The sequence below is a fragment of the Polymorphum gilvum SL003B-26A1 genome (assembly GCF_000192745.1).
GTDB lineage: Bacteria > Pseudomonadota > Alphaproteobacteria > Rhizobiales > Stappiaceae > Polymorphum > Polymorphum gilvum.
Genome location: NC_015259.1, coordinates 3,009,952 through 3,124,216, shown reverse-complemented (window position 1 = coordinate 3,124,216; position 114,265 = coordinate 3,009,952). Strand labels below are relative to the sequence as shown.

The window sequence follows — 114,265 nt, the reverse complement described above, 5'->3', positions numbered from 1 at the left end:
GGGGTCGGGATCGGGGGGCGGGATCAGGGGCCGGAATCGGGCGGTCGGGATCAGGCGGCCGTGCTCGCCGCGCCGTCGTCCTCCGCGTCGGCCGCCAGCGGCAGGGTGAAGGCGACGCGGGTGCCCTGGCCGGGGACCGAGGCGATGGTCAGCGTGCCGCCCTGCAGCTCGACCAGCGAGCGGGCGATGGCAAGGCCGAGGCCGGAGCCCTTGTGGGTCTTGGTGAACTGGTTCTCGACCTGCACGAAGGGTTGGGCGAGGCGGTCGACGTCGGCCTTGCGGATGCCGATGCCGGTGTCGGCGATCTCGAACCGCGCCAGCCCGCCGGCCCTGTGCACGCTGAGCCGCACGGTGCCCTTTTCCGGCGTGAACTTGACGCCGTTGGACAGGAGATTCAGCAGCACCTGCTTGAGCGCGCGGCGGTCGGCCGCCACGGCGAGGCCCGGCTCGACCTCGCAGGTGACCTCGATCGCCTTTTCCTGCGCCGGGGCGCGGATGATGCGGCCGGCTTCCTCGACCACCGCCTCGACGCCGAGCGGCTTCACCGTCATTTCCATCCGCCCTGCCTCGATCTTCGACATGTCGAGGATGTCGTTGATGACGTTGAGCAGGTAGGTGCCGCTCTCGTGGATGTCGCGGCAGTACTCGGCGTAGCGCTCTGAGCCGATGGGGCCGAACATGCCGCGGTCCATGATGTCCGAAAAGCCGATGATGGCGTTCAGCGGCGTGCGCAACTCGTGCGAGATGTTGGCCAGGAACTCGGACTTGGCGCGGTTGGCGTTTTCGGCGTTGGTCTTCTCCTGGGCGTATTTCTCCGCCAGCTCGACCAGCTGTTGCGCCTGCATCTCCAGCGTCTGGCGCGACTTGCGCAGGTCCGAGACGGTCGCCATCAGGCGCCGCTCGCTGTCCAGCAGCCGCTCCTCGTGCCGCTTCAGCGTGGTGATGTCGGTGCCGACCGACACGAAGCCGCCGTCCTTGGTGCGCCGCTCCGAGATCTGCAGCCAGCGGCCGTCGTCGAGCTGGGCCTCGTAGCTGGCGTTGGCGCCGGCGCCGGGCGTGCCGCCGTGCAGCGGGCTGGTGGTGATGTGCGAGTTCCGCGCGGCGGCCATCACCTCGGCATAGGGCGCTCCGGGGCGCACGGCCTGCTCCGGCAGGTTGTGCAGGGACTGGTAGTTTGAATTGCAGATGACCAGCTCGTTGTCGGCGTTCCACAGCACGAAGGCTTCGGAGATGGTCTCGATCGCATCGCGCAGGCGCAGGTCCGCGGTGCGGCTCTGCTCGGCCAGTTCGTGCTGCTCGGTGACGTCGATGCAGATGCCGATCAGGTGCGGCTCGGCCCGGCCCGGATCGGTCTGGACCTCGCCGCGGGCGCGCAGCCACACCCAGGAGCCGTCGGCATGGCGCATGCGGAACATCCGGTCGACCGTGGTCTGGCCGGTTTCCAGCAGCGTTTCGGCAAGCCGGTAGAGGTCGATGTCGTCGGGGTGGGTCAGGTCTGCGATCTCGGCGAAGCCGAGGATGTCGTCCTTCGGCTCGCGGCCGAGCAGGTCGTAGAGCGAGGCCGACCAGAAGATCCGGCCGCGGGCGAGGTCCCAGTCGAACAGGCCGCAGCGGCCGTGGGTGAGGGCGGTGTCGATGCGTGTGCGCGTCGCGGCATAGATCTCGTCGGCCTGTTCGGCGCGCGTGGCTTGGGAGAAGAAAGCGTAGACCAGCACCAGCAGCACGGTCGACGTGCCGACGAACAGCGTGACGTTGGCGGACACGTTGCCGCGCCAGTCCGCGAAGATCTCCTTCTCCGGCTGCATGACCGCGACCATGCCGAGCCGTCCATCGAGGTGGTGGACGGTGGCCAGCGCCTCGCCGGCGCTACCCTTGTCGACCATCATCACGCCGGCGCGCGCGCCGAACACGGTGAGGGGCTGCGACGGGCCGAGCAGCGCGGTGATCGGCTGGCCTTCCAGATGCGGCTGCAGCGGCGCGCTGGCGACGATCATGCCGTCCGGGTCGGTCAGCAGGATGGAGCGGCCGCGGCTGGTCGCGCCGGCTGGAAGGGCGTCGGCAAGCACCCGCTGCAGGGCGGAGCGGTAGCCGAGTTCCGGCAGCGCGGTCTCCTCCTGGCCGAGGCGGGCGGACAGGACCGACGCGATCAGCGAGATCTCGTCGCGTGCCTGGCGTTCGGTGTCCTGGTGGTCGAAGGTCAGTTCGAGCGTGCGGTAGAGGGCGAGGCTGGCGATGAAGACCAGGCACAGGATCGGGATCAGGCGGCGGAACAGAGGCTCCGTGCGCAGCAGGCGCTGGTAGGTCGGCTGCGCCAGCAGCCGGATGTGGCCGGTCAGGGACGCTTCCTGCGTCTTCGATCCGGCGAATTGGACAAAGCGTCTCATGGACGCGCTGCCGGCAAATGCCCGCGCCATCTGGAATGCCCCGATTGTCGTGATTTCCGCAGATCCGGTAAGCAGTTACGGCCGAATCATTTTCATTTGAATCCAGATGGGGTTGCTTGTCCAGAGGGGCATGGCAAAAAAATGGTTAACGCGGGACGCGTCGCGCGGCGATTGTCGTTAACACTCGCCGCCGAGCCGGTTTGGCGACCGGCTCGGCGGTTCGATGCGTGCGGCGGCTTCGTAGCCGCCCGGGCCCGGCCGCCGACTCAGACCGCGACGCGCCAGACGATTCCGCTTGCCGGCTCGCGGACGAGATCCACCCTGGCGCCGTCCCAGTGGTAGTCGAGGTGCCGGCCCTGGCGGGGATTGCGGGCGACGTCGGGCCAGAACAGCCCCGCGCATGTGCCGCCCTCGTGGCGGACGCTCGGATAGACCACCCCGTCCGATCCGCGGGCGCGCAGGGCGCGGCCCAGCGCCTGCGGTGCCCGGTAATCGTCCGGATCCCGCAAGGCCGCAAGGGCGGGATCGCTGCCGGTCAGGTCATGCAGCGCCGCATCGATGTCGAGGACGATCTCGCGGAACTGGGAGGTCCAGCCGGGCGCCTCGGCCGTCGCCGCCAGGAAACGGGCGTGATGATGGATGGTTTCGAAGACGGCGGTCTCGAACGCCCGCGCCGCATGGAGCACGCCGTAGCTGCCATCGGAAAACCGGCTCGGACGGTCGGTCGAGACATGGGTGAAGGGGGCCATGAGCCAGGACGCTCCGGGCCCGGACACCCGCCGTCCGGTCGGCACGAGGTCGAGGCTGCCGATGGTTTCCATCAGGCGCGGATTGGTCTTCATCTCCGCGGAGATCAGTAGCGGCCAGTCGGCCGGATCGGCGATGTCCTCAAACAGGTCGATTGGCGGAAAGCGGCTGCGGATGATCCGCACCGCGCCGGGCCAGTCGACATGGACGGACGGCAGGGATGCGGGATCGAGGCTCACCACAGGCCGCGTTCGGCATCGAGCGCTCGGCGTACGCGCATCAGATCGGTCAGTTCCCCGCCCAGCATGATGTCCAGTGCCGTCTTGCCGCCGAAGCGGGCGTTGGGCTTCCTTACCCATTCATAGCCGCGCTGCGGCTCGCGGAACAGGATGCGCAGCGCCTTGTGAATGCCCAGGAGGTTCGAAAGCCGCGCCTTGCCGTCCCGCCCCAGGCGCCCGGGCCCCTCCGCCTTCCAGCGGGCATAGGTGCGCGCCGGCATGTCGAGCAGCGTTGTCGCTTCCGCGTCCGTAACGCCCCACAGCCGGAACAGGGTCACCACGGCGCGGAACATGGCCGCCGCCTCCTGGTCCGTGATCGGATCGGGCGTGAAGGGGTCTGCGGTTGTCGGGACGAGATGAAGCTGGGTCATGATGATCTCATATATGGCAAAGTATAAGAAAAATTATGCCGTTTGGCAAACATCCTCTCGATCACCGTCGGCGCCGACGGCGGATCGCGCCTGCCAGGCCGCAAGACGGACCGGTGACCGGCCTCGTTGGGCGCTTGCGGTCGGCCTGACGGCTGCTACTGAAGGCAGCGGTCGACGATGTCCCGGGCATCCTTCGACAGGGTCTCGCGGGCGGCGATGCGGTGCAGGGCGGCTTCGGCCCGTCTGGCGCGGACCGGCTCGAGCGCGCGCCAGGAGCGGAAGGCCGACAGCAGCCGGGCGGCGACCTGGGGATTGCGCTCGTCGAGCTGCAGCACGGCCTCGGCGACGAGGTCGAAGCCGGCGCCGTCGGTGCGCGCGAACTGGGTCTGGTTGCCGGTAGCGAAGGCATTGACCAGCGAGCGCACGCGGTTGGGGTTGCCCCAGTCGAAGCCTTCGTCCCCGGTCAGGGCACGCACGGCGGCGGGCGTGGCGTCGGCCGGACGGGTCGCCTGGACGGTGAACCACTTGTCGATCGCCAGCGCGTGGCGCGCATGCCGGTCGCGGAACGCCGCCAGCGCCTCGTCGGCGCCGTCGATCCCCTCGTGGACCAGGATGGTCAGCGCCGCGAGGCGGTCGGTCATGTTGTCGGCCGTGTCGAACTGCCGGATCACCATGTCGGCCGCATCCGGCAGGCCGGATACGGCGACGTAGCCGAGCGCCAGGTTCTTCAGCGCCCGCCGCCCCGCTGAGGCGGCGTCCGGGCTGAACACCGTCGTCGGCGCAAGGTCGAGCACGGTCTCGGCACAGGCGTCGCCATGGGCCCGGGCGATCGCCTTGCGCAGGGCGGTACGGGCGGCAAGGATCGCGTCCGGGTCGACGTTGCGGCCGATCTCGCGGGCGATGTCGGCTTCTCCCGGCAGGTGCAGCGCCTGGGCGCGAAAGGCGGCATCGAGCCGCTCGTCGTCCAGGATCTCGCCGAGGGCCGTGACGAAGGCGGCGTCGGGACGAAGCGGCTCGCCGGCCTGCGCCGCCGCGCTGAGCCGGACGAGGTCGCGGGTCGCCAGTTCCTGGACGGCCTGCCAGCGGTTGAACGGATCGCCGTCGTGGCGGGTGAGGAACAGCAGGTCGTGCGGATCGAGATCGGTCTCGAGCCGGACAGGCGCCGAGAAGCCGCGCAGCAGGGACGGCACGGGGCGCTGGGAGACGCCGGAAAAGACGATCGTCTGGCTGCGCTCGGTCAGATGGATGACGTCGCCCGACACGGCGCCGCCGCTCGTGCGGTCATAGGCCATGTCCTGGCCGTTCGGACCGATCAGGGCGAAGCGGATCGGGATCGCGGCCGGCTTGCCCTCGCCCTGGCCGGCGACGGGCGGCAGTTGCTGGGAGAGGGTCAGCGCGAAGGTCCTGGCGTCGCCGTCGTAGCGGCTGCTGGCGGTGACCTGTGGCGTTCCGGCCTGCTCGTACCAGAGCGCGAATTGCGTCAGGTCCTCGCCGCTCGCTTCGGCGAAGCAGGCCAGGAAGTCCTCGATCGTGGCCGCCGTGGCGTCGTGGCGCCGGAGATAGAGGTCCATGCCGGAGCGGAAGGCGTCGTCGCCGACCAGGATCTTCAGCATGCGGACCACCTCGGCGCCCTTCTCGTAGACCGTGGCGGTGTAGAAGTTGTTGATCTCGCGATAGGTCTTCGGGCGGACCGGATGGGCGAGGGGACCGGCATCCTCGGGGAACTGGTGCGACTTGAGCAGTCGCACGTCGGCGATCCGCTTGACCGGGCGCGAGCGCATGTCGGAGGTGAATTCCTGGTCGCGGAACACGGTCAGCCCTTCCTTGAGGCAGAGCTGGAACCAGTCGCGGCAGGTGATGCGGTTGCCGGTCCAGTTGTGGAAATATTCGTGCGCGATCACAGCCTCGATATGCGCGTAGTCCTGGTCGGTCGCGGTATCCGGATCGGCGAGCACGTACTTGTCGTTGAAGATGTTGAGGCCCTTGTTCTCCATCGCGCCCATGTTGAAGTCGGAGACGGCGACGATGTTGAACACGTCGAGGTCGTATTCGCAGCCGAATGCCGCCTCGTCCCAGGCCATCGAGCGCTTGAGCGACTCCATGGCCCAGCCGCAGTGGTCCTCCTTGCCGTGCTCGACATAGATGGCGAGGTCGACCGGTCGCCCGGAGCGGGTGACGAAGCGGTCGGTGACGCGCGCAAGGTCGCCTGCGACCAGGGCGAACAGGTAGGACGGCTTGGGGTGCGGGTCGTGCCAGACCGCATAGTGCCGGTCGCTGTCGGGGATCTCGCCGGCGTCCACCGGATTGCCGTTGGCCAGCAGTACCGGCGCCTCGTGCTTCGGGGCCTCCAGGCGGGTGGTGTAGACGGCGAGCACGTCCGGCCGGTCGAGGAAATAGGTGATGCGCCGGAACCCTTCCGCCTCGCACTGGGTGCACCAGGTGCCCGACGATCGGTAGAGTCCCATCAGCGCGGTGTTGCTGTCCGGGTCGAGCCGCGTGACGATCTCCAGGTCGAACGGCTCCGCCGGCGGCGAGAAGAGATCCAGCCGGTCGGGCCTAGCGGCATAGGCCGTCCCTGGCAGGGGACGGCCGTCGAGCGCCAGTCCGGTCAGCGTCAGCCCGTCGCCGTCGAGCACGAGCGGTGTGCCGGCCGCTGTACCTTCGTTGCGCGCCAGCCGCAGGCGCGCCGTCACCTGCGTCGCCTGCGGGTCGAGCCGGATATCGAGATCGACCGTGTCGATGCGGTAGGGCGCCGGGCGATAGTCCTCGAGGCGGACGGGTTGGGGCGTTTCCGGGCGCATGGGGCTCTCCAGGGTTGTTGCGGTCTCGGCGGCGCGGTTCGCCGGGGGCTTTGCGTGCAGCGCTGCCGGGCCGTCCAGGCTGGCACAGGCGGCATGAATGGCACGAAAGGAGCCCCGGGCTCAAGGCACGCTCCCGTGCGGCCGAGACGGATCGAGGCGCGCCGCGATCCCGACCTGCCGCGGAACGCCGCGGACTAGGGCTGCAGGAATTTGACGTCTCGCCGGAGGCAGGCTAAGCAGACGGATAGTCGAGGCAGGATGGACGATCGATGAGCCGGCTCGAAAGCTTCATCAACCGCATGACGGCACAGAAGATCCTGCTGGAACACGTGGCGGAGGTGATAGGAGACGTCACGGGTCCCATTCTTGAACTGGGTCTTGGCAACGGCCGCACCTACGATCACCTGCGGCAGATCTTCCCCGGCTGCGAAATCTTCGCCTTCGATCGCGTGCTTGTTGCCCATCCCGCCTGCATCCCCGATGCGCATCACATGATCTTCGGGGAGATCCGCGAGACGCTCGCCTTCTGCGCGCCGCGGATCGGCGGACCGGCCGCCTTCGTCCATTGCGACCTGGGCTCGGGCGATCCGACCATGGATCTTGCCACCGGGGCGTGGCTCGCGCCGATGATCGTGCAGGTCCTGCAGCCGGGCGGCCATGTCTTGTCCGGCCTCGAACTGGGCCACGACAGCCTCGAAACGCTCGCCCTGCCGCCGCAGATCAGGCCGGGTCGCTACTTTCACTACCGCAAGACGGGCTGAGCGGATCACGAGGCCGCCGGTGCGACGCCCGTGCAAGGTGCCCGTGCAAGGTATCCGTGTCGCGCGCCATGCGCCATTGCGTCCGCGGCGAAGCGGGGGTATCGCATACGTCTCGCCGCACTGCCCGCAGGCGGCAACCTGTCCGCAAAGAACCAGCCGGAGGCATCCGTGAGCGCACCGCTCGAAGGCCTGAAAGTTCTCGAAGTCGCACGGATTCTCGCCGGGCCCTGGGCCGGCCAGACACTGGCCGATCTCGGCGCCGACGTGATCAAGGTGGAGAGCCCGGCGGGCGACGACACCCGCACCTGGGGCCCGCCGTTCGTGACATCGGACACCGGCGAGGCGCTCGATGCGGCCTATTACCATGCCTGCAACCGCGGCAAGCGGTCGATCACCATCGACTTCCAGACGCCCGAGGGCCAGGCCCTGGTCCGTCGGCTGGCGGCCGACGCGGACGTGCTGATCGAGAATTTCAAGGTCGGCGGACTGGCCAAGTACGGGCTCGACTACGCCTCTCTGAAGGAGGTCAACCCGCGCCTGATCTACTGCTCGATCACCGGCTTCGGCCAGGACGGGCCCTATGCCCACCGCGCCGGCTACGACTTCATGATCCAGGGCATGGCCGGCATCATGGACCTCACCGGCGCGCCTGACGGCGAACCTCAGAAGGTCGGCGTCGCCATCGCCGACATCTTCACCGGCACCTACGGCGTGGTCGGCATCCTGGCGGCGCTGCGCCGGCGCGACCGCACCGGCGTCGGCGAGCACGTCGACATGGCGCTGCTCGACACCCAGGTCGCCGTTCTGGCCAACCAGGCGCAGAACTACTTCGTCTCCGGCAAGGCGCCGCGCCGGCTCGGCAACGCCCATCCCAACATCGTCCCCTACCAGGTGTTTCCCGCCAGCGATGGTCACCTGATCATCGCCTGCGGCAACGACGGCCAGTTCGTCCGCCTGTGCGGCGTGCTCGGCAATCCGCCCTTCGCAAGCGATCCCGCCTATGCGACCAATGCCGGCCGGGTCGCCGGCCGCGACGCCCTGGTGCCGCAGATCGCTGCCCTCACGCGGACCTTCACGCGCGACGACCTGCTGGCGCAGCTCGAACAGGTCGGCGTGCCGGCGGGCCCGATCAACACCGTCGCCGACGTCTTCGACGATCCCCAGGTGCGCCATCGCGCCATGAAGGTCGACCTGCCGGCGCCGGGAACCGCCGCCGGCACGCTCGCCACCGTGCGCACCCCGATCCGCTTCTCCGACAGCACGCTGACCATCGACCGCGCCGCGCCACGCCTCGGCGAACACACCGGCGAGATCCTGGCCGAGATTGGCTGGACGACGCCCGCAACGCAGACGGCAAACGACGCCTGAGCCTTCGCCGGGCGTGCCGATTGCAATCGGCCGGCGGACAGGCAATGCTTGGTGGCTGTCGACCAGGGCCGCCGGTCCGCGGCCGGGACCAGTGAAAGTGAGGCGCGCGGGAATGGTGTTCAGGCCTGTCTGGGGGCGGCGTCGCAACATGGCGCTGACCCGCATCGTCAGCCTCAGCTTCGGCGCGCTCGTCGCCGTCGCGGTCTCGCTCGTCCTCTACATGACGGTGAAGGCCAATTACGAGAACACCTTCTCCCTGCTCGGCGACAAGGCGATCCTGATCACGCAGAGCATGGAACGCCAGGTGCGCAGCCACCTCGACCAGGTCGAGATGGCTGCGGTCGGCGTGAAGGCGCTGATCGAGGAAAAGCGGATCGCCGTCGCCGACGTCGACCGCCTGCTCGACGACCTGTCCTCTGCCATCGCCGCCAATACGCACATCACCGTGCTCCTCGTGACCGATCCGAAGGGCGATCGCAACGGCGTGTTCCGGGCGCCGAACGGGCGCCTGTGGCCGTTCAAGCGCCAGGTCCCCATCGACGGCCAGCAGATCCATCACCTTCCCGACCTCGAGCCGACCTCACGCCCGACCTGGGGCCCGCTGGTGCAGAATCCGATGGGCTTTTTCGCCAACGTCTCCGTGCCGCTGGTCGTCGACGGCACCCTTGTCGGCTATCTGACCGCATCCAGTTCCATCGCCAGCATTGGCGAGGCGATCGAAAAGCTCGACGACGGACCGGATTCGACCACGTTCATCCTCACCGGCGACGACCTGCTGATCGTCCACTCGGACAAACACCTGCTGACCACCGGAGGGCAGCCGACCGCCGCTCTGCCGGCCCCGATTTCCGCCTTCGGCGATCCGGTGCTCGCCAACCTGGCCAACAAGAAGGTGTTTTCCGGCTTCCGCCATGCCGCGGACCTCGGCATCGAGATCGCCGCCATCGAGGCGGAGGGGGACGAATTCCTGATGATGCGTGTGCCGATCACGGGCTACAGCACGCAGCCCTGGATGGTCGGCCAGTATTTCCGCGCTGCGACGGTCTCGCGCGAGATCCGCCGGCTCGCCGGATCTGCCGTCGTCGGCATCGGCGCCATGGTCATCGCCGTCCTGATCGCCATCTGGCTCGGCAGGCGGGTCGCCCAGCCGCTGAGGGTGATAGCGGAACAATCGGAGCACGTCGGCCGCCTTGCCCTCGACGACGTCCAGCCGCTGCCGCGCAGCCGCGTCAAGGAGATCGACCAGGTCGCGCTCGCTTTCAACGCCATGGTGATCGGGCTTCAGGCGATGAACACCTATGTGCCGCGCTCCCTGTTCAACAAGCTGATGCGACTCGGCGTCGACAGCGCCGCCCGGCCGCGCGAAGCCGAACTCACCATGCTGTTCACCGATATCGTCGGCTTCACGGCCCTGTCGGAAAACCTGTCTGCGGCGGAAACGGCTCAGGTCCTCAACGACCACTTCGCCATCCTGGTCGATGCGATCGAGGCTGAGGGCGGCACGGTCGACAAGTTCATCGGCGACGGCATGCTGGCCTTCTGGGGAGCGCCGGACTCCCGCCCGGACCATGCCGAGGCGGCGGTCCGCACGGCGCAGAAGATCGGCCTCGCGCTGCGCGCCAACAACGTCCGGCAGGCGTCGGAGGGCGGCGTTCCCATGCGCCTTCGCATCGACATACACACCGGTTCCGTCGTGGTCGGCAATGTCGGCGCGCTGGACCGGTGGAACTACACGATCGTCGGCGATGCCGTGAATGTCTGCGAGCGCCTGCAGTCGCTCGGACGCGAGGTTGCCGCGCAGGACGAGGTGGCGATCCTCGCCAGCAGCGAGACCGTGCATCGGCTGCCGTCCGGCTGCCGGCGTGAACTGGTCGGGGTCCATCACCTGCGCGGTCGCAGCGGCGATATCGAGGTCTGGAAGCTCGACCCGTTCGAGCCGTGGACCGTCCCCGTGCGGGAGGCCGGAGGGTGGCCGCAGGTTCCGGCCGCGCAATAGGCCCGGCGGTCGCCCGGCCATTGTGTGATCTTCATCACAGATGCGGGCTTTCGCCATGAACGCCTGCTAAGTGCCTGACTTTTGGAATTGTCTTCACCTGCTGCGACGGGCTATTGCGTTGTCTGCAGGCTGTCTCTTGGGGGAGGGACCGAGCGGTGAATGTCCTGACGATCGACGGCCTGACCGTCGATTTCAAAACGGCCGAAGGCGCGGTCCGCGCCGTCGACGGAGTTTCTTTCTCCGTTCCCCAGAACAAGACGGTGGCCCTGGTCGGCGAATCCGGCTCGGGCAAGACGGTCGTCTCCCAGACCGTCATGGGCCTTTTGCCGCCAACGGCGGAGATCGTCTCCGGACGGGTGCTGCTGGCCGATCCGGACGGCGGTGAGCCGCCGGTCGACATCGCGGCGCTCGACCGCAAGGGCTCCCGCATGCGCCATCTGCGCGGCAACCGCGTCGCCATCATCTTCCAGGAGCCGATGACCTCGCTGTCGCCGCTGCACACCATCGGCGACCAGATCGCCGAGGCGGCGCTCCTGCACAGAAGTGTCGGTGCCGCCGAGGCGCGCGAACTCACCCGCGACATGCTGCGCCTGGTCCAGTTCCCCGATCCCGACCGGGCGCTGGATTCCTATCCGTTCGAGCTGTCCGGCGGCCTGCGCCAGCGCGCGATGATCGCCATGGCGATGATCTGCCATCCCGCACTGCTGATCGCCGACGAGCCGACGACCGCCCTCGACGTCACGATCCAGGCCGAAATCCTCAAGCTGATCAAGGATGTCCAGGCGGAACTGAAGATGTCCGTGCTGATGATCACGCACGATTTCGGCGTCGTCGCCAACATGGCCGACGAGGTCGTGGTGATCTATCACGGGCGCATCATGGAGCGCGGCAGCGCCCGCCAGCTGTTCTCCGACCCGCGCCACGATTATCTCAAGGCGTTGCTCAACGCCGTGCCGCGTTTCAACATGGACAAGGCGGAGCGCCTGGTGCCGATCCGGCCGATCGTCGTCGACGCCCGCACGGCGAAGGATGGCGCGCCCGCAGGCAGCCTGCCTGCGGGCGCGCCGCTGGTCCAGTTGAAGAGCGTCACCAAACGCTTCGCCATCCGCAAGGGCAGCCTGTTCGGCGGCAAGGCGCGCACGATGACGGCGCTCGACGCGGTCGACCTGACGGTGCGCAAGGGCGAATGCCTCGGCCTCGTCGGCGAATCGGGCTCCGGCAAGACGACCCTGGCCAAGGCGATCCTGCGCGCCACCGACATCGACCGCGGCCAGATCCTCTACGACAGCGGCAAGGGTCCCTGCGACGTGGCGCAACTGGCGGGCGCCGACCTGCTCGGCTACCGCCGCCGGGTGCAGCTGATCTTCCAGGACCCGTTCTCCTCGCTCAGCCCGCGCATGACCGTCAACGACATCCTCAGCGAGCCCCTGCAGATCCACAGGGTCGGCACGCCGGCCGAACAGGCCGAACGGGTGCGCGAACTGATGACCCTGGTCGGTCTCGACCCGCGCTTCCTGCGCCGCTATCCGCATTCCTTTTCCGGCGGCCAGCGCCAGCGCATCGGCATCGCCAGGGCCCTGGCGCTCAATCCGGAATTCATCCTGTGCGACGAGCCGACGTCGGCGCTGGACGTCTCGGTGCAGGCGCAGATCCTCAACTTGCTGCAGGACCTCAAGCGAGACCTCGGCCTGACCTACCTGTTCGTCAGCCACAACCTCGCCGTCGTCGACTACATCGCCGACCGCATCGCGGTGATGTGTCGGGGCCGGCTGGTCGAACTCGGCGAGACGCGCGCCGTCGTGTCGAACCCGCGCCATCCCTACACCCAGGCGCTTCTGGCGGCTGTGCCCGAGCCCGACCTGGACGCGCCGCTCGATTTCGCCGCGCTCTGCCAGCGCCGCGCGTCGGACCCTGCCGCCTGGCCCGAGCCCTATCGCCTGGAGGAGGGGACGGCGCCGCGGCTGGTCGAGATCGCGCCCGGACATTTCGTCTGCGCGCCCGGCCTCGCCGAGGGGTGCCGGCGCGAGGAGAGTGCCGCATGAACCGCTTCGTCGTCCTTGCGCTGGTTGCCCTTGCCATGGCCGGCTCGGGCGCTGCTGCGGCCTTGGCCGTCGAGGTGAAGGAAACGCCGACGCTGGCGGAGATCGGCTTCGCCGGCCTGCCGCCGGTGGTCGAGCGCGTGCCGGCCGAGCCGCTGATCGTCGACCTGCCGTCGAAGGGCCGCAGGACAGGCGTGCACGGCGGCACCCTCAACACGCTCATCGGCCGGTCGAGGGACGTGCGGCTGATCAACGTGTGGGGCTACGCCCGTCTCGTCGGCTATACGGCCGACCTGGAACTCGTCCCCGACATCCTGCGCGACGTCACCGTCGAGGACGGGCGGGTGTTCACCCTGCATCTGCGCAAGGGGCACCGCTGGTCCGACGGCCATCCGTTCACCGCCGAGGACTTCCGCTATTATTTCGAGGATGTCGTCAGCAACGCGGAACTGACGCCCGCCGGGCTGCCGCCGTTCCTGATGGCCGGCGGCAAGCCGCCGGTCTTCGAGGTGCTTGACGAGACCACGGTGCGCTATGCGTGGCAGGATCCCAACCCGCTGTTCCTGCCGGAGCTCGCCAAGGCCAGCCCGCCGTTCATCTATCGGCCGGCCCACTATCTCAAGGCGTTCCACGCCCGCTACGGCGATGCGGAGGCGATCGCCCGCGCCGCGGAGGCGGTCAAGGCGCGCGGCTGGGCGTCCCTGCACAACAAGCTGGACGACATGTACAACGCGCAGAACCCGGAGTTGCCGTCGCTGCAGCCCTGGGTCCGCCTGTCCGCCGACAGCGATCGCCGCTTCGTCCTGCTGCGCAACCCCTACTACCACCGCGTCGACAGCGCCGGCCAGCAGCTCCCCTATATCGACAGGGTCGTCATGACGGTGGCCGACGGCAAGCTGATCGCCGCCAAGACGCAGGCCGGCGAGGCCGACCTGCAGGCCCGAAACCTGAGCTTTTCCGACATCACGGTGCTGAAGCGGGGCGAGGCCCAGCACGGCTACAGGACCCTGTTGTGGCCGATCTCCAAGGGGGCGGAAATCTCCATCCTGCCCAACCTGACCGTGAAGGATCCGGTCTGGCGGACACTGTTCCGCGACCGGCGCTTCCGTCATGCACTGTCGCTCGGCGTTGACCGGGAAATGATCAACCGCGTCCTCTATTTCGGCCTCGCCAAGGCCGGCAACGACACCGTGCTCAGCATGAGTCCGCTGTACCGGGATGAGTACCGGACCAAGTGGGCCGAATACGATCCCGACCGGGCCAACGCCCTGCTCGACGACATCGGCCTGGTCGAGCGGCGCGGCGACGGCATCCGCCTGCTGCCGGACGGTCGACCGCTGGAGATCATCGTCGAGACCGCCGGCGAGAGTCAGGCCGAGAGCGACGCCATGGAACTGGTCGCGGAAACCTGGCGCGAGATCGGCGTCAAGCTGTTCGTCAAGCCGAGCCAGCGCGACACCATCCGCGACCGGGCGATCTCCGGAGACCTGGTCATGTCGGTCTGGCCCGGCTTCGAGAACGGCATCCCGACCTCCGAGATGCCGCCGATCGACTTCGCGCCGACCAGCGTCGACTTCCTGTGCTGGCCGGCCTGGGGCGACTATCATCAGACCGGCGGCACCAGCGGCGAGGCGCCGGACTGGCCGCCCGCGCAGCGGCTGATGGAACTCTACCGGGCCTGGCTGGCGTCGGCCTCGCCGCAGGAGCGCGAACGCATCTGGGCCGAGATCCTGCAGATCCATGCCGACGAGACCATCCACATCGGCCTCGTTTCGGAGGTGCGCCAGCCGGTGGTGGTCAAGGGGGTGGAGAACGTGCCGGAGGTCGGCATCTACGGCTGGGATCCGGGCGCGCAGTTCGGCCTGCACCGGATGGACGAATTCTGGATGGCCGGCGCCGGCGGCTGACGCGCGCCGACAACGACAACGGTTCGCCGGCAGAGCGGCGAAAGAGGGGCTTCGCATGCTTTCCTACATCCTGCGCCGGATCCTCACCATGATCCCGACGCTGCTTGTCATCAGCTTCCTCATCTTCCTGATCATCGAACTGCCGGCCGGCGACTACATCTCCAACCAGATCGCCGCCCTGCGCAGTTCCGGCGAGGCGGCCGCCATCGCCAAGCTGGAGTTCCTGCGCGCCGAGTTCGCGCTCGACCGACCGTTTTTCGAGCGCTACCTGATCTGGATCGGCCTGTGGCCGGGACCGCACGGTTTCGACGGCCTGCTGCAGGGCAACTGGGGCTGGTCGTTCGAGTTCGACAAGCCGGTCAGCGAGGTGGTCGGCCCGACCCTGCCGCTGACCATCGTGCTCAACGCCACGACCATCCTGTTCGTCTACATCGTCTCCTTCCCGATCGGCATCTACTCGGCGACGCGGCAGTATTCCTGGGGCGACTACGGCTTCACCTTCCTCGGCTACCTCGGCCTGGCGACGCCCAACTTCCTGCTCGGCCTGATCCTGCTCTACCTGTTCAACAAGTGGTTCGGCCTGTCGGTCGGCGGCCTGATGGCGCCGGAATACATCGACCAGCCGTGGAGCACCGGCAAGGCGTTGTCCGTGCTCGCCCACCTGATCGTGCCGACCATCGTCATCGGCACCGCCGGCACCGCGGCAATGATCCGGCGGCTGCGCGCCAATCTGCTCGACGAACTGCACAAGCAGTATGTCACCACCGCCCGCGCCAAGGGTCTGAGCGAGCGGCGCCTCTTGATAAAGTATCCGCTGCGCATGGCGCTCAACCCGTTCATCGCCGACATCGGCAACCTGATCCCCTCGCTGGTGTCCGGCTCGGTCATCGTCTCGGTGGTGCTCAACCTTCCGACCGTCGGCCCGGTGCTGCTGTCGGCGCTGCAGAGCCAGGACCAGTTCCTGGCCGGCTTCATCCTCCTGTTCGTCGCCGTGCTGACGCTGGTCGGCATGCTGGTCTCGGACCTGCTTCTGGCGGTCCTCGACCCGCGCATCCGTCTCGGCGGGAGGGCCGCGGCATGACCGACCTGCGCTCGAAGGACACCGTGCACTACGTCGATCCGGCGCCGTTCAACCCGCAATCGCGCGAGGCGCTCACCCCTGAGCAGGAACGCTACTACCAGGCCTCGCAGTGGAGGATCATGTGGTGGAAGTTCCGCCGCCACAAGGTCGCCCTGTGGTCCGGCATCGTGCTGCTGCTGTTCTATCTGTGCGTTCCGTTCGCCGAAGTGATTGCCCCCTACGCCGCCAACACGCGCGATTCCCAGCATCTCTACGCCCCGCCGCAGACGCTGCGCCTGTTCCACGACGGCGCCTTCGTCGGCCCCTTCGTCTACGGCCTCACCGCCGAGGTCGACATGGAGCGGCTGCAGTGGGTCTACACCGAGGACCGCGAGCGCGTGCAGCCGCTGCGCTTCTTCTGCCGCGGCGACGACTACCACTTCTGGGGCCTGGTCAGAGCCGACGTGCATCTCGTTTGCCCGGCCGAGGGCGGCACCTTCTACCTGCTGGGCACCGACCGGCTCGGCCGCGACCTGTTCTCCGGCCTGGTCTACGGCGCCCGCCTGTCGCTCACCGTCGGCCTCATCGGCGTCGCCATCTCGATCGTTCTCGGCCTCTTCTTCGGCGGCATCGCCGGCTATTTCGGCGGCGTCGTCGACAGCCTGATCCAGCGCCTGATCGAGATCATGCGTTCGCTGCCCGAACTGCCGCTGTGGATGGCGCTGTCGGCCGCCCTGCCGGTGACCTGGAGCCCGGTGTGGATCTATTTCGGCCTGACCATCATCCTCGGCCTGCTCGACTGGCCGGGCCTAGCGCGCGCGGTGCGTTCCAAGCTCCTGTCCCTGCGCGAAGAGGAATACGCCCAGGCCGCCGTGCTGATGGGCGCTCGCCCCAGCCGCGTCATCCGCCGGCACCTGCTGCCCGGCTTCACCAGCCACATCATCGCTTCGGCGACGCTGTCGATCCCGGGCATGATCCTCGGCGAGACGGCGCTGTCCTTCCTCAACCTCGGCCTGCGCCGGCCGTCCGTGTCCTGGGGCGTGTTGCTCAACGAGGCGCAGAACATCTCCGTCGTCACGGTCTATCCCTGGCTGATGGCGCCGATCGTGCCGATCATCGTCGTCGTCCTGGCCTTCAACTTCCTCGGCGACGGCCTGCGCGACGCCGCCGATCCCTACAAGTAACCGCCGGCCGCGGCCGGAGCCCGGCGCGCCGCAGCGCCGGCTGCAAGTGACCTGGAGCCAACACGATGTCGAGGAATGCAACCACCGCCGAGGGCTGGGACGAGGAATACGAGGCCGGCCGCTGGGCCTTCCTGCGCGCGCTGCCCGAAAGCGGGCGCTACGGCATCCTCGGCATGTGGCTGAAGCTGACCGGCACGCTCTCCGAGGTGCTCGACATCGGCTGCGGCGAGGGCCTGCTCTACGAGCGCCTCGCGCCTTTGGGTCTGAAGCGCTATGTCGGCATGGACATCGCGCCCGCGGCCCTCGAGATCGCGAATGTCGATCCCGCCGTCGCCGCGCTGGTGGCCGGCGACATGCACAGCTTCGAGCCGCGCCCGGGCGAGCGCTTCTCCGCCGTGGTGTTCAACGAGGTGCTGCATTTCTCCGACGATCCGGTCGCTCTGGTCGAGCGCTACGTGCCGTTCCTCAGCAAGGACGGCGTCATCGCCATCTCCATGTATTCGCCCGCGCGTCCGGACTCCGGCGCCAACCGCCTGATCGACCGCCTGTGGGCGGCGACCGGCGACCCGGCCCGCTGGCAGGTCCTCGACGACTGCCGCCTCGTCTCCGACAAGAAGGGTGTCACCTGGCGCCTGCGGCTGCTGAAGCCGGTCGCCTGACGTTTACGGGACTGCTTCTTGCGCCTCGCGGCGCCGCAGGCTCGCCTCCAGATCCGGCGCGGAGGCGACCAGCAGGCGCGTGTAGGGGTGTTCGGGCGCATCGAACATCGCCTGCGTCGCCCCGCGCTCGACGATCCGGCCGGCGTTCATCACCATCACCTTCTCGGTGATCGCCCGCACCACCGCGAGATCGTGCGAGATGAACAGATAGGCAAGGCCGAAGCGGGCCTGCAGGTCGGCGAACAGGTCGAGGATCTGCGCCCGGATCGACATGTCGAGGGCCGACACCGGCTCGTCGGCGACGATCAGCTTCGGCTCGGTGACCAGGGCCCGTGCGATGGCGATGCGCTGACGCTGGCCGCCGGAGAATTCGTGCGGATATTTCTCGCCGTCGCGGGCGCTCAGGCCGACGGAGACGAGCGCCTCCGCCACCCGCTCGCGCCGCTCGGCCGCCGTCAGCGCGGGCAGCAGGTGCAGCGGCTCGCCGATCGTGCGGGCGATCCTGTGGCGCGGGTCGAAGCTGCCGTAGGGATCCTGGAACACCACCTGCACGTCCTTGCGCAGGGCCTTCAGCGCCGCGCCGCGCGACGCATAGGGATCTCGCCCGCCGATGCGGATCGTGCCCTGCGACGGCGCCTGCAGGCCGAGCAGGGCACGGGCGAGGGTCGACTTGCCGCAGCCCGATTCCCCGACCAGGCCGAGGCTCTCGCCCGCGCCGAGCGAGAACGAGACGCCGTCGACGGCGCGCAGATGCCGGCGCGGCGAGAGCAGGCCGTCCCGGGGCAGGGGATAGCGGCACTCCAGCCCCTCGACCGAAAGCAGCGGCGTCTGCGCCGCGCCTGTCGCCGGCGCGGCCGGGACCGGCGCACGGACCGGCACATGGCCGGACGCCTCGAACAGGCGGCGCGAATAGGGGTGGGAGAAGGTGCGGAACAGCGCGGCGGTCGGTCCGGTCTCGACGATCGCGCCATCCTTCATGATCGCCACCCGTTCGGCCATGTCGGCGACGACGGCGAGGTCGTGGCTGATCAGCAGCAGGCCCATCCGCTCCGCGCGCACGATGTCCTTCAGCAGGGTCAGGATCTGGGCCTGGATGGTAACGTCGAGCGCCGTGGTCGGCTCGTCGGCGATCAGCAGCTTCGGCCCGCAGGCGATCGCCATGGCGATGACCACCCGCTGGCGCTGCCCTCCGGACAGCTGGTGCGGAAACCGCTCGGGCGACTGGCGCTCGGCCGGCAGGCCGACCCGCGCCAGCAGATCGGCCGCCCGGCGGCGGGCCTCGGCGCGGTTGGCCTTGCCGTGACAGATCAGGCTCTCGGCGACCTGGTCGCCCACTGTCCGCACCGGGTTGAGGGCGGTCATCGGCTCCTGGAACACCATGCCGATCTCGTTGCCGCGCAAGGCGCACAGCGCGGCCTCGTCCAGCGCGGCGATGTCTCGGCCGTCGAACAGGATCCGGCCCGACAGGCGCGCGCCGTGCGGCAGCAAGCGCAGCACGGACAGCGCCGTCATCGACTTCCCCGAGCCGCTTTCCCCCACCAGGCCGACCACCTCGCCGCGGTCGACCGACAGCGACAGGCCGTCGAGGATCGGCGTGCCGCCGATGTGCAGACAGACGGCGTCAAGGTCAAGCAACGCCATCAGGCCTGCCTCTGGCGCAGCTTGGGATCGGTCAGGTCGCGCAGGCCGTCGCCGAGCAGGTTGAGGCCCATGACGGTCATCACGATGGCGAGGCCCGGATAGAGCGCGAGCTGCGGGGCGAAGGCCATCATGGTCTGCGCCTCGTTCAGCATCCGCCCCCAGGTCGCGAGCGGCGGTTGGGCGCCGAGCCCGACGTAGGACAGGCCGGCTTCCGCGAGGATGCCGAGCGAGAACTGGATCGTCGCCTGCACGATGAGCACGCTGGCGATGTTCGGCAGCACGTGCTCGAGCGTGATCCGCAGGCCGCTCTTGCCGGCGACACGCGCGGCCATCAGGAACTCGCGCGAGGACAGCGCCAGCGCCGCCCCGCGCGCTACCCGGGCGAACACCGGAATGTTGAAGATGCCGATGGCGAGAATGGCGTTGACTGCGCCGGGGCCGAGCAGCGCGGTGATCATGACCGCCGATAGCAGGGCCGGAAAGGCGAACACGAGGTCGTTGACGCGCATCAGCACGTCGTCGGCAAGGCCGCGGCGGCCCGCCGCCCACAGGCCCAGCGGCACGCCGACGGCAAGGCCGATGCCGACCGCGATCAGCGCTACGGCGATCGAGGTGCGCGCGCCCACCATCAGCATCGACAGGAGGTCGCGGCCGTACTGGTCGGTGCCAAGCAGGTGGCGCGCGCTCGGGCCCTTGAGCTTGTCGGCGACCGACAGCACGTCGATCGGATGCGGCGTCCAGGCCAGCGAGACCAGCGCGGCGAGCGCGATGACAAGCGTGATCGCGGCGCCTGCGGCGAAGGAGCGGTTGGCAAGGGCGCCGGCGACGACCGGGCTCATGACGACTGCCTCCGCAGGCGGGGGTCGGCGATCGCATAGGCGACGTCGACCAGGAAGGTGATGCAGATGACCAGCGCCACCAGCAGCACGACGACGCTGCGGACCACGACCAGGTCACGCTGGGTGATCGCCTGGAACACCAGCCGGCCGAGGCCGGGCAGGTAGAACACGTTCTCGATGATGATCGTGCCGGTGACCAGGAACGAGAACTGCAGGCCGAGGATGGTCAGCACCGGGATCAGGGCGTTGCGCAGCGCATGGCGCCACAGCGCGGCGCCGGCGGAGAGCCCCTTGGCCCGCGCCGTGCGGATGTAGTCCTCGTGCAGCGTGTCGATCAGTGCCGAGCGCATCACCCGCGTCAGGATCGCCGCCTGCGGCAGGGCAAGCGCGACAGCCGGCAGGACCAGCGCCTTCAGCGCCGGCAGCAGGCCGGCATCCCAGCCGGGAAAGCCGCCGGACGGCAGCAGCCGCAGGGTGACGGCGAAGACGTAGACCAGCAGCATGGCGAACCAGAAGTTGGGCACCGCGATGCCGACCTGGGTCAGCGCCATCAGTCCGGTGTCCGCCGCCCGGCCCCGGCGGCTCGCCGCGTGCACGCCGGCGGGAATGGCAAGCGCGACCGCCAGCGCCAGCGCCAAGAGCGCCAGCGGCACGGTAACCGCGAGCCGCGCGCCGACGAGATCGGCGACCGGCACCGCATAGGTATGGCTGGTGCCGAGGTCGCCCTGGACGAGGCCGGCGAGCCAGGCCGCATAGCGCAGCGGCGCCGGCTGGTCGAGCCCCATCTGTCGGCGCAGCGCCTCCAGCGTATCGGGCCGCGCGTCGACGCCGAGCATGAGCGCCGCCGGATCGCCGGGCAGCACCTCCAGCACGACGAACACCACTCCCGTCGCCACCAGCAGGGTGACGGCCAGGCTGGCGAACCGGCGCAGCAGGAACGCGGTCATGCGCGGCCGCTCCGCCCGCCTGACATACTCCGCTCCTCTCCCCCTTCGAGGAGGGAGAGGTCCGGATCCGGCAGATGCTGCGCGCCGCGACGCGTCACGGGTCGCCTCACTCGTCCCAGTAGACCCCGGTCAGGTCGTTGGCCTGCACCGGCGCGTTCTCCCACAGGCCCTTCAGCCGGGCATCCCACACGCCGGTCTTGGCCAGCTGGAACAGGTAGCCGTTGACCGCGTCGCGAGAGACGATCTCCTGCGCCTCGCGCATCAAGGCATAGCGGCCCTCGGTGTCGGTCGTGGCGTTCAGCCGCTCCATGACCGCCTTCAGGTCCGGGCTGGCGTAGTTGAAATAGTAGTCGTCGCGGGCGTAGATATCGATGTCGTTGGCTTCCGTGTGCGAGACGATGGTGAGGTCGTAGTCCTTGCCCTTGAACACCTGTTCCAGCCACTGTGCCCATTCCAGCGGGATCAGTTCCAGCTCGATGCCGATCTTTTTCAGGTCGGAGGCGAGGATCTCGCCGCCGCGCCGGGCGTAGGACGGCGGCGGCAGCTTCAGCGTCGCCTTGAAGCCGTCGGGATGGCCTGCCTCGGCGAGCAGCGCCTTCGCCTTGTCGATGTCGTGCGGGTAGGTGCCGGTCAGGTCGACATGGGCCGGGTGATGCGGAGCGAAATGCGAGCCGATCGGCGTGCCGTAGCCGAACATGGCGCCGTCGATGATCGCCTGGCGGTCGATGGCGTGGGCGATCGCCTGGCGGACCTTCAGGTCGTCGAACGGCGGCCGGGCGTTATTGGTGGCGAGGATCGTTTCGCCCTCGGTCGAGCCGACGACCACGGCGAAGCGCGGATCGGTCTCGAACTGCGGCAGGTTTTCCGGTGCCGGATAGATCGGGAAGCCGTCGACGTCGCCGGCCATCAGGGCGGCGAAGGCGGCGGCGTTGTCGCCGATGATCTTGAACGTCGCCTTGTCGAGCCGCGCCGCCGGACCCCAAAAGTCCGGATTGCGGACCAGTTCGATCCGGTCGCCCTGGACCCAGCGGGAGAACCTGAACGGACCGGTCCCGACCGGCTCGGACTTGTTGGTCTCCGCGCTTTCCGGCGCCACGATCACCGCGTCGCCGGTGCCGAGCGTGATCAGGAAGTCGCCGACCGGCCGCTTCAGCGTGACGGTGACCTGGGTCGGGCTGTCGGCGGTCACCGTGTCGATCACCTCGAACTTGCCCTTCTGGGCGTTGACGCTGTCGTCCGCCCGCGCCCGGTCGAACGAGAACACCACGTCCTCGGCGGTGAAGTCGGTGCCGTCGTGGAACGTCACGCCCTCCCGCAGCTGGAAGACATAGGTTCTGCCGTCCTCGGAGATGGTCCAACTCTCCGCCAGAGCCGGCTTGACGCTGCCGTCGCGGTCGACCTGGGTCAGGCCTTCGAACACGTTGATGAACACCACCTCGTCGATCGCGGCGGCCGCGCCCGCGGTCGGGTCGAGATGCGGCGGCTCCAGCCGCACGCCCAGCACCACGTCCGTGCGCGCCGCTTCCGCCGCCGGCGGTGCGCTCCACAGGGCCAGGACGGTGGCGGCGGCCATCAGCGCGCCGCGGGCGGTTCCAGATGCGATTCGATGCATGGTGCTCGTCTCCCCAGTCGGTCCGCCGCCCCCGCGCCGGACGAATTTCGCAGTCCCGTTGTCCGTCTCCGTCCGGCGATCCGTCGTCGGCAGGATGCCGGCGCTTCTCCGGTGCCTTTCCGGCAGGTTTCGGCACCCGCTCACGCCCGCTGCGACAGCAGCGCGTGGGCCGCCTGCGCCATCACCTTGGCGCTGTCGATCATATCCTGAATGACGACGAATTCATCCGGCCGATGGGCGAGATCGAGGATCCCCGGCCCATAGGCGATGCAGTCGTGCAGATGGCCGATCCGGGCGATGTGCTTCTGGTCGTAAGTTCCTGGAGAGATGACGTAATCCGGCGCACGATCAAGCACTTGCTCGATCGCGTCGGCAACCGCCCGCACCACCGGCGCGCCCCGGTCGGTCATGGTCGGGATCACTTCCAGCAGGTCGCGCAGGCCGTAGCGGAAGCCGGGCCGCGCCGCGCTCAGCCGGTCGAGGATCGTGACCACCTCGCCCTTCACTTCGTCGATGTGCTCCTCGATCAGGTAGCGCCGGTCGATGATCATCCGGCAGCTGTCGGGCACGCAGGGCGACGGCAGGCCGGAATAGCCTTCCGGCTGGCCGCCGTGAATCGAATTTATATTGAGCGTGGAAGACTTTGCGCCTTCCGGCACGACCGGCATGTCGGTGTGCTTGGCGGCCAGCTTCGGGAACAGGTCGGTTTCGAACGCCTCCAGCACGGCGCCCATGTGGCGCACCGCGCAGTCGCCCAGGAACGGCATCGAGCCATGGGCGATCGAGCCGTGGGTTTCGATCTCCGCCCACCATACGCCCCGGTGACCGAGGCAGATCCGGTCCTTGTTGAGCGGCTCGGGAATGATGACGTGATCGACCCGCGGCCGGGAGAACAGGCCGAGACGGGCCAGGTGCGCGACCCCGCCGAGGCCGCCGGACTCCTCGTCGACCGTGCCGGAAATCTCAAGCGTTCCAACATGATCGGGCCAGAGTTCGAGCAGTGCCTCGACCGCGATGATCGACGCGGCGAGGCCGCCCTTCATGTCGCAGGTGCCGCGACCGTAGACCTTGCCGTCTCTGACGACGCCGGCAAACGGGTCGACCGTCCAGCCGTGTCCCGCCTCGACCACGTCGATATGCGAATTGAAATGGACGCAGGGTCCGGGCCTGGATCCGGCATGGCGGGCGACGACGTTGGTGCGCGGATGCCGGTCGCTGTCGCCCGGCGCGTTCTCGCCGCGGATATAGGCGATCTCGAAGCCGCGCCGGCGCAGCCGCTCGCCGATCAGCTGGGCGCAGGGGGTATAGGCCTCGCCCGGCGGATTGACGGTCGGGATGCGGACCAGGTTCTGGGTCAGGGCGACCAGGTCGGCGCGCTTGTCGTCAATTCGGGCGTGCAGCGCCTCCAGCATCCGGTCCGTCCCGCTCAGCACCTTGAACCGCAAGGAGTTTATCCGCTCGCGGAGGGAAGGGAAGGGGAAATGGGCCTCGTCCGCGCCTCATTCTTGCCAGCATCGCGGCAATGCTCAATAGTGCCGCCGGCGTCGGTCCCGGCGCAACAGAAGCAGGCGGGCCGTGAGGTCATGAAGGATCACCGCGGTAGGCCGCGTATGTCACGCCCGAATCCGGTCTCTGCGGCTCGCCGGGCGCAGACGCGGCGCAGGATCTGGGGCGACGAGGCGGTCGCGGAACCGGCCTTGCAGGGCATCAATGACAGCGCGGTCAAGCCTGCTCGGCACCGCCGCGACGTCCGTGCGGCGTTGCTGATCGGCCTGCCGTTGGCGTTCCTGATGGTTGTGGCCGGCCTGCTCGCAGGCTCGATGACGGATTGGCGCTTCGGTCTGGCGTCGCCGCCTGCGGACGCTCCGCCGCCTCCGCCGCCCGATCCGCTTGCCGCCTTGCCGGAACAGCTGAAGGCCCGCCTTACGGCTCCGGCGCCGGAAGTTCCAGCGATCCTCAAGCTGTCGTTTTCCGGCTCGCCGCACGATTTGTGCGTGGAATTGGCCATCCTCGGGTTACCGAACAAGGGCTGGCACCCGGACCCCTATCACGTCGGCCACTGGCAATGCAGTTCCGAGCTGGTCGAGATCGGACCGTCGACGGTCGACGGTGGCCCGACGACCATGTTCTTCCTGCTACGCGGTCGAGACGAAGCGACGGCCGATCATCTACGCCTGAAACTGAACGGGGCGAACATCGACACCTTCGGCACCGGGCGGAAGATGATGGTCGACGTGCTGCAGGCCCTGTCGCGGCGCTATGCCTGGGCCATTCCGGGGCGTTTTCTCGACGCCATCGCCACGCCGCAACGGCTGGAAATGACCGACCGCGGCGTGCGTCTGAGCGTTGCGCCGGAAGATCCGAACCTGACCGGTGACCCATCCGCGAACAGGCGCATCAACGTCATTGTCGACTTCGGCGAACCGGACCTGATCCGGCCGGCGCGAGGTTTCGAACACAACGACGGACGCAAGCCCGCGCGTCGCTGACCGGCGCCCCGGCCGCCTTCCGGGTCATCAGCGCTCCGGCAGCGGAATGAAGTCGTTCTCGTCGCCCGGCACGATGTCGAAGCGGCCGCGCCGCCAGTCCTCCTTGGCCTGTTCGATCCGCTCCTTCGACGACGAGACGAAGTTCCACCAGATGTGGCGGGGGCCGTCCATCGGCGCGCCGCCGAGCAGCATGAACCGGGCCGGCCCGGCCGCGCTCGCACGAATGGTGACCGGATCGCCGGGGCGAAAGACCAGCAGTTGTCCCGGTCCGAAGCTCTGGTCCGCGATCTCCACGGTGCCCTCCAGGGTGTAGAGGCCGCGTTCCTCGTGGGCGGCGTCGAGCGGGATCCGTGCCCCGGCAGCGAGCGCCACATCGGCATAGAACAGCTCGGACGCGGTGGTGGCCGGCGATCGCTCCCCGAACAGGTCGCCCGCGATGATGCGCACGGTCGCGCCGTCGGCGGACATCTCCGGCAGGTCGGCGGTACCGTGATGCCAGAACCCGGGATCGCTTTCCTCCTGCCGCTCGGGCAGGGCAACCCAGCTCTGGATGCCGAACAGGTCGCGCGGCGCCGACCGGCGCTCGGATCTTTCGCGCTCGGAGTGGACGATCCCCCGCCCCGCCGACATCCAGTTCAGCGCCCCCGGCGTGATCAGCTGGTCCGAACCGAGGCTGTCGCGGTGGTGGATCTCGCCCTTGAACAGATAGGTCACCGTGGCGAGCCCGATATGCGGGTGCGGACGCACGTCTACACCGCCGCCGACCAGCAGTTCGGCCGGCCCGATCTGGTCGAAGAAGATGAAGGGCCCGACCATCCGGCGTTTCGCCGACGGCAGGGCGCGCCGGACTTCGAAGCCGCCGAGATCGCTGGTGCGCGGCATGACGATCATCTCGATCGCGTCGCAGGAGCGCGCATCGCCGGGTGTCGGATCGGGGGCGCCTGTCCAGGTCATGCTCAGCCTCCTCTTGCCTGAGACGAGATGCTGTCCATCACAGTGGATTGCGGGCCGCGAAATGTCCACTGACAGTGCGTTTCCTGCCGGCCGTCGTTCCTGTCGGCGCACCGCCTGTCCAGCCTGTGCGACGTGCACGATTTCCGGACGGCCTTGATCGCAGGATCCGCCCTCAAGCACGGGCGGGCGGACCTGGCCGTGCGGAGCGATCAGAAGCTGACGGTAACCTTGTCGTCGTCGGCGTCGACGGTCATGACCGCCGTGGGTTGGTCGGGCACCGTGATCGTGCCGGAACCGACTGTCGTGGGAAAGTCGACCGTCCAGTCGCGATCGCCGGCGGCGACCTCCTGGCCCGTGCCGTAGGGCTCGCCGTTCAGCCCCCATCTCTTGCCGCCCAGAAGGACGTATCGGACGTTTTCCTTGTTGTTGCCGGTGAGCGCGATGGAAACCTCGGTCATGGATGGTCCTTTCCGGGTTCGTTGTGTCCCGTCTCAGGAGACGCTCGGGCAAGGCAGACGTGATGCGCCGGCACGATGATCGCGGCGTCAGGCGAACATGGCCCGCTCGCGCGTCAGGCAGTCGCGCAGGTAGTCCTGCACCACCGAGACATGGCGCAACGGGCGCGAGCTTTCGTGTGTCACCATCCAGTAGGCGCGGTGGATGCGGATCTCGGGCAGCACCGGCACCAGCGACGCGTCCATGCGCGCGATGAAGGCGTGCAGGATGCCGATGCCGGCGCCGGCACGCACGGCCTCGGTCTGGCCCAGCGCCGAGGCGATCTCGAACCGGGCCGACCAGTCTCGAACGATTTCGGTGCCATAGTTCAGCGACGGCGAGTAGAGCAGGTCCTCGACATAGCCGACCAGATCGTGGCCGCGCAGTTCGGCCGCGGTCTTCGGCGTGCCGCGCCGGGTCAGATAATCCGCAGAGGCATAGAGCCCGAGCGCATAGTCGACCAGCTTTCGCGCGATCAGCCGGCCGTGCTCGGGACGGTCGACGGTTATGGCGATGTCGGCCTCCCGGCGCGACAGGGAGAAGGACCGCGGCACGGGCACCAGTTGCACGGTCAGGTTCGGATGTCGCGCTGTGAGGTCGCCAAGGCGTGGCGCGAGGAAGGCGACGCCGAAGCCGTCCGGCGCGCCGATGCGCACGGTGCCGGAGACGTCGATGTCCGTATCTGTGAGTTCGGACGCGGCCGACAGCATCTCGGCCTCCATGCGTTCGGCATGGGTCATGAAGCGCTCGCCGGCCGGCGTCAGCACGCAGCCGCTGGTGCTGCGCTCGAGCAGGCTCGTCTTGAGGGTGCGTTCCAGACCGGTCAGCCGCCGGGCCACCGTGGCGTGGTTGAGCCCGAGTCGTCGGCTGGCGGCGAGGATCTGGCCGCTTCGGGCGACCGCGAGAAACATCCTGACGTCGTCCCAATTCATGGCATTGTGGTCCGGTGGATGAGTTTGTTATGTTTATTTTTGCACAACGGATACGGAAAACGAACGGTTGTTTTCCGCAAAAATTAGCGGCAGGAAAGATGCCGAGCCAACGAAGCCGGACAAATGGACTGGAAGGCCGGCGATCAGGGGAGAAACGACATGCGCACCATCGGACATTTCATTGGCGGCAAGCATGTGGAGGGCACGTCGGGCCGCTTCGCCGACGTCTTCAATCCGGCGACCGGCGAGGTCCAGGCCAAGGTGGCGCTGGCCAGCAAGGCGGAACTGCGCGCCGCGGTCGAGAACGCCGCTGCCGCCCAGCCGGCCTGGGCGGCGCAGAACCCGCAAAAACGCGCCCGCGTCATGATGAAGTTCGTCGACCTGCTGCACCGGGACATGGACAAGCTCGCGGAAGCCCTGTCGCGCGAGCACGGCAAGACCATCCCCGACGCCAAGGGCGATGTCATCCGAGGTCTCGAAGTGGCCGAGTTCTGCATCGGCGCCCCGCATCTGATGAAGGGAGAGTTCTCCGAAGGCGCGGGCCCGGGCATCGACATGTATTCCATGCGCCAACCGCTCGGCGTCGTCTCCGGCATCACGCCGTTCAATTTCCCGGCCATGATCCCGATGTGGAAATTCTGCCCAGCCATCGCGGCCGGCAACGCCTTCATCCTGAAGCCCTCCGAACGCGACCCCTCCGTGCCGATCATGCTCGCCGAACTGATGCTGGAGGCCGGCGCGCCGGCCGGTATCCTCAACGTCGTCAACGGCGACAAGGACGCGGTTGACGCCATCCTTGATGACGACATCATCCAGGCGGTCGGCTTCGTCGGCTCAACCGCCATCGCGCACTACGTCTATTCGCGCGGCTGCGCGGCCGGCAAGCGCGTGCAGTGTTTCGGCGGCGCCAAGAACCACATGATCATCATGCCGGATGCCGACATGGATCAGGCCGTCGACGCCCTGGTCGGCGCCGGCTACGGTGCGGCCGGCGAGCGCTGCATGGCGATCTCCGTCGCCGTCCCGGTCGGCGAGGCCACGGCCGACAGGCTGATCGAGAAGCTCGCCCCGCGCGTCGAGGCGCTTAAGATCGGGCCCTATACCGCCGGCAACGACGTCGATTTCGGTCCTCTGGTCACCAGGGAAGCCCTTGCCCGCGTCAAGGGTCTGGTCGACAAGGGCGTCGAGGAAGGCGCCAAGCTCGTCGTCGACGGCCGCGGCTTCAAGATGCAGGGCTACGAAAACGGCTACTTCATGGGGGGGTGCCTGTTCGACCACGTCACCAGGGACATGGAGATCTACAAGACCGAGATCTTCGGGCCCGTGCTGTCGGTTGTGCGCGCCAAGACCTACGAGGAAGCCATCGAACTGCCGATGAGCCACGAATACGGCAACGGCACCGCGATCTTCACGCGCGACGGCGATACGGCCCGCGATTTCGCCAGCCGGATCAACATCGGCATGGTCGGCATCAACGTTCCGATCCCCGTGCCGCTCGCCTACCACACCTTCGGCGGCTGGAAGCGCTCCGGCTTCGGCGACCTGAATCAGCACGGGCCGGATGCGTTCAAGTTCTACACCCGCACCAAGACGGTGACCGCGCGCTGGCCGTCCGGCGTCAAGGACGGCGCCGAATTCGTCATCCCGACGATGAAGTGAGCGTAGTCGCACAGATCGCAAGCGGAGGGGGCCTTGGGCCCCCTTCGTCGTCTTGGGTGTCGAAACAGTCCTGACCTTCGAGAGGCGCCAAAAGGCAGCCGGTCCGGCCTGGCTGTCCGCCGGCCAATCGGCAGGGATCGTGCTGCTGGCGTCCGTAACACCATTCGGACCGATGCCGCCCTCTCCCGTCTCACATCGGCGTGCTGACGGAAGTGCCGGTACGGCGGTTGCCGATCGGCGGACCCTTGGAAATGAGGGGGGAAGCCATTCTCAAAAAAAAGCCGGCTGGGCCGGCTTTTTCAAGTTTGATCGCGGGTGCCGTCTCGGCGGAAATCGCGCCTCCCGGGTCCGCCAAGTCGCGGCGGAGGCAAATTGCACAAAGATTTTAAAAAGAAAACTCTGAAAACGACTGATCGATATATAAATATTAAATCATATCGGTCCGGGCCGCGCATCCGAAATTTTTCCGTGAGGTCAATTTTCGGGGCAAAAACGTCTGATCCCGCCGAGCGACGCGCTCCAGGCGGTGGTCGACAGGGAATGCGGCAAACCGGCTTCCGTTTCCCGGTTGTAATGCCTCTCCGGTCGGGTTAGGGCGAAGAGGAGCGCAGGACGGGCGTTGGAACGGGCAGCAACACGCGGACCATGACACAGGCCGAAGGCACGCACGGCGACGGGATGGGCAACGACGGGGAGGGCGCGTCGAGTGCGAGCGGCAAGGCGTTTCTGGAGCAGGCGCTGGCACCGAAGCGTGCCGTGCTGCGGCGCGCCGGGACCATCGCGGCGCTGGCGGACCTGTTGTGGATCGCCCAGGCGGCGGCGCTGGCGATGGCAGCCGGCGCGCTCGTCGGCTCTGAACCGCAGGAATCCTGGATCTATGTCCTTGCTGGGGCTTCGATTTTCGTTCTGGCCCTGATCCGGATGGGGCTCGCCCGCCATGCCGCGGGGCTTGCCCAGCAGGCGGCGCAGCGGGTCAAGGGCGACCTGCGCGCGCGGTTGGTCGCCGGTCTTGCCGACTTATCCCCCGGCACGCCTTTGCCGCCGGCCGGTGCCGTCGCCGTGGCCGTCTCCGATCATGTCGAGGCCATCGGCCCCTATATCCGCAGATTTCTGCCGCTCCAGCGCCGCCTGATGCTGGTGCCGGCGGCCCTGGTGCTGGCCACCCTAACCGTCAACTGGGTCGCGGCGCTGGTCCTTGTCCTCACCGGACCGATGATTCCGCTGTTCATGGCGCTGGTCGGGATGCGCGCCAAGACGGCGAGCGAGGAGCGCCATGGCGAGCTGGAACGGCTCGGCGGCTTCCTGCTCGACCGGATCAAGGGTCTGGAAACATTGAGACTTTTCGGCGCGCTCGGGCGCACTGAGGACGATGTCGCCGCCGCCGGCACGCGCTTCCGCGTCGCCACCATGAAGGTGCTCAGGATCGCCTTCCTGTCCTCCACCGTGCTCGAGCTGTTCAGCGCGCTGGGCATCGCCTTCGTCGCCATCCATGTCGGATTTTCCCTTATCGGACAGATAGATGCGGGGACCTGGGGCGGTCCGATGACGCTCGCCGGCGGCCTGTTCGTGCTGCTGCTGGCGCCCGATTTCTACGCTCCGCTGAGGGCCTTCGCGACCGCCTACCACGACCGCGCCAGCGCCCACGGCGCGGCCGAAAAGCTCGCCGGCCTGCCGCTTGAAACTGTCCGGAAACTCTCCGACATGACGCCTGAAACCAGCCGACCCGTTGTTACGATCCGCCGCGACCGGCCCGGCCCGGCCGCGATCGGCTTCGAGGCGGTCACGCTCCGCCTCGGTGGAGCCGCGATCCTCGACCGCGTCTCCTTCGCGGTCGCGCCCGGCGAGCGGGTGCTGCTTGAGGGCCGCTCCGGCGCCGGCAAGACGACCCTGCTCGACTGCCTGCTCGGCTTGCACCGCCCGGAGGCCGGGCGCGTCACCGTCGACGGCGAGGACCTCGCCGGCCTCGACCTCGCCCGCTGGCGCGCCGACCTCGCCTGGCTGAGCCAGGAGCCGCGGCTGTTCTACGGCTCGCTGCGGGCGAACCTCTTGCGCGCCCGGCCTGACGCCGGCGCGGCGGAACTGGCCGCCGCCCTCGACCTCGCCGGCGCCCGGGCGCTGGTCGAGCAACTGCCGCGCGGCCTCGACACCCGGATCGGCGAGGACGGCTTCGGCCTGTCGGTCGGCGAGGCGCGCCGCATCGCGCTCGCCCGCGCCGCGCTGAGGACCGAAGCCCGCCTGATGATCGCCGACGAGCCGACCGCCGGCCTCGACGCCGACACCGCCGAGCGCGTCATTGCCGGCCTCGACGCGCTGTCGCGGGACCGCACGGTGATCATCGCCAGCCACGATCCGGTGCTGCTGGCGCGCCCCGGCCGGCTGCTTCGCGTTGGTGGCGGCGCGGTGGAGGAGGGGCGGTCATGAAGCCGATCCGCACCCTCGTCCGCCTGCAGTACCGCGAAAGTCCGGGCGCCTTCCTGCTCGGCCTCGCCATGGCGCTGGTGCCGGCGCTCGCCGGCCTGGCGCTGCTCGGCGTCGCCGGCTGGTTCATCACCGCCGCCGCCGTTGCCGGTCTGGCCGGCGCGACGCTCAACTATTTCGCCCCGAGCGCGCTGATCCGCGCCTTCGCCATCGCCCGCACCGCCGGGCGCTATGGCGAGCGCATGATCACCCACGACGCCACCTTCCGCTTCCTCGCCGGCCTGCGTGCCCTGCTGTTCCGTGGCCTGGCCGCCCGCCCGCGCGCCGAGGGCCCCGGCAGGACGCGCAGCGGCCGGCTGCTCAACCGGCTGACCGCCGACATCGACCAGATGGACCGGGTCTACCTGCGCCTCGTCGTGCCGGCCTTCGTCGCCGCGGTGGCGCTCGCCCTCGTCGCCGGCGCAGCCTTGCTGCTGGCGCCCGCCGCGCTGGTCGCCGTCGCCGTCACCACGGCCCCGATCGCCGGCGCGGCGAGCCTCGGCGTCGGGCGCGCGCTCGCCCGCGACGCGCGCCGCGCCGAGGCCGCCCACGAGGCGTTGCGCCTGAGGACCGTCGATCTGGTTGCCGGCCGGCGCGACCTTGCCGTCTACGGCGGGCTGGAGGCGGCGGCGGCCGGCATCGAGGACGCGGGCACGCGGCTGATCCGCGCCGAGGACCGAGCCGAGCGGCGCGAGGCGCTCGGCATCGAGATCGCCGCCGTCGCCGGCCAGATCGGCCTTGCCGCCGGCCTCGTCCTGCTGCTGCCGGCGGCCGCTGCCGGCATGCTCGATCCCGCGCTCGCCATCGGCCTGCTGCTCGTCGTGCTGGCCCTGCCGGAAGTGCTGGCCGCGATCCTGCCGGGCGTCGCCGGCCTTGTCCGCATGCGCCGGGCGACCGCGCGCGTCGTGCCGGTCGCCGAGGCGGCGGCGCGCCTGCCGCAGCGCCGTCCGGAGCGGATGGCGTCCCAGACCGGGGTCCAGACCGGGGGCCAAGCCCCTGCCATGGCGGCCGACCCCGACGCGCCGGCGCTGGAGCTCGACGCCGTCTGCTTCGCCTATCCGGGCGCCGGCCGGCCGGTGCTCGACGGCGCCTTTCTGACGCTTGCGCCGGGCGCCTCGATCGCGCTGGTCGGGCCGAGCGGCTGCGGCAAGTCGACGGTGATCGCGCTCGCCGCCCGCCTGGAAAAGCCCGACGGGGGGTGCCTGCGCCTGTTCGGCCGCCCGCTCGAGGACTGGCCGGAAGCCGAGCTGCGCCGCACCGTCGCCGTCGTCGGCCAGAAGGCCTACCTGTTCTCCGGCTCCGTGGCCGACAACCTGCGCGTCGCCGATCCGGCCGCCTCCGACGATGCCCTGTGGCAGGCGCTCGACCGGGCGGCGCTCGGCGACCTGGTGCGCGGTCGGCCGGACGGGCTTGCGACCCTCATCGGCGAGGCCGGCGAGGGTCTGTCTGGCGGCGAGGCGCGCCGGCTGGCGCTCGCCCGCGCCTGGCTGACGCGGCCGCGGCTGTGGATCCTTGACGAACTGACCGAGGGCCTCGACGAGGCGACCGCCGCCGAGGTTCTGGCGAGCTTTTCCGCCCTGCGCGGCCCGGCGGCCGTGCTGATGATCTCCCACCGCGCCCGCGAGACGGCGCTCGCCGAGCGCGTGCTGCGGCTCACGGACGGCCGGATCGTGGCGGGCTGAGGGCGGCGGGGCGGACGGCGTCGCAGGCGATACGCTAGACGTCGCCGACCACGTCACTTTGCGGCGTTCGGCAGGTTCGGCCCCCGCCAGAAGATCGCAGGGACGAGGTCCCGGAGCGCTTGCCGGCAAGGTCAGGCGCTGACAGATGGTTCTCGACGATGAGCTCGATCGCCGTCTCCTTCATCGGCGTCTCGAACGCGTCGGGCGTCTCCGCCTCGATGTGAAAGCCCTCGATGTCGCTCTCGGAGTAGAAGACGCCCGCCTCGAATCGATCCGGTCGGACCATGCTCCAGTGACCAAGCTGGAGCGATTTCTTGTCGATCATGCGGTTCCGCTTGATCGGACAGCGGTCTAGCCGGCAGCGAAGGGGGCGTCGGCGAGCGCGGCCGGGAGGCGGCAGCGCGCGGCATGGGCCTCGAACTCGGCGGCAAGCCCGGCCAGCCGCCAGGCCGACAGGCCGGCGAGCGGCGTGGGCAGGCTCGGCGCGGCGAGGCGCAGCGCCATCCAGCCGGTGAGGGCGCACCAGGCTGCGCGCAGATAGCCGTCTGAGGCGAGTTCGCCGGCGCGCGGATCGTTCCTCAGCGCCATCATTTCCGACGACAGCCGCTCGAAGCGGCCGAGCAGGTCGGCCAGCGCGGTCGCCGCCTCGGCCTGTTGCGGCTGGGCGGCGGCGATCTCGGCGTGGGCGCGGGCGAGGAACAGGGCGAGCCCGCGGCCCTCGTCGCGCCACAGCCGGCGGGTCAGGAAGTCGAGCGCCTGCATGCCGGTGGTGCCTTCGTAGATCGACACGATGCGGGTGTCGCGCAGCGCCTGCTCGACCGGCCACTCCCGGGTGTAGCCGGCGCCGCCGAGTACCTGGATGGCGCGGCTGGCGACGTCGAAGCCGGTCTCGCCGCCGAAGTTCTTGGCCAGCGGCAGCATCCAGGCGGCGAAGGCGGCGTGGTCGGCCGCCACGGCCGGATCCGGTTCGCAGCGGGCGAGATCCATCGCCGTCGCAAGCTCCAGGATCGCCAGGCGCAGGACCTCGGTGCGCGCCTCCATGTCGAGGATCTGCCGGCGCACGTCGGCATGGGCGAGAATCGGCACGGCAGGCGCGGCCGGATCGCCGCCCTGGCGGCGCTCCGCGGCATAGGCGCGGGCGGTGTCGCAGGCGCCGGAGGCGACGCCGAGGCCCTGGCAGGCGGTCGACAGGCGCATCATCTCGATCATGGCGAACAGCTGCGGCAGGCCGCGGCCTTCGGCGCCGAGCAGCACCGCCTCGGCGCCCTCGAAGGCGAGGGCACAGGTCGGCGAGCCGTGCAGGCCGAGCTTTTCCTCGATGCGCTGGACCGTGATGGCGTTGGCCGAGCCGTCGACGCGGGTGTTGGGCACCAGGAACAGCGACAGGCCGCGCGTGCCCGGCGCGTCGCCGGTGCGCGCCAGCAGGCAGTGGCCGATGCGCGGCGTCATGTCGTGGTCGCCGAAGGAGATCCAGATCTTCTCGCCGGTGACCGTCCAGCCGTCGCCGGCGCGCGCGGCGCGGGTGCGGATGCGGCCGACGTCGGAGCCGGCGTCGGGCTCGGAAATGCAGATGGTCGCGGCCCATTCGCCCGTGGCGAGGCGTGGGATCCATTCCGCGGCGGTGTCCGCGTCGGCGACCTCGTGCAGCAGCTGGACGGCGGCATGGGCCGAGCCGGCGGCCATCATGAAGGCGATGCAGGCGCGCTCGAACAGCGGCTGGCAGGCGGCCTGCAGGGTGACCGGCAGGCCCTGGCCGCCATGCGCCTCGGGCGCGTCCATGGCGAGCCAGCCGCCTTCGCCGAGCTGGCGGTAGGCGTCGGCATAGCCCTCGGGCGTGCGCACCCGGCCGGCCTCGATGCGGCAGCCGACGCGGTCGGCGCGCGCGTTGAGCGGGGCGACGACGCCCTCGGCGATCCTGGCGGCCTCGCCGAGGATGGCTGCGGCGGTGTCGTCGTCGAGGTCGGGGCGCAGCGCCAGCAGCCGGCGCCAGCCGGGTGTGGCGGCCAGCATCGCCGCCGTGCGGTCGGCCTGGAGGGCGTAGAAGGACATGGGACTACCTCGGCGCCAGGCGGACGGCGCCGTCGAGCCGCAGCACCTCGCCGTTGGCATACTGGTTCTCGACGAAGAAGCGCACCGCATCGGCGAACTCGGCCGGATCGCCGAGCCGGCTCGGATAGGGAATGCTGGCGGCGAGGCTCTGCTGCGCCTCCTGCGGCAGGGTGTGCAGCAGCGGGGTCAGGAAGATGCCGGGTGCGATGGTGTTGACGCGGATGCCGCTGCGGGCGAATTCGCGCGCCGCCGGCAGGGCGAGCGAGACGATGCCTCCCTTCGAGGCGGCATAGGCGGCCTGGCCGATCTGGCCGTCGAAGGCGGCGACCGAGGCGGTGTTGACGATGACGCCGCGCGCGCCGTCGTCCAGCGCCTCGGCGGCGGCCATGCGCGCGGCGGCGAGCCGCATCATGTTGAAGGTGCCGACCAGGTTGACGCGGATGACGCGCTCGAAGGCGGCGAGCGGCATCGGCCCGTCGCGGCCGACGATGCGGCTCGCCGTGCCGATGCCGGCGCAGTTGACCAGGATGCGCAGGGGGCCGAAGGCCGCCTCGGCCGCGGTCATGGCTGCGCCGGCCGCGGTTTCGTCGGTGACGTCGCCCGTGAGCGCCAGGCCGCCGATGTCCGCGGCGACGCGCGCGGCCGCCTCCGCATTGAGGTCGAACACGCCGACCCGGGCGCCAAGGCCGGCGAGCAGGCGGGCAGTCGCCTCGCCGAGGCCGGAGCCGGCTCCGGTGACCAGGGCGCAACTTCCGTCGATCTTCATGGGGCAGCCTTTCGTCAGCGGGCGTGAAGGACGCGCGGGTCGTCGCTGTACAGCGTCTCGACCAGCGCCTTGCGATGGTTGAGCACGGCGCGCTGGTTGATCGAGCCCTTGTCGGTGATCTCGCCCTTGTCGAGCGACGGCTCCTCGTCGAGGAACAATGCGCGCATGACGCGGGTGGCCGAGCCGGTCGCCTGGCGGGCATGCTCGGACAGGCGCTTCTCCAGCTCGGCGCGTACGGCCGGGTGGGCGAGGACGGCGTCGTCGTCGAGATCGGCCTCGCCGGGCACCAGGGCGCGCAGGGCCGGCATCACCGGCAGCAGCAGAGCGCCGAGTTCCTCCTGGTTCTCGCCGGCGATGACGGCATCGCGGGCGAGCCCGCCGAGCTGGTTGACCAGCTTGGCGCGCAGCGTGCCGACGGCGACCCAGGTGCCGGTCTGCAGCTTGAAATTCTCCGCGATGCGGCCGTCGAAGAAGAAGCCCTTCGTCGGGTCGCCGGGCACGGCGAAGCGCAGCGCGTCGCCGATCTTGTAGAAGCCTTCCTCGTCGAAGGCGGCCTCGGTCAGCGCCGGGTTGCGCCAGTAGCCGGGCGTGATGTTGGGACCTTTGAGCCGGGCCTCCAGCTTGTCGCCGACCGGCACCAGCTTCAGGGTGATGCCCTGCGACGGGATGCCGACGTTGCCGGGGTGCTCCTGTTCGTCGGTGCAGAACAGGGAGAACGGCGCGGTCTCGGTCGAGCCGAGGCCGGTGGCGAGCAGGATGCGCTCGCCGAGGGTCTGCTCGGCCAGGCGGTTGAGGTCGTCCCAGGTGTGCTGGGCCATGCCGGCGCCGGCGTAAAGCAGCAGCTTGACCCTGCGGAAGAAGCTCTGCCGCAGGGTCTCGTCGCTCTCCATGGCGTGGACCAGCATCTCGAAGCCGGCCGGCACGTTGAAGTACCAGGTCGGCGACACCTCGCGCAGGTTGCGGATCGTCTCGGCGATGCCCTTGGGCGTCGGCTTGCCCTCGTCGATGTAGAAGGTGCCGCCGTGGTAGATGACCAGATTGAACACCTTGTTGCCGCTGGCGGTGTGGTTCCACGGCGCCCAGTCGACCACGACCGGCGGCTCGTCGCGCAGGAAGGCGTAGCAGTCGGCCACCATCTCCATGTTGGCGCACATCATGCGCTGGGTCTGGATGACCGCCTTGGGCGAGCCGGTGGTGCCGGAGGTGAACAGGAACTTGGCGACGGTGTCCGGGCCGACGGCGTCGAAGGCGGCGTCGACCGAAGGCGTCGGCTCGGTCTTCAGCAGGTCGTCGAGAGCGATCGCCTCGCGGCCGGCGACGGGGTCGCGCAGGGACACGACCGGCACGTCGGCGGGCACGACCGCGTCGATCGCCTTCTGGAACGGCGTGCCCGATTCGGCATAGACGAGGCCGGGGGTGATCTGGCGGCAGATGTCGCCGAGCTTGTTGAAATCGCCGGAGACGAGCGCGTAGGCGGGCGAGATCGCCGCCGAGGCGATGCCGACGTGCTGGGCGCCGAGGGCGACCAGAGCGTGTTCGATGGAATTGCCCGACAGGATCATCACCGGCCGCTCGATCGACAGGCCGCGGTCGAGGAAGGCCTGGCCGAGCCGGCGCACGGCGTCGAGCGCCTGGGCGTAGGTTACCTCGCGCCAGCTGCCGTCGGCCGCGCGCGCCGCCATCCAGGTGCGGTCCGGGGCGACCCGCGCCCAATGCGCCAGGCGCTCGTTGATCTTGTCCGGATAGGCGCCGAGCGGATCCTCGCGCCAGACGACCATGCTGCCGTCCGGCCGTTCCTGCCACTTCAACCGGGGCGACCACAACCTGATCGCGCGCAGCTTCGCTCCTGCCATGCCTTCCTCCCTGACCAGCCTCCTGCCGCGGTGCGGTACAACATTCCCTTGACGCGGCCCGATCAATTTGTTTGCATAAAAACATTATCCGTGGAAACAATTCAAGTGGAACCTGCCCGGGTCCACCGAACGACAAGAACGAGAGACCATCGAATGGCTGAGGCGGCGATTTCGGAGTTTGTGAGCTACGAGCTTTCCGACGGTATTGCGCATGTGGGCCTTAACCGCCCCGAAAAGCGCAACGCCATCAACGACCGCGCCGTCGAGGCGATCGCCGCGGTGGTCGCACGCGCCGAGCGCGAGGCCAAGGCGGCGGTGATTTTCGGTCACGGCAAGCATTTCTGCGCCGGCCTCGACCTCGCCGAGCACGTCCAGAAGACCCCGATCGAGGGCGTGCGCGGCTCGCGCCGCTGGCATGCGGTGTTCTCCATGATCGAGCACGGCACGATTCCCTGGATCTCCGCCCTGCACGGCGCGGTGGTCGGCGGCGGCCTGGAACTGGCCTCGGCGACCCACATCCGCGTCGCCGACCGTACCGCCTTCATGGCGCTGCCGGAAGGCCAGCGCGGCATCTTCGTCGGCGGCGGCGGCTCGGTGCGCGCCGCCCGGCTGATGGGTGTCGCGCGCATGACCGACATGATGCTGACCGGCCGCGTGGTGTCGGCCGAGGAGGCGGAGCGCTGGAACCTCGTGCAATACGTCGTCGACGAGGGTCAGGCGCGGCGGAAGGCCGAGGAACTGGCGCGCGCGGCGGCGAGTAACGCCGAGCTGTCCAACTACGCCGTCATCAACGCGCTGCCGCGTATCCAGGACATGGCCAAGGAGGACGGCCTGTTCGTCGAGTCCTTCATCGCCTCCTTCACCTCGACCAGCCCGGAAGCGGAGGAGCGGCTGCGCGCCTTCCTCGAGAAGCGCGCCGGCAAGGTCCAGGCGCCGGGAACGTGATCATGGACCAGACGATCGCGCCGCCGCTGACGGCCGACAAGGTCGAGATGGGCCAGCTGGAGGTCTCGCTCGGCTTCCTGCTGCGCGTGTCGCAGCTGCGCGTGTTCGAGTATTTCTACAAGGAGATCGGCCATCTCGGCCTCAAGCCGGGCGAGTTCTCGGTGCTCTGGCTGATCTACTGCAATCCGGGCATCCGGCAGGGCATCCTGGCGCAGCGGCTGATGATCAAGAACGCGCACATGACCAAGCTGGTGCGGGCCTTCGAGTCCGACGGCTACATCATGCGCACGATTCCCGACCACGACCGGCGCGCGGTCGAACTCGACCTGACGCCCATGGGGCGCGAGTTCGTCGCCCGCCACCGGAGCGACTTCTTCGGCTACATCGGCTCGCTCGACAGCCATCTGAGCGCCGACGAAAAGAACGAACTGATCCGCCTGCTGAGGAAGTTCTCGGGGCTGGACCGGGAGGAGACGAAATGAATCTCGACGATCTGATCGCGCTCGACATCCATACCCACGCGGAGGAACCCTGCTGCGGCCCGCGCGACGACGGCTACGACGAGTTCCAGGCCGGCATGGCGAAGTATTTCAGGAATCCCGCCGGCGCAAAGGGCATGCTGCCGACCGTGCGCGAGACGGCCGTCTATTACCGCGAGCGCAAGATCGGCTGCGTGATCTTCCCCGTCGACGCCGAGCGCGAGACCGGCTTCCGCCGCTACAGCAACGAGGAAGTCGCCCAGATCGCGGCCGAAAACAGCGACATCATGATCCCCTTCGCGTCGATCGATCCGGCCAAGGGCAAGGCCGGGGCGCGGGAGGCGCGCCGTCTGGTGCGCGAGTTCGGTGTCAGGGGCTTCAAGTTTCACCCGACCATGCAGGGGTTCTACCCCAACGACCGCAGCGCCTACGTGCTGTACGAGGCGATCGCGGAGGAGGGCGCCATCGCACTGTTCCACACCGGCCAGACCGGCGTCGGCTCGGGCATGCGCGGCGGCATGGGCATGCGGCTGAAGTTCTCCAACCCGATGTACCTGGACGACGTGGCGGCGGATTTCCCCGACATGCCGATCATCCTGGCGCATCCCTCCTTCCCCTGGCAGGAGGAGGCGCTGTCGGTGGCGACCCACAAGCCCAACGTCTACATCGACCTGTCGGGCTGGTCGCCGAAATATTTTCCGGCGATCCTGGTGCAGTACGCCAACACGATTTTGAAGCACAAGATGCTGTTCGGCTCGGACTGGCCGGCGATCACGCCGGACCGCTGGCTGGCCGATTTCGGCAAGATCGAGATCCGGGATGAGGTCCGCCCGCTCATCCTGAAGGAGAATGCGAGGAAGATTCTCAAGCTCTAGCGGGTTCCGGGCGTTGATTTGGGAGGAAGTGAGATGAAGAAACTGCTTGCTATGACGGCGCTGGCGGCCAGCATGGCCTTCGGCGCGACGATGGCCGAGGCGCGCGAACTGCGCATCGCTCCGGGCGCGCCGCCGGCGCATCCGTCCAACAGCCACCTGTACCAGAAGCTGGTGGAATACCTGCCGCAGGAATCCGACGGCCGGCTGACCGCCACCGTCATGGGCCCCGAAGTGGTCTCGCTCGGCCAGATGAAGGACGCGCTGCAGAGCCAAATCGCCGAAGTCGGCAACCTGCTGCCGCTCTATTTTCCCGCCGACCTGCCGATGATGGCGGTGACCGGCCAGCTGTCGCTGATCGGCACCAACTCGCAGGCGATGGGCGCGGCGGTGACCGAATTCATCGTCACCTGCGCCCCGTGCCAGGAAGAGATGAAGAAGATGGGCTTCGTCTACCTGGGCTCCGGCGCGTCGGACGTCTACGAGTTCCTGACCACCAAGCCGGTGCGCACGGCGGAGGACCTCAAGGGCCTGCGCCTGCGTTCGGGCGGTGCGCCCTGGGCGCGTCTGGCCGAGAACTTCGGCGCCACCCCGGTGCAGCTGTCGGTGCTCGACCAGTTCGAGGCGATCAACCAGGGCGCCATCGACGGCACCATGGCCTCGATCGCCGACATGCTGTCGTTCCGTCTGGTCGAGGTGGTGAAATACGTCACCTTCGCGCCGCTCGGCCTGTATCATTCGACGTCCAACTTCACCGTCAACAAGGACACCTGGGCGAGCCTGTCGGCCGAGGACCGCGCCGCCATGGTGCGGGCCGCCAATCGCGCCAATGCCGACTTCACCAACCGCTGGGGCCACGACATGCCGAAGGACGCCGAGCAGGCGTCCAAGGACAAGGGCGTCGAACTGATCGAGGCGGATGCGTCGCTGGTGCAGGCGATCAAGGACTTCGTCGAGGCCGACATCAAGACGGCCGGCGAATACTCCCAGAAGGAGTTCGGCATCGCCGACGCGCCGGAGCAGATCCAGCACTTCCAGGAGCTGGTCGCGAAGTGGCAGGCGATCGCCGAAGCCGCGAACAACGACCCGGCGGTCATGGCCCAGAAGGTCTATGACGAGGTCTGGTCGAAGGTCGATCTCGCCAGCTACGGCAGCTGATCCGACGAACCGGCCGGGGCCCTGCTCGCGGGGCCCCGGCCGACTGCCTGTGTCCACCCGCCACCCGAGGACAGTCCCATGCGCTCGCTTTTCCGCGTGCAGGACGGGTTGTTGTTGCTGCTTGCGCTGATCGGAGCCCTCGCCATCATCACGCTGATGTTGCACGTGGTCGCCGACGTGGCGTTGCGCAACGCCGTCAATTCGCCGATCCCGGCCACCTACGAGATCGTCACCCATTACTACATGATCGCGCTGGCCTTCATCCCGCTCGCCTGGGTCGAGCGCGGCGGCGGCATGGTGCAGGTCGAGGTGATCGAGCCGCTGCTCGGCCCCCGTGCGCTGGAATGGTCCGACCGGATGGTCGCGCTCGTGTCGACCGTCATCTACGGCGCACTGGCCTGGGTGACCTGGCAGACCGCGCTGAAGAACTACGACACCGGCGTGTTCGTGCTGGCCCAGAACACCCGGGTGCCGACCTGGCCGGCCTATTTCCTCGTGCCGCTCGGCTTCGGCCTGGCCGCACTCGTTACGGCGATCCGCATGATCGTTCCCAAGCAGGAGTCCGCGAAATGAGCATCGCCACCGGCATCGCAGGCGTGATCCTCCTGTTCGTGCTGCTTGCGCTCCGCGTGCCCGTCGCGCTGGCCCTGATCGCGGTGCCGGTGGCCGGCATCGCCTGGCTGCTCGGCCCGACGCCGGCGATCGGCATCCTGTCCTCGACGCCGTTCTCCTTCGTCTCCAACTGGACGCTGTCGGCGGTGCCTATGTTCCTGCTGATGGGCTTCATCGCCTTCCATACCGGCATGACCGGCGGCCTGTTCGACGCCGCCAAGGCGGTGCTGCGCCGCATTCCGGGCGCGCTCGCCATCTCCTCGATCTTCGCCTGCTCCGGCTTCGCCGCCGTCTGCGGCTCGTCGCTGGCCACGGCCGCCGCCATGGGCCGCATCGCCATCCCCGAGATGATCAAGTCGGGCTATGCGCCGAGCTTTGCCAGCGGCGCCATCGCGGCCGGCGGCACCATCGGCGCGCTGATCCCGCCCTCGATCCTGATGATCGTCTACGGCGTCTTCGCAGAAACATCGGTCACCAAGGTCTTCGTCGGCGGCATTACCATCGGCATCATGACCGCGCTTGCCTATGCCGTCGTCGTGCTGCTGACCTGCTGGCTCAGGCCGGACATCGCGCCGCCGCGCCCGCTCGACGCAGGCGCCATCGACACGCGCAAGGCGCTCCTCAACATCTGGCCGGTGCTGCTGCTGATGGTGGTGGTGTTCGGGGGCCTGTTCTCCGGCATCTTCACCGCCACCGAGGCTGGCGCTGTCGGCGCGCTGGGCGCGATCGTGATCGCGATAGCGACCCGGAGCCTGACCTGGTCGAGCTTCAAGACCTCGATGATCGAGACGCTGATGACGTCGTCGTCGCTGTTCATCATCGGTGTCGGCGCGGCCATGTTCACCCGCTTCCTCGGCCTGACCGGGCTGACCAGCTTCCTGGCCGGGGCGGTCGACGGCGCCGACTTCGGCTATGTCGAGCTGATGCTCCTGATCGTGCTGCTGTATCTGGTGCTGGGCATGTTCATGGAGCCCTTCGGCGCTATGCTGGTGACCCTGCCGGTGCTGCTGCCGATCCTGAAGGCGGAGGGCATCAGCCTGATCTGGTTCGGCGTGCTGGTGGTCAAGCTGCTGGAGATCGGCATGATCACGCCGCCGGTCGGGCTGAACGTGTTCGTCATCAAGAACGTGGCGTCCAAATACGTGAGCGTGGTGCAGGTGTTCAAGGGCGTGATCCCGTTCGTGGTCATCGACGTGCTCGTGGTCGCGATCGTGATCGCCTACCCGGAGATCGTGCTCTTCCTGCCGAACATGATGAACTAGGTTCAGGCCCCCGCCGACACATTCCGTGTATACATAGAACGCCGGGGCAAGAGTCCCGGCGTTCGGCTTGATGACAAGCCCCCGCTTTCGCCCTTCCGCATGCAGCGAAGCGGAGATGCGGGATCGATGAACCGAAGCGCGTCGGTATTATCTCATTGAAATGGAAGGGCTCTTGGCTCCCCGGCAGCGGCCTCCCGTTGCTCGCCCGGGATGACGTCGAAAGAGAGCGTGGCCCTTGTCGGCACGCCCAGCGCCGGGGCATGACCCGCCGGCGTTTTTCGTCATCTGGCCGATAGCTGGCGTTTTTACGAAAATCCGATGCTCTTGCTGGCGGGTTTCGTCCGAATCCCGGCGGTCTGTGGCGTCTTCGACTGGCGGGAATCACGGCAGCAGCGGAGGCCTGGTCCGGAAAGGGCGAAAAATCGCGGAAATTCCGAAGAAAAAGCGGGTTCGGGCGAGAAATCTTGCCGGAGGGACTGGATGCATGGGTGGCGGTCGTGTATACACCAGTCATACAGTTTGAAGTTCCGATCATGAGGAGGAGAGCATGACCGAACAGATTTTTCCGCTGAACGCGTGGTATGCGGCGGCCTATGACGTCGAGGTGGGGCGGTCGCTCCTGGCCCGCAAGATCTGCAACAAGCCGATCGTGATGTACCGCAAGACTACCGGCGAGGCGGTCGCGCTGGCCGATGCCTGCTGGCACCGCCTGGTGCCGCTGTCGGGCGGCGAACTCAACGGCGACAACGTCATCTGCCCCTATCACGGCCTCGAATTCGACGACAGCGGGCGCTGCGTGTACATGCCCTCGCAGGAGACGATCAATCCGTCGGCCTGCGTGAAGAGCTATCCGGTGGTCGAGAAGCACCGCTTCGTCTGGATCTGGCCGGGCGACCCCGCGCTGGCCGACCCGGCCAAGGTTCCGGACATGCACTGGATCAACGATCCGGAATGGGCCGCCGACGGCAAGCGGATCCACGTCAAGTGCGACTACCGGCTGGTCGTCGACAACCTGATGGACCTGACCCACGAGACCTTCGTGCACGGCTCGTCGATCGGCAACCGCGCCGTCGCCGAGGCGCCGTTCCAGACCACCCACACCGACCGCACCGCGACGGTCACGCGCTGGATGATCGACATCGACGCGCCGCCGTTCTGGGCCGGCCAGCTCGGCCGCAAGGAACATGTCGACCGCTGGCAGATCATCCATTTCCAGGCGCCGAGCACGATCTGCATCGAGGTCGGCGTCGCGCCGACGGGCACCGGCGCGCCGCAGGGCGACCGCTCCAAGGGTGTCGAGGGCATGGTGCTCAACACCATGACGCCGGAAACCGACAAGACCTGCCACTACTTCTGGGCCTTCGCCCGCCACTACGACATCCACAACCAGGCGCGCACCCACCAGCTGCGCGAGGGCGTGTCGACCGTGTTCCGCGAGGACGAGGCGGTGCTGGAGGCACAGCAGAAGGCGATCGACGACAATCCGGATCATGTCTTCTACAACCTCAACATCGACGCCGGCTCGATGTGGGCGCGCAAGCTGATCCAGCAGATGATCGCCGACGAGCAGCCACTGCGCATCGCGGCGGAGTGAGGCGGCCGTGGGCGAGGCGAAAGGTGCGTCCCTGTCGCGCAAGGCCGTCATGGAGCTGCGCGACCTGATCCTCGGCGGCACTCTGCCGCCGGGCGAGCGGCTCTACGAGGTGCCGCTCTCCGAACGTCTCGGCATCTCGCGCACGCCCATGCGCGAGGCCATGGCCAAGCTGGAGCAGGAGGGGTTGCTGGAACGCATCCCCGCCGGCGGCTACGCGGTGCGCACCTTCACCTTCGAGGACGTCATCGATGCCATCGAGCTGCGCGGCGTGATGGAGGGCACTGCGGCCCGCCTGGCTGCCGAGCGCGGCGTCGAGCCGGTCAAGCTGCGGCAGTTCCGCAAGGTGGTCGAGGCGCTCGACCGCACGCTCGGCTCCGACGTCAAGAAGATGGATTTTGACGGCTACGTCGAACTCAACAGCGAGCTGCACGAGTTGCTCGCCGGCCTGTCGGGCAGCGAGATGGTCCGCCGCGAGGTGGAACGCGCCTCGCGACTCGCCTTCGCCTCGCCGAGCGCCTTCCTGCGCGAGCAGGAGGACGTGCTGGAGTTCCGCCGCTCGCTGATCGGCGCCCAGGCCCAGCACCGGGCGCTGCTGGAGGCGATCGAGGCGCGCGAGGGCTCGCGCGCCGAGGCGGTGGCGCGCGAACACGCCCGCCTGGCCCGCCAGAACCTTGAATATGTGATGTTTCAGGACCGCAGCCTGATCGTGCGGGTTCCCGGTCTCGCGCTGGTCGCGACCTGAGGACGCGCAAGAGGGAGGAAGAAGAATGCGCAACGCGATTGAATGGAGACAGGCGACCGTCGCCTCGGTCACGGAGATTGCCGACGGCGTCCGGCTGCTCGCGTTCGACGTCGAGGGCGACCTGCCGCCCTTCGAGGCCGGCTCGCATACCAACATCAAGGTGACGATCAACGGCCGTCCGGCGATCCGCACCTATACCTGCATTCCGGTCGGGCACGGCCAGCTGTCGATCGCCGTCAAGCTGCATCCCAAGAGCCGCGGCGGCTCGCGCCACATCTTCACGCTCGAGCCGGGCATGGCGGTCGAGATGACCGTGCCGGAGAACCGCTTCGAGCTGTCCTGGCGGGCGAGCGAATACCTGTTGCTGGCCGGCGGCATCGGCGTCACGCCGATCTACGGCATGGCCCGGGCGCTGGCCGGCCACGGCGCGCGCGTGACCATGCACTACGGGGCGCAGAACCGCGCCGCGATGCCCTTCGTCGACGAGCTGGAAGCGCTGCTCGGCGACCGGCTGTCGCTGTACTCCGCCGACGACAACCAGTTCGTCGACCTGGCCGCGGCGATCGAGCGCCTGCCGCGCGACGGCGAGCTCTACGTCTGCGGCCCGCTCGGCATGCTGGAGGCGGTCAAGAAGGCCTGGGCCGAGGCCGGCCGGCCGGTCAGCCGGCTGCGCTACGAGGTGTTCGGCGACAACGGCAAGTTCGCCGAGGAGACCTTCGAGGTTGAGATCCTCAACAAGAACATGACCGTGGTCGTGCCGCCGGACAAGACGCTGCTCAACGCCCTGATGGACGCCGGCGTGGAGATGATCTACGACTGCCAGCGTGGGGAATGCGGCCTGTGCGCGGTCGAGATCGTCGAGGCCGACGCCGAGGTGGACCATCGCGACGTGTTCTTCTCCGAGGAGGAGAAGCGCGAGAGCCACCGGATGTGCAGCTGCGTTTCCCGACTGGTCAAGGGTCACGCGGTGATCGACATCGGCTATCGGGTCTGACATGAAACTTGCCTTCATCGGCTTCGGGGAAGCGGCCCGGGCCTTCGTGGACAGCCTCAAGGAGACCGGCGTGCCGGTCTCCTTTTCGGCTTATGACATCCTGCAGGGCACGGCGGGCGAGGCGCCAGTCGTGGAGGCGGCCGCACAGCGCGGCGTCGCGCTTGCCGCCAGTCCGGCGGCGGCCGTCGACGGTGCCGGCTGGGTGATTTCGGCGGTGACCGCGGCAGAGAGCTACAACGCCGCCGTCTCGGTCGCCGACGTGCTGCAGCCCGGACAGGTCTATGTCGACATCAACTCCGTCTCCGGCCAGCGCAAGGCGGACACGGCCGCGCTGGTCTGCCGGGGCGGGGCCGCCTATGTGGACATGGCGGTGATGGCGCCGGTGCATCCGCGCGGCCATCGCACGCCGGTGCTGGTCGCCGGCGCGCTCGCGTCCGGCACCGTGGATCGGCTGGACGGTTTCGGCTTTGCCTATGAGGTGGTCGGCGAGCGGGTCGGTGCGGCGACCTCGATCAAGATGGTGCGCAGCCTGTTCGTGAAGGGCCTCGAGGCGATCACGGTGCAGGCGCTGCTGGCCGCCGAGGCGGCGGGTTGCTACGAGCGCGTTTACGGCTCGCTGTCGACCTCCTTCAGGCAGCTCGGCTGGCCCGAGTTCGGCGCCTACCAGTTCGAGCGCGTGACCCGCCACGGCAGAAGGCGCGCGGCCGAAATGCGGGAATCCGCCCGCTCCATGGCCGATCTCGGCTTCGCCGGCGGCCAGCATCTGGCCGACGCCATCGCCGACGTCCAGGACGAGATCGGCAGCCTCGGGCTGATCCTCGACGACACGGCCGACCTGGCCGACCTGGTGCGTGCGGTCGCGGACCGCCGCCGCGCGGCGGGCTGAGTGCCCCGATGGCGCCCGCTCCGGCGACGGTGCCACTGATGCTGTAGCCAGAACTTATGACCTGTGATCCGCTTCAATTTGGGCGCGCCGCCCCTTTAATGCTACCTCCGTCGTAGAGGAATAACGACAAGACGGGCGTGCGGGCATGGCTTCGGCGCGCCCTTCGGGAGGAAGGACATGCCTACGGGTTCACGTGTGGCGGTCCGGGCGGACCGCGCGGCGGTCGCAGCCGGGGAGCGCAGGCCGTGTATTTCCTGATGATCTGCCGCCACCGCGAGGGCGTTGCCGAGCTGCGCGACCGCTTGCGGCCGGAGCACCGCGCCTATGTCGCCTCGGGCGGGCAGGCGCGCGCCCGGGTGCTGACCGGCAGCGCGCTGTGGGCGGATGCGGGCGAGCAGGGCATCGGCAACTTCGGCATTCTCGAGGCGGAGAGCCGCGAGGCCGCGCTGGCCTTTGCCGAAGGCGATCCCTTTCATATCGGTGGCGTCGTCGAGAGCATCGAACTGATCCGGCTGGCGGACACTTTCCAGGCCCAGCGGATCGAACCGCTGTCCCCCTGAGCACGAAAGAACGGCGATGCAGGAACCCTGTCACGACGTGGCCCATCTCGGCCATGTGGAAATGCTGACCGACAAGTTCGAGGAAAGCCTCGACTTCTTCACCCGCGTCTACGGCCTGAAGCTGTCCGGCCGGGACGACACATCGGCCTATCTTCGGGCCTGGGACGAGTACGAGTTCTGTTCGCTCAAGCTGACGCGCTCGCACCGGACCGGCGTCGGCCACGTCGCCTATCGCGTCTCCAGTCCTCAGGCCCTGGAGCGGCGGGTGAAGGCGATCGAGGCGTCGGGATACACGGTGCACGGCTGGATCGACGGCGACCTCGGCCACGGCCGCGCGTTCCGCTTCGAGGATCCGTTCGGCCACGTCTTCGAACTTTACTGGGACACGGTGAAGTACCGGCCGGGCGGTGCCGACGTGCCGGCGCTGAAGAACACCGCCTCCGCCTTCACCGGCGCCGCCCCCCGGCGCATCGACCACCTGAACCTGCTGTCCTCCGACGTCACCGAGTTTCGCCGCTTCATGGAGACCTGCCTCGGCAGCCGCGTGACCGAGATCATCCAGCTCGACAACGGCCGGCTCGGCGGCTGCTGGTTCACGGTCAACAACAAGACCTATGACCTCGCCTGCACCGAGGAGCACGGCGGCGGCGTCGGCCGCCTGCACCACGTCACCTATGCGACCGACCAGCGCGAGGACATCCTGCGCGCCGCCGACATCTTCCTGCAGAACGGCGTCCACATCGAGACCGGGCCGCACAAGCACGCCGTCCAGGGCACCTTCTTCCTCTATGTCTGGGAGCCGGCCGGCAACCGCGTCGAGCTCGCCAACGCCGGTGCCCGGCTGATCCTGCAGCCGGACTGGGAACCGGTCGTGTGGACCGAAGCCGATCGCCGGAAGGGCCAGGCCTGGGGCCTCAAGACCATCGAAAGCTTCCATACCCACGGCACGCCGCCGGTGGGCGAATAAGGGAAATCAGCATGTCGAAGAAAACCGCATTGGTCATCAGCGCTCATTCCGCCGATTTCGTCTGGCGGTGCGGCGGAGCGATCGCCCTGCATGAGGAGAGAGGCTACGACGTTACCGTCGTCTGCCTGTCCTACGGCGAGCGCGGCGAGAGCGCCAAGCTGTGGAAGCAGGCCGGCATGACCCTGGAGAAGGTCAAGGCCGAGCGGCGCAAGGAAGCGGAGAACGCCGCCAAGGCGCTCGGCGTCACCGACATCCAGTTCTTCGACCTCGGCGACTATCCGCTCGCCCTGGGCGCCGAAGCCAAGGAGCGCATGGTCGACGTGATCCGCAAGGTGCAGCCGGCCTTCATGATGAGCCATTCCAAGTGGGACCCCTATAACACGGACCACATGTACACGACGCAGTTCGCGCTCGAGTGCCGGATGATCGCCCAGGCCTGGGGCCACAATCCGGGCGAGAAGGTGCTCGGCGCGCCGCAGCTCTACCTGTTCGAGCCGCACCAGACCGAGCAGATGGAATGGAAGCCGGATGTGTTCCTGGACATCACCCCGGTCTGGGAAAAGAAGTGGGCCGCCATCCAGTGCATGGAGGGCCAGGAGCACCTGTGGCACTACTACGAGAACGTCGCCCAGAACCGCGGCAACCACTTCCGCCGCAACTCCGGCGGCCAGGCCGGCGGTCGCGACTGCCGCTACGCCGAGGGCTTCCAGTCGATCTTCCCGCGCACCGTGGACGAGCTGTGATGGGCGGCGTCGTCGTTCAGTCGATCGAGCGGGCGGATCCGGCGGTCATCGCCGGGCTGGCCGAATGCGGGGTCGCCACCGTGCACGAGGCGCAGGGCCGCAAAGGCCTGATGGCCTCCTACATGCGGCCGATCTTCTCCGGCGCCCAGCTCGCCGCCTCCGCCGTGACCATCTCCGCGCCCCCGGGCGACAACTGGATGGTCCATGTCGCCATCGAGCAGGTGAAGGCGGGCGACATCCTGGTGCTGGCGCCGACGAGCCCGTGCGAGGACGGCTATTTCGGCGACCTGCTGGCGACCTCCATGCAGGCGCGCGGCGGCAGGGGCCTGATCATCGACGCCGGCGTGCGTGACGTGCGCGACCTGACGGCGATGAACTTCCCGGTCTGGTCCAAGGCGGTGTTCGCGCAGGGCACGGTCAAGGAGACGCTCGGTTCGGTCAACGTGCCGGTCGTCTGCGCCGGCGCCTATGTCAATCCGGGCGACGTCATCGTCGCCGACGACGACGGCGTCTGCGTGGTGCGCCGCGACGAGGCCGAGGCCGTTCTGGAGAAGGCGCGCGCGCGCGTCGCCGCCGAGGAGGACAAGCGCAGGCGGCTCGCCGCCGGCGAACTCGGCCTCGACATCTACAAGATGCGCGAGCGGCTGGCCGAGAAGGGGCTGAAATATGTCTGACGTGGCGTCTGCCGGGATCCGGGCCATGTGGATGCGGGGAGGGACGTCGAAGGGCGGCTATTTCCTCGCCGACGACCTGCCGTCCGACCCGGCCGAGCGCGACCGCGTCCTGCTCAGGATCATGGGCTCGCCCGATCCGCGCCAGATCGACGGTCTCGGTGGGGCCGATTCGCTCACCTCCAAGGTCGCCGTGGTGAGGACGTCGACGCGGCCGGGCATCGACGTCGACTACCTGTTCCTGCAGGTCTTCGTCGACCAGGCGATCGTCACCGACGCCCAGAACTGCGGCAACATCCTCGCCGGCGTCGGTCCCTTCGCCATCGAACGCGGCCTGGTGCCGGCGCAGGACGGCGAGACCGACGTCGCCATCTTCATGGAGAACACCGGCCAGAAGGCGATCGCGACGATCCGCACGCCGGGTGGCCGGGTGAGCTACGCGGGCGAGGCGCGCATCGACGGCGTGCCGGGCACATCGGCGCCGGTCGCCATCGTCTTCGAGGATACCGCCGGCTCGTCCTGCGGCGCGCTGCTGCCGACCGGCAACGCGATCGACGTCATCGACGGCGTCGAGGTGACGCTGATCGACAACGGCATGCCCTGCGTCATACTTGACGCCGCCGACTTCGGCGTCGCCGGAACGGAGAGCCCGAAGGAACTCGACGCCAATGCCGACCTCAAGGCACGCATCGAGTCGATCCGCCTCAAGGCCGGCCCGCTGATGAACCTCGGCGACGTCAGGGACAGCTCTGTGCCGAAGATGACCCTGGTCAGCCCGGCCCGCAACGGCGGCTGCGTGTCGACGCGCACCTTCATCCCGCACAAGTGCCATGCGGCGATCGGCGTGCTCGGGGCGGTCAGCGTCGGCACCGCATGCCTGCTCGCAGAAGGACCGGCGGCGCGCATCGCCGCGGTGCCGGGCGGCAACCCGAAAACCCTGTCGATCGAACATCCCACCGGCGAATTCTCCGTCATCGCCCGGCTGGACGACGACGGCGGAGTACGCTCGACGGGCGTGCTCAGGACGGCGCGCAAACTGTTCGACGGGACCGTTTTCGCGTGAGGCGCACCATGATGAGCATCCACAAGAGGAGGAAGACATGATGAAGAGACTGATCACGGCCACGGCGCTGACCGTGCTGGCCGCGCTGCCGGCGTCGGCGGACACCCGCGTGTCGATCGGCACCGGCGGCACCGGCGGCGTGTTCTACGCCATCGGCGCCGGCATGGCCGACATCCTGAGCAAGAAGCTCGACGGCGTCACCGCCAACGCCGAAGTGACCGGCGCCTCGGTGGAGAACGTGCGCCGCGTCTCGGCCGGCGAGATGACGCTCGGCTTCTCCAGCGCCTCGACCCTCTACGAGGGCAAGAACGGCCAGGGTCCGTTCGAGGCCGCGCAGAACGTCGCTGCCGTCGCCTATCTCTACCCGGCGATCCTGCAGATCGCGGCGACCAAGGCGAGCGGCGCGGACGGCGTCGAGGACCTTGGCGACCTGCGCGTGTCCGTCGGCCCTCCGGGCTCCAACTCGGCCGTGCTGGCCGAGCGCCTGATGACCGCCTACGGCGTGTTCGATCTCGGCAAGGTGTCGTTCCTGTCCTACACGGAAGCCACTGACGCCATCAAGAACGGCAACCTCGACGCGTCGATCATCCTCGCCGGCACGCCGGCCTCGGCCTTCATCGAACTGACCACGACCATGGACATGACCATCGTCCCGGTCGACAAGGACAAGGTCTCCGGCCTGCTGCAGGAATATCCGTTCTACGAGGTGATCGACATTCCCGGCGGCGTCTATGCCGGCGCTGACCAGCCGGTTCCGGCCCTCGGCGACCCGGCGATCCTGTTCACGGCGGCGGATGCCGATCCGGAGCTGGTCTACCAGATCACCAAGACGCTGTTCGACAATCTCGCGGACGTCGGCGCGGTGCATCCGGCCGCCAAGGACATCCAGCGGGCGACGGCCACCAACGTGCCGGTTCCGCTGCACGAAGGTGCCAAGCGCTATTTCGACGAAAACTGATCGTCACCGCCGGCGGGGCGACGGGCCCTGCCGGCGGCAACGGGGAGCGCCGTCGTGGCCACCATCTGGAAGCTGTTGCCCGAAGGACATCTCGGGCGTCTCGAGCACAGGCTGCTGTGCATCGTCGTGTCGCTCCTGGCGGTGGCCGCGACGTTCCTCGTCGTTCATTCGGCATGGTTCGGCAGCCTGACCGCGCTGCTGCTCCGCTCGGCCTTCTTTTCGCTGATGACCTCGGCCGGACTGTTCCTGGTCGCCGCGCGCATGCACTGGCGCGCCTGGCGGCTGGCGCTCTACGTGCTGGCGATCCTGGTGCTGATCCCGGGCCCCTATCTCCAGGCGAATTTCATGGCCATCATCCGCAGCGGCGGCATCGCCGGCGAGATGGATGTCCGGCTGTTCGTGCTGAGCACCGTCGCGGTCTTCGTGCTGGCCCGCTACACGATCGGCTGGTCGATGGTGGTGATCGGCGTCGCGGCGCTCGCCTATGCCTTCTGGGGCAACCACATTCCCGGCGTCTACGGCCATGCCGGCTACAGCCTCGGCCGCGTCACCTCCAACCTGTTCCTGAGCACCGAGGGGCTGTTCGGCCTGCCCATGGGCGTCGCCGCCCAGTACATCCTGCTGTTCTCGCTGCTCGGCGCGCTGCTGCTGCGCTCCGGCCTCGGCCAGGTCTTCGTCGACCTCGCCCATGCCCTGACCGGCCGCATCCAGGGCGGCCCGGCGCTCACCGCCGTGGTGTCGTCGACCATGTTCAGCTCGATCAACGGCTCGGCGGTCGCCGGCGTCGTCACCACCGGCACCTTCACGATCCCGCTGATGAAACGCACCGGCTACCGGCCGAAGGTCGCCGGCGCGATCGAGGCGGCGGCCTCTTCGGCCGGCCAGATCATGCCGCCGGTGATGGGCGCGGCCGCCTTCCTGATGGCGGAGGTCACCCGCACGCCCTACGCGACCATCGCCGCGGCGGCGCTGATCCCGGCGCTGCTCTATGTCTTCGCGCTGCTGGTCGCCGTGCGCCTGGAGGCGGGCAAATTCAACATGTCCCGTTCCGACGGCTCCGACGTGCCGACGGTGCGCTCGGTGCTTGCCGGGCGCGGCTACATGCTGCTGCCGCTGGTCGCGCTGGTCGGCTTCCTGATCTACGGCTACACCCCGGCCAAGGCGGCGGTGCTGTGCATCGCCGCGACCTTGGCGATCTCGCTGCTGTCGGCCAAGACCCGCATGGGGCCGGCAGTCCTCGTCGAGGTGATGGTGGAGACGCTGCGCAACGTCCTGCCGGTCGTCGCGGCGGTGGCCGTGGCCGGCATCCTGATCGGCGTGCTGACGCTGACCGGCATGGCGCTCAAGGTGTCCGCGATGATCCTCGACTTCGGCGGCGACAGCCTGTTCCTGGTCCTTGTCCTGACCATGATCGCCTCCTTCGTGCTCGGCCTCGGCATGCCGACCTCGGCGGCCTACCTGCTGCTGGCGATCCTGATCGCGCCGGCGCTGGTCAAGTTCGGCCTGCCGGTGATCGCCGCCCACATGTTCATCTTCTATTACGGCCTGCTGTCGGCGATCACGCCGCCGGTGGCGCTCGCTGCCTATGCCGGCGCCTCGATCGCCGGCGCCCAGCCGAACGAGACCGCGGTCGAGGCCATGCGGCTCGGCTTCGTCAAGGTCGTCGCGCCGTTCCTGTTCGTCTATTCGCCCGGCCTGCTGCTGATCGGCACGCCGCTCGACATCGTCATGGCGACGATCGGCGCCGTCGGCGCCACCTTCGCCGCCGGCACGGCGATGGTCGGCTGGTGCATCCGCCCGATGTCCCTGGCCGGCCGGCTGGCCTACTGGGCGGCGGCCGTGCTGTTCACCTATTCCCTCGTGATCGACCAGGCGGCGGTGCTCAGCTTCGCCGCCAAGGCCGCCGGCCTCGTGCTGATCGCGATCCCGCTGTGGAACTCCTGGAGGACCCATGACAACCGATCCGCAGACCTGGCATCCTGATCCCTCCAAGCCGGCCTATGTGCCGCCGGCGGGAGCGGTCGACGCCCATTGCCACGTGTTCGGTCCGGCCGACCGCTTTCCTTACGCGCCCGAGCGCAAGTACACGCCGGTCGATGCGCCCAAGGAGATGCTGTTCGCGCTGCGCGACCATCTCGGCTTCTCGCGCAACGTCATCGTCCAGGCGAGCTGTCACGGCAAGGACAACGCCGCGCTGGTCGACGCGCTGGAGAGCGAGCCGGAGCGGACCCGCGGCGTCGCCGTGGTGCGCCCCGACATCAGCGATCAGGAGCTGCGCCAGATGGACGCGGCGGGGGTGCGCGGCATCCGCTTCAACTTCGTCCGCCGGCTGGTCGACCCGGGCCCGCGCGACGTGTTCTCGACCCTGGCCCGGCGCGTCGCCGACCTCGGCTGGCACGTCGTGGTCTATTTCGAGGCGCCGGACCTGGAGGACCTCACCGCGTTCCTGAAGGCGCTGCCGGTGACCGTGGTGATCGACCACATGGGCCGGCCGGATATCGCCGCCGGCGTCGAGTCGCCCGGTTTCCGCGCCTTCCGGACGCTGATGGAAGACGACAAGTTCTGGGTCAAGGTCGGCTGTCCGGAACGGCTGACCGTCGCCGGCCCGCCTTACGACGATGTGGCGCCCTTCGCCCGCACGCTGGTCGAGAGCTGTCCCGACCGCGTCCTGTGGGGCACCGACTGGCCGCATCCGAACATGAAGAGCCACATTCCCGACGACGGCCTGCTGGTCGACCGCATCCCGGTGATCGCGCCGACCGAGGACCTGCAACGCAGGCTGCTGGTCGACAATCCGCAGCGTCTGTACTGGGCGCGCTGACTCCGTCGCGTTGACGCGCTGTCCCGGCTCTGACTGAATGGCGGGCACATCATGAAGATGCCGAACCGGTTCGAGGACAGCGACATCGACCTGCACGAGGACATCGCCGACGCCGGGCGCTGCGGCACGGGCTATCCCAACTTGCGCCATGTCCGGCTGCTGGAAGCGGCAGTGCGCGAGCGCTCGCTCACCCGCGCCGCCGAGACGGTGCACATTTCCCAGCCGGCCGCCTCGCAGGCGCTGGCCCGGCTGAACGCCCAGTTCGGCGGACCGCTGCTCGAACGCCAGGGCAACGGCGTGGTGCCGACCCCGCGCGGCGAGGTGGTGGTCGCGCGCGCGGCCCGCGCGCTCGGCTACATCCGCGAGGCGGCGCAGAGGATCGCCCGCCGCTGCCGCTCCGAGGGCAGCAGCACGCCCGATTTGCTCGAGACCCACGCCACCATCTCGCATCTGCGCGCGGCGAGCCTGGTCGCGCACACCGGCAGCTTCTCGGCCGCCGCCCGCGCCCTCGGCCAGTCGGAGCCGTCGGTGCATCGCGCCGCGCGCGAGATCGAGGGCATTCTCGGCGTGACGCTGTTCGACGAGGCCTACCGGCGGCTGCAGACGACACCGGCCGGGCGCACGCTTGCCACGGCCGCCAGCCTGGTGCTCAAGGAACTGGACAACGCCTTCGAGGAGGTGCGGGAATTCGAGGGCGACTACGCCGGGCGCATCGTCATCGGCACGCTGCCGCTGGTGCGCTCGCGCATCGTGCCGCAAGCAGTCGTCGAGATCGCCCGCCGCCATCCGCGGGCACGCATCCGCATCCTCGACGGCTCCTACGAGGCGCTCGCCCAAGGCGTCGTGGTCGGCTCGATCGACATGATCGTCGGGGCGCTGCGCCAGGAACTGGAGCACGAGGACCTGACGCAGAAACGGCTGTTCGACGACAGCCTGTCGATCGTCGCTCGCGCCGGCCATCCGCTCGCCGGCACGACGACGCTGACCGACGCGGATCTCGTGCGCTATCCCTGGGTGCTGCCGCGTCGGGCGACGCCGAGCCGGGCGGTGTTCGAGGCGTTGGCTTCCCGCTTTCCGCGCGAGGCGCCGCAGGCGGGTTTCGTCGAGACCGGCTCGCTGGTGGCGCTGCGCGGGATCCTGACCCAGTCAGATTTCCTGACCATCGTGTCGCCGCGCCAGATCTGGTACGAGCTGCGCGCCGGCCAGCTGTGCGTGCTGCCGATCGACCTCGGCGACACGCGCCGGCCGATCGGGCTGACCCTGCGCGCCGACTGGCGCCCGACGGCGCTGCAGGCGGATTTCCTCGCCGCGCTCGACCACGCGGTCGGCGACCTGTCGCCGGGTGCTGGCGGAAACTGAGGGCGGCGCGCCTCAGTCGCTCCGGCCGGCCTGCGTGGTGCCGAGCGCCAGCAGCGCGGCGACGCCGCACAGGCCGATGACGGCGGAGACCAGCAGCGAGGTGGCGCCGAAGCGTTCCATCAGCAGCGCGAAGGCGAAGGGCGCGGCGGCCTGGCCGAGCCGCGTCGGCACCATCAGCACGCCCTGGCGCGCACCATAGCCGGCGGCGCCGAACAGCGACAGCGGCAGGGTGCCCTTGGCGATGGTCAGGATGCCGTTGCCGGCGCCGTGCACGAGCGCGAAGACGGCGGCGGCCGGCGCCCCGAACACCAGCAGCGCAGCGGCGCCGAGCGGGTGGGCGAGGGCGGCGAGCCGCGCCGAGACGAGCGGGTGGACGCGCCGCAGCAGGCCGAACTCGACCAGCCGTCCGGCGACCTGCGCGGGGCCGACCAGTGCGGCTGCGGCGATTGCCGCAGCCGGCGTGGCGCCGGCATCCTGCAGCAGGCGCGGCAGATGGGCGGCCATGGCCGTGCTGATGAACCAGGTGGCGGTGAACACCACGGCGAGCAGGATCATCGCCCGGTCGCGCAAGCCGGCAAACGCCTCGGTAAACGCCCCGGTAAACGCCCCTGTAAACGCCCTGGCCGGCGGACCAGCAAGCGCATCGGGTGCCGGCGCACCCGTCTCCGCTGCCTTGTCCGGGAGCGCATGGCGGCCGGCCGGCACCAGCAGGCGGTTGAGCGGCAGGCCGACGAGCAGATGCGCCGCCGCCCAGGCGAAGCAGGCGGTGCGCCAGCCGAACTCGGCCTCCAGCACCGCCGAGATCGGCCAGCAGACGGTGCTGGCGAAGCCGGCGAGCAGGGTGATGCCGGTGATCGCGCCGCGCGCCTTCGTGCCGTAGATGCCGGCCAGCGTCGCGAAGGCGGCCTCGTAGAGGCCGATGGCCATGCCGAAGCCGATCACCAACCAGGCGCCGACGAGCAGAATGGGCCCTTGCGCGGTGCCGAGCAGGGCGAGGCCGGCGGCGAACACCAGGTTGGCCAGCGCCAGCACGTCGCGCCCGCCGAGCCGGTCGATGCGCCGGCCGGCGCCGGGTCCGACGAAGGCGGAGACGACCAGCGCCGCCGAGAAGGCGGCGAAGACGAAGCCGCTCGACACGCCGAGGTCGCGCGCCATCGGCACGGCAAGGATGGCCGGCAGGTAGAAGGTGGAGCCCCAGGCGAGTGTCTGCGCCGTGCCGAGGGCGAGCACGACCCGGGTCTGGCCCGCAGCTATCGCCATGATGCGTTGCGCGCGGCGCCCGAGCCGGCCCTGGAAGGAACTGTCGCTTGCATGAACCGCTCCGCCGGCCGGCCGCGCAGAAGGACGGTCCCGAGTTGCCCGGGACCGCATGACCCCTATACCGCGCCCGGCCCGGCGTCAACGGCGGCGGAGCGCGGGCTGAATGTCAAACGCAGACACTGCCAGGCGGCCGAACGTGCTTGCCAAGGGCCGCGTCTTCGCGTTCCATCGCAGCATGAGTCGGCTGCCGCGGGCACCGGGGCCGTGTCGCCGCGCGACCGCCGGGCGGGCCGGCGGACATGCCAGGAGACAGGATCCGTGGCCGACATCGCCCCCGAACGGCCGACATCCGCATCCGGGTCGCCCGCGCCGTCGCGCGGCGGGGCGCTTGCGCCTGTGGCGGCGGCCTTCGGGAGCGTCCGCGGCGCGCTCGTGGCGACCGGCGCCGTCAGCCTGCTGATCAACCTGCTGATGCTGACCGGCCCGCTGTTCATGCTGCAGGTCTATGACCGCGTCCTGGTCAGCGGCTCGGTGCCGACGCTGGTCGTCCTCGGCACGCTGGCCTTCGCGCTCTACGTCTTCTACGGGCTGCTCGAGGGGCTGCGCGGTCGCATCCTTGTGCGCATCGCACAACGGGTCGACGCGCGCCTGTCCGGGCTGGCCTACGGGATCTCGATGGCCGTGCCGGTGCTCCACGGCAGCCGCGGCGCCCGGCTGCGGCCGGTTCAGGACCTCGACACGGTGCGCCAGTTCCTGGCCGGTCCGGGACCCGCGGCGATCTACGACGTGCCGTGGCTGCCGTTCTATCTGGCGATCGTGTTCCTGTTCCACAGCCTGCTGGGCTTCGTCGCCCTCGCCGGCGCTGTCCTGATCAGCGTCCTGATCATTCTCAACGAGGTGCTGTCGCGGGCCCCGGTGGCGCAGGCGGCGCGTGTGGCGGGCCAGCGCACGGCGGCGGTCGAGACCGGCCGCCGCAACGCCGAAGCGGCCCGCGCCATGGGCATGGGCCCGGCGCTGAGCGAGCGCTGGAGCCGCGACAACGCCGCCTATCTGGCCCGCCAGCAGGAAGCCGCCGACCGCACCGGGGCGTTCGCGACGGCGATCAAGACCCTCCGTTTCGTGCTGCAGTCGGCCATTCTCGGCGTCGGCGCCTGGCTTGCGATCCGCCAGGAGATCTCGCCCGGCGTCATGATCGCAGCCTCCATCATGACCTCGCGGGCGCTGGCGCCGGTCGAGCAGGCGATCGCCCATTGGCGTGGCTTCCTGGCCTTCCGGCAGGGCCTTGCGCGGCTGAGGGAGGTGCTCGGGCCGGCGCAGGGCGACGGCGCCCTGATCGACCTGCCGCTGCCGCGCGAGCGGCTGAGCCTCGACGCCGTCACCTGCGCGCCGGCTGGGGTCGCCAAGCCGGTCGTCCAGGGCGTCACGCTGCAGCTTGCCGCCGGAGACGGTCTCGGCATCATCGGCCCGTCCGGCTCGGGCAAGTCGACTCTGGCGCGGGCGATCGTCGGCGCGGTCGCGCCGCTGCGCGGCGTCGTGCGCTTCGACGGCGCCGACCTCGGGCAATGGCCGGAAGGCCGGCGCGGCCGGTTCATCGGCTACCTGCCGCAGGACCTGCAGCTGTTCGACGGCACGATCGCGGACAACATCGCCCGTTTCGAGCCTGCGGCGCGGTCCGAAGCGGTGATCGAGGCGGCGCGGCTCGCCGACGTGCATGATCTCGTCGTCACCCTGCCCGACGGCTACAACACGGTGATCGGCAGCGAGGGCATGGTGCTGTCGGCCGGCCAGCGCCAGCGCATCGCCCTGGCCCGGGCGCTGTACGGGACGCCGTTCCTCGTCGTGCTCGACGAACCCAATTCCAACCTCGACGCCGAGGGCGACGCAGCCCTGAGCCGGGCGATCAAGGCGGTCAGGGACCGGGGCTCCATCGTCGTCGTCATCGCCCACCGGCCGAGCGCCATCGCCACGGTCGACCGCGTCCTGTGCCTGAAGGAGGGCCAGGTGGTTGCCTGCGGACCCAAGGACGAGGTGCTGAGGAAGGTGGTCGCCCCTGTCGCCGCCCCTGTCGCCACGCCGACCACCGCGCCGACCACCGGGCCGGGCGCCGCCGCCGGGAGCACGCGCGCATGAGCCTGTCGCCCGCCGTGCACGACCTCGACGGCCGCCTCGGCGCGAGCATCCGCCGGCACCTGCTGGCGGCGCTGGCGCTGGCGGCGGCGCTGGTCGGCGGCCTCGGCGGCTGGGCGGCGGTGACCGAGATTGCAGGCGCGGTGGTCGCCACCGGCACGCTGGTGGTGGAGACCAACGTCAAGGCGGTCCAGCACCAGGAGGGCGGCATCGTCCGCCAGATCGCCGTCCGCGACGGCGACCTGGTCGAGGCCGGCGACCTGCTGCTCCGCCTCGACGACACGGTGACGCGGGCGAACCTCGCCATTGTCACCCGCCAGTTGGCGGATCTCGCCGCCCAGGAGGCGCGCCTCGTCGCCGAACGGGACGGCCGCGCCGAGATCGTCTTCGGCGCCCGCCCGCAGGGGCTGCAGGCGGCCGACCTGGCCGCCGATCTGGCCGACGTCGAACGCAGCCAGGTCGAGCTGCTGGAGGCGCGCCGCGCCAGTCGTACGGGACGCAAGAAGCAGCTGGAGGAACAGATCCGCCAGTTCGACAAGCAGGTCGAGGGCCTGGAGGCGCAACGCCTGGCCAAGGGGCGCGAGATCGAGCTGATCGACGACGAACTTGCCGACCTGATCGGCCTGCTGGACAAGAAGCTGGTCGCCCGCAACCGGGTCACCGCGCTGCAGCGCGACAAGGCCCGGCTGGAGGGCGACTACGGCAGCCTGATCGCCCAGATCGCCCAGTCGCGCGAAGCGATCAGCGAGCGCCGCCTGCTGATCCTGCAGATCGACGACGAGGCGCGCGCCGAGGTGCTCGAGCAGCTCCAGGACGTGCGCGGGCGCCTCGCCCGGCTGGAGGAGCAGCGGATCGCCGCCGAGGACCAGCTGGCGCGCATCGACATCCGCGCGCCGCGCGCCGGCTACGTGCACCAGCTGGCCGTCCACACCATCGGCGGCGTCGTCGGCGCGGGCGAGACGGTGATGCTGATCGTGCCGCGCGAGGACCTGCTGGTGGTCGAGGCCAAGGTGCAGCCGGTCGACATCGACCAACTGGCGCCGGGCCGCGACGCGACGGTGCGCTTCCCGAGCTTCGACCAGCGCACGACGCCGGAACTGGCCGCGCGCCTGGTCACGGTCGCCGCCGACCTGACCGTCGACCCGGCGACCGGCGCGGGCTACTACGCCGCCCGCCTCGCCATTCCCGACGCGGAACTGGCCCGTCTGGACGGCCAGACCCTGGTGCCCGGCATGCCGGTCGAGATCTTCATCCGCACCCGCGAGCGCACGGTGCTGTCCTACCTGGTCAAGCCGGTCGCCGACCAGATCGCCCACGCCCTGCGCGAACGGTGAGGGCGGGGAGGGGGCGGGCCCCGCCGGCCCCGCCGGTTGCGCCTCGTTTTTCTTGTTCCGAGTCGTCGCCATAGCCGCACCCGGGATCGTCTCCGCGGGAGACGGGGGAGACGAGCCCGATGCGGCTTTGCCGTGCCGGCCGGGCTATCTGGGGGCCTCGAGCCGGGCCCTGAACCGCTTCACCACGCGGCCCAGATCGAGGATCTGCCGTCCACGGATCGTCGGATCGATCAGGTCCTGGCGAAGGGCCCGGCCCTTGCGGACCGCGACGAGATTCGACACCGTCCGGCGATCGATCATGGTCCTGTGCAGAACGGCCGGAAAATCGTCGATCGTCTCGAGCCGGTCGGTGCGCATGAACTCGTAGAGATCCCAGTCGGCCGACAGTTCTTCCAGCAGCGTAAGCGGATTGACCCGGCTATGGCAGTCGAGCGCAAACGTGTTGAATTCGAACAGGACCGTGTCCGTCAGTCCGCCCAGGCCGCGGAACACGTCGAGTTCGAAGCCCTCGACATCGATCTTGACGAAATCGAACCGCGCGATCCCGGTGCGCGCGGCATAATCGGCCATCGACACCATGGGCGTCGAGCCGCCGGCGGCCTGCGGCACCATGTGGCCATAGGCCGAATTCTCCACGAAGGCGACCGTCCCGCTCCGGCTCGACACCGCCGCATTGACCGGGACCACGCGCGCGCCCTCGACATTGTGCCGCAGCAGCGGAAAGACGGTCGGCCCCGGCTCGAAGGCATGCACCGTCGCCCTCGGAAACAGCCGCGCCATCAGCAGGGCCGTGTAGCCGATGTTGGCGCCGATGTCGGCGAAGACGTAGTCGCCGTCCGTGTCGTACTGCGCCCGGAGGAAAGTGAGCAACTGCGGCTCCGGCTTCCGCTGCGCCCGGAGCCGGCGGACATAGCTGTCCTCGGGCGACAGGCCGGCAAGCGTCAATCCGTGGACCCGAAAAACATAGGATGTCATGTCTGTCCCCGCGCGAAGGGCACGATTGTCGCCACGCGACCGTAGGCCGTCAAGGCAATCTGGGGCATCCCCGGGCGGGCGGGAAGCGCGCGGCAACTTTGCGCCTGAGTTGCGCCCTGGCATTCATCCCCGCGCAGGCGGGGGAGACGTAAGCGTGCGGGCCGCCCCCTCCTACAAACACGGTTCATCCCCGCGTAGGCGGGGGAGACTCATGAGCTGCGTCGACGATGATAATGAAAGCGGGTTCATCCCCGCGTAGGCGGGGGAGACCATGACGCAAAGAGGGGCGCGCAATCTATGACGGGTTCATCCCCGCGTAGGCGGGGGAGACTCTGATAAGGCTCAAGTCGATCAGTCACTTGCGGGTTCATCCCCGCGTAGGCGGGGGAGACGTGTCATGATAGTAGTCTCCTCGCTGTCAAAAAGGTTCATCCCCGCGTAGGCGGGGGAGACAGAGCGGAACCGGTCATATCGGCACGCGTGAAGGGTTCATCCCCGCGTAGGCGGGGGAGACCCGCGCAGGGCAAGGTGAGGCCCGGCCGGAAGGGGTTCATCCCCGCGTAGGCGGGGGAGACTCCGGGCGATCGTCGCGATCGAGGCGGGAACGGTGGAAATCGGGTTCATCCCCGCGTAGGCGGGGGAGACCCTTGAAGCGATAAGCGAGGTCGAGAGCAATGGGGTTCATCCCCGCGTAGGCGGGGGAGACTAAACGTCCGCGTCGAAATCGAGCCGGTAAAAGGGGTTCATCCCCGCGTAGGCGGGGGAGACGGCGAAAGCCCGGCGATGGAGCCGCCGGGCTTGGGTTCATCCCCGCGTAGGCGGGGGAGACCCGTGCACTTGGATCGGTGCATTATTCAACTCGGGTTCATCCCCGCGTAGGCGGGGGAGACGGCTCTGATTTCCCTTACTTCCGGCTTGGCCCGGGTTCATCCCCGCGTAGGCGGGGGAGACTACTCGACCGGGTCAAATACCCCGTCGTCCTCGGGTTCATCCCCGCGTAGGCGGGGGAGACCCGGATCTATACAAGCTGGCATACAGCAAATCGGGTTCATCCCCGCGTAGGCGGGGGAGACAGGTTGGCGCCGATAAGCCTGGCGCCGGCAAGGGGTTCATCCCCGCGTAGGCGGGGGAGACCGTCCGTTCGGCAGGTATCACGTGCCGCGACCGGGTTCATCCCCGCGTAGGCGGGGGAGACCTGTCGTCCAGTTTGTCCCATGCGTCTATCGAGGGTTCATCCCCGCGTAGGCGGGGGAGACCTCCCCACCTGGCTTCAATCCCGTCGCCGGCCGGGTTCATCCCCGCGTAGGCGGGGGAGACCGGGGGCGATTGGGGCGTTGCCTCGGGCGCGGGGGTTCATCCCCGCGTAGGCGGGGGAGACAAAAGGGCAAGTACCAAATAGCTACGCGCAAAGGGTTCATCCCCGCGTAGGCGGGGGAGACGCGCACGCGACCAGCGACCCCTTGGTGATCGAGGGTTCATCCCCGCGTAGGCGGGGGAGACGTATTACCATCAAGGGCAACGGCCATGATCCCGGGTTCATCCCCGCGTAGGCGGGGGAGACATGCCGCGAGGGTCGAGGCAGGCGGGGCGGAAGGGTTCATCCCCGCGTAGGCGGGGGAGACAGCTTTTGCCCTGGCCTCCGCGACACGTCCGTGGGTTCATCCCCGCGTAGGCGGGGGAGACGACTGTGATGAGACCGCGCCGACGTCCCTTAAGGGTTCATCCCCGCGTAGGCGGGGGAGACCACGGCGGAGCGTGGATCCGGGATTGAGTCCAGGGTTCATCCCCGCGTAGGCGGGGGAGACTCTGTTAAACTGGAAAGCGGGAACCAGTGATCGGGTTCATCCCCGCGTAGGCGGGGGAGACGCTTGAAGAGTTGCGGCATGTATGCGGGTAGCGGGTTCATCCCCGCGTAGGCGGGGGAGACTCGTTCGTCCAGGGCCTTTCGACCTTCAAGGTGGGTTCATCCCCGCGTAGGCGGGGGAGACCCTGTGCTGCAAGGTACAGCGTTCGCTCACTTTTTCAAAGAACACGATTCATGATCGGTGGGAAGAGGCGACCTCCTGCGATGGTCCGTCGCTGTCCGTCGCCGCGCGGCGCACAACCAGCAGGCCATCCAGATCTGCCAGTTCCACGGGGGGCAGGCCGAGGGCCTGAAGTCCCAGGCCGCCCGGAGCCGACTCGTCTTTCCAGGACATGAGGATCGAGCCTCCGGGCATGGCGTCCCACCAGTCGGAGAGCACCGTCCAGATCCGCTCGCGTACGCCCTTGCTCAGCTTCGGCATGACATAGACGCCCGGCGCCACTTCAGGCATGACGGAGGCCAGAAAGCCCCGGTAGCGGGGCGGCACGTCACGCGTCACCACCAGCGTCATCGGCATGCCCATCTCCCTGCGCGGTATCCTGCGCTAGCTTCGTGATATCCGCCGCGGCCTTCTTGCGTGCCCGCGGACGTTCTGGCTCCGGTTGCGTCGGGGTTTCGAAAAGGGCCTTGATCCTGTCGATCATGGCGGCGATCACGGCCTGTTTGCGCAAGGCTTCGCCCGTGATCCGACGGGTGAGGCGTTCGATGCTGTCCTGCGGGGTCTTGCGTGCCGCGGCTGCAGCGCGGAACGCGCATGGAACGGTCACCGTGTCCCGGTACAGGTCGGCGACGTCGAGGACAAAGCTCTGTCCCGAATCCTCGTGGATGAAGCCGATCTGGGGCAAGGTCGCCGTCGCCGTCACGGCGATGGCGGCGGCGGCCTCCACCGCGCTGGCGGCGTGATTGAGTGCCTGGTTCGGCAGGTCCGCGGCAGAGGGGTTCGACCGGTCGTAGCGACGACCGTTCCAGGGAATGCCGTAGCGCTGCGCCAGGTTGGCGTAGAGCGTCTTGACCCTTGCCCCTTCGATGCCGCGCAGCACGGTGATGTCGCGGTGGGGAAGAACCTCGCCAAGGCGCAAGGCGTACATGCGGCGTGCCACGTCCAGGCGCCCCCGGTTCTCGTCCGCCCACAGCGTCACCTGGCGGCGCGCCAGATTGGAGAAGTCCGGCATGAGCGGCGGCGCCGTGTAAAGCCGCACGCCGTCATCGCCGACTGCGGCCAGGCCCGCACCATGACGGGCGAGCAGGCGCAGGGCGTCGTGGCTGACCGTCGAACCCGGCCCGAGCAGCACGAGGGAAATCGACTGGTGTGGGATGGTGTACTGGCCGCGCGCGACGGCACCACCGCCTGCCGAGGCAAACCGCAGGCAGCCGTCCTCCACGGTCAGAGCACCGCGATCGAGCAGGATCAGCCCGTGCCGGTCCGCATGGGGAAGGCGCGCGGTTTCCAGTCCGAGTCGGCCGAGCAGCATGGTAGGCTCCTATCCTGGAGGTTTCAGCAGCAGCATACCGAAGCCGAAGGCGCGGAACCGGCCGATGCCGCGCGCCAGAAGGGCGGCGAACGCTTCCGGATCCGTGACGCGCAGGACACCGGAATAGGTCGCATCGGGACCGCTGACGTCCCGGGGTGTCGACGTTCCCGCTCCCCTGTCGCGGGCCCGCAGGCGGGTCTGCTTCAGGGCCTCGATGTGCCAGTCTTCCAGCGTGGCCGCGTTGCTGCGGTTGAACTGCCGCTCCAGCCACGCGGCATAGGCATGGGCGCGTGCGGCGGCTCCTCGGGCTTCTCCTTCCCCGGGGCCGTCATAGACATCGCGTTCGCGCGCCTTCTCAAGTCCATCGGGGCTTGCCCCGGTGCGTTGCACCGGGCGCAGGCGCAGTGAGAACCCCAGCCTCGTCCCGGTCGGGAAATCCGTCGGCATCGCCTTGGCTTCCGCCTCTTCGAGCCGCAGAACATTGGCGAAAGCCGGATCGGCGAAGGCAGTGGCCTGAGCGCGCAGGTCGTCGAGCGAGCAGGCCGAATAGGCGAACAGCCGTCCGGCGGGGCCGCCTCCTGGGTCGCCCGGCGCCAGGAAACGGAACGGCTTCGGCGCGCGATCAGCGAAACTCGCGGCGAATACCGCATGCAGCGCATAGCCCAGGTCACCACCGGCCGGCAGCAGTCTCTCGCGTGCCGCCAAGGCTAGCAGGCGGTGCATGTCCGGCCGGAAAGACATGAGTTTCAGCGTCATTGGGGCGTTTCCGATGCGAAGCGCTCAAGGGGAACGAGACCGTGCCAGCGCAGGCTGTCGCCGGTGTGAACTCCGGCGATCCAGTCGCGGCTATCGCTGCAATGAACCGTACGAAACCCGTCGGGTGGCGTCGCGCACCGCGGCAGGTCGACAAGAATGCGTCGTGGAGCCCGCGTTCTTGCCGAAGCCAGGCCGACCGAGGTGAGTGCTGCCAGATGATCCGGGGCCTCGGTGATGCCGGCAAAGATCTGCGAAGACGGTAGGCAGGGCTTGCGGCCGATGAAGAGAGGGCGGGCAGGCTGTTGTAGCGCGACCGCAAGGTCCTCCAGGTCGGGTGCCTCGTCGTGGGGGCGCAGGCAAAGCGCAACAAGGGCGGAGACGTCGCAATCGTGTTCGCGGTATCGCAGATGCGGTCCCTCATAGCTGCCGTCGCCGCCGGCTCGGCCTTCCGGGCGCCCGCGCGTCGTCCAGCCCTGGTCGTCTTTGCCAAGGCGCGCTGTCTGGAACTCCGTGAACCGGCGGCCGCTGCGGTCCAGCCGCGCGGCATGCACGATCCGGTCTTGCAGCCGTTGCAGCCTGGTGCGTTCCTCGCGCCGGTAGCCCAGGGCGTTGCCGAGCAAGCCGGTCAGCATGGAGGCGGACGGCAGATCCGAAACGGGGCCTTTGGCGTCGACCATGATGTCGCCGAAGGCGACGAGGGGAGCTTCCAGGCGCAGCAGGAGAAAATGCGGCATTGCTCATGCCTCCGCTGCTTGGATACTGCTTCTCAGCCAGAGGCCGAGGTCCTGGAGGGTATGCGGCCCGTCCGCCAAGGCGCTTCCCGGCCGGCCGTCATAGGAGGCAAAGCGGCGCACCTCGCGCTTGCAATAGATCGCGTCGAACCGATCGAGGCATTCGAAGAGAGCCTTTTCGGCGCGGCTTCCTAGGCTTTCTCCGCGCCCCGCGCGGACGGGAGCCTCGAAGGCCTTGGCCAGCGAGCGCGGCTGGCTGGTTCCCGCCTCGACGAGCAGGGTCGAGGCATGGGCATAGGGAGCGGTGGAACCTTTCTTGGCGCCGGGGGAGATGGTCGCGATCAGATGGATCAGGTGCTCCACCACCTTGGCCGGAAGGCTGCGGTCGAGGTCGGATCGTGACCAGTCGGCAACCGGTGCGCCGGTGATGTTGGAGACGAGCAGGGGGACGTCGACGACGACGTATTCGTAGAAGAGGCCCGAGGTCAGTTCGGTGTCGAAGATGCCGCCCGAGCCGGCGTCTTCGTTCGCGGCTTGTCGCTTGAGGTCGTCGACGACGGTGAAATAGTCGGTCTCGGATTCCTGCTCGTGAACGGTGAAGGCATGGGCGACATGAATGGCGGCATCGGTGTTGGCGGAGAAGTCAGACGTCACCATACGGCCGAACAGCGCCGCCTCCAGGCCGGCGGCCAGGTTGCCTGCGGTCTCGCGCAGAGCTGCAAAATTCGCCCTGGCATCCTTGCCGAGGAAACGCGCCTCGGCTGCCGCCGTAACGGCATTGGCCGTCGGATGATCGCGCAGCAACGCGACGACCTCGCCGGTCAGGAACCTGAGTTCGGGCCAGCCGAGGAGCAACGCCTGGCGCTTGCGCACGTCGTCGGCCTTCTGGCCGTAGACCGCACGCGACAGAACCGCCCCCGCCGCCTTGACGGCCTGGGGATCGGCATCCGGAAGGGCCTCAAGCACCCGGGGACCGATCTCGTATTCGAAGATCTCGCGCGAGCGGACCGACAGATCGAGTCCGGTGTTGGCCAGGCTCCACTCGTCCTCTGCCGTTCGCCAGTGCCGTTTCAGGCACTGCGAGGAAATGCGGGTGCGGACGCTGCCGCCATAGGAGATGCGCTTGGCAAGGCCGGCATCGTCCCGGTTGAGCAGGACGGCGGGGTAGGAGACGAGGGAATGGAACTGGATGAAGCGCGGCTGGGTCATGAACGGTCTCCGGGCAATGCTGAAAACGGGATCGGCGGTCAGGCACCGGCCTTACGGGTCCACCTTTTCGAGTTCGTGGTAAAAGTCCTTCGCGATCCGGAAGCGCTGGCGTTGCGCATCCTCCCGGTCGCCGTGGTGATCGGCCAGCAGGAGCTTCGCGATGTGGCTCCAGTCGATCGGCATCTGGCTTGCCGAAAGACGCCTTGCGACGATCGTTACCTGATCCAGCAGCGCATCGTTTCGGGCCGCCATAAGCCTGGCGAACCGGCTTTCGCTGAGGCCGGCCTTGCAGAGGGCTTCTCCCGCCGGCAGGGAATGTCCGTTGGGAGCCGTGAGGGCGACGACGTGCAGGATCGCGCCCCAGACCGCGGCGTCCTGCTCGTTCACGGATGGGTTGATCCGCGCCAGAAGCCGGTGAAAGACGGGCAGTCCCGGCAGCAGGTCAGGGTTGGTGCGCCGCAAGGCGGCACGATCCCCGATGTCGAAATCGGGAGCACCGATGACCTGCGCCAGAATCTGGAAGCGGTTCCTCCTCGGAGCCTCTTCGGCCTTGCCGCCGGCCTTCTGCGCTGCGGTCTGGGGCAATTCCGTCATACCGTCCTCCCCGGGTGTTCCCCGTCCTGATCCGTCTCCGGCGCCGTCAGTGGCATCCCCGCCGCTTCGAAACGAGCGCCGAATTGTTTCCGGAAACACATGGCCAGCAGATCCCGCGCTCTCACGCGCACGCGCCAGTGACGGGCTGCGGCGTCGGGTGCCGCAGCGAACGCCTCGTCGAGAACGGTGCGTGCGAACGGAAGCAGACGGTCCCTGAGCCAGCGAAGACGGGCACGCTCCATGGCGGGCCGATCTCCAAGAACCGCAAGCTCTGTCTCAAGATCCTCGAAGAACAGCGGGTCGATCAGCGCATCGAGCCGTGCGGCGACAGCGCCTGCCCGCGACTTGGCGGTGTCGTCGTCGCGTGCCCGTTCGCCTGCGCCTGTGCGAGGGGCGGCGGTGAACACGGCAAGGACGGCTGGAAAGACGACCTTCGACTGGAAGGTGCCCGCGTCGCGGACCCGCTCATGCGCCGCCTGTGCGGCCGGTTCGGATGCCGCCGTCTTGCCGAAGCCGAGGCGAAGCGTCCGGGAAACGGGGATGCGCCGTTCGTGATAGCCCTCCGTCTTGCCCTGGCCGCGAACGACCGCACGGGCCAGCACGGAGAGTCCGGTGGTTTCGTCGAACGGCGCCTCGGATTGCATGGGCGCAGGCGTGATCTCCTCGCTGGCGCGCCGGACGGCGGGGAAAAGCAGCCGCACCATCTGCTGATAGCTCCAGCCGCGTGCATCGAGCGTGAAGGCCTTGCGCTTGCCCTTTTCGTCGACAACGCTGGTCCAGAGATCGCCGGTGACGCCGTTCAGCGCCTTGGACTCAATGCGCGGCACCTTGCTTCCGGCTGCAAGCGCGCGCAGCCCGGTGTCCGTCCTGACCAAGCGGATACGGCGGCAGATCTCGATGTAGAAGAGATCGAGGCGAGCGATGTCGAGCGAACGCATGCCGTCCCATGGCTCCAGCCAGACAAGACCAAGCCCGCCTTGGCTTCGATAGCCGTATTCCTCGGACCAACGATCGTGTAGGTCGAGCGCAAGCCGCAGGTCGCGGCGGAAGCGCGCACTGACGCTGTCGCCGGGTCCGACGCTCAAGGCAGGACGGCTCGCGAAGCCGCCATTCATCCGGCTGATGCCAAAGTTGCCGGCCCCAAGGAACCCCTCCTGCGTCTGCAGGCTGACCAGGGCGTAGAGCCACAGTTCCGGGTCGTCAGCCGGCATCGCCGATGCCTTGAGGTCGTGGTTTTTGGACATGATGAGCATGTCCAGGCCGCCCGGCGTTTCGACCGGCCTGAAGGCCGAAAGGTCGCCGCCGGGCACCGGCGCCTGCAGGAAGGCGGACTGTTCCGGCGGCGTGACGAGGCGCCACGGGGCATCGTCTGCGTGGTCCGGGGTCAGGTCACGCAGCACGATACGCCACCGCGCCGCGTCGTCCGGCAGCGCGGTATCGCCGGCCTTTGCCAGGGCAAGGCCCGCCAGTTGCACCAGCAGGGCGTGCCAGACATGCCGCTGATGCGGTCTGAGGCGCGGATAGTCCGCAATGTCCTGCCGGACCAGCCCTGCCAGAAGCTCGGGAAGGGTGAGGCGGACCTTGGTCAGATCGGCCGCTTGCCGCCCGGTGAGGACGGCGTCGGTGAGCAAGTTCATGTCCTCACCTCCAATAATCCCCGCGTTGGCGGGGCTGTGCCGATTCTTGCCGGCAACAATACCAATTATATGGTACATCTCCAAATTGTGGAGCACGTTTATATGGGGCCAGACCAAAGCCAGGGCACGCTCTCGGGTCGTTCGACTGCAACAGAATTGAGAGGCTGCCTGCAGCTATCTGGTTTTGACCAGACATCTTCTTTTTGACAGGTGAAACGACGATAGGATCTCGCAGTACGCGCCCGCATTAGACGCAAGGCAAGTCGACGGTTGCGCCGGGTAGTGCAGTCGGGATTGCGAAATGGACTCAGCATTGTCCTGCTCCTTCTGAGAGAAGGATGCCGCTGTTCGCTTTCTACGTTAATGTACCAATTATAGTTCAAGATTTTTTCACTCATCGCTGCAGGCCCAAGCGGCTGTAAGGGATGGCGTTTGGGAGATTTGAGTTATTATTTTCAAAACAAATACTTATGGAGATTTTGGATGGATCTGGAATCCCAGCGAGCCACCAGGCTGGGATGACAATGCGGCTGATCGGCGTGCCGAACGGGCCAAGGGTGGCCTCGGGGAGCTTGAGGATGTAGCCCTCGTCGCCGAGGCGCGTGGCGAGATGTTCTTGCGGCAGGAGGGCGTTGGCCAAGTCCATGAACGGCTTTCTTCGATCCAGCGCGGCACCCCGGGCGGTCATGGTATCGCCGAAGCGGACGCCGTCGATGTCTCGCCAGTGCCGCTCCCATGCTTCGCGCTGCTCTGCGGGCATCGTCATGAGGATCTCGTCATGCGCCTCGGGATGAAGCGCGCGCTCGACCAGGATCCGGTTCATCTCCGGGATGGTCCAGACCGGTTGGTCGAGGCACAGTCGCCGCGTCGCTTCCAGCGCAAGCAGGTCCGGATAGACGCCGCGCGGGACGCCATCAGCATCCTTGCGCGGGCCGAGACCATGTCGATTTCGCCGTGTCCTCGGCACGGTGGTCAACAGTCCGGCCAATGCCTCCGCCGGGGCGAGGACCAGGGCACGGGCGTCCCGGAATGCGTCCGGACGGAGCCGGAGGCTGCCGTCCGTTTCGGTCTCATGCCGGTGCAGCCGTCCCAGCCTTTGAAGCAGGACGTCCATCGGGCAGAGGTCGGTGATCAGGTAATCGGCGTCGATGTCGAGGCTCTGCTCCAGCGTTTGTGTGCCGACAAGCACGAGTCCTCCCGGCGGCCTCGCCTTGCCGACAGCCCTTTCCACCGCCGCGTCCAGCAATCGGCGATCCTCGCGTGCGAAGCGGCCATGGTGCAGTGTCGCCACCGGGGGATGGCGAGCGGGATCGCCCGAGACACGGAACAACTCGGGAGCGCCTTGCCCCGCCAGATTCTCGAGTGCCATCTGGACATCGACTGCGCCCTGAACGGTGTTGCGCACCACGAGGACCTTGGCGCCCTCTCGCGCAGCGGCGAACGCAATGCCGGCGATGCGATGGGCATCATCGATCAGGCATTCGACCGCCATCGAAACGCGCTTGCTGCGGCCGCTCGGGTCGAGGGCCATCGTTTCGCTGCCGGTGCTGGTCTGAACGGTCAGCGCGGGGTAGGGGACCGTAACGCTTCTGCTCAAGTCGTCGAGGTGGAGGTCGTTCAGGTTGAACAGTCGGCCCACCGCGGCATAGCGAGCACGCGCATGACCTCCGAGTGTCGCGGACAGCAATGCGGCCTCGCCGCCAGCGGCAAGATGATCCCGCAGCAGGATTTCCGTCAGGCGGCTCATGTAGGCGTCACTCGCGTGAACTTCGTCGATCACGAGCATGTGGCGCATCAGGGCGGCACTGCGCATGTGCGCATGCTTGACCCGCAGAACGGACAACAGGGCCTGGTCTAGCGTTCCGACGCCGATCATGCCGGTGAAGTAGCGCTTGGGATGCTCGGAGGCCCAGGGCGTCGGGGCGCGCGTATCCTCTTCCGGGCAGTCCAGCATGTCGGCGGCAACGGGCAGACCGCCGCCCGAAGCGTCGTCGAGATATCCGGGCACGGCAAGAATGCATGGAGGGGAGTCGTTCGGCCAGAGCGCCTGGATCATTCGCTCGACACGCCCGTGCACTTGCACGGCTGCTGTGCGGCTGGGAAGCGCGAAGTACAGCCCATCGACCGCGCCCGCGCGGAACCGCTCCACAAATCGCCAGAGCGCGGCTTCGGTCTTGCCGGATCCGGTTTCGGCCTCCAGGATCGCGAGGCTTCCCGGGGCATTGACGAAGTCCAGTTGGGAGGTGCGTGGCGTAAAGCCGAAGGCCGCCTGAAAATCGTCTGGGACGATGGTCCGACGCCAAGGCTCCGGGTCGAATCCGATGCCACAACAGATCCGCTGGGCCCACGTACTGAGGTGAGCCGCATCGGGGCTCGCCCGCCAGTCCGAGGAGGCGATCCAATCGGCCAGCATGACGAGCCCTGCCAGAGCGTGGATCAGGGGGGAAGTGAAGGGAAGCTCGGGACTGCATTGCCGAAACGCAGTTCCATGGAACTGGTCCGCTGCTTCCCGCAGTCGCTGAACCTCGGCGATCGGGTCGTAATCCCCGCGTACCTGCCAGTATTTCTTATAGCATGCGGTTTTGTTGGGACCCGGATTCTGAGGCCAAGGCTTACCGTGATGCGATAGAACGGCATGAAACCAGTCTCCCAGCATGGTCTCGTCGCCCCAGGAGGCCATGCGAACGGGATCCAGTTGGTCGACGATGGCGTCATAGGCGCCCGCGATCGGGGCGATGTGGCCGACAGCGCACGCCGTGGACTCGATCCTCGCCTGAAAGCCCCAATTGGCCTTGCCAAGGTCATGGAGGAAGACGAACCATGCCAATCGCTCGATCCAGATGTCGAGAAACTCCGCGGTGGCTGCCAGCCTGGTGAGTCGTTTTCGGATACCCGGCAGTCTAGCCAGTGCAGAGAACACAGCCGCGACATCCCGGCTGTGTTCAACAAGAGGCTGACGATTGCCCTCCTCGTCCCACTTGCCCAGGGGGAGGCCTGATTGGGAAAATATAGGGTTGTCCGACAAGCATTCCCCCATGGTCTTCAATTCGGCGGCAGGGCTCTTCTGATCAGAATAATGTAAAGCGACTCAAGAAAGCACATTCAGTGAGTTTGGAATGCTTTTCTTGCAGGAATCTCGGGCTCTGCGTTCAAAACTCGAACATAGAAGCCTGGTGAGAGCGGCGGTGCAAAATTCGGCCACGGTAGCGGCGGGATAGTCCTGCCGCGGGCGGCGTAAAAGTCGTCCACCTATTTTCCTTCTGCAACATGTGCAGGAGGGTCAGGGGATCTACACCGTGGACTTATATCTGAAGGTGCGTCTGGCGGTCTCGGAGGGGATGAGCCGACGTCAGGCAGCGAAGCATTTCAATATCTCACGCGACAGCGTTTCCAAGATGCTGTCGTATTCGACGCCTCCGGGCTATCGCCGTCAGGCCCCGGTGCGTCGGCCGAAGCTGGACGCCTTTGTTTCGACCATTGATCATTGGCTGGACGAAGACCTGAAGGTACCGCGCAAGCAGCGCCACACGGCCAAGCGTGTGTTCGACCGGTTGCGGGCTGAGTGCGGGTTCACCGGCGGCTATACGATCATCAAGGACTACATGCGCGAGCGGGAGCAGCGCCGGCAGGAAGTGTTCGTGCCGTTATCGCATCCGCCGGGCCACGCGCAGGCTGACTTTGGCGAGGCTGTGGTTGTCATCGGCGGCGTGGAGCAGAAGGCGCACTTCTTTGTGCTCGACCTGCCGCACAGCGACGCCTGCTATGTGCGGGCCTATCCGGCGGCGGTGTCAGAGGCCTGGATTGATGGCCACGTCCATGCGTTCGCCTTCTTCGGGGCGGTGCCACAATCGATCGTCTATGACAACGACCGCTGCCTGGTGTCGAAGATCCTGGCCGATGGCACGCGCAAGCGGACAGTGCTGTTCAGCGGCTTCCTGTCCCACTACCTGATCCGGGATCGCTATGGCCGCCCCGGCAAGGGTAATGACAAGGGAAGCGTCGAAGGCCTCGTCGGCTATGCCCGTCGCAACTTCATGGTGCCGATCCCGCGCTTTGCGACGTGGGATGAGTTCAACGCCTGGCTGGAAGAGCAATGCCGCAAGCGCCAGCGCGACAGGCTGCGCGGCGAGAGCGAGACGATCGCAGAACGGCTGCAGCGCGATCTTGCGGCGATGCGGCCGCTGCCAGCTTCGCCTTTTGAGGCCTGCGATCAGGCCAGCGGTCGGGTCTCTTCCCAGGCGCTGGTGCGCTACAGGACCAACGACTACTCCGTCCCGGTCGCCTTCGGCCATCAGGATGTATGGATCCGGGGCTATGTCGACGAGGTGGTGATCGGCTGCCGTGGCGAGATCATCGCTCGTCATCCTCGAAGCTGGGAACGGGAAGACGTTGTGTTCGACCCGCTGCATTACCTGCCGCTGATCGAACAGAAGATCAACGCGCTGGATCAGGCCGCTCCTCTTCAGGGCTGGGATCTGCCCGAGGCGTTCGCCACGCTGCGCCGCCTGATGGAAGCGCGCATGGCAAAGCATGGCCGGCGCGAGTATGTGCAGGTGCTGCGGCTGCTGGAAAGCTTCGAGCTTGCCGATCTGCATGTGGCGGTGAAGCAGGCCCTCCAGATCGGGGCCATCGGCTTCGATGCCGTCAAGCATCTTCTCCTGTGCCAGGTGGAGCGGCGGCCGCCGAGACTGGACCTGTCCATCTACCCGTACCTGCCAAGAGCCACCGTCGAGAAGACATCGGCAAAGGCCTATATGCGGCTTCTGTCGACGCATGCGGGAGATGCCGCATGAGCACCCAAGCGTCAGACAATCCCCCTGCGATCCTGCTCTCCCACACGCTCAAGACCCTCAAGCTGCCGACCTTCCAGCGCGAGTATCAGAAGCTGGCCCGGCTCTGCGCCACACAGGGCGTGGACCATGTCGGATACCTCACTCGGCTTGCTGAGCAGGAGATGATCGAACGGGATCGCCGCAAGGTCGAACGCCGCATCAAGGCGGCGAGGTTCCCGGTCGTCAAAAAGCCTCGACAGCTTCGACTTCGCCGCTATCCCGAAGCTCAACAAGATGCAGGTGCTGGAGCTGGCCCGCTGCGAATGGGTCGAGCGGCGCGAGAACGTCATCGCGCTTGGCCCCAGCGGCACGGGCAAGACCCATGTGGCGCTCGGTCTCGGTCTGGCCGCCTGCCAGAAGGGCTTGTCCGTCGGCTTCACGACCGCCGCTGCCCTGGTCAGCGAGATGATGGAGGCGCGCGACGAGCGACGTCTGCTGCGTTTCCAGAAGCAGATGGCAGCCTACAAGCTCCTGATCATCGACGAACTGGGCTTCGTGCCATTGTCAAAGACCGGGGCGGAATTGCTGTTCGAGCTGATCGCGCAACGCTACGAACGCGGTGCCACCCTGATCACCAGCAATCTGCCATTCGACGAATGGACCGAGACGCTGGGATCGGAACGGCTGACCGGCGCACTGCTCGACCGGCTGACCCACCACGTCAACATCCTCGAGATGAACGGCGACAGCTATCGTCTCGCTCAAAGCCGCGCCCGAAGGGCAGGCTGAAGCCCCTCAAAAAGTCGCCAACGCCGCACGCGGGAAACTCTGGTCGGGCTACGCCCTCCCGACGTTCCCCGCGTGCGGCGTCAGGTGGCCTACTTTTACGCCGCCCAATGGACGACTTTTGCTCCGCCGTTGACACCTGGTGCTGACCGGTCCGGCCGAATACGTGGTGATCAAGCAACTGACCGACGCCCAGATCGTTGTCGGCTGGCAGCGCCCGGACTACTTCGCCCAGGTCGTCACCCTGGCCGACGGCAAGATCAAGACCGTCGAGGATCTGAGGGGCAAGATCGTGACCTTCGGCTCGGTCGGCTCGACCTCGCAGCATCTCGGCCCCGCTCAGGCGCTGGCCGATCTCGGCCTGACGCTCGGGACCGACTATGACGGGCAGATCGTCTCCCGCAACACGGCCGTCGAGGCCCTGATTCGCGGCGACATCGCCGCCATCGGCATGAACTTCACCCACATGCAGAAGATCCGCGAAACCTATCCGGATGTGGCCTTCACCGTGATCGCCCGCGGTCGCGACCTGCCGAACGACATCCTGGTCGCCAAGCGGAACCTCGATCCGGAAATCGTCGACCAGATCCGCAAGGTTTTCGTGACCAGGGGGGCCGATCTGATGGCCGCTGTCCTCAAGGGCGACGACAATCAGAAGTTCAAGGGCGGTCACTTCCTCACGGAGATCGACGACAGCGACTACGACTACGTCCGCTCCATGTACCGCACGATCGGCGTCGACACCTTCGGGCAGTTCGTTGGTGACTGATCTGGTCGAAACGAGTGTCGGAGCCCGGTTTACCGAGGACGGCGGCCGGGCTTCGGCTGCGGCGATGCCGGAGCCGCTGCTCGCCTTGCGCGGCGTGCGCAAGAGCTACGGTCGGGACCTGATGGTTCTGAAGGGGATCGACGTAGCGATCCGGCCCGGCGAGGCGGTCGCCCTGATCGGGGCGAACGGCTCGGGAAAGTCGACCCTCCTGAAGTCCCTGATCGGGCTGCACGACATCGACGACGGCACGATCACCCTGTTCGACCAGACCTTTTCGACGCGGCCGAGCGGCCGGCAGAAGCGGGCGATCCGGCGCCGCGTCGGCTTCGTCTTCCAGGCCCACAGCCTTGTCCGCCGGCAGTCGGTGCTGACCAACGTCATTCACGGACAGTTCGGTTTGCCGGGGGTCTGGCGCGCATGGCACCAGGCGGTCGCGTCGCAGGACATGCGCCGGCAGGCTGCCGCAGCACTCGACGCCGTCGGACTGCTGGACAAGGCCTTTGCGCGCGCCGACCAGCTGTCGGGCGGCCAGCAGCAGCGCGTGGCGATCGCCCGCGCCCTTGTCCGCCGCCCGCCGCTGATGATCGCGGACGAACCGGCAGCAAGCCTCGACCCGAGCGCAGGCCACGAGGTCATGCGCCAGCTCGTCGACCTCAGCCGGACGCAAGGGGCGACGCTGGTCTTCACGTCCCACGACATGGAGCATGCTGTCTCCTACGCCGAGCGCATCGTCGCGCTCAAGGACGGCAGGGTGTTCATCGATGCCCCGGCGCGGGACCTGTCGATGCGCGAGATCGAGAAGGTCTTTCAATGACGGATCATGCCGCCGGCCGGCCGATGCCCCGCGTCCGCTCCTTCTCGGCCGTCCGATTCGTCCTCCTCGTCGCGGTCGGCGCCCTGATCCTTGCCTCCGTCACCCAGGTCGGGCCCTCGCCGGACCGGCTCGTCTCCGGGCTGCCGCGCATGGGCAACCTCATCCTGCGCATGTCGCCGCCGAACCTCGACCCGGACTTTCTCGTCAGGGTGTTCTGGAAGCTGATCGAGACGTTCCAGATCGCGATCGCCGGTACCTTCATCGGCATCGTGCTGTCCGTGCCGATCAGTTGGCTGGCGGCGCGCGGCATCACGCCGGTGCCGGCCATCGCCTTCCTCTTCAAGATGATCGTCTCCCTGTTCCGCACGGTGCCGGATCTGGTCTGGGCGCTGCTGTTCGTCTCGTCGGTCGGCCTGGGCGCCGTCGCGGGCACGATGACCATCATCGTCGACACGATCGGGTTCTGCGGGCGCTTCTTCGCCGAAGCGATGGAGGACGCCGAGAAGGAGCCGCAGCAGGCGCTGGAAGCCATCGGCGCGTCGCGCTTCTCCATCTTGCTGGCGGCCGTGCTGCCGGCGGCACTGCCGTCGATGATCAACACCGGACTGTTCTCTCTGGAGAAGGCGGTCCGTTCGTCGGTGGTGCTCGGGCTGGTCGGCGCCGGCGGCATCGGCCAGGAACTCAAGGTCGCCTTCGACCTGTTCCAGTACCGCAACGCGGCGACCATCATCATCACGATCTTCATCGTCGTGGTCGTGATGGAATACGCAACCGATCGTCTCCGGGCGCGCCTTTGACCGTCGCCACGGCACCCCGGCACGCGATCGTTCGGGCTAAAGGGCGTGCCGCGCTTGCTATCCGGCACGTATCCTGTAGTTAGATCGGTCATGGCGGTGAACGCGGATTTCGTCGCCTGACCGGAGCCGAGACCGTGTGCTCCGGCGTGCCCTGCAAACGAACGGGACAATGTCGGACCAGAAGTCGGACCACAGAACGCACCGTTTCGCCGTAGCCCCAATGATGGACTGGACGGATCGGCATTGCCGCGCCTTCCATCGACAGTTCACGCACCGGGCGCTGCTCTATACGGAGATGGTGACGACCGGTGCCGTGCTGCACGGCGACCGCGAGCGACTGCTGGGTTTCTCGGCGGTCGAACATCCGCTCGCCTGCCAGCTCGGTGGCGCGGAGCCGGCGGATCTGGCGCAAGCCGCGAGGATCGTCGAAGCCTTCGGCTACGACGAGGTCAACCTCAACGTCGGCTGCCCGTCCGACCGGGTACAGTCGGGCCGCTTCGGCGCCTGCCTGATGCACGAGCCGCAACTGGTCGGCGACTGCGTTGCGGCGATGAAGGCGGCGGTCGCGATCCCCGTCACCGTGAAGTGCCGCATCGGGGTCGACGACCAGGATGCGGAAATCGCGCTCGACACGCTCGCCGACGCCGTCGTCGCCGCCGGCGTCGACGGCCTGTGGGTGCATGCCCGCAAGGCCTGGCTGCAGGGCCTGAGCCCGAAGGAGAACCGCGACGTCCCGCCGCTCGACTACGGCCGCGTGATCCGCCTGAAACGGCGCCTGCCGGACCTGTTCGTCGGCGTCAACGGCGGCATCGCCGACCTCGACCAGGCCGAGACGCTGCTGGCCGACCTCGACGGCGTCATGCTCGGCCGCGCCGCCTATCACGATCCCGGGCTGCTCGGCGCGGTCGACCGGCGCCTCTACGGGGACGAGGCGCCCGACCGCACCCCGGTCGAGGCGGTCGAGGCCTTCCTGCCCTATGTCGCCGACCGCCTCGCCGAGGGCGTGCGGCTGTCGCACATGACCCGCCACATGCTCGGCGCCTTCCACGGCCGGCCGGGCGCGCGCGCCTTCCGTCGCATCCTCACCGTCGAGGCGGTCCGCCCCGGTGCCGGCATCGAGGTCGTCCACCGCGCGCTCGACGCCGTGCGGGCCGGCGCCGAGGTCCGCGCCGGCCATGCCGCCTGACCCCGTTCCCGCCCGCGGTTCCCTTCTCCCCGCAAGGACATCGACATGGATCTGACGGCAGTCAATGGTGAAATGATCGGCCTCGCCCTGGCGTTGCTCGCCTCCGGCGCGGTCGCCGGCCTGCTGGCCGGCATGTTCGGCATCGGCGGCGGCGCGGTGCTGGTGCCGGTGCTCTACCAGTTCCTCGCTGTGCTCGGCGTCGACGAGAGCGTGCGCATGCATGTCTCCGTGGCGACCTCGCTCGGCATCATCGTGCCGACCTCGATCCGCTCGTTCCTCGCCCACAAGAAGCGCGGCGCCGTCGACATGGAGCTGCTGAAGACCTGGGCGATCCCGGTGCCGGCCGGCGTCGTCGTCGCCTCGCTGGTCGCTGCCTCCGTCTCCGGCGACGGGCTGAAGGGCATCTTCGCGGTCATCGCCGCGGTCGTCGGCCTCAGGATGATCTTCAACCGCGAGTCCTGGCGGCTCGGCGACGACATCCCCGGCTTTCCGATCCGGCCGCTGTGCGGCGCGCTGATCGGCTTCTTCTCCACGCTGATGGGCATCGGCGGCGGAGTGATGAACAACACGTTCATGACGCTCTACGGCCGGCCGATCCATCAGGCGGTGGCGACCTCGTCCGGCACCGGCGTCCTGATCTCCGTGCCGGGGGTGATCGGCATGATCTGGGCCGGCTGGGGCGCAGCCGCGCTGCCGCCGTTCTCGGCAGGCTATGTCAACCTGCTGGGCGTCGCGCTGATCATTCCGATCACCACCCTGACTGCGCCGCTCGGGGTCAGGATCGCCCATGCGCTGAAGCGGCGGACGATGGAATACGCCTTCGGCACCTTCCTGCTGATCGTCGCCGCGCGCTTCCTCTACAGCCTCTACGGCTGAAGCCGGCCAGGACATCGGGGCATCAGGGCGTCAGGATCAGCCGGTCGCCCTCGACGCGGTAGCCGGACAGCCGGCCAAGTGCGCTCATGCCGAACAGGCTGGTCTCCAGGCTGCCCGGCCGGGCCACGAAGGCGCGCACGTCGGTAAGCCGCACCGGGCCGACGGCGATCGTGTCGATTCGCGCGGGCGCGACCAGGGTGCGGCCGTTGGCGGTCGTCACCGGGATGGAATAGCTGAGGCTTTCCGGCGCGATCCCGGCCGCGCGCGCGTCCGCCTGGGTCAGCACGACCGCCGAGGCGCCGGTGTCGACCAGGAAGCGGACGCCGGCACCGTTGACGGTGGCGTCGAGATGGAAGTGGCCGCTGGCGTTGCGCACCACCATGACGCTGCCGTCCGGCTGCTCGACCGCCAGGCCGGGGGCGAGGGCGCCGAGCACGCGGTAGCCGCCCTGGACGAGGTCGCCGCGATAGGCGTAGCCGACGAGCAGAACCAGCATCAGGCCGCCCCAGAAGACGGTGGCGCGCAGGATCTCACGCACCCGCGGCGTGCCAAACAGCAGGCTCGCCATGAACACGAAGCTGAGCGCGGACAGGGCGATAAGGCGCGGACCGCTGCTGTCCATGTCGAAGGACTCCGCCTCGCCGGGGAAGTCGAACAGGAAGGCAAGGCCGGCCGCGATCATGACCAGCACCAGCACCGCGAGCGCGATGCCGTAGATCTGCCGGGGCGTGCCCATCGTCAAGGCTCCCCGGCGGGGAGGGTGCGTTGCGGCAACTCGGCCATGATCTTGTGCCGTTCTGCCGGCGTCAGCCGCGACCAGTCGGCGATCTCGTCGAGTGTGCGCCGGCAGCCCCGGCACAGGCCGGTCAGAGGATCGATGATGCAGACGTCGATGCAGGGCGTTTCCATGGCCTCAATCTAGGCGCGCTGCCTGATTTCTCAACCCCGCGCCGGCGGATCATTCTGCCGCGCCGGCGAGCGCGACCGGGATCGTCAGCAGCGTCACCGGCAGGGTGACGGCGATCTGCGCCGTGCTGCGCACGAAGCTGCCGAGGTCGCGGCCGGCGTCGGCGAGGCCGGTGGCGGGTTGGGCCTCGCCCGGGTCGAGGCCCTGGGCTGCGAGCACCGACTGGAGTTGCGGCGCGATCGCGCCGATCGCGGTGAATTTGGTGTGGTTGGTGGCATCAGGCCCGTCGAGATCGGTCAGGTCGACAACCACGGCACCGAGCTCGGCCAGTTCCCTGTCGTTCTCGTAGCCGCCGACACGCGCCTTGCCGCCGGCGATCCGGCTCGACAGGCTGAGCGCCCGGTCGTCCTTCGACAACAGGATCATGTAGGGCCTTGGCGGCTTGCCGATGCGCCGCATCTGGGCCTTGAACACGTCGATGTCGATGTCGGGCGCGGCCAGCACGACCTGGCCGATGCGGTCGGCACTGCGGGTGAGGTCGCCGGACGGGATCTGGCGCGCGGTTTCCATCAGCAGCCAGGTGCCCATCGAATGGGCCATGATGTGGATCCGCCGCGCGTCGCTGCGCATCAGTTCGGCCAGCGTGTGCTCAAGCGCGTCGCGGGCGACCGTGGCGCTGTTGAGGTCGTAGACGTAGTCGGTGACGTTGCCGCGCGAGGCCCAGGTGAAGAGCACCGGTACGCCCGTGAAGCCGGAATCGTGCACGACCTGGGCGAAGCGGTAGAGGCCTTCGGCAAACAGCGTGTTGTAGCCGTGGATGAAGACGAAGACGTCGCGCTCGTGCGCCGGCCGGTCCGCCAGGGCGGCATTGACGGCCCGGCGGAAGGAGTCGCCGTCGTCGAGATAGCCGGCTTCGCGGGCGACGAAATGCCGGCTCGGGTCGCCGGGCAGGACGGACGGCCATTCGACCCGGCCCGGCTTGTGGGCCGGCGGTACGGAGATCGTCGCCCGGGCGAAGTCGCGCCGCTTGCCGCGCTCGCCGCTGAAATAGGTGTCCGGCGCATCGGCGCGCGCCCGCGTGGTCGCGATCAGGATCGTGTGTTCCGTCGCGCCGGCGGCCGGCTGGTCGGACACCTTGAGCGCACCGACGTCGGGTCGCGCGGCACAGCCGGCGAGGACCACGCAGCCCATAAGCAGCACCAGCACCGCGCCGCGGAGAGGTCGGCGGGTGTCGGCGACGGGCAGGGGAGGGGCGGGCGCGGGCAAGGGCGTGTCCTGACGGTCCGGTGTTCAGTCCTAGGGCAGCATGGCGAGGCCGGCCAGAAAGGCAAGGCCGGAGATCTGCTGCACGGCGCCGAGTACGTCGCCGGTCGCGCCGCCGATCTTGGCGACGGCGAGCCTGCCGACGCCATGGGCGGCGAGCGCGGCGAGGACGACGGCGAGCGACAGATGGGGCGCCGGCATCGCCAGCGCCGCCGGCACGAGGCAGAGGGCAGCGAGCAGCAGGCCCTGGGTGGCTGCCTTCCGTCCCGGCCGGCCGAAGCGGGCGGCGAGTCCGTCGGGCCGGGCCGCGGGCAGGGCAGACCATTGCCACAGGGCGAGCGCCCGGCTCGCCGCTTCCGCCGAGACAAGCGTGAGCGCCGCGCCGGATGGGCCGAGGCGCTCGGCGAGGGCTGCGAGCAGGGCAACCTTGAGCAGTGTGGCGAGCGCGAGGGCGAGGGCGCCGAAGGCGCCGGTGCGGCTGTCCTTCATGATTTCCAGCCGGCGCTCCCGGCTGGTGCCGCCGAAGAAGCCGTCGGCGACGTCGGCGAGCCCGTCCTCGTGCAGGGCGCCGGTCAGCGCGACCAGGATGACGACCGCGAGCCCGGCGGCGGCGAGCGCCGGCAGGGCGGTCAGCGACAGCAGCAGCAGGACGAGGGCGGCGGGCAGGCCGATCAGCGCCCCGGCGAGCGGCATCGCCCGGGCCGAAACCGTAAAATCTGGCATGGCCGCCGGGTCGTCGGCGGACGACAGGCGCGGCAGCGGCAGGCGCGAGAAGAAGCGGATGCAGGCGGCGGTGTCGGCGATCAGGCCGGGCTGCTGTCGCTCGCGGCTGTGCTCCCTGTTGTGCCCGTCCGCCATTGCCCGCCATCCCGGTTGTGTTTTGCGCCCCGGCGGTTATAGAACGACGGTCCTGCGTCGCCAACGGCGCATCTCCCGCCGGAGCCTCCCGCATGTCCCTGTCGCCTTCCGCCCTGCCCTTCGACGACATCCGCAACCTGGTGCGTGCGATGCCGGGACCGGACGAGGCTGCGGTCGAGGCCGTGCGTGCGCGCGACCGGCAGCTGACCAAGCCGGCCGGATCGCTCGGGCGCCTCGAGGAGCTCGCGGAATGGCTGGCGGCCTGGTCGGGCAACCCGGTGCCGAAGGTGACCCGCCCGCTGGTCGCCATCTTCGCGACGAACCACGGCGTCGCGGCCAGGGGCGTGTCGGCCTTCCCGGCCGAGGTGACCCGCCAGATGGTCGAGAATTTCGCCGCCGGTGGCGCAGCGATCAACCAGATCTGCGCCGCCAACGACCTCGGGCTGAAGATCTTCGATCTCGCCCTCGACATGCCGACGCCCTGCATCACCGAGGAGGACGCGCTCGACGAGGCCAATTGCGCGGCGACCATGGCCTACGGCATGGAGGCGATTGCCGGCGGCACCGATCTGCTATGCCTCGGCGAGATGGGCATCGCCAACACGACGGTGGCTGCTGCCGTGCTGAACGGCCTGTTCGGCGGTGCGGCCGCGGACTGGGTCGGACCCGGTACCGGCGTCGACGGTGCGGGCCTAGAGCGCAAGCGCCAGGCGGTCGAACTGGCGATCTCCCGCCTCGGTTCGGCGGCCGCAGATCCGCTCGAGGTGCTGCGCAAGGTCGGCGGGCGCGAGATTGCCGCCATGGCCGGCGCGATCCTCGCCGCGCGCCTGCAGCGCACGCCGGTTATCGTCGACGGCTTCGTCGCCACGGCGGCGGCGGCGGTGCTTTACAGGATGGACGAGAGCGCCCTTGACCATTGCCTGTTCGGTCATGTGTCGGCCGAGCCGGCGCATCGCCGCGCGCTCGGCCGGATGGGCAAGACGGCCCTGCTCGATCTCGGCATGCGCCTCGGCGAGGGCACGGGGGCGGCGCTGGCGGCCGGCCTCGTCAAGGCGGCGGCACAAGTGCATGCGGGCATGGCGACCTTCGCTACTGCTGGCGTCTCGGAGAAGTCGGCAGACTGAGAAAGGGCGGTTCTGACGCTGCCGAGGCGCTGTCAGGACGCCTTGCGTCGCGTTCCGGCCTTGCGCGGGGCAGACCTTTGGTCGGCCGCGTCGAACGCCGGCATGGCCTGCAGCACGCGGTTGCTCGGCAGCGTGACGATCGCCTCGGTTCCCTCGCGCAGCCGAGACTTGAGTTCGAACGTGCCGCCGTGCTGGGCGACCAGTGCCTGCACGATGGACAGGCCGAGGCCGGTACCGGCTTCCGCGCTCTTGATCGCGATCGCCCCCTGGCCGAAGGCCTGCAGCACGATCGGGATCTCGTCCTCCGGTATGCCCGGGCCGTTGTCACGGATGGAGACGAACTGGCCGCCGCCGGGCGCGGCGCCGATGCGGATGGTCACCTCGCCGCTCGACGGCGTGAACTTGACTGCATTGGACAGCAGGTTGAGGATCACCTGCCGGATGGCGCGCTCGTCGGCCCAAAGCCGCGGCAGACCGTCCTCGTGGGATTCGCGGATGGTGATGTCCTTGGCCTTGGCGCGGATCTGCATCATCGTGCGGCAATCCTCGACGATGTCGATGAGGGTGACCGCTTCCTCGTTGAGTTCGTAGCGCCCGGCCTCGATGCGGGACAGGTCGAGGATCTCGTTGATCAGGTTCAGCAGGTGCTGGCCGGAGCCGTGGATGTCGGCGGCGTAGCTCCGGTAGGTCGGGTTGGCCATCGGCCCGAGCACTTCGTCCTTCATGATCTCGGAAAAGCCGAGGATGGCGTTCAGCGGCGTGCGCAGTTCGTGGCTCATGGTTGCCAGGAAGCGCGACTTGGCGAGGTTGGCTTCCTCGGCGCGCCGGCGCGATTCGTCCGAGACGGCGTTGGCCTGTTCGAGTTCGGCGATCAGGTGGTCCTTCTCGGCCCGGTAGGCCAGCATGGTGATGGCGGAATTGAGCAACTGGTTGCCGAGCACCAGGAAGAAGCCCTGTGCGCCGACTGCCATCGCGGCCATGGCATAGTGGATCGGCGCCTGCTGCTGCAGGAAGGCGAGCGCGATCGCCAGCGTGATCGGTAGCGTGCTGGCCAGCAGCGCGCGCGGCAATGTCGACGATTGCATCGTGCACATCGCGATGACGATGAGCATGGTGGCGAACTGGAACACCTCGAGTCCCTCGGTCGCGTTGCGCGACACCGGCAGCAGGAACAGGGCGGCCCAGCACAGGCCATAGAGGGCGTCGCCGATGGTGAACTGGCGTCGCCAGCGCGCGGCAGTGCGGGCCTCCTCGGGCGTGCGCTCGAAGCGGCGGCAGGTCGCCACGGTCAGGCCGTGGATGCTGATCGTGAACAGTGCCCACAGCACCACCAGGGCAGCGTCTGTCCACAGGAAGGAGATGGCAGCGACGATGACGATGAACATCGGCACGGGGTAGGCGGCGCTGATGCGTGCCTTGGCGAACAGAACAAGGAGTTCGTCGTCGAAGTCGGGACGCAGGCCGTCGCGCGTGCCGAGACGGTCGCGCACGGTGCGGACGGTGCGCGCGACCTCGCGGCGGCGGAGCGCGCGTTCGCGATTGATCGTCGTCTTGTCGTCCGTTCTGATGCTTGCGGTCAGGCTCATGCCGCCCCTGATGAACCGGTTCTGAAGTGCTTGACGGATTGGCTCCGGTTCGATTGTTTTCGCTCACCAACCCTTAAGAAGCGGCTCAGAGACGTGGTTAACAAAGACCGAAGCCGTGCCGTTCGAGGCGCGGGTGCCGGACGCGAACCGGTCGACGAGCTCGCCCGGGCCATTGCCGCCTGCCGGCGCTGCGTGGAGGCGCCGCTGAAGGCGCCCTTGCCGCACGAGCCGCGCCCGGTCGTGCGCCTGTCGGCGACCGCGCGTATCTGCATTTGCGGTCAGGCACCCGGCACGCGCGTACATGCCAGCGGCACGCCCTTCACGGATCCCTCCGGAGACCGGCTGCGCGCCTGGATGGGGATCGGCCCGGAGGTGTTCTACGACACGGCCAAACTCGCCATTGTGCCGATGGGCTTCTGCTTTCCCGGCCTCGACGCCAAGGGCGGCGACCGGCCGCCGCGCGCCGAGTGCCGTCGATTGTGGCACGACCAGGTATTCGCGGCCATGCCGCAACTGGAACTGATCCTGGCCGTCGGTCAGTATGCGCAGGCCTATCATCTGCCGGCGCGCAAGCGCGCCAGCCTGACCGAAACGGTTGCCGACTGGCGCGCGATCCGCACCGAGACCGCCGACGCGGGCAGGGCGGTGGTCGTGCCGCTGCCGCATCCCTCGTGGCGCAACAACGCCTGGCTGAGGAAGCATCCCTGGTTCGAAGCGGAACTGCTGCCCGTGCTTCGAAACGACATCGCCCGGCTGCTGGAGCCGGGCGATCGGTTTTGACGGGGACGAGGCCGTTCAGTTGGTCGGCAGCGAGATCGGCAGGCCGCTCTGCCGGGTCCAGCCGACCATGCTGTCGACGTAGAGCGACACGTTCTTGCGGCCGAGCAGTTCGGACAGCACGAACCAGTTGGTCGCCGCCCAGTGGCCGGTGTTGCAGTAGGAGACGATGTCCGCCGCCTTCTGCTGCACGGCGGCCGGAACCAGCGCCGCGAGCGCGCCGGTCGACTTCAGCCGGTTGGCCTGGGCGTCGTAGAAGACGTCCTGGTCGAGGTGGACCGCACCGGGGATGTGGCCGGCAGCGAGCGCCTTCTTGTGCTTGTCCTTGCCCGAGAACTGGGCGAGCGGACGCGCGTCGAGCAGCGTCGCCGCCCCGTTCAGCTTCGCCGCGACCTGCTCGGTCGAGGCGAGCAGCTCGGGCCGGGGCTCGGCGACGAAGAGATCGCCGGTCGGCACGACCTCGCCGGTCTCGAGCGCACGTTCTTCCTCGCTCCAGGCCTTGTGACCGCCGTCCAGGATGGCGACTGCGTCGTGGCCGAGATACTTCAGCGTCCAGTAGATGCGCGCCGCCGCACCGAATTCGAGGCTCGAGGTGCCGGCCGGAACGATGACGACGGCCTTGCCCTCGGAGACGCCGAGATCCGACAAGCTCGCCTCCAGCTTCTCGATCGACGGCAGGGCGCCTTCGATGCCGTCGCGCTCGCTGCGCCAGAAGCCGGGATATTCGCTCCACACGGCGCCGGGAATGTGGCCCTTGACATAATCGTCCTTGCCGGACTTGGCGATCGGCGATCGGATGTCGAGGATGACGACGTCGTCTCGGCCGAGATGGTCGGACAGCCAGCCGGTCGACACCAGCGGCGTGACCTCGGGGGCGGCCGTCGCGACGACAGGCGTGAGGGCCAGAGCAAGCGCAACGGCGAGTCGTTTGAACAGGGACATGGGGAGGCCTCCTTGATGCGAAGGATGTCGGATCGAGAAGAAAATTGTTCTCTTGAGAGGACGAATTGACATTCGTTAGAAAAGCAGGCAAGCGAATTAAGGGGCTCAATAAGAACAAAAATCTAAAGTTCTCCTGCGGCGGCATCCGGTAAAACGGCATGCCAACGCGCCCCGGCCGGAAAGAAAATGAATCCAGCCCTGTCGCGGGCTTACAGACGGATGCCACCATGATTGACCGTATCGATCGGCGGATTTTGTCCATCCTTCAGGAAGACTGCACGGTGCCCGTGGCCGAGATCGGCCGGCGGGTCGGCCTGTCGACGACGCCCTGCTGGCGGCGCATCCAGAAGATGGAGGAGGACGGCGTCATCACCGGGCGCGTCGCCCTGCTCGATCCGGCCAAGGTCAATGCGAAGGTCACCGCCTTCGTCGCGATCACCACCAACCAGCACACGGAAGACTGGCTGAAGAAATTCGCCGACGTGATCCGCGAGTTTCCCGAGGTGGTGGAGTTCTACCGCATGGCCGGCCAGGTCGATTACCTACTGCGCGTGGCGGTTCCAGACATCGAGGCCTATGACGGCTTCTACAAGCGGCTGATCGCTAAGATCGACATCTCGGACGTGTCGACCACCTTCGCCATGGAGCAGATCAAGTACACGACGCAACTGCCGCTCGGCTATGTCGCGGTCGAGAAGACGCGGGCTGAGTGACGCCCGCCCTGCCGGCGCGGACGGTCGACGTGATCGAACCGGGCAGCTGAACGTGGCAGTTGACCGGAGCGAAGCATTCAATTTTTGCGATATGTCATGGATCGGCCGGCCGTGGTCGGTTATCGTGATTTTTGATGGGAGTCCGGCGCGGTGATCCGGGTGGCTGGTCGGGATGGCCGTCGCGACGGCGATCGCGGAACCGGCACGCAAGGGAGGATGCCTTCATGACCAGGACAGGTGCGAAGATCGCAGGAGGATTGGCGCTGATCGCGGCGGTGGCGGCCGTCTCCGGACCGGCGGCGCGGGCGGCGGACCTCATCGAGGGCGTCACGACCTATACGCTCGAGGCGCCGTTCGAGGATGTACGCTTCGATCTGGAGGGCGCCATCGTCAACCGCGGCCTGGTCATCGACTACACCTCGCACATCGGCGACATGTTGGCGCGCACCGCTGCCGATGTCGGGGCGAGCAAGGACGTATTCGTCAACGCCCAGTCGATGCTGTTCTGTTCCGCCGTGCTGTCGCGCAAGGCCATGGAGGCCGACCCGGCCAACATTGCCTATTGCCCCTACACGGTGTTCGTCTACGAGACCCCGGATGCGCCCGGCACGGTGACGGTCGGCTTCCGCCGGCTTGCCGAGACCGGGTCGGATGCCTCGAAAGCGGCGATCGGTGAGGTCAATGCGTTGCTCGACGAGATCGTCAGGGAAGCGGCGGGGCAGTAGCCCCGCCTGTTCGGGTGCGGCTGCGTCGCCGACGACGCCTCACTTCCTGTCGGCATTCTCCAGACGGGCGATCAGGCTGGACGTGTCCCAGCGCCGGCCACCCATGGCCTGCACCTCGGCATAGAACTGGTCGACCAGCGCGGTCACCGGTAGGCGTGCGCCGGTCTCGTTGGCAGTCTTGAGGCAGATGCCGAGGTCCTTGCGCATCCAGTCGACGGCGAAACCGAACTCGAACTTGCCGTTCATCATCGTCTCCCAGCGATTTTCCATCTGCCAGGACTGCGCAGCGCCGCCGCGGATCGCGGCGATGACGGTCGGCACGTCAAGATCGGCCTTCTTGGCGAAGTGGATCGCCTCGGACAGGCCCTGAACGAGGCCCGCGATGCAGATCTGGTTGACCATCTTGGTCAGCTGGCCGGCGCCGCTCGGCCCCATCAGGCCGACGAACTTGGCGAAGCTCTCGATCACCGGCCTGGCCTTGTCGAAGTCGGCTTGGTCGCCGCCGCACATGACGGTCAGCGCACCGTTCTCCGCGCCGGCCTGGCCGCCCGACACCGGCGCGTCGATGAAGCCGCAGCCCTTGGCCCGCGCGGCGGCATGCAGCTCGCGCGCGACCTCGGCGGACGCGGTGGTGTTGTCGACCGCGATGGCGCCCTGCTTCAGTCCGTGAAATGCGCCGTCCGGTCCGGTCATTACCGCGCGCAGGTCGTCGTCGTTGCCGACGCAGGAGAACACGAAGTCGCATCCCTCAGCGGCCTCGCGCGGGGTCGCCGCAGCGCGCCCGCCATGCTCCTTGGCCCATGTCTCGGCCTTTGCCGCGGTACGGTTGTAGACCGTGACGTCATGTCCGCCCCTGGTCTTCAGATGCCGTGCCATGGGATAGCCCATGACGCCGAGCCCGATGAATGCAACCTTGGCCATTTCTGTCTCCCCGGATGGTCGTGCAATCGATCGCGCCGCGCGGGACGCGGGAAATGCCAAGGTTATAGGCGATGGATCCCGCGCTGTCAGGGCCGGATTCGTGCGCCTGCGGACTTGCAGTTTGTCCTCAGCGCGCGAGATGGCGGGTCAGCCGCGCCTCCAGCCGGTCCCAGACCCGGCGCAGGGTTTCGACGATGATCAGATAGAGCACGGCCGCCCAGATGTAGGCCTGGAAGTCGAGCGAACGGGAGAACGCCCGGCGCGTCTCGCCCATCAGGTCGAAGATCGTGACGATCGACGCGATCGCCGAGCCCTTGATCATGAGGATGATCTCGTTGCCGTAGGGGCGCAGGGCGACGATCAGCGCTTGCGGCAGGATGATCCTGAAGAAGATCACCGGGCGCGGCAGGCCGAGCGCCATCGCGCCTTCCCACTGGCCGCGCGGCACGTTCTCGACCGCGCCGCGCAGGATCTCGGCCTGGTAGGCCGAGGTGTTCAGGGTGAAGGCGAACAGGATGCAGTACCAGGCATCGCGGAAGAACCACCACAGGCCCGCAGCCTCGAGGCCGTCGCGGAAGGATCCGGCGCCGTAGTAGATCAGGAAGGTCTGCGCCAGCAGCGGCGTGCCGCGGAAGAAATAGACATAGGCAAAGGCGAGGCCGCGCACGACCGGGTTGCGCATCGACCGCGCCAGCGCGATCGGCACCGACAGCAGCGCCCCGGCGGCGATCGAGAGGACGACCAGTTGGATCGTCACCCAGAATCCGCTGACGTAGTTCGGCCAGTATCTCTGGACGAAGGGGCTGGCGACGTTTTGCCCCAGATAGAGCAGCAGGACACCGCCTGCGACCGCCCACAGCGCGACCAGCACATGGCCGGTGATCCGTCCCGCGGTCCAGCGCCTGGGCTTGGCGGGAGGCGGCATCTGCGTGGCGGCCCCCGTCATCGCCGCGCCTCGCCGCGTTTCGACCAGGCCTCGATCCGGACGATCCCGAACGAGGAGATCACGGCGAGCAGCAGATAGATCAGGCAGGCGACGCCGAAGAACAGGAACGGTTCCTTGGTCACCCGTGCGGCGATACCGGACTGGCGGATCAGGTCGGACAGGCCGATGACGGAGACGAGGGCCGTCTCCTTGAGCAGGATCAGCCAGAGATTGCCGAGCGCGGGCAGGGCCAGGCGGACGAGTTGCGGCAGGATGATCAGATGCAGGGTGCGCAGGCGCGTCAGGCCGAGGGCGTAGCCTCCCTCGTACTGGCCCTGCGGGATGCCGCGGAACGCCGACAGGAAGGCTTCGGAAGCGTAGGACGAGAACACCAACGCCAGCGCCACCATGCCGGCGACGAAGGAATTGACCTCGATGAAGGCGTTGAAGCCGGCAGCCCTGGCCGCCTGCTGGAGCAGGATCTGGACGCCGTAGTAGACCAGGAACAGGGTCAGCAGTTCCGGCAGGCCGCGAAACAGTGTCGTGTAGATGTTCGCTGCCATGCGCAGCGACGGCTCGTCCGCCTTCTTCGCCAAGGCGAGCAGGAAGCCGATGACGAGGCCGAACGGCAGGGTCGCGAGCGCCAGACCGACCGTGACGAGCACGCCGTAGGCGATTTCGTCACCCCAGCCCTGCGGACCGAAGGAAAGCAGCGTCAAGGCCTCGTCCATGATGGCGATGCAGCTCCGGCGGGAGGAGGGAGGCCGCGGCGGCTGCAGGCCGCCGCGGCTCGGAACGGCGGGAAGCTCGGATCAGTCGCCGTAGACGTCGAAGGCAAAGTACGCGTCGTTGATTTCCTTGTACTTGCCGCTGGCGCGGATGGCCGTGATCGCCGTGTTGAACATCTCCTTGAGGTTCTGGTCCTCCTTGCGGATGGCGATGCCTGCGCCTTCGCCGTTGATGACCGGATCCGGCTTGAGCGTGCCGAGCAGCTTGCAGCAGGCGCCATCGGCGGTCGCCAGCCAGTCGGATAGCACGACCACGTCGTCGATCACCGCATCGATACGGCCGTTTGCGACGTCGAGTTTGTATTCGTCCGCGGTCGGGTAGAGCTTGATCTGGGCCGAGGTCAGTTTTTCTTCCGCATAATTGGAATGGGTCGTCGCCGACTGGGCGCCGATGACCTTGCCCTTGAGGTCGGCGTCGGTGGTGCCGGCGATGGGGCTGTCCTTGGGCACGGCGATCGCCGGCGGGGTGTTGTAGTACTTGTTGGTGAAGTCGACCATCTGCTTGCGCTCGTCGGTGATCGACATCGAGGCGATGATGGCGTCGAACTTGCCGGCCTGCAGGGCGGGAATGATGCCGTCCCAGTCCTGGGTGATGAACTCGCACTCGACCTTCATCTCCTCGCACAGGGCCTTGGCGATGTCGATGTCGAAGCCGACCAGCTGGCCGTCGGAGGTCAGGTTGTTGAAGGGCGGATAGGCGCCCTCCGTGCCGATCCGGACCTTCGACCAGTCCTTCGCCTGGACACCGCCGGCTGCGGTTGCAAGAACGAGGGCGACCGCTGCGGCCAAACGCACCATACGCATGAGAAATCCCCTTTGTTTGTTTCCGCGCGCGGGTCCTGCGGTCCGGCGCGCTCCGAAGGCCATATTCCCAATATATTTCCGAAGATTTCAACTGCCTGGAAAGGATAATCGCCGCCCTGCCGTTGTTGCCGCAAGGGATCGGCCGACTTTTACGCGATCGCGGCAAAGGCGTTTCGGGTGTTGGCAGTCCTAGCCGGCGGCGATACCGAACTGGCCGAACGGGATGAAGTCGACCTGGCTGCCGCGGGCGACCGCGGTCGTCTCCTCGTCGATCTCGATCAGTCCGTCGGCCTCGCTCAGGCCGGAGATCAGGCCGGAGCCGTCGCGTTCGAACCTGTGCACGCATGTCCGCCCGTCTGCCGTTCGGCCGAGCGTGCCGCGATGGAACTCTCGGCGGCCGGGCTTCTTTCGCGCGATCTCGAAATCGGCGATCACCTGGAAGCGCTGGAGCTCGCCGAAGGCACCACCGCCGAGCACGCTGAGGACGGGCCGGGCGTAGAGCAGGAAGCAGACCATGGCCGCGACCGGGTTGCCCGGCAGTCCGAGGAAGACGCAGCCGTCGATCCGGCCGACCGCCATCGAGCGGCCCGGCTTGATGGCGAGCGGCCACAGGCAGCGTGTGCCGAGTCGGTCCAGAGTCGTCGTGATGTGATCCTCCTCGCCATGGCTGGCCCCGCCCGTGGTCAGGAGGACATCGCAGCCGGCGGCGGCCGCTTCCAGCGCCGTTTGCACGGAATCGGCCCGATCGGGCAGGATGCCGAGGTCGATCGGTTCGGCCCCGGCCGCCTCGACCAGGGCGCGCAGCAGGTAGTGGTTGGCATCGTAGACCTGACCGGGCAGGATCGCCTCGCCCGGACGACGCAGCTCGTCGCCGCTCGACATCAGCGCGACCCGCAGCCGCCGGTACACCGCGACATCGGTCTTGCCGGTCGAGGCGATGGCTGCGACGTCCTGCGGCCGCAGGCGTCGCCCCGGCTCCAGCAGCACGGATCCTGCCTTGACGTCCTCGCCGGCCCTGCGGCGGTTGGCGCCCGGTTTCAGTCCGGCGGGTACCACGACGAAGGCCTGACCGTCCTGGTCATGCCGCTCGCAGTCTTCCTGCATGGCCACGGTGTCGGCGCCCGGCGGCATGACCGCGCCGGTGAAGATGCGCGCCGCTGCCCATGGCCCGAGCGGTACGTCGCTCGGATGGCCTGCGGCGATGCGTGTCTCGAGGCGGAAGAAGCCGCCGGCCGGATCATGGTCGGCGTGGCGGAACGCGTAGCCGTCGACAGCTGAATTGTCGGCCAGCGGCACGTCGCGCGGCGCAGTCACGGCTTCGGCGAGGTACCTTCCGTTCGCGGCGGTCAGTGGCACAGTCTCGGCGCGTGCTACGGCAGTGACTTCGCGGCGCAGAATCGCCAGCGCCTCGTCGTGGCGCAGACTGTCGCTACCGTGCACGAAGCAGTCGTCCAGGAGGCGCCTGCGCTCAGCCATGGTCTCGCTCCGACACGATCCGGCCGGGGACGGTGCCACGGTCGAGCGGACGATCGGCGCTCACGGCATAACCTCCGCGAGCAGCGCGCAGGCGGCGTCCAGATCCTCGGGCGTGTTGGCATTGAGGAACGCGTCGTGTCCGGCCGCCCCGACCGGTGCGAACTCCACCTCGACGGTTTCGTGCCGGGCAGCCCAGGCGCGCACGCTGCCGCCCTGGCCGCCCGTCAGCCAGGCGTGCAGGTCGTCGGCGAACGCGACGGGCCACAGGCCGAAGACGGGATGCAGCCGGCCGGCCGAACTGGCCAGCGCGATGACCTGCCTGCCGCCGGCGGCGGCCAGCAGTCGGGCGACGAGGTCGAGCGGGAAGAACGGCGTGTCGCCGGCGACCGTCGCCACGTGGCGCACCTGCGGGCACTGGCGCCGGGCATGCGTCATGCCGGCAAGGATGCCGGCGAGCGGTCCCGCGAAGCCTTCCACCGGATCGGCGACGACCGGCAGGCCGAACGCGGCGAAGCGGGCCGGATCGCCGTTGGCGTTGATCACGATCCGCTCGACCTGCGGGCGCAGACGGTCGAGGACGTGCGCCAGCATGGGGCGTCCGCCGAGGTCGAGCAGGGTCTTGTCGCCACCGCCCATGCGGCGCGACTGGCCGCCCGCAAGCACGCAGCCGAGGACAGGGTCCTGCGCGATCCTGGCCGCGCCCGCCTTGCTCATCCTGCCTCCGCGCTGCGGGTCGGGGCGCTCTCGCGCAGGAGCCGCTTCGCCTGGTCTTGCATCCGCACGCTGTCCATGTCGAAACCGATCCCTTCCGCTGCCGCTCGACACGCAAGAGTATCGGTGGGTGCATGGATTGCGCAAGTCGCGAGCCGGCCGGAATGCCCCCGCAAGACGGTTCGGCCGGTATGCGGCTCCCGCCGGCGCCGGACCGCCGGGGAGGCGGCGGTCGCGAACCTGTGCGGCCGGTCAGGCCTGCTGCAGCGAAAGGCCCAGATCGGCCGTGGCGCGGCGGTTTCCGGTCTGAGCGAGGACTCCCAGGATCGTCTTGACCTCGCGGACGTCGAGGGCGTGCGACGAGGCGTCGATTGCCGCCGTGATCGCCGCGAGGTCGGCGGCCGCCAGCCCGGAACTGTCGGCAAAGCCCATCCAGGTTTCCGGGAACTGCCGGGTTTCGATCGACCCGAGGCTGAGCACCGTGACACGGCGGTGGCGCGGATCGTGGGCGATCGCCCCGAACACCTGCTCCACGTCGTCTGCGGCGCCCTCCAGGATCTGCAGGAAGTGACGGCCGGTAAATATCAGGCAGCCGGTCAGACCAACCCGCGCATTGTTGACGCGGGCGCTGTCGATGATCCGCGTGACTTCGGAGTCGACGCCCGACGCGGGAATGTCCGGACTGATCTGGCTCATATAGCAGAGATGATAGAGGTGAGACATCTTGGAGCCCTCCAAGGTTACAAGATGCTATGCTACACGCGATTTCCGGATGATCTGTAAAGCCAACAGCAAAATGCCCGGCGTGACCGTTAAGGGAGCGTAGACAAATTTAGTCTGTTTTCTGCCGAATTTTCAAAGGCGGCGGGCAAGGTCTTGATAAATTTGCCAAGCTCGTCGCGCGGCGACCTGCCGACGCCGGGCCGGCGGCGTCAGAACGGGCGTTCCTCGCCCGTCCACTTGAAGAACCGGCCGGTCCGGCTCATGTCGAGGCCTTCGGCCAGGTCGAGGATCCCGGTCGCGACCGTCGCCGGGGCAAGCTCGGCCTCCGGTCCACCCATGTCGGTCTGCACCCAGCCCGGATCGACCAGCCCGACGGCGATCGCCTCTGCCGCGAGGTCGGTGGCGAGCCCCTGCATCACCTTGTTCACGGCCGCCTTGGAGGCGCGGTAGGCGATCCGGTCGGACTTGGCGTAGCCCATGTAGGCCATCTGGCTCGACACGGTCAGGATACGGGCGCCCGGCGCCCGCCTGAGATGCGGCAGGAACGCCTGTGCCACGGCCAGCGGCGCCAGCGTGTTGACGGCGAGTGTCTCAAGGAAGCCGTCGAAGTCCATATGAAGGGTAGACTGGTCTTCGGGCTTCGGGCCGATGATGCCGGCATTGTTGATCAGCACGTCGATCGCCTCGCCCCGCGCGGCGGCGGCCCGGCGCAGGCCGTCGCGATCGGTGACGTCGAAGACGAGCGGGGTGAATCCGGCGCCGAGGACAGCGGCGGTCTCCTCTGCCTGCGCGTGCGTCCGGGCGCTGCCGAGCACGCGCCAGCCGCGCTCGAGCGCCACCCGTGCCAGGCAGAAGCCGATACCGCGGTTGGCGCCGGTGATGAGCAGTGTCGCCATGGTCGTTCCTTGTCCCGGATTGTCACCCTCCCATGCCCTGGCGGTGCGACGAATGCAAGCGTGGCGCTTGCGGGCGTCGGTTCGGCTGTTCGGGCGTTAGGATTTGACGTCGCGAACGGGAAGCTCATATGAGAGGCGAGCCGGCCCTTCGACCGGCGGCGGAGAGGAAACGGGAAGAAGCGGATGAGCGACGCGATCAAGCAGGCCGTTCTGGACCGGCTGTCCAGGGTCAAGGGACCGGATCTGGAGGGCGATCTGGTATCGCTCGGGCTGGTCTCCGACATTTTCGTCTCGGACGGACGGGTCGCCTTCTCGATCACAGTCCCCGCCGACCGGGCGCGCGAACTCGAGCCGCTGCGCCAGGCCGCCGAGAAGGTGGTGCTCGAGATCGACGGCGTCGAAAGGGCCATGGTCGCGCTCACCGCCGAGCGCAAGGTATCGGGAGACGCTGCATCGGCGCGCTCGACGCCATCGCCGGCTCGCGCCCGCGTTGCGGCACCCGAGGCGTCGTCGGCCAAGCCGGGGGTGCCGGGGGTCCGGCACATCATCGCCGTCGCCTCGGGCAAAGGCGGCGTCGGCAAGTCGACCACGACGGCCAATCTCGCGCTCGCGCTCAAGGCCAATGGCCTCAGGGTCGGCGTGCTCGACGCCGACATCTACGGACCGTCGATCCCCCGCCTGTTCCACGTCTCCGGCCGGCCCGAGCCGGTGTCGGGGCGCGTCCTCAAGCCGCTGGAAGGCTACGGCGTCAAGGTCATGTCGATGGGCTTCATGGTCGAGGAGGATACGCCGATGATCTGGCGCGGGCCGATGGTGATGTCGGCCCTGACCCAGATGCTGCGCGAGGTCGCATGGGGTGACCTCGACGTGCTGGTCGTCGACATGCCGCCCGGCACCGGCGACGCGCAGCTGACCATGGCCCAGCAAGTGCCGCTCTCCGGCGCGGTGATCGTCTCGACGCCGCAGGATCTGGCACTGATCGATGCGCGCAAGGGCCTCAACATGTTCCGCCGGGTCGAGGTTCCGGTGCTCGGCATCGTCGAGAACATGAGCTACTTCCTGTGTCCGGACTGCGGCAGCCGTCACGACATCTTCGGTCATGGCGGCGCGCGCGCGGAGGCCGAGAAGCTCGGCGTGCCGTTCCTCGGGGAGGTCCCGCTCGACATGCAGATCCGCATTACCTCCGACGCCGGCACGCCGGTGGTGGTGTCCGATCCGGACGGTCCGCATGCCCGTATCTACCGGGACATTGCATCAAGGGTCTGGGCTGCGGTCGAGCGCTCCGGCAGCGACGCGCGCCGGGCGGCGCCTGCCATCGTGATCGAATGACCGGACGGGCCCCATCCTCGACCCCGCCGGTCGGACCGGTGTGTGGGGCCGAAAACGCTAGGGGATCAAGGCGTTGGCGTCCGGGGACGACTCAGTTCTTGAAGGCGTTGACTCAGCGTGGCAAGGGCTTGAATCCGCTCGTGAGCTGGCCGTCCCCGCGCGATCGGTCGCGCGCAGCGGGCAGTTGACGGCACCGCGAAAAAGGCACAGAAGTAAGGGCCCCTTACGGTTTGCGCTTGAGTCTCTCCTCGCGGCGCCGCATTTCCGGGATCGACAGGTGGATTTTCGAGACAACGGCAAGGCCATCGCCGCGATGCTGCTGGCGATGGCGGCCTTCATTTTCAACGATGCGCTGGTCAAGCTGACCTACGACCAGCTGCCCCTCGGCCAGATCATCCTGGTGCGCAGCCTGATCAGCCTGGCGATGATCTACGTCGTCTGCGTCGTCACCGGCGCGACGCGGCACTTCCGCCATCTGTTGCGCCCGATTGTCGCCTGGCGCACGCTTGGCGAGGTCATGGCGACGCTGCTCTACCTGTCGGCGCTCATCCGCATGCCGATCGCCAACGTCACTGCCATCCTTCAGGTGCTGCCGCTGGCGGTCACCGCCGTCGCGGCGATCCTGTTCGGCGCGCCGGTCGGCTGGCGGCGCTGGACCGCCATCGCCGTCGGTTTCGCTGGCGTGTTGCTGATCATCCGGCCAGGCCTCGAGGGCTTCGATGCCTGGTCGCTGCTGGCGCTTGCCAGTCTCGCCTTCATCGTGCTGCGCGACATGTCGACCCAGCGCATGCCGAGCGAGATCCAGACCTTCGGCGTGACCCTGGTCGCCTGCGTCGGCGTCTCCCTCCTGGGCGGCGGTCTTGTCCTGATCGAGGGGTGGCAGCCGATGACCGGCAAGGCCTTCCTGCTGCTGTGCGGGGCGGCGACCTTTCTGCTCATCGGCTACATCACGCTGATCTTCGCCATGCGCCTTGGCGACGTCGCCGTCGTCGCGCCGTTCCGCTATTCCATCATCCTGTGGGCGATGCTGATGGGCTTTGTCGTCTGGGGCGACATTCCCGACGTTTTGACCCTGGCCGGTACGGCGATCGTCGTCGCGACCGGGATCTACACCTTCTTCCGGGAAAGACGCCTGGCCGGAGCCGCTGGCCGGAACGCCTGACCGCTGGGAATTTCCGCGGCGCGGCTGCGGCTGCGTCCAAAACCATGGGTTTCGAAGGTCGAATTATTCAATCTGGCGTGGTTGACTTGCGCGCCGGCGAAAAAAGGGATTGTGTGGGCGCGATGACAGAAGCGACAGCATCCGCGACAGACACCGGCAGGCCCAGGCCGTCACTGGCCGTGCTGATTGCCGTGTCGACGATCAACCCCCTGTCGATGAACATGTACCTGCCGTCGCTGGCCGGCATGGTCGCCGCCTTCGCCACCACTACGGCGAAGATCCAGCTCACCATGTCGCTCTATCTGGCCGCTGTCGGCGTCGCCCAGATCTTTCTCGGTCCGATTTCCGACCGCTACGGGCGCCGGCCGGTGATCGTCTGGGGCATGGCGGTGTTCATCCTCGGTAGCCTGATCTGCCTGGTCGCTCCCAGCGTCGAGATCCTCATCCTCGGCCGTATCGTCCAGGCGCTCGGCGGCTGCACCGGCCTGGTGCTGGGCCGGGCGATCGTGCGCGACCTCTACGATCGCGACCAGGCCGCCAGCATGATCGGCTACGTCACCATGGGCATGGCCGTCGGCCCGATGCTCGGCCCGGCCGTCGGCGGCGCGCTGGATCAGTCCTTCGGCTGGCGCGGCGGCTTCTACCTGATGCTGGTCCTGGGAATGCTGGTCTTCGCCGCGGCTTGGTACAATCTGCACGAGACCAACCACAGCCGCACCAGCGGCGGCGGTCTCGGCGGTCTGGTGCGCAACTACCGACAACTTGCCCACAGCCGCCAGTTCTGGGCCTTCGCCTCGACCGCGATGTTCACCTCGTCGGTCTATTTCGCCTTCCTCGGCGGCGCGCCATTCATCGCCGTCGATGTTCTGGGCATGGAGCCCTGGACGATCGGCCTCTATTTCATGCTCGTGGCGCTGGGCTACATCACCGGCAACGGCCTGTCTGGACGCTACGCCGCCCGCATCGGCATCATGAAGATGGTTGGCGTCGGCTCGGCCGTGCCGCTGGTCGCCGTCGTCGCGCTCACCGTGTTGTTCGGCGCCGGCGTCTCTCATCCGCTGTCGCTGTTCCTGCCCATGTTCCTCGTCGGGCTGGGTAACGGCATCAGCCTGCCGAGCGCCCTCTCGGGCGCCGTCAGTGTCCGTCCGGACCTTGCCGGAGCCGCCTCGGGCTTGGCCGGAAGCATGCAGATCGGGCTTGGCGCGGTCAGCAGCACCCTGGTCGCCTGGATGCTGTCTCAGTCCATGTGGCCCGCGACCGTCTGGCCGATGGTGCTGGTGATGTCGGTCTGCGTCGTGCTCACGCTCGTCTCGGCCTTCGCGGCCTATCTGCTGGAAGATGAGGGCGCCGCCTGACCGCGGCCCGCCGCATCCGTCATCTCCCCGACGCGCCCAGCCTTGCCTCAGCCGCCGGTCACGCTCATGTGGCGGGCCACGGCCGGCTTCCTGGTGCGCCGGTCGATGACGAAGTCGTGGCCCTTCGGCTTGCGGCCGATCGCCTCGTCGATCGCTGCGTGGAGCAGTTCGTCGCCTTCCGAGGCGCGCAGCGGCGCCCGCAGGTCGGCGCTGTCGTCCTGGCCGAGGCACATGTAGAGCATGCCGGTGCAGGTGATACGCACCCGGTTGCAGCTCTCGCAGAAATTATGCGTCATCGGCGTGATAAAGCCGAGCCGGCCGCCGGTTTCGCGGATTTCGACATAGCGCGCCGGGCCGCCCGTCTTGTAGGGAATGTCGGCCATCGTGAACCGTTCGGCGAGCCGTGCGCGCACCAGCGACAGCGGCAGGTACTGGTCGGTGCGGTCGCCGTCGATCTCGCCGAGCGGCATGGTCTCGATCAGGGTCACGTCGTGGCCCTGCGCGTGCGCCCATTCCAGCATCGGCACGATCTCGTGCTCGTTGATGCCCTTCAGCGCGACCATGTTGATCTTGATCGACAGGCCCGCATCCGTGGCGGCGCGGATCCCCTCCATCACCTTGCCGAGGTCGCCCCAGCGGGTGATCGCCTTGAAGCGATCGGCGTCCAGCGTATCGAGCGACACGTTGATGCGCCGCACGCCGCAGTCCGCCAGGTCCTGCGCGAGGCGGGCGAGCTGCGAGCCGTTGGTGGTCACCGTCAATTCGTCCAGCGCGCCGCTGGCGAGGTGCCGCGACAGCGAGCGGATCAGGCTCATGATGTTCTTGCGCACCAGCGGTTCGCCGCCGGTCAGCCGCAGCTTTTTGACACCTTTCTCGATGAAGGCGCTGCACAGCCGGTCGAGTTCCTCAAGCGTCAAAACCTCGCGCTTGGGCAGGAACGTCATGTCCTCGGCCATGCAGTAGACGCAGCGGAAGTCGCAACGGTCGGTCACCGACACGCGTAGATAGCTCACCGCGCGGCCGAACGGATCGATCATCGGTGCCGCGCCGGAAGACGGCGCTTGCTCGCCCGTGTGGCGGATGGGATCGGCGGCAGGGCCGTCCGTCATGGGTCTCTCCCTTGCGTCGCGCCGCCAGCCTGGCCGCTTTCTGGCGCGGATTTCTCATCGTTGTTCCGAAGCGTAACGGATTTTGTCGCCGGAGCAAGGCTCGCTTCGGCGTAAGGTAGTCTTCATCCCGGCGAAGAAAAGGCAGCTCGCGCCGGAGCCGTCGCCGCGCGCACTGATCCTCCGTCGTTCCATCGCCGTAGGATGTATTCCGCCGCCCGCGTCACCGGAGTCCGCCCGTCCCATGACCACCCTCGTCTGGTTCCGCCAGGATCTGCGTATCGCCGACAACCCGGCGCTGTTCGAGGCAGCGGCGCGCGGGTCCGTGCTGCCCGTCTTCGTTCTCGACGAGGGCCCCGGCGACAACACCCACCCGCTCGGCGCGGCGAGCCGCTGGTGGCTGCACCACAGTCTCGAAGCGCTCGCCCGCGACCTCGGCCGTCTGGTGCTGCTGCACGGCGACCCGCAGCGGCTGATCCCGGAACTCGCGCGCGCCGCCGGCGTGGGCGCCGTCCACTGGAACCGCTGCTATGAGCCCCATGCGGTGCGCCGCGACACCGCCCTCAAGGCCGCCCTGATCGCGGCCGGGGTCGAGGTCCGCAGTTTCAACGCAGCCCTTCTGAACGAGCCGTGGGAACTGGAAACGAAGACCGGCGGCCCGTTCAAGGTGTTTTCTCCCTACTGGCGCGCCGCGCTTGCCCGGCCCGTTGCCACGCCCTTGCCGAGGCCGCCGCGGCTCGAGATCGCCGCAGGACAAGCCGGCGACCGGCTCGACGACTGGCGGCTTCGCCCGACCGCACCCGACTGGGCCGCCGGCTGGCGCGACCTGTGGCACCCCGGCGAGGCAGGCGCGGCGGAGCGACTGGAGCACTTCCTCGAGGCCGGCCTGGACGGCTACGCGACCCTGCGCGACCGCCCGGATCTGTCCCATGTCTCGCGCCTGTCCCCGCATCTGCATTTCGGCGAGGTCTCGCCGCGCCAGGTCGTCGCGCGCACCCGCTTCGCCGCCGGCAGAACGCCGGGGCTGGAGCGCGATGCAGACAAGTTCCTCGCCGAGATCGGCTGGCGGGAGTTCTCCCATCACCTGCTCTATCATTTCCCCCGCCTGCCGGAGAGAAACTGGAAGTCGACCTTCGACGCCTATCCCTGGCGCGACAGCTCGGGCGATCTGGCAGTCTGGCAGCGCGGGCAGACCGGCTATCCCATGGTCGATGCCGGCATGCGCGAGCTCTGGGCGACCGGCTACATGCACAACCGGGTGCGCATGCTCGCGGCGAGTTTCCTGGTCAAACACCTGCGACTCGACTGGCGCCTGGGCGAGGCTTGGTTCCGCGACACGCTGGTCGACGCCGACCTCGCCAACAACGCCGCAGGCTGGCAGTGGGTTGCCGGCAGCGGAGCTGATGCCGCGCCCTATTTCCGCATCTTCAGTCCCGTCGGCCAGGGTCGCCGCTTCGATCCGGGCGGCGCCTATGTCCGCCGCTGGTGCCCGGAACTGGCGCGACTGCCGGACGACCATGTCCACGCGCCCTTCGATGCTCCTGCGGTGGTGCTGAAAGCCGCAGGCGTCGAGCTTGGCCGGACCTACCCGCATCCGATCGTCGACCACGCAGCCGCGCGCGCCGAGGCTCTCGCGGGCTACGAGGCGGTCAGGCGGGCAGGGGAGGCGGGCGCGGAAGGAGGCTGACAGCCCTTGACCTCGCGCCGCGCCGGCCTATCGTCCGTTCACCGAACCGGAGAGACACCCGTGAGCGCCACCGACACCGCCTGGCCGACTGAAATCCGCCTGAAATCCGACAAGAAGACTCTCGTCGTCAGTTTCGATACCGGCGAGAGCCACGAGTACAGCGCCGAATACCTGCGCGTCTGCTCGCCCTCGGCCGAGGTGCAGGGCCATTCTCCGGAGCAGAAGAAGAGCGTGCCGGGCAAGCGCGCCGTTGCCATCCTGAAGATCGAGCCGGTCGGCAACTACGCAGTCCGCCTCCACTTCGACGACCTGCATGCGACCGGCCTCTACACCTGGGCTTATTTCCTGGAACTCGGCCGCGACCGTGACCGCCATTGGGGCGGCTACCTCCGGGAACTCGAAGCAAAGGGCCTGAGTCGCGATCGCTGAGCCGCACGGACCGTAACGCGACCCGCTGCTCCAACGAACCCGCCAACGAATATAGGCCGAGCCTCCCGGCCGGCCTTGGACTCTGACAAATCCGCAGATTGTCCGGGGTCCTCCCGGCCAAGCGTGAGCTGCGAGCCGGAACCGGAGAGCTGCGGTGTCGATGATGTCAAGGAAGGAGATCGAGAGCCCCCCGGCTCGCCGATCCCGGATCTCCGCTTCGTTGTGTGCGTGATGATGAAGGCGGAGGTTTCTCAACGGCCTCAGGCCGGCGCAGGGCCGGCCTTCACCTCTGCCGTTGCGGCTGCGCTCAACGCTTGACCACCACCTTGGCGCCGACGTCGACGTTCTCGTAGAGATGGATGACGTCCTCGTTGGCGAGCCGGATGCAGCCCGACGACACGGCGGAGCCGATGGTCCAGGGCTGGTTGGTGCCATGGATGCGGTAGAGCGTCGAGCCGATGTACAGCGCCCGGGCGCCGAGCGGGTTATTCGGCCCGCCTTCCATGTGCGCCGGCAGGATCCGGCCCTTGGCGCGTTCGCGCGCGCGCATCTGCGGTGGCGGCGTCCAGCCCGGCCACTCGGCCTTGCGGGTGACGCGGTGCGTGCCGGCCCACTGGAAGCCTTCCTTGCCGACCCCGACGCCGTATTTCATCGCCTTGCCGCCCGGGCGCACGTGGTAGAGCCGGCGCTCGCCGGTGTCGATGATGATCGTGCCGGGCGCATGGGGGCCGTTGTAGCTGACCATTTCCCGCCTGACCGGCGACTTGCCGCTGGCGACGCCCGGACCGTATTCGACCCAGGACTGGGAGGTGGGATCGAAGAAGCGGCCTCCGCCCGGCGTGGCCGAGGCGGCCGTGCTGGCCAGTCCGATGACGACGGCCGCGACGGCCATGAGTAGTCTGCGCATGTCTCTTCCCAACCTCGCAATACCGAAAAATGCCCCCGCTCAGGGTTGTCTTACCCTACGAAAGCGCTGTTGCGATCTTCTTAACGCGGGACCGCCGGGGCAAGCGATACGACGCTTCACTTCGCCGTGAGCGCATCCCGCCGCGGACGGCTGTTGTTCCGCTGCAACGGAAAATCGCCCTCTGGTTGCGGGTGCTTGTCACCACCTCTCGGTCCGGATCGCCCGCGCGATGGGATGCCGCGGGATCCGGACCCTGGCCACGGCCTGACCCGGGCGCATGCCGACGGTCGTGCGCAAGGGCGCTTTTCTTCTCGTATGCGCGGTGACGCTTGCATTGAGCTGCTGACCTGCACATCGCGGCTCTGCGCACGTCTTGCTTGTGTCGAATTGATGGGTGCGCATATAGTTTGATATCGGGGTCGAGGCTTGAGGATGACCAATAATACTCGGAAAGATGTATATCGGAATTGACGGAATTCAGCCCCGGTTCAGTCGCTTTTCGGCGATCCATGTCTCGTCTGGGGGATCGAGGAAATTGCGGGCGATCCTCTCGACATTCATGTTTGTTTCCGGCTGGGCGGGGCCGGCTTCTGCATCGGAGGTGTCCGGCAATTTTACGCCTTTGCCGGCGGTTCAACTGGCGCAATCCGTTTCCTGCCGAGCGAAATGCGGCGACGTCCGCAGCTGTGAGGAGGCGGTCTATCTCTGGTGCGTTTGCGGATATGCGCAGGCCGACCGGGACCGCGACGGCGTCCCATGTGAAAAAGTGTGCGGCCAGTCAACCCCGCGGAACGTGAAACGAGTTCAGTCCATCATGAAGGATCTCGGCTGCCGGTAGCCTTCAAGGCCGGCAGCCGTGCGGAGTGCGTTGGTCACCCCAGGTTCAGCTCCTTGAAGAAATCGTTGCCCTTGTCGTCGATGACGATGAAGGCCGGGAAGTCCTCGACTTCGATCTTCCAGATCGCCTCCATGCCGAGTTCCGGATAGGCGACGACCTCGACCTTCTTGATGCAGTCCTGGGCAAGGCGCGCGGCCGGGCCGCCGATCGAGCCGAGGTAGAAGCCGCCATGGGCCTGGCAGGCGCGGCGCACGGCCGGCGAGCGGTTGCCCTTGGCCAGCATCACCATGGACCCGCCGGCGGCCTGGAACTGGTCGACATAGGCGTCCATGCGCCCTGCGGTGGTTGGGCCGAACGAGCCGGACGGCATGCCTTCCGGCGTCTTGGCCGGGCCGGCATAGTAGATCGGGTGGTTCTTGAAGTAGTCCGGCAGCGGCTCGCCGGCCTCCAGCCTCTCGCGCAGCTTGGCATGGGCGAGGTCGCGCGCCACGATCAGCGGGCCGGACAAGGACAGCCGCGTCTTGATCGGATGCCGGGTGAGTTCGGCCAGGATCTCCGGCATCGGCCTGGTCAGGTCGATCTTGACCACGTGGTCGGACAGGTGCTCGTCGGTCACCTCCGGCATGTATTTCTCCGGATGCATCTCGAGCTGTTCCAGGAAGATGCCGTCCCGGGTGATCTTGCCAAGCGCCTGGCGGTCGGCGGAACAGGACACGCCCAGGCCGATCGGCAGCGAGGCGCCGTGGCGCGGCAGGCGGATGACGCGCACGTCGTGGCAGAAATACTTGCCGCCGAACTGCGCGCCGACGCCCGTCGCCTGGGTCAGCGTGTGGATCTCGGCCTCCATCGCGAGGTCGCGGAAGGCGTGGCCGAGCTCGGAGCCCTGCGTCGGCAGGGCGTCGAGGTAGCGCGCCGAGGCGAGCTTGGTCGCCTTCAACGTCATCTCGGCCGAGGTTCCGCCGATGACGATGGCCAGGTGATAGGGCGGGCAGGCGGCGGTGCCGAGCGTCAGGATCTTTTCCTTCAGGAAGTCGATCATGCGGTCGTGGGTCAGCAGCGACGGCGTGCCCTGGAACAGGAAGGTCTTGTTGGCCGAGCCGCCGCCCTTGGCCATGAACAGGAACTTGTAGGCGTCCTCGCCCTCGGCGTAGAGCTCGATCTGTGCCGGCATGTTGTTGGCGGTGTTCTTCTCCTCGAACATCGACAGCGGCGCCAGTTGCGAATAGCGTAGGTTCTTGAGGAAATACGCATCGCGCGCGCCTTCCCCGAGGGCCGCCTCGTCGGAGCCGTCGGTCCAGATCCGCCGCCCCTTCTTGCCCATGATGATGGCCGTGCCGGTGTCCTGGCACATCGGCAACACGCCGGCCGAGGAGATCGCGGCGTTCTTCAAGAGGTCGAAGGCGACGAACTTGTCGTTCTCGGTCGCTTCCGGGTCGTCGAGGATCTTTCTGAGCTGCTCCAGATGGCCGGGGCGAAGATAATGGTTGATGTCGATGAACGCCTGCTCGGCCAGCAGCCGCAGGCCCTCGCGCGCCACCACCAGCACGTCCTCGCCGTTGCACACGGTCGTCGACACATGGTCGTCCGTCAGCTTGCGGTAGGGCGTGGTGTCGCTGCCGAGCGGAAACAGCGCGGTGTGAGTATAGGCCGGCGGGGTCAGGGGAGCGTTCATGTCCGGGTCTCTCGGGCTCTTGCGGTCCCGCCCGGCATGCGGACGGGGCTCTTGACTGTTCGTGGCCCCTCTTTACGGCAAAAGGACCGGCGCCGCCAAGCGTCGAGGTCCATGTCCGCGAGAGGCGGGATGCATACTTGCGCCCAGGTCGGGCTGAGACCGATTGCCGCGCCGTCGTGCGTCCGGACGGCGGCCGTGGTATCAGCACCGCGGCGATATCGGTCAAGGGTGCGCGGCTGGCGGATTGAGGGGCAGACGCGCGGAGACCGGATCGCCCGCATGGCTTTGTCCAACCTGTTTTGAAAGGTTCCCTCGATGCCCGGCATTCTCGCCCGCTACGCCACGCCGCTCACCACCGGCCTGTTCCTGGTCTCCCTGATCTCCGGCGTCGCCCTGTTCTTCCATCTCGGGTCGGCCTGGTTCCACGGCATGCACGAATGGCTGAGCATGGTTCTGATCGCGCCCTTCGTGTTGCACCTCTGGAAGAACTGGCGGCCGTTCGTGTCCTATTTCAAGCGCCCGCCGATGGCGATCGCGCTCGCTGCCTCGCTGGCGGCCTCGGTCGCCTTCGTGGTGCCCCTGCTCGGCGGCGAGGCGCCGGCCGGCAATCCCATGGTGGCGCTCGCCGGGGCGGTTCAGAAGAGTTCGGTGGCGACCGTCGCGCCCGTCTTCGGCAAGACGCCGGAGACTCTGACCGCCGTCCTCGAGCAGAACGGCTATCGCGTCGCGTCCCCGAACGACAGCCTCGCCGCCGTCGCCGCGGCCAGCGGCAAGTCCGGCCGCGACATCGTCGTCCTGCTTGCGACGATGGATTAGGCGGATCGCGTCACCTGGCCTTCGCTGTCAGCGCGAAGCTCACCTCCACCTGCGCGCCGACGGTGTCGGCCGGAATGCCGGCGCCGACGCCGTAGTCGGCGCGCAGCAGCGTGACGGCGCCGGCGGCCTTGGCCGTGTCGCCGTCGATGGCCAGCGTGAACGGCAACACCAGCGGCATCGACACGCCGCGCAGGGTGAACGTGCCCTCCGCCTCGTAGCGCTCGCCCTCGATGCGGCGGACGGCGGTCGAGGCGAAGGCCGCGGTCGGGAAGGCCGCCGTCGACAGCCAGCCGTCGGAGGCGAGCGTCGCCCCGACCTGCGCGTCCTCTGTGGCGACGCTGGCGGTGTCGACGGTGACGCTGATCGACGCGCCGGAAAGGTCCTGAGGATCGAGCGTGATCGCCACCTCGAAGCGCTCGAAGCGGCCGGGCACGGCCGTGTCGCCCTGGCGGGCGGTGAAGGCAAGGCTGCTGTCGGCGGCGTCGACCGCCCAGTCGGCGGCAGCGGCCGGCTGCGTGACGAGCGCAAGGGCGGCGGCAACGAGCGCGGAACGCAGGGTCGGCAGGGTCATGCTCAAGACTCCAGGCAATCGGGAGGAAGGGAAGGATTCAGGCGCTGCGTGCCGGTTCGGTCGACACCATCCGGCGCAGCGTCGTGTCGCGGGCGATGAAATGGTGCTTCAGCGCCGCCCCGACATGGGCGACCAGCAGCAGGATCAGCAGCCAGGCGAACAGCTCGTGCAGGTCCTTGAACAGCGTCTCCGCCTCGGCCTTGCTGCCGAGCGCCTCGGGCACCGGCAGGTGCGGCACGGGCACGGCGCCGAACAGAACGGTCGGGATGGCCCAGGGCGAGGCCGACACCATCAGCCAGCCGGTGAGCGGAATCGCCAGCATCAGGCCGTAGAGGGCGAGGTGGCCGGCATGCGCGGCCGCCCGTTCCCAGCCCGCCATGCCCTCCGGCAGGCGCGGCACCGGGTTGGTCGCCCGCCACAGCATGCGCAGGACGGCGAGCCCGAGCGCCACGAAGCCGAACGACTTGTGCCACTGATAGAGGGCGAAGGTCGCCGGATCGGTCGGCGGCATGCGGTGCATCACCATGCCGAGCGCCAGCATGGCGACGATCAGCAACGCCATCGTCCAGTGGAAGGCGATGGCGACGCGTCCGTATCCGCTCGGGCTGTTGCGCAGCATGGCAGTCTCCTCGGCAGGAGCGGGAGCGGCCGGGCGCCAGGCCCGGCCGCAGCCGCGTCAGTCGGCGGCCTTCAGCGTCTCTGCGTGGAAGGTGACTGTGACGGTGTCGCCGACATAGGGCACGTACATGTCCATGCCGTAGTCGGAGCGTTTGATCACGGTGGTGACGGCGAAGCCGGCGGCCGGCGTCTTGGCCATCGGATGCTCGCCGAGGGCGGTCACGTCGACGTCGAGAGTGACCGGCTTGGTGACGTCCTTGATGGTCAGGTCGCCGGTGACGGCGAGCTTGCTGTCGCCGACCTTCTCGACCTTGGTGCTCTTGAAGGTTGCCTTCGGGAACTTCTCGACGTCGAAGAAGTCGGCGCTCAGGAAGTGCTTGTCGCGGTCGGCGAAGAACGTGTCCAGGCTGGCGATGTCGATCACGAACTCGATGGACGAGTTTTCCGGATTGTCCTGGTCGATCAGCAGCGTGCCGTCCCACTCGCCGAACCGGCCCTCGGTGGTCGAGTAGCCGAGGTGATTGTAGGAGAACGACAGGTTGGCATGGCTCTTGTCGAAGGCGTAGGCGACCGGCTCGGCGAGCGCCGGCATGGCGGCGAGCGACAGGGCGAGGGCGGATGCGGCGATGCGGATCATGCGAGGTCTCTCCGGATGAAGAAATCGGGGGTCGGCCCGGTGCGGGCAACCAGATCCGATTTAGGGCATTTTTCGCGCCGCACAATTTGACTGAGCGTCCACGTCAGATGAACAATTCCGCGAAGCTCCGCGTCGGTGTTCGACATCCTGGCCGGTCGCAAGGTCGGTCGCCCTTCCGCAGAGGACAAAACCGCCGGTGCCGATCTGATGCTTAAGATGTCGTAAGGGAAAAGGGTTGAAGCTCTGAAAAATAGGTGTTGTCTGCGGATTTTACTCATCCGATTCAATCGGGATTAACTGACGTCGTGGTTGCATGGGCAGGTGTTCTTGTCTGACCCATCGGGAGGGGCGTCATGCTCCGGCGGATTCTGACGATGTGTGGACGGCCTTGCGCTGCGACCGTGGGGGCCGTTCTGGACCGGCTGCAGACGCTACGTCGGGCCCTCGAGGTCCTTGCGCTCGTCGCCACCGTGCTTGCCGGCGGCGTGTCGCCGGCCGCGGCCGAGTGGGTCGTCCAGCGCGTCTCCGGAAAGGTCTATCTCCTCGCCCCGGACGTCAAGCCGGTGCTCGCCCGTCCCGGCATGCCGCTGCCCAAGGGCTATACGGTCGCCACGATCGGCGCGGCGAAGGCCCTCATCGCACGCGGCACCGAGACCATCCTGGTCGGGCCGAACACGACCGTCGCCCTGTCGCGGTTCAAGAGCACCGGTGACAAGACCACCCTGCTTCAGGAGACCGGCAAGATCGTCGTCGACGTTGCCAAGCGCGCCCGGCCGCATTTCACCGTCGAGACGCCGTTCCTGGCCGCCGTGGTCAAGGGCACGCGCTTCGAAGTCGCCGTGGGGCCGGTCGGGGCGAGCGTCAACGTCGAACGAGGCCTTGTATCGGTCAGCGACCACGCCACGGGTCAGACTGCCGACGTCGGCGCTGGACAGCAGGCGCAGACCGGCGCGACCAGCGCGGGCCTGAGCGTCTCGGGCATCAATTCCGCGCCGAGCGTTTATTCCGGCACGCCGACGGCACCGTCCTTCTCCGTCACCAACACGCCGGCAGCCGCCGCGGCCGCTGCCGCCGGCCAGGCGAACAGTGCTGCGGCTGCCGCCGGCCAGGCAAACAGTGCAGCCGGCGGAGGCGGCCAGGGCAATGCCGGCGGCAACGGAAACGGCAACGGGAACGGCAACGGCAACGGCAACGGCAACGGCAACGGGAACGGCAACGGCAACGGGAACGGCAACGGGAACGGCAACGGCAACGGCAACGGCAACGGGAACGGCAACGGCAACGGAAACGGCAACGGCAACGGCAACGGCAACGGAAACGGAACTGTGAAGTGAAGCGTGGCCGAACGGACGAGACGAGGGGCGCAGGGCCCCGGCTGACGGCTGCGGTGCTGGCCCTCGCGCTGGCGCTGGCGCTGCAGGTTTCGGGATCGCTTCGCATCCTTGAGCGCAGTCTCGCCGAGCTGCGCTTTTCGCTTCTGGATCGCGCGCCGAGCGGCTCCATCGTGCTGGTCGAGATCGATGCCCACAGCCTGCAGGAGGTCGGCGTCTGGCCCTGGCCGCGCCGCCTGCATGCCGCGATGATCGATCGGCTGACCCAAGCTGGCGCCGGTGAGATCGTGCTCGATATCGATTTCAGTGCTGCCTCGTCGCCCGACGAGGACGCGGCCCTGGCCGCAGCCCTTGAGCGCGCCGGCGGCGGCGTCAGCCTCGCCGTGTTCCGTCAGGTTGCCGGCAGCGGCAGCCGGGCCGATGACATGATCGTCAACCGTCCGATCGCGGCCCTGTCCGACCATTCATGGCCTGTCGTGGTCAGCGTCCCGGTCGAGACCGACGGCCGGGTGTGGAACGCCGTCTGGGGCGATGTGATCGACGGCGAACCGGTGCTGTCGCTGCCGGCCGTGCTGTCCGGCAGGACAGGCGTGATCGGCGAGCGGTTCAGCATCGACTTCAGCATCGATCCGGACGGCATCGACCGGATCTCGGCCGCCGATCTCATCGCCGGCAGGGTCTCTGGGGCCGATCTGGCCGGACGCAAGGCCGTCATCGGCGCGACCGCGCAGGAACTCAGGGACCTGTTCTCCGTGCCGGTTCATGGCATCCTGCCGGGAAGCGTGCTGCAGATCCTTGCCGCGGAATCCCTGCTGCAGGACCGCGCCGTGCGAACCGCGTACGGTCTGGAGACCCTGGTTGGCGCGATGCTTGCGGGCGGCCTCCTAATCGTTCTGGCGCCCGGCGGCTGGCGTATCCGCGTGGCGGGGGTCATCGGCCTCCTTGTCGTCATCGAGGGCGCGGCGTTGGGCCTGCTCCAGCTCCGGCCGGTCATGCTCGACACGGCGGCGGCAGGCACGGGCCTGCTCATGCTGGCCGTGCTTGTGGTGCTCGGCGAGATCGGCCTGCACAAGCTCCTGCTGCGCATCGCGCGGGCGCAGAGGCGCAATTCCCAGGCTGTCCTGAGCCGCGTCTTCGCCGACAGTTTTGACGGCATCGTCGTGATCGACGACACCGGTTCCGTCCGCGCGGCCACGGACTCCGCTCGCGCCATTCTCGGTGCTGCGCTTGTCGAGGGCGAGCCGGCCGATCCCTTCCTGCCGCCGGAAATCGGGGCCGACGTCCGGCAGGTTCTGCACGGTCCGGATCGCCCACCCGGGAACCCGGGCCTGCGCGAGATCCGCGTCGCGGTCGCCGGTGCGGCGCCACGCATCGTCGAATACGTGGTCACGGGTTCCGTGCTCGCCGACGAGACCGGTCGGGACGACGCCGGCGGCGACGAAACCGGAACGCCCCCAAGGGTTGCCTGCGTTACCTGCCGGGACGTGACCGAACGCCGCGTGGCGGAGCACAGGGTCGCCTATCTCGCACGTCACGATCCGGTCACCGGGCTGATCAACCGCACGGCGCTCGAGGAGCGGCTGGAGTCGATCCTGATGCGCAGCCGTGCAGACCGGTCCGATTGCGTCGTCATCCTGTTCTCGCTCGACGGGCTCGACAATGTCGTCGGCTCGCTGGGCCATGGCTATGGCGATGCGCTGCGCGCCGCGGTGGCGAATCGGCTTCGCGACCTGTGCAGGGATCCCGGCCTTGTCGCCAGCGTCGGCGACAACCGCTTCGCCTGCGTCCTTGAGGGCGTGGAGCAGGACGACACGGGCCGCTTCTGCGACCGGCTGATCGACCGCATGCGGCGCGATTTCGATCTGCAGGGCAATCGTGTCCATGTCTCGATCACCCTCGGCGTGGCAACAGCGGTCGCCGGCAACGGCAACGCCCAGACCCTCCTGCGCCAGGCCGGCACGGCCCTCTCCCTCGCCCGCAAGATGGGCGTCAACCAGAGGCGCGACTTCGACGCACCGATGGAACAGGCTTTGACCCGCCGGCGCATGCTGGAGCTGGAACTGTGGCAGGCGCTGCCGCGCGGCCAGTTGCGGGTCGCCTACCAGCCGCAGATCCGCCTGTCGGACGGCGCGCTTTATGGCGCGGAAGCCCTGCTGCGTTGGGAGCATCCGGTACACGGGCCGATTTCGCCGGCCGAATTCATCCCGATCGCCGAGGAAAGCGGCCTGATCGAAAGTCTCGGCACCTGGGTGCTGAACCAGGCCTGTCGCGATGCCGCCGCCTGGCCGCAGCCGATCCGCCTGGCGGTCAACGTGTCGCCGGTTCAGTTTCTGCGCGGGGATCTCGTGTCGGCGGTCCACGGCGCCCTCGATGGCGGCCCGTTCGCTGCCGAACGGCTCGATCTGGAAATCGTGGAAACCCTGTTCATGGGCGACGACCGGCCGATCCGCGAGGCCGTCGAGGCGCTGACCGGCCTCGGCTGCAGCTTCGCCCTCGACGATTTCGGCACCGGCTATTCCTCGCTCGGCTACATCCCGCGCTTTCCGCTGGGCAAGATCAAGATCGACAAGTGCTTTGTCGATGGGATTTGCACTGATCCAGGCAGTGTCGCGATCGTGCGCAGCATCGTGGATCTGGCCGACAGCTTCGGCATGACGGTCGTGGTCGAAGGTGTCGAGACGCCGGCACAGGTCGACCGGCTGCGCGAACTCGGCTGCGATGTCGGCCAGGGCTACTACTTCGGCCGGCCGCAGGGCGCGGCCGACATCGCCCGCAGGATGCAGGCCGCCGCCTGATGCGGCATGCGGCTGCGCGGGTCCCGGCGGACCGCGACAGGCGAGGCGCGTCGCGATCCGCGGGATCGGCTGTCACATGCCCAGGCCGCCGACGCAGGCGTATTTGATGTTCAGGTAGTCGTCGAGACCGTACTTGGAGCCCTCGTTGCCCATGCCGCTGTCCTTGACGCCGCCGAACGGGGCCACCTCGGTGGTGATGATGCCCTCGTTGACGCCGACGAGGCCGTATTCCAGCCGCTCCATGACGCGGAACACCCGGCCGAGGTTCTGGCTGTAGAAGTAGCAGGCGAGGCCGTAT

General features: G+C 68.2%; 98 protein-coding genes, 1 pseudogene and 1 CRISPR repeat array (1 of these 100 cut by a window edge). Of the genes and pseudogenes, 52 read left to right on the top strand and 47 right to left on the bottom strand.

The features are described 5' to 3' along the window. Nucleotides 1-50: 50 nt before the first annotated feature. The 4 genes from SL003B_RS14595 to pepN form a co-directional block, all read right to left on the bottom strand. Nucleotides 51-2,384, bottom strand: a complete 2,334-nt coding sequence (locus SL003B_RS14595; protein WP_242390250.1) for an ATP-binding protein — start codon at nt 2,382-2,384, stop codon at nt 51-53. A gap of 266 nt (nt 2,385-2,650) precedes the next feature. Beyond that, on the bottom strand, nt 2,651-3,370 hold the full coding sequence (locus SL003B_RS14590) for an RES family NAD+ phosphorylase (RefSeq protein WP_013653633.1): 720 nt from the start codon (nt 3,368-3,370) through the stop codon (nt 2,651-2,653). Continuing rightward, complete coding sequence (locus tag SL003B_RS14585) at nt 3,367-3,780, bottom strand: MbcA/ParS/Xre antitoxin family protein (RefSeq protein ID WP_013653632.1); 414 nt, start codon at nt 3,778-3,780, stop codon at nt 3,367-3,369. Before SL003B_RS14585 ends, SL003B_RS14590 begins: the two co-directional genes overlap by 4 nt. Nucleotides 3,781-3,935: 155 nt before the next feature. Continuing rightward, on the bottom strand, nt 3,936-6,581 hold the full coding sequence (pepN, locus tag SL003B_RS14580) for an aminopeptidase N (RefSeq protein ID WP_013653631.1): 2,646 nt from the start codon (nt 6,579-6,581) through the stop codon (nt 3,936-3,938). Between the two features lie 269 nt (nt 6,582-6,850). Between pepN and SL003B_RS14575 the strand changes: the two genes are divergently transcribed. From SL003B_RS14575 to SL003B_RS14540, 8 genes are all read left to right on the top strand, one after another. Beyond that, a complete protein-coding gene (locus tag SL003B_RS14575; protein ID WP_013653629.1) occupies nt 6,851-7,342 on the top strand; it encodes a class I SAM-dependent methyltransferase in 492 nt (163 codons plus the stop codon). Nucleotides 7,343-7,510: 168 nt separating this feature from the next. Next, complete coding sequence (locus tag SL003B_RS14570) at nt 7,511-8,710, top strand: CaiB/BaiF CoA transferase family protein (RefSeq protein WP_013653628.1); 1,200 nt, start codon at nt 7,511-7,513, stop codon at nt 8,708-8,710. A gap of 112 nt (nt 8,711-8,822) precedes the next feature. Continuing rightward, entirely contained in the window at nt 8,823-10,706 is a 1,884-nt protein-coding gene (locus SL003B_RS14565) for an adenylate/guanylate cyclase domain-containing protein (RefSeq protein ID WP_148259321.1), read from the top strand. A gap of 155 nt (nt 10,707-10,861) precedes the next feature. After that, the gene (locus SL003B_RS14560) at nt 10,862-12,748 is read left to right on the top strand and encodes an ABC transporter ATP-binding protein (RefSeq protein ID WP_013653626.1); all 1,887 of its coding nucleotides are present in this window, start codon (nt 10,862-10,864) and stop codon (nt 12,746-12,748) included. Continuing rightward, nucleotides 12,745-14,652, top strand: coding sequence for an ABC transporter substrate-binding protein (locus tag SL003B_RS14555; protein ID WP_013653625.1), 1,908 nt, complete (start codon nt 12,745-12,747; stop codon nt 14,650-14,652). The genes SL003B_RS14560 and SL003B_RS14555 overlap by 4 nt, the downstream gene beginning before the upstream one ends. A gap of 55 nt (nt 14,653-14,707) precedes the next feature. Next, nucleotides 14,708-15,733 (top strand): ABC transporter permease, encoded by a 1,026-nt coding sequence (locus SL003B_RS14550; RefSeq protein ID WP_013653624.1) that lies wholly within the window; start codon nt 14,708-14,710, stop codon nt 15,731-15,733. Then, entirely contained in the window at nt 15,730-16,896 is a 1,167-nt protein-coding gene (locus SL003B_RS14545; RefSeq protein WP_013653623.1) for an ABC transporter permease, read from the top strand. The genes SL003B_RS14550 and SL003B_RS14545 overlap by 4 nt, the downstream gene beginning before the upstream one ends. A gap of 65 nt (nt 16,897-16,961) precedes the next feature. Further along, nucleotides 16,962-17,555: a class I SAM-dependent methyltransferase gene (locus SL003B_RS14540; RefSeq protein WP_013653622.1), complete on the top strand. Its 594-nt coding sequence runs from the start codon at nt 16,962-16,964 to the stop codon at nt 17,553-17,555. 3 nt (nt 17,556-17,558) lie between these two features. Here SL003B_RS14540 and SL003B_RS14535 read toward each other — a convergent pair whose 3' ends face one another. From SL003B_RS14535 to SL003B_RS14515, 5 genes are all read right to left on the bottom strand, one after another. After that, entirely contained in the window at nt 17,559-19,196 is a 1,638-nt protein-coding gene (locus SL003B_RS14535) for an ABC transporter ATP-binding protein (RefSeq protein ID WP_013653621.1), read from the bottom strand. Further along, entirely contained in the window at nt 19,196-20,035 is an 840-nt protein-coding gene (locus tag SL003B_RS14530; protein WP_013653620.1) for an ABC transporter permease, read from the bottom strand. Before SL003B_RS14530 ends, SL003B_RS14535 begins: the two co-directional genes overlap by 1 nt. Continuing rightward, nucleotides 20,032-20,982, bottom strand: a complete 951-nt coding sequence (locus tag SL003B_RS14525) for an ABC transporter permease (protein WP_013653619.1) — start codon at nt 20,980-20,982, stop codon at nt 20,032-20,034. Before SL003B_RS14525 ends, SL003B_RS14530 begins: the two co-directional genes overlap by 4 nt. Nucleotides 20,983-21,088: 106 nt before the next feature. Further along, nucleotides 21,089-22,594, bottom strand: a complete 1,506-nt coding sequence (locus SL003B_RS14520; protein ID WP_013653618.1) for an ABC transporter substrate-binding protein — start codon at nt 22,592-22,594, stop codon at nt 21,089-21,091. A 140-nt stretch (nt 22,595-22,734) separates the two neighbouring features. After that, the gene (locus tag SL003B_RS14515; RefSeq protein WP_041376178.1) at nt 22,735-24,006 is read right to left on the bottom strand and encodes an acetylornithine deacetylase/succinyl-diaminopimelate desuccinylase family protein; all 1,272 of its coding nucleotides are present in this window, start codon (nt 24,004-24,006) and stop codon (nt 22,735-22,737) included. A 69-nt stretch (nt 24,007-24,075) separates the two neighbouring features. Here SL003B_RS14515 and SL003B_RS14510 point away from each other — a divergent pair, with 69 nt between their 5' ends. Next, nucleotides 24,076-25,083 (top strand): DUF6030 family protein, encoded by a 1,008-nt coding sequence (locus tag SL003B_RS14510; protein WP_148259320.1) that lies wholly within the window; start codon nt 24,076-24,078, stop codon nt 25,081-25,083. A gap of 27 nt (nt 25,084-25,110) precedes the next feature. Here SL003B_RS14510 and SL003B_RS14505 read toward each other — a convergent pair whose 3' ends face one another. From SL003B_RS14505 to SL003B_RS14495, 3 genes are all read right to left on the bottom strand, one after another. Beyond that, a complete protein-coding gene (locus tag SL003B_RS14505) occupies nt 25,111-26,037 on the bottom strand; it encodes a pirin family protein (RefSeq protein WP_013653615.1) in 927 nt (308 codons plus the stop codon). 209 nt (nt 26,038-26,246) lie between these two features. Beyond that, complete coding sequence (locus SL003B_RS14500; protein ID WP_013653614.1) at nt 26,247-26,495, bottom strand: hypothetical protein; 249 nt, start codon at nt 26,493-26,495, stop codon at nt 26,247-26,249. 87 nt (nt 26,496-26,582) lie between these two features. Further along, complete coding sequence (locus SL003B_RS14495) at nt 26,583-27,464, bottom strand: LysR family transcriptional regulator (RefSeq protein ID WP_013653613.1); 882 nt, start codon at nt 27,462-27,464, stop codon at nt 26,583-26,585. Between the two features lie 159 nt (nt 27,465-27,623). On the opposite strand from SL003B_RS14495, the gene SL003B_RS14490 reads away from it, so the two are divergent. The 3 genes from SL003B_RS14490 to cydC all read left to right on the top strand — a co-directional run bounded on the left by SL003B_RS14490 (nt 27,624) and on the right by cydC (nt 33,262). Further along, nucleotides 27,624-29,123, top strand: coding sequence for a CoA-acylating methylmalonate-semialdehyde dehydrogenase (locus SL003B_RS14490; RefSeq protein WP_013653612.1), 1,500 nt, complete (start codon nt 27,624-27,626; stop codon nt 29,121-29,123). Nucleotides 29,124-29,768: 645 nt separating this feature from the next. Next, the gene (gene cydD / locus SL003B_RS14485) at nt 29,769-31,544 is read left to right on the top strand and encodes a thiol reductant ABC exporter subunit CydD (RefSeq protein WP_148259319.1); all 1,776 of its coding nucleotides are present in this window, start codon (nt 29,769-29,771) and stop codon (nt 31,542-31,544) included. Continuing rightward, entirely contained in the window at nt 31,541-33,262 is a 1,722-nt protein-coding gene (gene cydC / locus SL003B_RS14480) for a thiol reductant ABC exporter subunit CydC (RefSeq protein WP_013653610.1), read from the top strand. The genes cydD and cydC overlap by 4 nt, the downstream gene beginning before the upstream one ends. Nucleotides 33,263-33,296: 34 nt before the next feature. On the opposite strand, the gene SL003B_RS14475 is transcribed toward cydC, so the two are convergent. The 4 genes from SL003B_RS14475 to SL003B_RS14460 are packed head-to-tail and all read right to left on the bottom strand — an operon-like array spanning nt 33,297 to nt 37,930. Continuing rightward, nucleotides 33,297-33,587, bottom strand: coding sequence for a hypothetical protein (locus SL003B_RS14475; protein ID WP_013653609.1), 291 nt, complete (start codon nt 33,585-33,587; stop codon nt 33,297-33,299). Between the two features lie 26 nt (nt 33,588-33,613). After that, a complete protein-coding gene (locus SL003B_RS14470; RefSeq protein ID WP_013653608.1) occupies nt 33,614-35,311 on the bottom strand; it encodes an acyl-CoA dehydrogenase family protein in 1,698 nt (565 codons plus the stop codon). A gap of 4 nt (nt 35,312-35,315) precedes the next feature. After that, nucleotides 35,316-36,077: an SDR family NAD(P)-dependent oxidoreductase gene (locus tag SL003B_RS14465; RefSeq protein WP_013653607.1), complete on the bottom strand. Its 762-nt coding sequence runs from the start codon at nt 36,075-36,077 to the stop codon at nt 35,316-35,318. A gap of 14 nt (nt 36,078-36,091) precedes the next feature. Then, entirely contained in the window at nt 36,092-37,930 is a 1,839-nt protein-coding gene (locus SL003B_RS14460; protein ID WP_013653606.1) for a feruloyl-CoA synthase, read from the bottom strand. A gap of 153 nt (nt 37,931-38,083) precedes the next feature. On the opposite strand from SL003B_RS14460, the gene SL003B_RS14455 reads away from it, so the two are divergent. The 19 genes from SL003B_RS14455 to SL003B_RS14365 all read left to right on the top strand — a co-directional run bounded on the left by SL003B_RS14455 (nt 38,084) and on the right by SL003B_RS14365 (nt 56,616). Next, nucleotides 38,084-38,875 carry a crotonase/enoyl-CoA hydratase family protein gene (locus SL003B_RS14455; RefSeq protein WP_013653605.1) on the top strand — a complete coding sequence of 264 codons (792 nt, stop codon included), beginning with the start codon at nt 38,084-38,086 and terminating at the stop codon, nt 38,873-38,875. Between the two features lie 2 nt (nt 38,876-38,877). Then, a complete protein-coding gene (locus SL003B_RS14450) occupies nt 38,878-39,357 on the top strand; it encodes a MarR family winged helix-turn-helix transcriptional regulator (RefSeq protein ID WP_013653604.1) in 480 nt (159 codons plus the stop codon). Next, nucleotides 39,354-40,229, top strand: coding sequence for a 4-hydroxyphenyl-beta-ketoacyl-CoA hydrolase (locus tag SL003B_RS14445; protein WP_013653603.1), 876 nt, complete (start codon nt 39,354-39,356; stop codon nt 40,227-40,229). The genes SL003B_RS14450 and SL003B_RS14445 overlap by 4 nt, the downstream gene beginning before the upstream one ends. A gap of 33 nt (nt 40,230-40,262) precedes the next feature. Continuing rightward, nucleotides 40,263-41,384, top strand: coding sequence for a C4-dicarboxylate TRAP transporter substrate-binding protein (locus SL003B_RS14440; protein ID WP_013653602.1), 1,122 nt, complete (start codon nt 40,263-40,265; stop codon nt 41,382-41,384). Between the two features lie 78 nt (nt 41,385-41,462). Then, nucleotides 41,463-41,957 carry a TRAP transporter small permease gene (locus SL003B_RS14435; RefSeq protein WP_013653601.1) on the top strand — a complete coding sequence of 165 codons (495 nt, stop codon included), beginning with the start codon at nt 41,463-41,465 and terminating at the stop codon, nt 41,955-41,957. After that, complete coding sequence (locus tag SL003B_RS14430) at nt 41,954-43,258, top strand: TRAP transporter large permease (RefSeq protein ID WP_013653600.1); 1,305 nt, start codon at nt 41,954-41,956, stop codon at nt 43,256-43,258. The genes SL003B_RS14435 and SL003B_RS14430 overlap by 4 nt, the downstream gene beginning before the upstream one ends. A 547-nt stretch (nt 43,259-43,805) precedes the next feature. Then, nucleotides 43,806-44,852, top strand: coding sequence for an aromatic ring-hydroxylating dioxygenase subunit alpha (locus tag SL003B_RS14425; protein ID WP_013653599.1), 1,047 nt, complete (start codon nt 43,806-43,808; stop codon nt 44,850-44,852). Between the two features lie 7 nt (nt 44,853-44,859). Next, a complete protein-coding gene (locus tag SL003B_RS14420) occupies nt 44,860-45,594 on the top strand; it encodes a GntR family transcriptional regulator (protein ID WP_013653598.1) in 735 nt (244 codons plus the stop codon). A 25-nt stretch (nt 45,595-45,619) separates the two neighbouring features. After that, a complete protein-coding gene (locus tag SL003B_RS14415) occupies nt 45,620-46,588 on the top strand; it encodes a PDR/VanB family oxidoreductase (RefSeq protein WP_013653597.1) in 969 nt (322 codons plus the stop codon). A 1-nt stretch (nt 46,589) separates the two neighbouring features. Further along, on the top strand, nt 46,590-47,474 hold the full coding sequence (locus tag SL003B_RS14410; RefSeq protein WP_013653596.1) for a DUF1932 domain-containing protein: 885 nt from the start codon (nt 46,590-46,592) through the stop codon (nt 47,472-47,474). Between the two features lie 245 nt (nt 47,475-47,719). Beyond that, the gene (locus SL003B_RS14405; protein ID WP_013653595.1) at nt 47,720-48,034 is read left to right on the top strand and encodes a YciI family protein; all 315 of its coding nucleotides are present in this window, start codon (nt 47,720-47,722) and stop codon (nt 48,032-48,034) included. Nucleotides 48,035-48,050: 16 nt separating this feature from the next. Then, nucleotides 48,051-49,001, top strand: coding sequence for a VOC family protein (locus SL003B_RS14400; protein ID WP_041375556.1), 951 nt, complete (start codon nt 48,051-48,053; stop codon nt 48,999-49,001). An 11-nt stretch (nt 49,002-49,012) separates the two neighbouring features. Continuing rightward, nucleotides 49,013-49,744, top strand: a complete 732-nt coding sequence (locus tag SL003B_RS14395) for a PIG-L deacetylase family protein (protein WP_013653593.1) — start codon at nt 49,013-49,015, stop codon at nt 49,742-49,744. Next, complete coding sequence (locus SL003B_RS14390) at nt 49,744-50,418, top strand: 4-carboxy-4-hydroxy-2-oxoadipate aldolase/oxaloacetate decarboxylase (protein WP_013653592.1); 675 nt, start codon at nt 49,744-49,746, stop codon at nt 50,416-50,418. Before SL003B_RS14395 ends, SL003B_RS14390 begins: the two co-directional genes overlap by 1 nt. A 25-nt stretch (nt 50,419-50,443) precedes the next feature. Continuing rightward, nucleotides 50,444-51,478: a 4-oxalomesaconate tautomerase gene (locus SL003B_RS14385; protein WP_013653591.1), complete on the top strand. Its 1,035-nt coding sequence runs from the start codon at nt 50,444-50,446 to the stop codon at nt 51,476-51,478. A gap of 37 nt (nt 51,479-51,515) precedes the next feature. Beyond that, nucleotides 51,516-52,436 carry a TAXI family TRAP transporter solute-binding subunit gene (locus tag SL003B_RS14380; RefSeq protein WP_013653590.1) on the top strand — a complete coding sequence of 307 codons (921 nt, stop codon included), beginning with the start codon at nt 51,516-51,518 and terminating at the stop codon, nt 52,434-52,436. A 54-nt stretch (nt 52,437-52,490) separates the two neighbouring features. Further along, nucleotides 52,491-54,419, top strand: coding sequence for a TRAP transporter permease (locus SL003B_RS14375; RefSeq protein WP_013653589.1), 1,929 nt, complete (start codon nt 52,491-52,493; stop codon nt 54,417-54,419). Further along, nucleotides 54,388-55,257 carry an amidohydrolase family protein gene (locus SL003B_RS14370; RefSeq protein ID WP_013653588.1) on the top strand — a complete coding sequence of 290 codons (870 nt, stop codon included), beginning with the start codon at nt 54,388-54,390 and terminating at the stop codon, nt 55,255-55,257. Before SL003B_RS14375 ends, SL003B_RS14370 begins: the two co-directional genes overlap by 32 nt. A gap of 51 nt (nt 55,258-55,308) precedes the next feature. Further along, nucleotides 55,309-56,616, top strand: coding sequence for a LysR family transcriptional regulator (locus tag SL003B_RS14365; RefSeq protein ID WP_013653587.1), 1,308 nt, complete (start codon nt 55,309-55,311; stop codon nt 56,614-56,616). 12 nt (nt 56,617-56,628) lie between these two features. On the opposite strand, the gene SL003B_RS14360 is transcribed toward SL003B_RS14365, so the two are convergent. Next, nucleotides 56,629-57,876, bottom strand: a complete 1,248-nt coding sequence (locus SL003B_RS14360; RefSeq protein ID WP_013653586.1) for an MFS transporter — start codon at nt 57,874-57,876, stop codon at nt 56,629-56,631. 318 nt (nt 57,877-58,194) lie between these two features. On the opposite strand from SL003B_RS14360, the gene SL003B_RS14355 reads away from it, so the two are divergent. After that, nucleotides 58,195-60,006: a type I secretion system permease/ATPase gene (locus SL003B_RS14355; protein ID WP_013653585.1), complete on the top strand. Its 1,812-nt coding sequence runs from the start codon at nt 58,195-58,197 to the stop codon at nt 60,004-60,006. Continuing rightward, entirely contained in the window at nt 60,003-61,337 is a 1,335-nt protein-coding gene (locus SL003B_RS14350; RefSeq protein ID WP_013653584.1) for an HlyD family type I secretion periplasmic adaptor subunit, read from the top strand. The genes SL003B_RS14355 and SL003B_RS14350 overlap by 4 nt, the downstream gene beginning before the upstream one ends. A gap of 144 nt (nt 61,338-61,481) precedes the next feature. Here SL003B_RS14350 and SL003B_RS14345 read toward each other — a convergent pair whose 3' ends face one another. The 9 genes from SL003B_RS14345 to cas3 all read right to left on the bottom strand — a co-directional run bounded on the left by SL003B_RS14345 (nt 61,482) and on the right by cas3 (nt 73,600). After that, a complete protein-coding gene (locus tag SL003B_RS14345) occupies nt 61,482-62,312 on the bottom strand; it encodes an FkbM family methyltransferase (protein ID WP_013653583.1) in 831 nt (276 codons plus the stop codon). Between the two features lie 119 nt (nt 62,313-62,431). Continuing rightward, nucleotides 62,432-64,300: direct repeats of the CRISPR family, unit length 29 nt; unit sequence GGGTTCATCCCCGCGTAGGCGGGGGAGAC. A 48-nt stretch (nt 64,301-64,348) separates the two neighbouring features. Then, nucleotides 64,349-64,693, bottom strand: coding sequence for a type I-E CRISPR-associated endoribonuclease Cas2e (cas2e, locus tag SL003B_RS14340; RefSeq protein WP_049792673.1), 345 nt, complete (start codon nt 64,691-64,693; stop codon nt 64,349-64,351). Further along, the gene (gene cas1e, locus SL003B_RS14335; protein WP_013653581.1) at nt 64,665-65,648 is read right to left on the bottom strand and encodes a type I-E CRISPR-associated endonuclease Cas1e; all 984 of its coding nucleotides are present in this window, start codon (nt 65,646-65,648) and stop codon (nt 64,665-64,667) included. Before cas1e ends, cas2e begins: the two co-directional genes overlap by 29 nt. A 9-nt stretch (nt 65,649-65,657) precedes the next feature. Continuing rightward, nucleotides 65,658-66,404 (bottom strand): type I-E CRISPR-associated protein Cas6/Cse3/CasE, encoded by a 747-nt coding sequence (gene cas6e / locus SL003B_RS14330; protein ID WP_013653580.1) that lies wholly within the window; start codon nt 66,402-66,404, stop codon nt 65,658-65,660. After that, on the bottom strand, nt 66,401-67,138 hold the full coding sequence (cas5e, locus tag SL003B_RS14325; RefSeq protein WP_013653579.1) for a type I-E CRISPR-associated protein Cas5/CasD: 738 nt from the start codon (nt 67,136-67,138) through the stop codon (nt 66,401-66,403). Before cas5e ends, cas6e begins: the two co-directional genes overlap by 4 nt. A gap of 3 nt (nt 67,139-67,141) precedes the next feature. Beyond that, nucleotides 67,142-68,344: a type I-E CRISPR-associated protein Cas7/Cse4/CasC gene (cas7e, locus tag SL003B_RS14320; protein ID WP_013653578.1), complete on the bottom strand. Its 1,203-nt coding sequence runs from the start codon at nt 68,342-68,344 to the stop codon at nt 67,142-67,144. Between the two features lie 51 nt (nt 68,345-68,395). Continuing rightward, nucleotides 68,396-68,929, bottom strand: coding sequence for a type I-E CRISPR-associated protein Cse2/CasB (gene casB / locus SL003B_RS14315; RefSeq protein ID WP_158306639.1), 534 nt, complete (start codon nt 68,927-68,929; stop codon nt 68,396-68,398). A 5-nt stretch (nt 68,930-68,934) separates the two neighbouring features. Then, nucleotides 68,935-70,569 (bottom strand): type I-E CRISPR-associated protein Cse1/CasA, encoded by a 1,635-nt coding sequence (casA, locus tag SL003B_RS14310; protein ID WP_158306638.1) that lies wholly within the window; start codon nt 70,567-70,569, stop codon nt 68,935-68,937. A gap of 400 nt (nt 70,570-70,969) precedes the next feature. After that, nucleotides 70,970-73,600, bottom strand: coding sequence for a CRISPR-associated helicase Cas3' (gene cas3 / locus SL003B_RS14305; protein WP_158306637.1), 2,631 nt, complete (start codon nt 73,598-73,600; stop codon nt 70,970-70,972). Nucleotides 73,601-73,871: 271 nt separating this feature from the next. Between cas3 and istA the strand changes: the two genes are divergently transcribed. The 7 genes and pseudogenes from istA (at nt 73,872) to SL003B_RS14270 (ending at nt 80,575) form a co-directional block, all read left to right on the top strand. Continuing rightward, a complete protein-coding gene (istA, locus tag SL003B_RS14300; protein ID WP_013650724.1) occupies nt 73,872-75,368 on the top strand; it encodes an IS21 family transposase in 1,497 nt (498 codons plus the stop codon). Next, nucleotides 75,365-76,136: pseudogene (gene istB, locus SL003B_RS14295) on the top strand (IS21-like element helper ATPase IstB). The gene istA and the pseudogene istB overlap by 4 nt, the downstream one beginning before the upstream one ends. Nucleotides 76,137-76,275: 139 nt before the next feature. Continuing rightward, nucleotides 76,276-76,902, top strand: a complete 627-nt coding sequence (locus SL003B_RS14290; RefSeq protein ID WP_013653573.1) for a PhnD/SsuA/transferrin family substrate-binding protein — start codon at nt 76,276-76,278, stop codon at nt 76,900-76,902. Further along, nucleotides 76,895-77,716: a phosphonate ABC transporter ATP-binding protein gene (locus tag SL003B_RS14285; protein WP_013653572.1), complete on the top strand. Its 822-nt coding sequence runs from the start codon at nt 76,895-76,897 to the stop codon at nt 77,714-77,716. Before SL003B_RS14290 ends, SL003B_RS14285 begins: the two co-directional genes overlap by 8 nt. After that, entirely contained in the window at nt 77,713-78,513 is an 801-nt protein-coding gene (gene phnE, locus SL003B_RS14280; protein WP_013653571.1) for a phosphonate ABC transporter, permease protein PhnE, read from the top strand. The genes SL003B_RS14285 and phnE overlap by 4 nt, the downstream gene beginning before the upstream one ends. Nucleotides 78,514-78,682: 169 nt before the next feature. Beyond that, nucleotides 78,683-79,699, top strand: coding sequence for a tRNA dihydrouridine(20/20a) synthase DusA (gene dusA, locus SL003B_RS14275; RefSeq protein ID WP_083812096.1), 1,017 nt, complete (start codon nt 78,683-78,685; stop codon nt 79,697-79,699). Between the two features lie 45 nt (nt 79,700-79,744). Beyond that, a complete protein-coding gene (locus SL003B_RS14270; RefSeq protein WP_013653569.1) occupies nt 79,745-80,575 on the top strand; it encodes a sulfite exporter TauE/SafE family protein in 831 nt (276 codons plus the stop codon). 22 nt (nt 80,576-80,597) lie between these two features. Here SL003B_RS14270 and SL003B_RS14265 read toward each other — a convergent pair whose 3' ends face one another. Genes SL003B_RS14265 through cobS form a run of 4 tightly spaced genes read right to left on the bottom strand, consistent with a single transcriptional unit; the run spans nt 80,598 to nt 83,603 of the window. Continuing rightward, the gene (locus tag SL003B_RS14265) at nt 80,598-81,311 is read right to left on the bottom strand and encodes a retropepsin-like aspartic protease family protein (RefSeq protein ID WP_013653568.1); all 714 of its coding nucleotides are present in this window, start codon (nt 81,309-81,311) and stop codon (nt 80,598-80,600) included. Nucleotides 81,312-81,313: 2 nt separating this feature from the next. Continuing rightward, complete coding sequence (locus tag SL003B_RS14260; RefSeq protein ID WP_013653567.1) at nt 81,314-81,484, bottom strand: DUF1289 domain-containing protein; 171 nt, start codon at nt 81,482-81,484, stop codon at nt 81,314-81,316. 49 nt (nt 81,485-81,533) lie between these two features. Then, the gene (locus tag SL003B_RS14255) at nt 81,534-82,748 is read right to left on the bottom strand and encodes an alpha/beta hydrolase (RefSeq protein WP_242390248.1); all 1,215 of its coding nucleotides are present in this window, start codon (nt 82,746-82,748) and stop codon (nt 81,534-81,536) included. A 30-nt stretch (nt 82,749-82,778) separates the two neighbouring features. Continuing rightward, the gene (cobS, locus tag SL003B_RS14250; protein WP_013653565.1) at nt 82,779-83,603 is read right to left on the bottom strand and encodes an adenosylcobinamide-GDP ribazoletransferase; all 825 of its coding nucleotides are present in this window, start codon (nt 83,601-83,603) and stop codon (nt 82,779-82,781) included. A gap of 92 nt (nt 83,604-83,695) precedes the next feature. Here cobS and cobT point away from each other — a divergent pair, with 92 nt between their 5' ends. Beyond that, entirely contained in the window at nt 83,696-84,727 is a 1,032-nt protein-coding gene (gene cobT, locus SL003B_RS14245) for a nicotinate-nucleotide--dimethylbenzimidazole phosphoribosyltransferase (RefSeq protein ID WP_013653564.1), read from the top strand. Nucleotides 84,728-84,759: 32 nt separating this feature from the next. Here the strand turns inward: cobT and SL003B_RS14240 are convergent, their stop codons facing one another. Next, a complete protein-coding gene (locus SL003B_RS14240) occupies nt 84,760-86,313 on the bottom strand; it encodes an ATP-binding protein (protein WP_013653563.1) in 1,554 nt (517 codons plus the stop codon). A 93-nt stretch (nt 86,314-86,406) separates the two neighbouring features. Here SL003B_RS14240 and SL003B_RS14235 point away from each other — a divergent pair, with 93 nt between their 5' ends. After that, nucleotides 86,407-87,093 carry a uracil-DNA glycosylase family protein gene (locus tag SL003B_RS14235; protein WP_013653562.1) on the top strand — a complete coding sequence of 229 codons (687 nt, stop codon included), beginning with the start codon at nt 86,407-86,409 and terminating at the stop codon, nt 87,091-87,093. A gap of 15 nt (nt 87,094-87,108) precedes the next feature. On the opposite strand, the gene SL003B_RS14230 is transcribed toward SL003B_RS14235, so the two are convergent. Further along, nucleotides 87,109-88,032, bottom strand: a complete 924-nt coding sequence (locus SL003B_RS14230) for a sulfurtransferase (RefSeq protein ID WP_013653561.1) — start codon at nt 88,030-88,032, stop codon at nt 87,109-87,111. A gap of 227 nt (nt 88,033-88,259) precedes the next feature. Here SL003B_RS14230 and SL003B_RS14225 point away from each other — a divergent pair, with 227 nt between their 5' ends. Beyond that, on the top strand, nt 88,260-88,745 hold the full coding sequence (locus SL003B_RS14225) for an Lrp/AsnC family transcriptional regulator (RefSeq protein ID WP_013653560.1): 486 nt from the start codon (nt 88,260-88,262) through the stop codon (nt 88,743-88,745). 224 nt (nt 88,746-88,969) lie between these two features. Further along, the gene (locus SL003B_RS14220) at nt 88,970-89,470 is read left to right on the top strand and encodes a DUF302 domain-containing protein (protein WP_013653559.1); all 501 of its coding nucleotides are present in this window, start codon (nt 88,970-88,972) and stop codon (nt 89,468-89,470) included. Nucleotides 89,471-89,509: 39 nt separating this feature from the next. On the opposite strand, the gene SL003B_RS14215 is transcribed toward SL003B_RS14220, so the two are convergent. The 8 genes from SL003B_RS14215 to SL003B_RS14180 all read right to left on the bottom strand — a co-directional run bounded on the left by SL003B_RS14215 (nt 89,510) and on the right by SL003B_RS14180 (nt 96,714). Next, nucleotides 89,510-90,391, bottom strand: a complete 882-nt coding sequence (locus tag SL003B_RS14215) for an NAD(P)-dependent oxidoreductase (protein WP_013653558.1) — start codon at nt 90,389-90,391, stop codon at nt 89,510-89,512. 127 nt (nt 90,392-90,518) lie between these two features. Further along, a complete protein-coding gene (locus tag SL003B_RS14210) occupies nt 90,519-91,337 on the bottom strand; it encodes an ABC transporter permease (protein WP_013653557.1) in 819 nt (272 codons plus the stop codon). Then, a complete protein-coding gene (locus SL003B_RS14205) occupies nt 91,334-92,047 on the bottom strand; it encodes an ABC transporter permease (RefSeq protein WP_013653556.1) in 714 nt (237 codons plus the stop codon). Before SL003B_RS14205 ends, SL003B_RS14210 begins: the two co-directional genes overlap by 4 nt. 81 nt (nt 92,048-92,128) lie before the next feature. Then, a complete protein-coding gene (locus SL003B_RS14200) occupies nt 92,129-92,908 on the bottom strand; it encodes an ABC transporter substrate-binding protein (protein WP_041375552.1) in 780 nt (259 codons plus the stop codon). 189 nt (nt 92,909-93,097) lie between these two features. Continuing rightward, nucleotides 93,098-94,384: a molybdopterin molybdotransferase MoeA gene (locus SL003B_RS14195; protein ID WP_013653554.1), complete on the bottom strand. Its 1,287-nt coding sequence runs from the start codon at nt 94,382-94,384 to the stop codon at nt 93,098-93,100. Between the two features lie 60 nt (nt 94,385-94,444). Further along, complete coding sequence (mobA, locus tag SL003B_RS14190; protein ID WP_013653553.1) at nt 94,445-95,098, bottom strand: molybdenum cofactor guanylyltransferase MobA; 654 nt, start codon at nt 95,096-95,098, stop codon at nt 94,445-94,447. Between the two features lie 249 nt (nt 95,099-95,347). Then, a complete protein-coding gene (locus tag SL003B_RS22410; protein WP_013653552.1) occupies nt 95,348-95,818 on the bottom strand; it encodes a BLUF domain-containing protein in 471 nt (156 codons plus the stop codon). Between the two features lie 209 nt (nt 95,819-96,027). After that, the gene (locus SL003B_RS14180; protein ID WP_013653551.1) at nt 96,028-96,714 is read right to left on the bottom strand and encodes an SDR family NAD(P)-dependent oxidoreductase; all 687 of its coding nucleotides are present in this window, start codon (nt 96,712-96,714) and stop codon (nt 96,028-96,030) included. A gap of 183 nt (nt 96,715-96,897) precedes the next feature. On the opposite strand from SL003B_RS14180, the gene apbC reads away from it, so the two are divergent. The 3 genes from apbC to SL003B_RS14165 all read left to right on the top strand — a co-directional run bounded on the left by apbC (nt 96,898) and on the right by SL003B_RS14165 (nt 100,560). Beyond that, nucleotides 96,898-98,043, top strand: a complete 1,146-nt coding sequence (gene apbC, locus SL003B_RS14175; protein ID WP_013653550.1) for an iron-sulfur cluster carrier protein ApbC — start codon at nt 96,898-96,900, stop codon at nt 98,041-98,043. 277 nt (nt 98,044-98,320) lie between these two features. After that, the gene (locus SL003B_RS14170) at nt 98,321-99,205 is read left to right on the top strand and encodes a DMT family transporter (RefSeq protein ID WP_013653549.1); all 885 of its coding nucleotides are present in this window, start codon (nt 98,321-98,323) and stop codon (nt 99,203-99,205) included. Between the two features lie 122 nt (nt 99,206-99,327). Next, nucleotides 99,328-100,560 carry a multidrug effflux MFS transporter gene (locus SL003B_RS14165; protein WP_049792593.1) on the top strand — a complete coding sequence of 411 codons (1,233 nt, stop codon included), beginning with the start codon at nt 99,328-99,330 and terminating at the stop codon, nt 100,558-100,560. A 47-nt stretch (nt 100,561-100,607) separates the two neighbouring features. Here the strand turns inward: SL003B_RS14165 and moaA are convergent, their stop codons facing one another. Continuing rightward, nucleotides 100,608-101,669 (bottom strand): GTP 3',8-cyclase MoaA, encoded by a 1,062-nt coding sequence (gene moaA, locus SL003B_RS14160; RefSeq protein WP_013653547.1) that lies wholly within the window; start codon nt 101,667-101,669, stop codon nt 100,608-100,610. Nucleotides 101,670-101,910: 241 nt separating this feature from the next. Here moaA and SL003B_RS14155 point away from each other — a divergent pair, with 241 nt between their 5' ends. Next, nucleotides 101,911-103,353, top strand: a complete 1,443-nt coding sequence (locus tag SL003B_RS14155; protein ID WP_013653546.1) for a cryptochrome/photolyase family protein — start codon at nt 101,911-101,913, stop codon at nt 103,351-103,353. A 60-nt stretch (nt 103,354-103,413) separates the two neighbouring features. Further along, the gene (locus tag SL003B_RS14150; protein ID WP_013653545.1) at nt 103,414-103,782 is read left to right on the top strand and encodes a gamma-butyrobetaine hydroxylase family protein; all 369 of its coding nucleotides are present in this window, start codon (nt 103,414-103,416) and stop codon (nt 103,780-103,782) included. A 307-nt stretch (nt 103,783-104,089) separates the two neighbouring features. On the opposite strand, the gene SL003B_RS14145 is transcribed toward SL003B_RS14150, so the two are convergent. Next, on the bottom strand, nt 104,090-104,689 hold the full coding sequence (locus tag SL003B_RS14145; RefSeq protein WP_013653544.1) for a L,D-transpeptidase: 600 nt from the start codon (nt 104,687-104,689) through the stop codon (nt 104,090-104,092). An 872-nt stretch (nt 104,690-105,561) separates the two neighbouring features. Beyond that, entirely contained in the window at nt 105,562-107,199 is a 1,638-nt protein-coding gene (locus SL003B_RS14140) for a fumarate hydratase (RefSeq protein ID WP_013653543.1), read from the bottom strand. 315 nt (nt 107,200-107,514) lie between these two features. Between SL003B_RS14140 and SL003B_RS14135 the strand changes: the two genes are divergently transcribed. Continuing rightward, nucleotides 107,515-108,015 carry a DUF4405 domain-containing protein gene (locus SL003B_RS14135; protein WP_013653542.1) on the top strand — a complete coding sequence of 167 codons (501 nt, stop codon included), beginning with the start codon at nt 107,515-107,517 and terminating at the stop codon, nt 108,013-108,015. A 10-nt stretch (nt 108,016-108,025) separates the two neighbouring features. Here SL003B_RS14135 and SL003B_RS14130 read toward each other — a convergent pair whose 3' ends face one another. Genes SL003B_RS14130 through SL003B_RS14120 form a run of 3 tightly spaced genes read right to left on the bottom strand, consistent with a single transcriptional unit; the run spans nt 108,026 to nt 109,841 of the window. Beyond that, entirely contained in the window at nt 108,026-108,586 is a 561-nt protein-coding gene (locus SL003B_RS14130; RefSeq protein ID WP_013653541.1) for a YceI family protein, read from the bottom strand. 37 nt (nt 108,587-108,623) lie between these two features. Beyond that, entirely contained in the window at nt 108,624-109,205 is a 582-nt protein-coding gene (locus SL003B_RS14125; protein ID WP_013653540.1) for a cytochrome b, read from the bottom strand. A gap of 57 nt (nt 109,206-109,262) precedes the next feature. After that, nucleotides 109,263-109,841 carry a YceI family protein gene (locus SL003B_RS14120; protein ID WP_013653539.1) on the bottom strand — a complete coding sequence of 193 codons (579 nt, stop codon included), beginning with the start codon at nt 109,839-109,841 and terminating at the stop codon, nt 109,263-109,265. A 374-nt stretch (nt 109,842-110,215) separates the two neighbouring features. Between SL003B_RS14120 and SL003B_RS14115 the strand changes: the two genes are divergently transcribed. Beyond that, entirely contained in the window at nt 110,216-111,175 is a 960-nt protein-coding gene (locus SL003B_RS14115) for a FecR family protein (RefSeq protein ID WP_083812180.1), read from the top strand. Then, entirely contained in the window at nt 111,172-113,967 is a 2,796-nt protein-coding gene (locus SL003B_RS14110; RefSeq protein WP_083812095.1) for an EAL domain-containing protein, read from the top strand. Before SL003B_RS14115 ends, SL003B_RS14110 begins: the two co-directional genes overlap by 4 nt. Nucleotides 113,968-114,039: 72 nt before the next feature. Here SL003B_RS14110 and SL003B_RS14105 read toward each other — a convergent pair whose 3' ends face one another. Further along, a protein-coding gene (locus SL003B_RS14105) for an NAD-dependent succinate-semialdehyde dehydrogenase (protein ID WP_013653536.1) crosses the window boundary here: on the bottom strand, nt 114,040-114,265 show its 3' portion. Its footprint extends 1,232 nt past the window's final position; 226 of the gene's 1,458 nt are visible here — the last part of the coding sequence; its start codon lies beyond the right edge, outside the window — the gene reads right to left on this strand; it ends in the stop codon at nt 114,040-114,042.

Excerpts from the sequence above, each read along its gene's own strand:
- cas2e (WP_049792673.1), bottom strand. The coding sequence starts at position 64,693 with ATGCCGATGACGCTGGTGGTGACGCGTGACGTGCCGCCCCGCTACCGG.
- SL003B_RS14210 (WP_013653557.1), bottom strand. The coding sequence starts at position 91,337 with ATGACGGGGGCCGCCACGCAGATGCCGCCTCCCGCCAAGCCCAGGCGC.
- SL003B_RS14270 (WP_013653569.1), top strand. The coding sequence starts at position 79,745 with ATGGATCTGACGGCAGTCAATGGTGAAATGATCGGCCTCGCCCTGGCG.
- pepN (WP_013653631.1), bottom strand. The coding sequence starts at position 6,581 with ATGCGCCCGGAAACGCCCCAACCCGTCCGCCTCGAGGACTATCGCCCG.
- SL003B_RS14415 (WP_013653597.1), top strand. The coding sequence starts at position 45,620 with ATGCGCAACGCGATTGAATGGAGACAGGCGACCGTCGCCTCGGTCACG.
- SL003B_RS14230 (WP_013653561.1), bottom strand. The coding sequence starts at position 88,032 with ATGTCCCTGTTCAAACGACTCGCCGTTGCGCTTGCTCTGGCCCTCACG.
- SL003B_RS14180 (WP_013653551.1), bottom strand. The coding sequence starts at position 96,714 with ATGGCGACACTGCTCATCACCGGCGCCAACCGCGGTATCGGCTTCTGC.
- SL003B_RS14470 (WP_013653608.1), bottom strand. The coding sequence starts at position 35,311 with ATGTCCTTCTACGCCCTCCAGGCCGACCGCACGGCGGCGATGCTGGCC.
- cas5e (WP_013653579.1), bottom strand. The coding sequence starts at position 67,138 with ATGCCGCATTTTCTCCTGCTGCGCCTGGAAGCTCCCCTCGTCGCCTTC.
- SL003B_RS14385 (WP_013653591.1), top strand. The coding sequence starts at position 50,444 with ATGTGGATGCGGGGAGGGACGTCGAAGGGCGGCTATTTCCTCGCCGAC.
- SL003B_RS14565 (WP_148259321.1), top strand. The coding sequence starts at position 8,823 with ATGGTGTTCAGGCCTGTCTGGGGGCGGCGTCGCAACATGGCGCTGACC.
- SL003B_RS14450 (WP_013653604.1), top strand. The coding sequence starts at position 38,878 with ATGGACCAGACGATCGCGCCGCCGCTGACGGCCGACAAGGTCGAGATG.
- cas1e (WP_013653581.1), bottom strand. The coding sequence starts at position 65,648 with ATGCTGCTCGGCCGACTCGGACTGGAAACCGCGCGCCTTCCCCATGCG.
- SL003B_RS14545 (WP_013653623.1), top strand. The coding sequence starts at position 15,730 with ATGACCGACCTGCGCTCGAAGGACACCGTGCACTACGTCGATCCGGCG.
- SL003B_RS14515 (WP_041376178.1), bottom strand. The coding sequence starts at position 24,006 with ATGCTGGAGGCGCTGCACGCCCGAATTGACGACAAGCGCGCCGACCTG.
- SL003B_RS22410 (WP_013653552.1), bottom strand. The coding sequence starts at position 95,818 with ATGTCTCACCTCTATCATCTCTGCTATATGAGCCAGATCAGTCCGGAC.
- cydC (WP_013653610.1), top strand. The coding sequence starts at position 31,541 with ATGAAGCCGATCCGCACCCTCGTCCGCCTGCAGTACCGCGAAAGTCCG.
- SL003B_RS14215 (WP_013653558.1), bottom strand. The coding sequence starts at position 90,391 with ATGGCCAAGGTTGCATTCATCGGGCTCGGCGTCATGGGCTATCCCATG.
- SL003B_RS14555 (WP_013653625.1), top strand. The coding sequence starts at position 12,745 with ATGAACCGCTTCGTCGTCCTTGCGCTGGTTGCCCTTGCCATGGCCGGC.
- SL003B_RS14510 (WP_148259320.1), top strand. The coding sequence starts at position 24,076 with ATGGGCCTCGTCCGCGCCTCATTCTTGCCAGCATCGCGGCAATGCTCA.
- SL003B_RS14575 (WP_013653629.1), top strand. The coding sequence starts at position 6,851 with ATGAGCCGGCTCGAAAGCTTCATCAACCGCATGACGGCACAGAAGATC.
- SL003B_RS14540 (WP_013653622.1), top strand. The coding sequence starts at position 16,962 with ATGTCGAGGAATGCAACCACCGCCGAGGGCTGGGACGAGGAATACGAG.
- SL003B_RS14145 (WP_013653544.1), bottom strand. The coding sequence starts at position 104,689 with ATGCGCAGACTACTCATGGCCGTCGCGGCCGTCGTCATCGGACTGGCC.
- SL003B_RS14195 (WP_013653554.1), bottom strand. The coding sequence starts at position 94,384 with ATGGCTGAGCGCAGGCGCCTCCTGGACGACTGCTTCGTGCACGGTAGC.
- SL003B_RS14525 (WP_013653619.1), bottom strand. The coding sequence starts at position 20,982 with ATGACCGCGTTCCTGCTGCGCCGGTTCGCCAGCCTGGCCGTCACCCTG.
- SL003B_RS14125 (WP_013653540.1), bottom strand. The coding sequence starts at position 109,205 with ATGCTGCGCAACAGCCCGAGCGGATACGGACGCGTCGCCATCGCCTTC.
- apbC (WP_013653550.1), top strand. The coding sequence starts at position 96,898 with ATGAGCGACGCGATCAAGCAGGCCGTTCTGGACCGGCTGTCCAGGGTC.
- SL003B_RS14220 (WP_013653559.1), top strand. The coding sequence starts at position 88,970 with ATGACCAGGACAGGTGCGAAGATCGCAGGAGGATTGGCGCTGATCGCG.
- SL003B_RS14500 (WP_013653614.1), bottom strand. The coding sequence starts at position 26,495 with ATGACCGAGGTTTCCATCGCGCTCACCGGCAACAACAAGGAAAACGTC.
- phnE (WP_013653571.1), top strand. The coding sequence starts at position 77,713 with ATGACGGATCATGCCGCCGGCCGGCCGATGCCCCGCGTCCGCTCCTTC.
- SL003B_RS14265 (WP_013653568.1), bottom strand. The coding sequence starts at position 81,311 with ATGGGCACGCCCCGGCAGATCTACGGCATCGCGCTCGCGGTGCTGGTG.
- SL003B_RS14225 (WP_013653560.1), top strand. The coding sequence starts at position 88,260 with ATGATTGACCGTATCGATCGGCGGATTTTGTCCATCCTTCAGGAAGAC.
- SL003B_RS14390 (WP_013653592.1), top strand. The coding sequence starts at position 49,744 with ATGGGCGGCGTCGTCGTTCAGTCGATCGAGCGGGCGGATCCGGCGGTC.
- cobS (WP_013653565.1), bottom strand. The coding sequence starts at position 83,603 with ATGGCGGACGGGCACAACAGGGAGCACAGCCGCGAGCGACAGCAGCCC.
- SL003B_RS14395 (WP_013653593.1), top strand. The coding sequence starts at position 49,013 with ATGTCGAAGAAAACCGCATTGGTCATCAGCGCTCATTCCGCCGATTTC.
- SL003B_RS14530 (WP_013653620.1), bottom strand. The coding sequence starts at position 20,035 with ATGAGCCCGGTCGTCGCCGGCGCCCTTGCCAACCGCTCCTTCGCCGCA.
- cas7e (WP_013653578.1), bottom strand. The coding sequence starts at position 68,344 with ATGACCCAGCCGCGCTTCATCCAGTTCCATTCCCTCGTCTCCTACCCC.
- SL003B_RS14475 (WP_013653609.1), bottom strand. The coding sequence starts at position 33,587 with ATGATCGACAAGAAATCGCTCCAGCTTGGTCACTGGAGCATGGTCCGA.
- SL003B_RS14550 (WP_013653624.1), top strand. The coding sequence starts at position 14,708 with ATGCTTTCCTACATCCTGCGCCGGATCCTCACCATGATCCCGACGCTG.
- SL003B_RS14425 (WP_013653599.1), top strand. The coding sequence starts at position 43,806 with ATGACCGAACAGATTTTTCCGCTGAACGCGTGGTATGCGGCGGCCTAT.
- SL003B_RS14465 (WP_013653607.1), bottom strand. The coding sequence starts at position 36,077 with ATGAAGATCGACGGAAGTTGCGCCCTGGTCACCGGAGCCGGCTCCGGC.
- SL003B_RS14535 (WP_013653621.1), bottom strand. The coding sequence starts at position 19,196 with ATGGCGTTGCTTGACCTTGACGCCGTCTGTCTGCACATCGGCGGCACG.
- SL003B_RS14380 (WP_013653590.1), top strand. The coding sequence starts at position 51,516 with ATGATGAAGAGACTGATCACGGCCACGGCGCTGACCGTGCTGGCCGCG.
- SL003B_RS14360 (WP_013653586.1), bottom strand. The coding sequence starts at position 57,876 with ATGGCGATAGCTGCGGGCCAGACCCGGGTCGTGCTCGCCCTCGGCACG.
- SL003B_RS14155 (WP_013653546.1), top strand. The coding sequence starts at position 101,911 with ATGACCACCCTCGTCTGGTTCCGCCAGGATCTGCGTATCGCCGACAAC.
- SL003B_RS14350 (WP_013653584.1), top strand. The coding sequence starts at position 60,003 with ATGAGCCTGTCGCCCGCCGTGCACGACCTCGACGGCCGCCTCGGCGCG.
- cydD (WP_148259319.1), top strand. The coding sequence starts at position 29,769 with ATGACACAGGCCGAAGGCACGCACGGCGACGGGATGGGCAACGACGGG.
- SL003B_RS14490 (WP_013653612.1), top strand. The coding sequence starts at position 27,624 with ATGCGCACCATCGGACATTTCATTGGCGGCAAGCATGTGGAGGGCACG.
- SL003B_RS14345 (WP_013653583.1), bottom strand. The coding sequence starts at position 62,312 with ATGACATCCTATGTTTTTCGGGTCCACGGATTGACGCTTGCCGGCCTG.
- SL003B_RS14140 (WP_013653543.1), bottom strand. The coding sequence starts at position 107,199 with ATGAACGCTCCCCTGACCCCGCCGGCCTATACTCACACCGCGCTGTTT.
- SL003B_RS14205 (WP_013653556.1), bottom strand. The coding sequence starts at position 92,047 with ATGGACGAGGCCTTGACGCTGCTTTCCTTCGGTCCGCAGGGCTGGGGT.
- SL003B_RS14440 (WP_013653602.1), top strand. The coding sequence starts at position 40,263 with ATGAAGAAACTGCTTGCTATGACGGCGCTGGCGGCCAGCATGGCCTTC.
- SL003B_RS14240 (WP_013653563.1), bottom strand. The coding sequence starts at position 86,313 with ATGAGCCTGACCGCAAGCATCAGAACGGACGACAAGACGACGATCAAT.
- SL003B_RS14365 (WP_013653587.1), top strand. The coding sequence starts at position 55,309 with ATGAAGATGCCGAACCGGTTCGAGGACAGCGACATCGACCTGCACGAG.
- SL003B_RS14115 (WP_083812180.1), top strand. The coding sequence starts at position 110,216 with ATGTGTGGACGGCCTTGCGCTGCGACCGTGGGGGCCGTTCTGGACCGG.
- SL003B_RS14495 (WP_013653613.1), bottom strand. The coding sequence starts at position 27,464 with ATGAATTGGGACGACGTCAGGATGTTTCTCGCGGTCGCCCGAAGCGGC.
- SL003B_RS14460 (WP_013653606.1), bottom strand. The coding sequence starts at position 37,930 with ATGGCAGGAGCGAAGCTGCGCGCGATCAGGTTGTGGTCGCCCCGGTTG.
- SL003B_RS14445 (WP_013653603.1), top strand. The coding sequence starts at position 39,354 with ATGAATCTCGACGATCTGATCGCGCTCGACATCCATACCCACGCGGAG.
- SL003B_RS14520 (WP_013653618.1), bottom strand. The coding sequence starts at position 22,594 with ATGCATCGAATCGCATCTGGAACCGCCCGCGGCGCGCTGATGGCCGCC.
- SL003B_RS14585 (WP_013653632.1), bottom strand. The coding sequence starts at position 3,780 with ATGACCCAGCTTCATCTCGTCCCGACAACCGCAGACCCCTTCACGCCC.
- cas6e (WP_013653580.1), bottom strand. The coding sequence starts at position 66,404 with ATGACGCTGAAACTCATGTCTTTCCGGCCGGACATGCACCGCCTGCTA.
- SL003B_RS14595 (WP_242390250.1), bottom strand. The coding sequence starts at position 2,384 with ATGAGACGCTTTGTCCAATTCGCCGGATCGAAGACGCAGGAAGCGTCC.
- SL003B_RS14260 (WP_013653567.1), bottom strand. The coding sequence starts at position 81,484 with ATGGAAACGCCCTGCATCGACGTCTGCATCATCGATCCTCTGACCGGC.
- moaA (WP_013653547.1), bottom strand. The coding sequence starts at position 101,669 with ATGACGGACGGCCCTGCCGCCGATCCCATCCGCCACACGGGCGAGCAA.
- cobT (WP_013653564.1), top strand. The coding sequence starts at position 83,696 with ATGTCCCTGTCGCCTTCCGCCCTGCCCTTCGACGACATCCGCAACCTG.
- SL003B_RS14435 (WP_013653601.1), top strand. The coding sequence starts at position 41,463 with ATGCGCTCGCTTTTCCGCGTGCAGGACGGGTTGTTGTTGCTGCTTGCG.
- SL003B_RS14165 (WP_049792593.1), top strand. The coding sequence starts at position 99,328 with ATGACAGAAGCGACAGCATCCGCGACAGACACCGGCAGGCCCAGGCCG.
- SL003B_RS14130 (WP_013653541.1), bottom strand. The coding sequence starts at position 108,586 with ATGACCCTGCCGACCCTGCGTTCCGCGCTCGTTGCCGCCGCCCTTGCG.
- mobA (WP_013653553.1), bottom strand. The coding sequence starts at position 95,098 with ATGAGCAAGGCGGGCGCGGCCAGGATCGCGCAGGACCCTGTCCTCGGC.
- SL003B_RS14410 (WP_013653596.1), top strand. The coding sequence starts at position 46,590 with ATGAAACTTGCCTTCATCGGCTTCGGGGAAGCGGCCCGGGCCTTCGTG.
- dusA (WP_083812096.1), top strand. The coding sequence starts at position 78,683 with ATGTCGGACCAGAAGTCGGACCACAGAACGCACCGTTTCGCCGTAGCC.
- SL003B_RS14370 (WP_013653588.1), top strand. The coding sequence starts at position 54,388 with ATGACAACCGATCCGCAGACCTGGCATCCTGATCCCTCCAAGCCGGCC.
- SL003B_RS14400 (WP_041375556.1), top strand. The coding sequence starts at position 48,051 with ATGCAGGAACCCTGTCACGACGTGGCCCATCTCGGCCATGTGGAAATG.
- SL003B_RS14505 (WP_013653615.1), bottom strand. The coding sequence starts at position 26,037 with ATGACCTGGACAGGCGCCCCCGATCCGACACCCGGCGATGCGCGCTCC.
- SL003B_RS14200 (WP_041375552.1), bottom strand. The coding sequence starts at position 92,908 with ATGCGTATGGTGCGTTTGGCCGCAGCGGTCGCCCTCGTTCTTGCAACC.
- SL003B_RS14135 (WP_013653542.1), top strand. The coding sequence starts at position 107,515 with ATGCCCGGCATTCTCGCCCGCTACGCCACGCCGCTCACCACCGGCCTG.
- SL003B_RS14430 (WP_013653600.1), top strand. The coding sequence starts at position 41,954 with ATGAGCATCGCCACCGGCATCGCAGGCGTGATCCTCCTGTTCGTGCTG.
- SL003B_RS14120 (WP_013653539.1), bottom strand. The coding sequence starts at position 109,841 with ATGATCCGCATCGCCGCATCCGCCCTCGCCCTGTCGCTCGCCGCCATG.
- SL003B_RS14455 (WP_013653605.1), top strand. The coding sequence starts at position 38,084 with ATGGCTGAGGCGGCGATTTCGGAGTTTGTGAGCTACGAGCTTTCCGAC.